A 115343-nucleotide genomic window follows, 5' to 3' on the forward strand; every position below is an offset into this window, starting at 1 on the left:
CAGAGGTTTTAGTGGCTAATCATTGCAATATGAAGGTTGCCGTTATCGCCACAATTACTAATTACGCTACAGGCCTTGCCTGCACTAGCCACAGTCATGAAGCTGTTGTATTAATGGCTTCCAAAGCAGCTGAAAAACTAAATCTTTTAGTTAAACAGTTTATTGCGAGTCTCGCGTGAATTTAGAAGCACAATTTTTGACAACCCTTGGCGAACTTAATGAAATATCTTGGGATATGAAAAAACTGAGTGCCCAAGCTATTTCGTTAATTGATTTAACATTGCTCGATGAAAAAGCCACTTCTCAAGATTTAAAAACTCTTAGTGAAAAAGGTAATGTACACCAAGTTGCAGCTATTTGCGTTTTACCCCAACATCTGTCAACAATTGCCCCTGTTGCGGCAACTCAACTCACAACTGTAATTAACTTTCCAACGGGAACTCAGGCTCTGTCGGAAGTCTTAACTGAGATTGATCAAATAATGATCCATAATCAGGTGAATGAAATTGATTATGTTTTCCCTTATCAAAATTATCTTAAAGGAGAAAAGCGGGAGGCTCTAGAGCATTGTCACCATGCCTATACTCGCTGCAAGCAGCATGGAGTTATTTTTAAGGTTATTTTGGAAACCGGTGCTCTCCCTACTTTGGAATCCATTTTTGCATTGAGTTGTGAAATCATCAGTCAAGGTTGCGATTTCTTAAAAACTTCAACTGGAAGAATTAATCAAGGCACAACCCCCTCTGCTGCTTTTGCCATGTTAAAAGCGATAGAAAATAGCAACACAAGTTGTGGCTTGAAAGTCTCAGGGGGAATAAAAACGCCTGAACAAGCCTTTACGTATATGTGTCTTGCGAAACAAATCCGAAACCGCGATTTAGATAACTCCTGGTTTCGGATTGGCGCTAGTAGTTTATTGGACGAACTGATGAGAACTTAAAAAAAGAAATATACTTCCACTCCCTACTTGTCTTTTGTAGTCTTTACTAATAGCGATTGAAGATACAAACTTACTCAAGAAATTCTTAACTTACTCGTTTTAAAAGTTTTAGAAAATAAATTATGTACGTCGAACCATACAAGCATTCGCTGCTGACTGTCCTACTGCCCTTAACATTCTAAGACTTATAAAGTCTCAAGATTTTAATAAGTTGATGATTATATTGTCAATTAGCAAAACAAGACTTTCGTATTTTTTCCCACTCCACCACCCAATTCATTTAACAACCCCTCCATGTGTTAATTTTTTGTAAACATTGTTTAAATTACACATTATTTGATTATATATATGCCAAAATTACAAATAATGCGGCAAATGATATGGTGATTCAAATGGGTAAAAAAGGAAAGCAGGAGGATACCGAAAATATTATTGATAGTAAAAGGATTGGGAAACTATTGGGGAAAGGAAATTTTGGTAGTGTCTATCAATATGGTAATCGTAGTGTTGTCAAGTTTACCAGTGATGTAAACGACTTTGAAATAAATAAATCTCTCACAAATAGTGTTAACGGCCATTTTAAAAAACAAAGACGCTCCGTAATAGACTTTTTTTCAGGTAGAAAAAAGCATGAAACAGAGAGTCGGCCATCTAATTACACAGAACAAGATTACCGTAAGGCGATAGCATTTAGCGATATGGGAGAAGAGAACACAGGTGAGAAGCGAAAAGGATTAATATCTGAAATTGCCACATATGGCAGCTTGGATGATTTTTTACAAAAACTGGTAACTAATAATATCAACTTAGATGAAAGAGCTTTACAAGCTTATAAAGCTAATCCAGAGCAATTTATAGATGTGGTCATAAAGAGAATGCATCACTGCATTGAGCTTTTCCAATCATTAGACTACATCCACGCCGATGTAGCACCACGAAATTTTCTGGTATACGACTTTACAGATGACCATTTTATATTTGACAAAGATGGCGAAATTGTAGGTCTTCGTGATTTTCCAATGAAGATTTCAGATTTTGGCATGTCGATGGAACTTCTTAGCAAACAAAACAAACAAGATGAAACGATAGCAATATTACCTGACCAAGAAAGTATTGAATATAACTTAGCATTGCTACCAGATAACAAAAAGACTAAAGGAGGCATACAAAAACTTGAGGATAACACCGTCTATATTCAATTAAGTAAGAAGAAAAACCCTGATTCATTCAAATACATTGTCAAAGATTCAGATGGTAAATTAAAAAAAGGAAAAATAAAATTTGATGAATTAAAAGATTTTGACCCCTCTCCTCCACTAACTATAGAAAAATTCCAAGATGTAAAACAACAAATTTTAGATATTGCTGCGCAAAAAGGCCATGTAAGTATCAAAGACAAAGTGCTAAATGAGGATAAAAACGAACAAGTCATAGCAAAAAAAACCTTTAGAATTCCAATAAAATGGCAAGAAAAATCTTTGCTAGATGAAGAACCCAGGTATTCAGTCATGTCTGATTGGTTCTCATTTAGAGCCTCCTTTATTAGTCTTATGAGTTTATTGAATAATGAATCAGAAAGCGCTTATCTTTCATTTGAAGATGAGAAGCGAGGAGTTAAAGCGTCTACTACAAGAGAGGTTGGTGAACTTAAAAGGATGATTTCCAATAAAGAGGCAATGTTACTTCATTTAGACTATGCTGAAACAAAAATTAAGACAAAAATAGTTTCTTTAAAAAGTGAGCTACCCGAAGAGAGTAAAATTAAGCAACTAGAGGAGGCTCTGCATAAGGCGAAAAAAAATTTAACTGAGATTAATAATCAATTAGGCAGTGTAGATAAGCTTGATGCTGCTGAAATTGACAAATTAAAAGACTCAATCCCAAAATTAGAGAAAAAAATTCAATATTTAACAGAGGTATTATCTGATATAGAAGAAAAGAAACTTCAATTAAGAACGGCGGAAGGTTGTATCTATTTAATTGAAACTTACAAAGAATACCTTATGGAATTCCCTGATGATCATGTCACTGAATCCCCTTCGAAACAAAAAGAGGATGATAAAAATTTATTCGCGTCAGCTAGCTTAGAAGAGGGAAAAAAACGAGGTAAGGAAAATTTAGATAATTTTTATGAAAAAAACCCTACAATGCCTGCAACAATTGAGGTCGCAAGCTTTAATGAAGATCATTACGAATTGGTTAAAGACAATGAATTGCCAAGTGCAGCAGAAAATACAAGCAGTTTAGCCAAACCTCAAAATAATTATGCTGAAGTCTCCCCTAATCTGGGACGAAAAAAACCGAGCTCCGAAGAAAATGCAAGTGGTTTACCCAAACCCCAAAATAATTATGCAGAAGTCTCCCCTAATTTGGGACGAAAAAAACCGAGCTCCGAAGAAAATACAAGCAGTTTAGCCAAGCCCCAAAATAATTATGTAGAAGTTTCCCCTAATTTGGGACGAAAAAAACCGAGCCCTGAAAGTAATGAAGGTAAAAGCAGCACAGAATTAATGTTGCAAAGACTGAGTAATATTCCAAAATCAAGCTCCTTAGAAAAAGATGTTGATAGAACAATAACTAGTCAGGCAAAACCTCCTCCCGATACCAGCGCACCTGTATCGGAGAAGAAAAACAACGAATCGGAAGAGATAGATAATTTGGAAGATGATGATGAACGTCTCAACTTAAACTCAGGTAGTGGCATGATATAATAGGTTTCAATAACTTAATTTGAATAATAATACGGAGTCTTTTATGAAAAACTTCATTAAAGGAAATCAGAAGATGACTAGAACAAATTATCACGAAATTTTAACGGATTATATTCGTAGCGAACAAGATGCAATCGCTATTCCGAACCTTAAATTTTTAATCAATCAATTTGATGAGAATTCACATCAAGGTAGCGTATTGATTAAAAACTTATTAGCATCAGTACTAGCTTTTACTCTTGAAACTGAATCTAGATGGAATGCAACTGGAACAAAAGAACGCCTAAATAATTTATTGAAAAAAATGGCTGTTAGCATTCAAAAATATGAAACCGAATATCCCAAGATAACCCTCAATGAGGAGGATGATGCACAAGCATTCTTATCTGCTCTTACTTACTCCAAGAAATGTATTCTGCATTATATGGAAAAGGCAAACAAACATTGTAAGCTTTATGAAGTATATACTCAGGAAGAAAATGATTTAAAAACAATTTTTTCAAAAATGGAAACCATGGATTTTACCTGTAAAAAATAATACGCACAGGGGTAGTAGTTGTTATATAAACATCGAGGAAACTAAAATTGAATCCTGGATTTTGATCTTCTACAAAATCCAGGAGTGTCTTTTCTGCACGGTTTGCAAACCATCAAGGCAAAACTTCAGTGCTTTTAGAGATAGCAATCATAAGCCACATGAACAACCCATACCAATTATTAGAAGTAAATGCTTGTAAACAGAGAGCTGGCTCACGTTTATAAATTAATTTTTGCTGATAAATCAGATTTAAGGTAGCACCTCCCCAACAAAGCCAAAAAAACACTGAGTGAAGATTAAGGGCTAAAGCAAACCAAAATAGATGAAATACTGACTGCATAAAGCCAATGGCAAACTTGTCCCATTCTGCAAAAAGAATTGCTGTGGATTTGACGCCAATACGTAAGTCATCCTCACGATCAACCATGGCATACTCTGTATCGTAAGCAACTACCCATAGAAAATTAATTAGCAACAGAATAAACATAGTCTTATCAAGAGCATGATCTAAAGCAGCAAATGCCATCGGTATCCCCATGGAAAAAGCAATACCCAACACTAACTGTGGGCTTCGAGTAAATCGTTTGCAAAAGGGGTAAAGCACCGTGATAAAAACTGCAATTAGAGCATAATAAAAACAGGCTTTAGGCAGTTGAAGCAAAATTCCTAACGCCATTAATAACAATGCGCCCAGTAAAAAAATAGCCTCAAGCAACCCCACTTCCCCAGTAGTTATCGGCCTTGTTTTTGTCCTTTCTACATGTAAATCAATATGTCTATCTGCAATATCATTAACAACACAACCTGCAGCGCGCATTAAGACGGTGCCAGAAAAAAACAATAAAATCAAAGAAAATGGAGGATTTCCTTGACTAGCTAACCAAAGTGCCCAAGCCGTTGGCCACCACAAAAGCAAAATACCGATTGGTTTATGAAACCTCATTAATCTTAAATAGCCACGCCAATTCACTTTATTATCCTTAAAAGACCAGGAAGAAGGATTTCAACAAGGTGAAAAGTTGCATTATGCGCCAATGAAAAAATAGAGAGTCGTACCCACAATCTGCTATTTTCTTCAGTTAACACAGAAGGAAACCAATGGTATTCCAAGCAGGAAACATTGATAGGATAATGAATCATCTGATTACGTTTTACTGCAGGTGTATTAAAAACAATGACCCCTAAGGATTCTTTTTGTAGTCTATCATAAAATGGAGGATTGGCTTGATAGCAATGATCTGGAATTATTGTTCTTGCATACCAGCATGGCGTATCACAGGCCGACATTATAATTTCTCGATGAATTACTTTTTTTCCTGACAAGCCAAGTACGAATTTATCCCACCAGTTTGGCTGCTCCCATCGTTGATTGAGAACACTCAACGATGCCTCACCGCACTCATCCTTTAACTTATCCGTCAAAGAGAGTTCATGCGTCAGCCAAGGCAGCAAAACCGCTGGGGGCGAATCAGTTTTAGTCGCTAGACTTTCAATTTGATTAAACATTTAATAAATAGCCACATCAAAGCTCAACAATTATCCTAGAAAAAGTAGTTGCTATTGTTGCGAAGCTGCTTAATGTGATGATAAACGTAAGCAGACGCAGTAACTCAGGATTATATCATCCGAGCTTCAAAAGCACTAATAACGAGTTTTCCATCTGCATTTAAGGCTGGCTTACTACACGGCCAAAGCGATTCACAACTAATTTCGCATGGTTTGACTCCACCGTAAGCAAATCAAAATGTCCACTGGTTGCGGCATGGTTTAAATTATTGGCAAATAAAAGGTAAGAATTAGATTGAAAACCTTTCCAACTGATTTGCAACCCTCGAAAATGCCATTTCCATTGATGCAATAATTTATCACCTTGATGATATTTATGCTTTTTATTATCAACAAAAAGAAGCATTCCTTTAGACCAGTCGCCTGAGTCATCTATAGGAGTCAATGCTAGACGAGCATCAAGCAGCAAAGCCATTTTCCTTGCATAACAGATTGCAGTACTTATTTCGTCTTCCGCCACTTGCAACTGATTTTTATTAAACAGTGAAAGTCCGGACGGTACGGATAGCAAAAACAGTAAAGCTAGCAAAATTAAAGTGCAAATCAACTCAAGTAAAGTTAACCCTTGCATTCCTCTCATTTTATGACTTATCTACTAAAAAATTTCTCACGGCTAGAAGATCGTCATAAGCTTTTTTCTTATCTAAGGGATTTCGCAATAAATAGGCCGGATGGTAACTAACTATAAACGGAGTGTTCTTGTAGGTGTGAATTCGTTGTCGAAGCTGATTTAATGGTAAAGGCTTATTGACTAAAAATTGCCCTGCAAAACGCCCCAAAGCAAGAATTAAATGTGGATTAATTAACTCAATTTGCCTGGCGAGATAAGAACTACACTGTGAAATTTCTTCAGGTTTTGGATCACGATTATCAGGCGGACGGCATTTCAAAACATTGGCAATATAAACATCCTGCTCCGTAAATCCAATACTTTGTAACATTTGATTTAACAACATCCCAGCTTTACCAACAAAGGGGAGTCCCTGCTTATCCTCATAAAAGCCCGGTGCTTCGCCAATGATCATTAACTTTGCAAGTGGATTACCACGGGAAAATACCGTTTGAGTGCGTGTTTTATGCAAGAGACAACCTGAGCAAGAAGCGACTTCTTGCGTAAGTTTTGCTAATTGTTTTTCGCAGGAAACATTTGCTTCGCGCTTAACCCAAACATCAATTCCCATCGTTTGTAGATAATAATTAAATGCATTTGACATGAAAAATAGTCATGAATTTTAACAGAACTAATTATTACAAATTAAGTTAAGCTTGCGAAGTCTACCTTCAAAAGAATTAGTTCCCAAAAAATTTTGAAGAGTCTGTTTGCTATTGCTAGCTTGAGTCGAAAAATCATGGCTTTTCGGCCAAGATAGTAGAATTGTAAACAGACCTTATGGTGTCTGTCTTTTACCATGAAGTAAGGCCGTAATACTTCGAGTTACTCTTGCTGGTGAAATTGCAGCACCATAGGCAAGCAGCTTATTAAGAATCCCGGGAATAATGAATAGTTTATTTTTTTCAAGACCACGATACGCTATTTTAGCCACTTTCTCAGGTGTCATTATTCCTAAAAAACCCCTGGCTAGAAAACTCTCATCCATACCTGCTGAATCAAAGAAATTCGTTTGTGTAGGTCCTGGGCAAAGAATGGAAACATGCACTCCGGATCCTTTTAACTCATAAGCCAATGCTTGTGATAGAGACGCAACGTAAGCCTTTGATGCATAATAGGCTGCCATGAACGGTCCTGGTTGAAAAGCAGCCGTCGATGAAACTTGTAGGATTTTACCCTTGCCTACCTGGGTAAATTTTTTTGCAAAATATCGTGTTAACTCGGACACTGTAATCATATTAAGCTGCAACATTTGATTTAAATACAGTGAATCCATCGAGGCGAAATCCCCTAAATACCCTATGCCAGCATTATTTACCAGACAATTAATTTCATATCCTTTTTCCTCAATAGCTTTAATTAAGTTAAACGCACTATTATTCTGCCCTAAATCCATAGGGATAATATTCACCTCTACTGAGTAAACGGTAGTGATTTTCTGCTTTAGTTGCTCTAAAAGCTCTCTATCACGAGCACAGAGAATTAAATCATGTCCCTGTTTTGCAAATTCACATGCTAAAGCATGTCCTATTCCTTTCGATGAACCAGTTATCAGTGTGAACATGATCCATTCCTTCCTCTATAGGAGCATCTTTTACTATTATAGTTTCTAATGGTTCCTCACCTTGTTTTAAAGATGAACATAGTTCAAAGGCATCATTCCAGAATTCTTTACTGAGTACTTTTAAAACCCTATTACTTTGTCGAACTAATAAATCCCACTTGCCATAAAATGTAGCGTTTTTTAATTTGTCAGCAGATTGCATTATTGTACTAAACAGCTGCAATTTACTAGCAACTTCCTCTACTTTTTCTAAATGAGAATTATTTAAAATCTGAATAAAAATAGATAGCAAGATATGCACATCCCCCTTGATATCTCTAAGATATCTTAACCCGGTTAAAGGACGATTTAGGCTCAAGGAATGTCTCGCCAACTTAAATAATTTTAAATCATGAGGCGTAGTCAGAAAGGAATAAGGTATTTTATGAAATACCGGATAAATTGCCTCAAACAATTGCATATTTTTAACAAGCCATTGTTTTTCGGATATACTGCCTGATAACTTGAGAGGAAAATTGTCACTATGAGTTGGACTTTCATGCCTTCCTTTTACTTCCCTTTTTTTGTCAGTAAAGTAATGTTCGCGTAACTCATGGATTTTCTGTTCTGATATCCCTTCTTTTTTTGCTTCTGATGCTATTTTCTCGAACCAGTCCTCATGACCACGGTAACAACTGAAGTATAATAATTCTTCCATGGACGCAAATGAGGAGTACATTAATTCCTTGTTTTTAGCAGTGTCATTTTTCACCCCATATCGCGCATTAATATAGTTTTTTGCTGCCTCATAACCATTTCTTACTAAAGTGTTTTGCGCCTCCAAATCTAAATCAAACTGTGTAGATGAAACATTGCCGGTAGGAATTAGCACTACTTGATTACTATGTTGTAGCAATTTTAAACGATCTTTTTCCCAACCACTCACAGGATCTGTAACCCCAGTTAATAGTCCATAAATCCAATTCCAGACAAAATTCTCACGGTAAACTCGATCAACGAACTTATCTAATAAATTTCTCTCATAGCCATTATCAAATTGAAAAGCTACCATACTTAAACAATTACCATGTTCAGACTCAAGTAATGTCGACAAATCGTCTTTAAATACTTCTGTAGGAAAGTTATTTAATATTCCACCATCTTTATGCGTAGCACCTTCAACAACAGTAGGTTTAAATACTACTGGAAAACTAGCTGAAGTTTTTCCTGCCTCACTAACCTCCATCCAGGGTGTAGTTGCATATGAAAAATATCTTGTTTTCCTACTTTCTACATTAGTAGCCGTTACAGTTAACTTTTCCCCTAAGCCACAATCTGGATAACGTTTTTTTAATAGATGTAGCGATTCAAACGTAATTTTTCCATGCTTAAAAACACCCTCAGCTAAAAATCTTCGACCTTCAGCTGTTTTATCGACTTCATACTTTTGAATAATCTCATTAACTTTTTTAGTAATCATATAATCAAGAGCAGCTTTCATTGCTCTAGCATCCGATAAACCAGAACTATCAATGTCATAATGAATGATATTTTCTTGCTTAAACCATTGAAAAAAAACAAGAATATCTTTCCAGTTATAACCTAAATAACCTAAGATCGCCATGATTGCTCCCGCAGAGCTACCGGCATATTTAGTTGGTTTAATTCCTGCTTCATCAAATGCCTTTAAAGCACCAACATGGGCAAAAATTTTGGCCCCGCCGCCACAGAAAACCATACTATCTAAATCAGGTCGTTTCTCTACAACCAAAATCTGGCCATTGCTTTCACGTTTGAAAACCCGCACATCCCCTGTCTCAAAAAATAAGCGATATTTTTTGCTCCCATGGAGAATTTCTTCCATTTCGACTTCTTGTGGTACAGTTTCAAACCATGTTTTAACCCATTCCCAAATCCTTGAATACCAGGGTTTCTCAATAAAGAAGCGTTGCGTTTGTCGATACTCCCTCATTGCTTGCATACGTTGTGAACTAGAAACAACCTTAATAGAGAAAGGATGAGGGTTATATATTGTAGAGTCGAAATCATGGGACTGAATGTCGGTAGAAATCAATTTTTCGACCATATCATCGGTTAATAGTACACGCTTAGTATTACGAAGTGGCTCCGGCTGATTATCATGGGCTGCATGGTATTTTTCATCATTATTTTCAATCGCAAACTGGTTTAATCCAATTAACAATCCATGAACATCTTGGCATATTTCTAGGCCAGTTAATTGATAATTAAGTGAGATCTCAAATGGAGTCAAATGCCAATGGTAGGATTTTTTACGTGAAAACAAGAGATTAACGACTCTTCCCCACCAGCTCAAACCAACTTCAGCAGTGTACCCCCTATAGTTACTGGTAGCAGCCCCTGTCAGCAATGCTTGATGCGCATCCTCACTGTGAGGCACTAAAAACCAATTTAAAAATTTCTTCTGATATTGCTCACTCATGCGAGTGAAATCAATGATGACTCGCTCATCATCTAATAAATAATCACCTAAGGTGTATTTTTCATCTGGAGAGGCTCCGTTGATCCGAAACCATCCTTGGTGAACACAAAGCAAAAACTTTTTTAATAAAAGGATATTAGGATAAATTACTGTATCTTTGCGCAACAATGCACTTAACACGTTTTCTCGTGGCATAATTAGTCCTTTCGTTGCGAGTTCTTGGGACACAAACAATCCCATGCTTGTGTTTTGAAAAATAATTTATTGCAAAATTATTTAACTATTTTATTACTAACATAAATCAATGGATAAATAAATACCATTTCTCCTCGCCCACTTACAGACTTCTTTCCAAACTCGGCTGCAGTGGAGAGTTACATCAATGACATTAGACTTGAATTCGTATAAAACACCGGGTATATCGTGATTTTGCGTGTCGTTCCCAAACCTTTAGCAAATGTGCTTGGAAAGGCTAATAAAAAATGAATCTTAGTTGTTAATTGATGACAGTATCTTATCAATAACTTGTGATGGATTTGATGCACGAGTGATAGGTCGGCCAATCACTAAAAAATCGCTTCCCAGCTCAGTAGCTTGCTCAGGAGTCATTATTCGCACTTGATCATCTTTTTCATTTTCAGATAAACGAATACCTGGAGTAACTGTGAGAAAAGAAGAACCACACACTTCTTTGACAGTCGGCACTTCAAAAGCAGAACATACTACACCGTCAAGTTCGGCCTGATAAGCTAGTTTTGCCAATCTCTCTACTTGCTTATCAACGGAAGGTTCTAATCCGATAGTTGGCAACTCGCTAGAACTCATGCTAGTTAAGACAGTCACAGCGATTAGCAAAGGGCGGTTAGAAGTATAATGACTCACAGCCTCTTTTGCAGACTGCATCATTTGGAGACCACCCATAGCATGAACATTGATCATCCACACCCCAAGCTCAGCACAAGCTCGGCAAGCCTGAGCAACTGTATTAGGGATATCGTGAAATTTTAAATCTAAAAAAATTTTAAATCGTCTTTGAATTAATCCACGAACGAAATCCATGCCAAACAAGGTAAACATTTCGCTACCAATTTTTAAAGCACATTGACTTGGATCGACTTTGTCTATCAAGTCTAAAGCTTCATTCTGCTTACAAAAATCAAGAGCGATAATTAGTTTTGGATTTTCCACTATGCGCCAGCCAATACACTAGAGAAACAAGTTTTAACAGCATTAGCAACTTTTTGCTGCTCCTCTAAATCCATATAAGGGTGCATTGGCAGGCTAACGACGTGTTGACTAGCACGCTCAGCATTAGGGAAGTCACCTAATTTATGTCCCAAATAGGCCAATGCTTCTTGCTGATGCATAGCCACTGGGTAATGAACTGCAGTAGGTATGCCTAATGCTTGCATCTGTTTTTGGAAATCATCTCGATTAGGAACTTCAATCGTATACTGAGCAAAAACGCTGGTATTACCCGGTTTCACAACTGGAGTTTTTACGATGTCAGAAAGTAATTGCTCATATCGTTGCGCAACACGTTGGCGCATAGCAATTTCATCCGGAAATAACTTCATTTTTTCAATTAAAATGGCTGCTTGTATGGTATCCATACGGCCATTGATACCAATTCGACGATGGCAGTATCTTGCATTTTGTCCATGAATGCGAATCTCCAGCATTCTTTCTGCCAATATGTCATCATCAGTAAAGCAAGCACCCGAATCCCCATAACCACCTAAAGGCTTGGAGGGAAAGAAGCTAGTACAACCAATAGTGGATAACGCTCCTGAGTATGTCCCTTTGTAAGTAGCTCCAAAGCTTTGAGCCGCATCCTCAATTACCGGTAAACCATGTTGTTTAGCAATAAGATTTATTGCATCCATATCGGCACACTGTCCATATAAGCTAACAGGCATAATGGCTTTGGTTTTAGCCGTTATTTTCGCTTCAATTTGAGCTGGGTCAATATTGTAGGTCGATGGATCAATATCAACAAACACTGGTTTCGCTTGGCAAAGGGCAATTACCTCCGCCGTCGCAAAGAAACTAAATGGGCTAGTAATCACTTCATCACCAGGCTCTAGTTCTAAAGCTAAAAGAGCCATTAGCAAAGCATCCGTACCACTCGAATTAACAATTGCGTGCCTGACACCTAAAAATTTTGCTAATTGCTCTTCTAACTTGGCAATTTCGGGTCCCATAATATATTGTCCATGTTCAAGGACAGTTTGGATACCCTTTAAAATATCTGTTTCGATTAATTTATATTGTTTTTTAAGATCGATAAATTGCATAATTTTCTCAAAATTTAGCAAAAGAAATGATTAGTACACTGTAAATTAGAATGAACCGTTGATAGTAACTCTTCTGTTTTAATTCTACTTTTTCCTTATTTCAGTCATCCTAAGGCTCATTGCTTGTTAACTTGACAATTAAGCACTGTCGCAATTATGGCCTATTTGGGAGTTCCCCTCCTAATTTATCTTAGTTCACTAATCTCCTTCCAAACCATGAACGGGCTTCATTCTACCCCATTGTTTACAACTTGGGCAATGCCAATGCAAATGTTTCCCTCCAAATCCACAATGGCCGCAACGATAAATTGGTTTATTATCTAAAAATTTACTTGTCATATCATAGAGCATTTGCAATTTATCCCTGACTTTTCCGTGGGCAGTTTCTAAATGCCAGAAAATAAGACGATTTAACCCTCTAATCGAAGGATGAGTACTTAGTTTTTCTGAGACGAAATCAATTGCTGTGTCCATATCCTTCTGATGGCATAAAAATTCAGCAATAACAAAGATTGTGGAGGCACGGGGATGTTCTTTTAGAGTATCTTGTAAATATTCTACACATTCATACATTGCATCCAGTTCGCGATAACAGACTACCAAAGGTTCTATTATCTCACTAAGAAATTCAGGATCTTGTTGAGGAACACGGCGTAAAGACCGAATAGCTTGTTTATAGCGATTATTTTGCATATCAAGGGACGCTTGCATCAAACTGGCACGGACACACATCTTATCTACAGTTAAAGCCTGCTTGATGGCATTTTGTGCTTTTTCCATGGAATTAGTTTTTAAAGCCTGGTTTGCAATTTCACAATAATAATGAGCCGCTTGTATGTGCATACTTTGGCCTAATGAAAGCTCTATTTTTTTAGTAATATCCAAAGCCTTCTCCCAGGCTTTTTCTTGCTGATAAATGGCAAGCAATCCCTGTAAACTGCAGGTTTCCTTACTTCCCCCCATCTCAACAACTTCTAAAAAAATACGCTCTGCCCTATCAAAGACCCCCGCACTCATATAATCTTGGCCAAGAGCCATTAATGCCTCTTTACGCTCTCTAAGGCTTAACTGTGGTCTTGCAATCAAATTTTGATGAATTCTGATTGCTCTATCAACCTCTCCTCGTCGACGAAACAAGCTTCCCAATGCAAGGTGGGTTTCAACTGTTTCACTGTCAACCTCTAGAAGTTTGATAAATACATCCACTGCTTTATCGGGTTGTTCATTCAATAAGTAATTTAAACCGACAACGTATTCGCGGGATAAACGATTATTAAACGCTGTTTCTTTGCCAGAATAATTACGGCTAGCAACCCACCAACCAGACCAAGCTGCAGCAGGTAACAATAATGGCCATAAATTAATCATTAAAGATCTCCATTATTTCGTTTGTCCAAAGCAGATGGTAAATCTGCTAAATTCTGAATCATCTGATTCTTACCGTCAATTCACTGCAACTCAATGTTGATCCTGCAGAGGAATTGATCTTAGATTTTTAATTTCTTTTTCAGTTAATTTAAATTGGTTTTTGAGTTTTAGGTACTCTACTTTAAGCCGCCAATAGCGATATAGGAATAGAAGAAAGCCTAAAAGCAAACCTATACCAAGCATAATCGTCATGAGGACTGAAATAGGCATTGTCAATTTTGTAAAATAAAAATTAACCTGGACTGAGGATGCATTTAAAGCAGCAAAAGTAACCCCTAACAAAATTAACAATAAATAAAATACCATCATAAACAAACGCATCGCATTATTCCTATAATGAATTCCGCTACAAGCGAAATATGAGAGGGTTGTTAGGGCTAACTTCAGAATACTCTAGCATTCTTATAAAATTTGGCAATGGAAAATAGTATTGTTTAGTAACTCAGATACTCTTTGCACTTTCTTTAGTCATCCTAAACAGTGCTGAATCGTCCTTAATTTCTATCAATTATCGGAAATGAGAAGATAGTCATTTAAGACAAAAAAAAAGCGTAGTTTCCTACGCTTTTTTAGTTAAAGGGGATTACTCACCTTCTTTGCTTGCCATCTTCTCTTTCAATAGATCGCCCAATGTTGTTGAAGCAACTTCTCCACTGCGTGAGTATTTTTTAATTGCTTCTGCTTGATCTTGAGCATCTTTTGCTTTGACAGAAAGAGCGATTGTACGGTTTTTCTTATCAACATTGATAATTTTTGCTTCGACCTCATCACCTTCTTTGAAATGAGCAGTTGCGTCATCAACTCTTTCTTCAGAAATTTCATTTGAACGAATAGTACCTACAACCTCAGGAGCTAGATCAATTGTGACTGTCTTAGAGTCTACTGCAGAGACAGTACCCTTGACGATAGCACCTTTAGCATGCTCTTCAACGTAAGTTGTAAAAGCATCTCCTTCGAGTTGTTTCAAGCCCAAAGAAATACGCTCACGCTCAGCATCAATTGCAAGGATAACAGCTTCTAATTCTTGACCTTTCTTGAATTGCTTAACAGCTTCTTCGCCTGGAGTATTCCAAGAAATATCAGATAAATGGACTAAACCATCAATATCACCATCTAGGCCAATGAAAATTCCGAAGTCAGTAATTGAACGGATTTTCCCTTTAACTTTTTGACCTTTGCTATGGGTTTGTGAGAACTGATGCCAAGGATTGCCAACACATTGCTTCATACCGAGAGAAATGCGGCGACGCTCCTCATCAATTTCGAGCACCATGACATCAACAACATCACCCATTGAAACTACTTTGCTAGGATGTACGTTCTTGTTAGTCCAATCCATCTCAGACATATGTACTAACCCTTCTACACCCTCTTCAATTTCAACAAAGCAACCATAATCAGTGATATTAGTCACTTTACCTTGTAATTTTTTACCAACAGGATAACGCTCAACCAAATCAACCCAAGGGTCATTGCCTAATTGCTTCATGCCTAATGAAACACGATTACGTTCGCTGTCAAAACTTAGTACTTTTACACGAACATCTTGGCCAACAGTGAGGACCTCACTTGGATGTTTGACGCGTTTCCAAGAAATATCAGTAATATGCAGCAAGCCATCAATACCACCTAAGTCAATAAACGCACCGTAGTCAGTGAGGTTTTTGACGATACCATTGAGAACTTGGCCTTCATGCAATGACTCAAGAAGTGCTTGTCTATCAGCACTGCTTTCTTCTTCCACAACAGCACGACGAGAAACGACAATGTTGTTGCGCTTTAGATCCATTTTAATAACTTTAAATTCTAATTCTTTACCTTCGAGGTAAGAGGGGTCACGGACAGGTCTGACATCAACCAAAGAACCAGGCAAAAATGCGCGAATTGAGCCAATTTCAACAGTGAAGCCACCTTTGACTTTACCAGAAATCAAACCAGTAACCGTATCGTTGTTTTCGTGACATTTTGACAACTTACGCCATGCTTCCTGACGTTTTGCTTTTTCTCTAGATAGTAACGTCTCGCCATAGCCATCTTCTACAGAATCCAAGGCTACTTCAACAGTGTCACCTAAATGGATTTCTAGCTCACCATTTTTATCTTGGAATTCTTCAACAGCAACGATACCTTCTGATTTCAAACCTGCGTTTAAGGTGACATAGTCATCGTCAATACCGATAACCTTTGCTGTAATAATTGCACCAGGATAAAACTGTGCGCCAACGATACTTTGCTCAAATAATTCTTTGAAACTTTCAGACATATTAATAAACTCTTTAGTAAAAAAATGAAAGCACGAGATCCTCTCGCCTTTCCCCCATTTGCTTTAACGAAAAAACAAGTGCTCATCGACCAATTTTAATACATTATCGAACACTTGTACAATCGTTAAACCAGTCGTATCAATAAAAGCCGCATCCTCTGCAGGTTTTAATGGCGCATGCAACCGTGACGTGTCTCTTGCATCACGTTTAGCCAATTCATCAACAACTTCGGCGAGGCTAGCATCAATTCCTTTTTCTTTCAACTGTAAATAACGTCTAAATGCTCTTTCTTCGGGTGAAGCATACAAATAAATCTTTAAAATGGCGTCTGGAAACACCACTGTGCCCATATCTCGACCATCCGTAACTAAACCTGGGGACATTGCAAAAGCCCTCTGACGGGCCAATAATGCCTTTCTGACTTCAGGTAAAACGGCAATTTTGGAAGCATCCTGACCACACTGCTCGCTTCTTATCTCATCAACAACATTCTTACCCTCTAAAAGTACTTGTGCTTTTTGCTCCGGATCAGTTTCAAATCGCAAATTTAAAGAATGAGCCAGTTCTGCCAAGGCAGCTTCATTACTAAAATCTATCCTTTTTTTCCTTGCCGCCAGAGCAAGGACCCTATAAATGGAGCCACTATCTAGTACATGCCATTGCAAATGATTTGCGAGCATGTGACAAATAGTTCCCTTGCCTGTACCACTTGGTCCATCTAATGTAATGACCGGTACGTTTTTATCTGACTTCATCTTTAATTTCCTTGATAGCCAAATTAATTTTGTTTGCCGTTTTCACAAAAGTAGGAAATGATGTTGCAACATTTGCGCAATTTTTAATTGTAACTGGATTTTTTGCCATAGCGCCCGCAATTGCAAAAGACATAGCAATGCGGTGATCATGAAAGCTATTTACCTCACCGCCCTGCAGCTCTCCACCGTTAATGTATAAACCATCTTCAAACGCTTGAGCCTCTATACCTAATTCTTGCAATCCTTCAACCATTGCCCCAATTCTATCACTTTCCTTGCAACGTAATTCTCGCGCCCCATGCAGTAAGGTTTGTCCTTTCGCACAAGCTGCTGCAATGAAAATTGCTGGAAATTCATCAATCGCTATGGGAACTAATTCTGAGGGAATATCAATACCTTCGAGGGGTGCATGCCTGACACAAAGATCGGCAACTAACTCTTCGCCACATAGTCGCTTATTATTTAAGCTTATATCAGCCCCCATGAGAATCAAAATCTGAATAATGCCTGTTCTTGTAGGATTAATCCCCACATTTCTAATTAATAACTCAGAGCCTGGAATAAGTGTCGCTGCCACAATAAAAAAGGCAGCAGAGGAGATATCACCTGGTACAATAATATCTGTACCTAAACATTCACTTTCCGAATTAATAACTATAGTATTTTCAGCTTTTTGAATAGGGTAAGAAAATGTCGTTAGCATTCTTTCTGTGTGATCACGAGTAAAACCAGGCTCAACCACCCTGGTTTCCCCTTGAGCATATAGGCCTGCTAATAATAAACAGGATTTAACTTGGGCACTAGCCACAGGCATTTCATAAGTAATACCATGTAAAGAATGACCACCTCGAATGAACAATGGAGGCTTGCCCTCAGTAGTTCTTATTTCAGCACCCATTTGTACTAATGGTCTGCTTACCCTTTCCATCGGCCTTTTTTGCAAACTATGATCACCATTAAGCTCACTATCAAAAGATTGAGCAGCCAGAAGTCCTGCAAGAAGACGCATGGTGGTTCCTGAATTACCACAATCTATAACCTTTTCAGGCTTTTTTAAGCCGTGCTTACCTACTCCATGAATAACCACACGCTGTGCAACAGGTCCCTCTATAGACACTCCCATCGACTGAAACGCCTTAAGGGTAGCAAGACAATCCTCTCCCTCTAAAAAACCACTTACAGTGGTAGTGCCTTTTGCAATAGCGCCTAAAATAATAGCTCGATGTGAGATAGATTTATCACCGGGAACAGTTATATCGCCCTGTAAGGCTTTTACTGGGCTGCTCACGAAATGTAGCAGATTCATTGGTCGTATTCCTTAGCAAAATCACACATAAATTCAATTAACGCATTTACCCCATCCAAAGGCATGGCATTGTAGAGACTGGCGCGTAACCCAGCAACAGCACGATGCCCCTTTAAAGCCAACAAGTTACGCTCACATGCTTGAGCGATAAATAACTCCTCAAGTTCAGGCTTTCTTAGATTAAAACAAACATTCATTAGCGATCTGGATTCCTTAACTACTTTACAGTGATAGAAGGAAGAACCATCGATATAATCGTAAAGCTTAGCTGCTTTTTTACAATTGACCGCATAAAGAGCCTCTACTCCGCCTTGATTTTTAATCCATTGAAACATTTTAGCTGCCAAATAGCAGTTAAATGTTGGTGGTGTGGCATAGATTGAATTTTCTGCAACATGGACCCGATAATCAAGCATGGTAGGTATCGTTTTATTGTCAATTGTCCTTAAAAATTCATCCTTTATTATCACGACCGTCAAACCTGCATTCGCTATATTTTTTTGTGCTCCAGCAAAAATCAAATCATATTTTTGAACTTTCACAGGCTCACTCAATAAGCTGGAAGTCATATCTGCGATGAGAGGTATATTTGAGATTTTGGGCTCTTGAGAAAAACGTACTCCATTAATAGTTTCATTTGAGGTGAGATATACATAAGTGGTCTTTTCAGCAATCTGCCAGTCGGTTATATCAGGAATGTTGCTAAAATTACTTTCTTCACTAGTCGCTATACAGTAGGCTTTTTTTAACTTACATGCCTCTTGATAGGCAATGGACGACCAAAGACCCGTAATAAAATAACCGGCATGCTGTCCACTATCTAAGAAATTAAGCGGAATCATACCAAACTGCGTGCGAGCAGCCCCTCCTAGAAACAAGATATGATAATTTAAGGGAATAGTTAAAAGTTCACGCAAATCTTGTTTGGCTTGCTCCATTAAAGCAACAAATTCTGGTGTTCGATGACCAATTTCCATAATCGACATGCCTGAATTTTGCCAATTTAAGAGCTCACTTTGGACTTCTCTTAGAATTGGCTCAGGTAACATGGCAGGACCCGCACCAAAATTGTATCCCCTATTCATTATCGCCTTCGTTTGCCTCGTCTACAGAAAGATTATCCTCCATACTCTCTTCTGTAATGTCAGACTCATCCGAACTGTCTTCGCCAATGTCCTCAATACGTTGCATACCTACAACGTGTTCACCAGTACTTACGTTAATAAGTCGAACACCCTGTGTGTTACGGCCAATGATGGATAATTCAGCGACCCGGAAACGAACTAATGTTCCTTTATCAGTAATGAGCATTGCTTCATCAGTATCCTCAACCTGCAACGCGCGAACCACTTTTCCATTTCGCTCATTGACTTGAATAGAGATAACACCCTGACCACCCCTTCCTGATATACGGTATTCCTCGATGTTCGTACGTTTTCCATATCCGTTTTCGGTTGCGGTTAATATAGTACCCTGAGATTTGGCAACAACGAGTGAAATCACAGATTGATTTTCATGTAAGCGAATACCACGAACGCCTCGCGCGGTTCTTCCCATTGGTCGAACAAGGCTCTCATCAAAACGAACAACCTTACCTGCATCGGTAAATAGCATAATATCTTTACTACCATCAGTAATATCAACACCTACCAGGCGGTCATCTTCATCTAAATCAACAGCAATGATTCCATTTGAACGTGGGCGGCTAAATGCCTCGAGGGGAACTTTTTTTACAGTTCCATGTTTAGTAGCCATAAAGACAAAATAGCCTTCAGTGTATTCTCGAACCGGCAACATGGCATTGATTGATTCGCCCTCAGCAAGGGGAAGAATATTAACTATGGGCCTACCTCGGGAAATCCTACTGGCAAGAGGTAACTGATAAGCTTTTAACCAATACAATTTACCGTGATTTGAGAAGCATAATAAAGTGTCATGCGTACTTGCGATCACCAAACGCTCTACAAAATCTTCATCTTTCACATTTGTTGCTGATTTACCTTTGCCTCCACGACGTTGCGCCTGATAGGCAGAAATCGGTTGATATTTCACATAGCCTTGATGAGATAAGGTTACTACCACGTCTTCTTCGGTAATTAAGTCTTCAATTGTCAGATCTTCTTGAGAAGCTGTGATTTCAGTGCGACGCGCATCACCAAATTGCGTTTTAATTTCTAATAATTCAGTTCGAATAACTTGCATTAATCGCTCAGGAGAAGCCAAGATGTCTAGCAGCTCTTTGATAACACCAAGTAATTCTTCGAATTCATTAATAATTTTATCTTGTTCAAGAGCTGTTAAGCGATGCAGTCTTAATTCAAGAATAGCTTGAGCCTGGTTTTCTGATAAACGATAACCAGCATCAGTTAAGCCAAAATCACTTGTTAAATCATCTGGGCGAGAAGCATCACTCCCCGCATTTTTCAGCATAGCCTTGACCAGTCCAGGCTCCCAAAGTCTTGCCAGCAAGGCCTCTTTTGCATCTTGCGGAGTAGCAGACTTTTTAATCAACTCAATCATTACATCAATATTTGCCAGCGCAATTCCTAAACCCTCTAAGAGATGGGCTCGGTTTCTTGCTTTTTTGAGTTCGAAAATAGTACGTCTGGTTACAACTTCACGGCGATGCTTAATAAAATGATCCAGAACTTCTTTCAGATTCAGAGTACGCGGTTGGCCATCTACTAGAGCAACCATATTAATGCCGAACACATTCTGCATTTGGGTGTGAGCATAGAGATTATTAAGGATTACTTCAGGAACCTCTCCACGCTTTAGTTCTATAACAACCCGCATCCCTTGCTTATCAGATTCATCACGTAAACCAGAAATCCCTTCTATACGTTTTTCACGAACAAGTTCAGCAATCTTTTCAACCAAGCGTGCTTTATTAACTTGATAAGGCAATTCAGTAATGATAATTGACTGTCGACCTGTTTGACTTTCTGTTTCAATCTCGGTGCGAGCACGAACATAAATACGGCCCCGGCCTGTACGATAGGCTTGTATAATCCCTGCCTTGCCATTAATGATGGCAGCAGTTGGAAAATCAGGACCAGGGATATAATTCATCAAATCATCTAGCGATAAATCGGGCTCATCTACCAAAGCCACACAAGCATTGATAATTTCAGTAAGGTTATGTGGCGGAATATTCGTCGCCATACCTACTGCAATACCTGAGGAGCCATTGACTAAAAGATTAGGAATTCTTGCGGGTAAAACAACTGGTGCAAATTCAGTCTCATCATAGTTAGGACTGAAATCAACGGTTTCTTTTTCCAAATCAGCCAGTAACGCATGCGCAATCTTCGACATTCTGACTTCGGTATAACGCATAGCCGCTGCAAAATCACCGTCAACAGAACCGAAGTTCCCCTGTCCATCAATGAGCATGTAACGCATGGAGAAAGGCTGAGCCATACGAACAATAGTGTCGTAAACAGCAGTATCTCCATGTGGGTGATATTTACCTATCACATCCCCGACAACACGAGCGGATTTTTTGTAGGGCTTATTCCAATCATTGCCCAATTCACTCATAGCAAAAAGTACGCGTCTATGAACGGGCTTTAAACCGTCTCGAACATCAGGTAATGCCCGACCGACGATAACACTCATTGCATAGTCCAGGTAAGACTGTTTCAATTCGTCTTCAATATTGACTGGTATGACTTCTTTGGCTAGATAAACCATGACTAGGTCGTATCCTTATGCATTTTCTGCAGATAAATTAGGTTTAGAATGATACCACACAGGCCGCTTTAATTGAATCAATATCATAGTTACTTAGAGATATAAGGTATGCGCTCCAGGAAACTAATTATAAACTTATCAACGTTCAGTTTAATGTTGCTCAAGAATTCCCCTGTCATACGATTTGCCAAAACCACACTAATCGATAAACATCGATGTCCTAATAAATGGCCTAAACCCAGGATAGCGGCCGTCTCCATTTCAAGGTTGGTAACTCCAAATCCACCAAAACTAAACTTACTCAACTTCGTTAAAAAGTTCGGATATCGGAGTGGTAAACGCAATCGCCGACCTTGTGCACCATAAAATCCTCCACAAGTTGCCGTAATCCCCAAAACACCTAAATTTTTATAATTATCAACAAGTTGCGAATCAGCTCCTGATACAAAAAAAGGTCCTGACTCTGTACCTAGGTGTTCGCGTAAGGCCTCCTGTAAATCTGCTAAATCAGCAGACAATTCATAATCATAGTAATTAAGAAAAGTATCAAATCCAATGGCATAACGACTAATCATGACATCTCCAGGTTGGCAATCAGCTTTGATTCCTCCTGTTGTACCCAGTCGAATAATGGTGAACTGTCTTGATTTCTCACGTATTTCTCTTGTCTCCAAATCAATATTCGCTAAGGCGTCAATTTCTGTCATTACTATATCGATATTGGGCATACCAATCCCGGTTGATAAAACACTCAGACGATGTGATCCAATATAACCAGTATGGGTAACAAACTCGCGATGTGCACTTTGAAATTCAATTTTGTCAAAATATTGGCTAACCTGCTGCACACGCCCAGGATCTCCTACCGTTATAATAAGGTCAGCTATCTCATCTTCGCGCAAATCCAGGTGGTAAACGGCTCCGCGCTTGTTAAAGGGTAACTCCGCTGGTTTTATCATTATTATTCCCTAATTATTTCCTACTAAAAAATCTAAAATTGTCTCATACTTATTCATACTGTTAAAAATGAATTTGCTCGCAGATAAATTGACTGTAAAGGGGCATTTTTATATAGTTCCGCACACTGACGCAAGAGAAGGCTATGAAGCCACAAATTTAGGAGACGCGATGACCCAAAAAGTTGCCCAACTTACCATAAACGGCCATGATCCGATTGAGCTTCCAATATATAGCCCAACACTTGGTAATGATGTGATTGATATTAATAAATTAGCCGCGCAAGGTTACTTTACTTTCGATCCAGGCTTTGTTGCTACCGCCTCCTGTGAGTCAAAAATCACCTATATTGATGGTGAAAAAGGCATATTGCTTTATCGCGGCTATCCAATTGAACAATTAGCTGAGAAGAAGGACTTTCTTGATGTGAGCTACTTACTACTCAATGGAGAGCTCCCTAATGAAAACGAGAAAAAGGATTTCGTCAGTCTGATTAATAACCACACCATGGTACATCAGCAGATGTACAATTTTTTAAATGGATTCCGTCGCGATGCACATCCTATGGCCATTATGGTTGGTATAGTCGGTGCATTATCCGCATTTTATCACGATTCAATTGACTTGAATAATCAACAAGACCGTTACATTTCAGCAATTCGCTTGATTGCTAAGATGCCTACTTTAGCTGCAATGAGTTATAAATACTCCGTAGGGCAACCTTATATGTATCCTCAAAATAAAATGTCTTATGCAGAAAACTTTTTACATATGATGTTCGGGGTACCCTCAGAAGATGTTACACCTGATCCTGTTATTGTGAATGCAATGGATACCATTTTTACGCTTCATGCCGATCATGAGCAAAACGCCTCAACATCCACAGTAAGACTTGCTGGTTCAACAGGGGCCAATCCTTATGCTTGTATTTCGGCTGGAATAGGTGCTCTATGGGGGCCTGCACATGGTGGTGCCAACGAAGCCTGTCTCAATATGCTAAAAGAAATTGGTGATATCAAACACATTAACCATTATATCAAACGAGCTAAAGACAAAGATGATCCTTTCCGTCTGATGGGCTTTGGACATCGTGTCTATAAAAGCTATGATCCTCGTGCAAAAGTAATGCGTAAAACTTGCTATGAAGTTCTTAATGCTGTTGGTGCTCACGATGCTCCTTTATTTAAATTAGCACTAGAACTTGAGCGAATTGCACTTGAAGATGAATATTTCGTCGAGAAGAAGCTTTACCCCAACGTCGATTTCTACTCGGGTATTACATTAAGTGCCATTGGAATTCCAACCAACATGTACACTGTAATTTTTGCTTTGGCAAGAACAGTGGGATGGATGTCACACTGGATGGAGATGGTCGCCAGCAAATCTAAAATCGGTCGTCCCCGTCAACTTTACACTGGTGAAAGTGAGCGCGATGTGACGTAATTCTTTAAGCAGTCAATGATTGGCTGCTTATTTATTCCCAATATCTAATTAATAGCAGTCCAATAAATACTTAAGTAGCCTACCATCACCAGATAGCTGTAGGGAGAAAGAGATGCAGCGGATTTGTTTTTTTGATAGCCATTTTCATATTATTGATCCCCACTTTCCTTTAATCCCCAATAATGGCTATTTACCCCCCTCCTTTACAGTAATCGAATATTACGAGCGGCTGAACAAATTTAATTTATTGGGAGGAGTAGTCGTTTCGGGTTCTTTCCAAGGCTTTGATCAAAGTTATCTCTTAAGCAGTTTAAAGGAATTAGGTCTGGGTTTTGTCGGCGTAACACAATTGCCTTTTTCTATTCTAGATAAGGAAATCTTAGCGCTACAAACAGCAGGAGTTCGAGCCATTCGTTTTAACCTAAAGCGTGGTGGGTCAGAAGGTCTTGCGAATCTACAATCCTTTGCTCAACGCGTTTATGATCTTGCTGGTTGGCATATTGAATTGTATGTTGAATCTGGTGAGCTACCACAACTTGCTGACATTTTACTTAAACTTCCCGCCGTTAGTATTGATCATCTCGGACTTACCAAAGAAGGCTTCCCTACTCTTCTTTTTTTAATTGAACATGGTATTAAAGTGAAAGCCTCTGGATTTGGTAGAGTTGATTTTGACGTACCACAAGCATTAAAGGACATTAGTCAAGCCAATCCTGATGCTTTGATGTTCGGCACAGACTTACCTTCCACCCGTGCTTTGCGGCCTTTTTACGATGAAGATATCTCTCTTATTCTAGATACCTTAGATACTTCACTTGCTGAAAAAGTACTTTATCTTAATGCCTTACAATTTTACCGTATCCCAACACTTCCTAAATCTATAGCACACGATTGATTTTAAGGAAATTTTTCATTTTTAGCCCGCCTTTATCATCGCAAGTGCCCTCATCCATCCACTGTAATCCTTTTCAATACTGTCTAAATTACCCTCAGGAGCAAATTCCTTCTCACATTCCCAACTTCTTTGTAATTCATCTAAAGAATTAACCAGTCCACAACCTATTGCTGCAAGCATTGCTGCTCCTTGAGCGGTTGTTTCTATATCAGCTGGTTTCTGCACTGTTAAATCACATTGGGAAGCCAAGTACTGTAAAAACCAATGATTTGCAGCCATACCCCCATCCACACGTAACAAAGAAACATCCAACTGACTATCCTCACGCATACAATTGAGTATGTCGCGGGTTTGGTAGCACACACTTTCAAGAGCCGCACGAGCAAAATGAGCTTTATTGCTTGTCCTGCTTAAACCTACGATTGCAGCTCCCGGCGTTGAAATCCAGTGGGGAGCACCAAGACCAGTAAAAGAGGGAACTAAATATACCCCTTCATTGCAATTTAAGCTCTTAGCAAGGGTTTCTGTTTCCTCTGCTGTTTCTATGAGTTTCATTTCATCTCTTAACCACTTGACCGTAGTTCCTGCGTGATAAAGACTTCCTTCTAAACCATAAACTGTTTCTTCCTTCATACGGTAAGCAATGGTGGTCAATAGCTTATGCGAGGACATTACTGACCTTTTACCAGTATTCATCAATAAAAAGCCTCCTGTACCAAAAGTAGCTTTAACCGAACCATCATTAAAACAGCGTTGGCCAATTAAAGCTGCTTGCTGATCACCAGCTACTCCAGTAATGGGAATACCAGCACCTAGATAGCTTTTGCTGATAATCCCAAAATGAGCATCACTAGCACATACTTCAGGTAGTATTGAAATTGGAATATTAAACAACGATAACAGCTCATCGTCCCATTGTTGTTCACCGATGTTAAACAATAAAGTCCGCGAAGCATTGGTTATGTCGGTCAGATGAGCTTCACCATTGGTGAATCGCCAAATTAGAAAACTATCGATAGTACCAAAGGCAAGCTGATCTTTGGCAGCCAGTGTGCGTGCATCTGGTATTGTTTCCAAAAGCCAACGTAATTTACTTGCAGAAAAATAGGGATCAGGCAACAGGCCTGTTTTTTTCTGTAATAAGTCACTGTATTGAGACAGCGATTTACAAAAATCTTCTGTACGCCTGTCCTGCCATACAATGGCTCTAGCCAAGCATTTTCCTGTTTGCTTATCCCAAATGACTGTTGTTTCTCGTTGATTGGTAAGGCCACAGGCAAGAATTTTTTCTGCTCCTACATGATTGACTACATCCTGCATTGCCTTTAACGTTTTTTGCCAGATTTCCTCACAATCATGCTCTACCCAACCAGGCTTAGGATAGAATTGTGTGAGTGAGTATTGGCTAGTTTCTATTAACTTACCGAAGGAATCATACAACATTGCCCTGGTACTACTCGTCCCCTGATCAATAGCAAGAAGATAATTCATGCGTAATTCCTTGATTATAATTTAAATTATCAAATCTAGATTTAGCTATGAGTATATGCTCCAATCAACCTCATTTGAAAACATTTAAATTACTAGTTACTTTATAATTAATTCCAGATTGTTAATTATAAATCCTTCACCTATGCTCAAAAATAACAATCTGGAAATTACAATTTTTTCTAATCTTATACGCTTTTTGCGGAGACGAAAACATGGAACAGGTTTTTGATGTTGCAGTAATAGGCGGCGGAATTAATGGCTGCGGTGCCGCTGCGGATGCAGCGCTACGTGGTTTATCAGTTATTCTTTTTGAACAAGAAGACCTTGCATCTAAAACTTCTTCCAGCAGCAGTAAATTGATTCATGGAGGTTTACGCTATCTTGAATATTATGATTTTGGATTGGTCAAAAAAGCCCTGAATGAACGTCAACGTTTGCTCACATTAGCTCCGCATCTCATACGACCCATGCCTTTCGTGCTCCCTTATGAACAAAATATGCGCCCCACCTGGTTATTGCGCACTGGGTTATTTATTTATGATAATTTGAGTCGGAAAAATCAATTACCACACAGTAAATTTGTTCAACGCAAACAGCAGTCACCTTATTTTTCTCCTCTTAAAGAACAATATGATAAAGGTTTTTTATTCTACGACTGTACAACAGATGATTCACGACTCACGATAACCAATGCCCTACAGGCCAAGGAGCATGGTGCCTCTATCTACAATTACACCAAGCTTATTCATGTAAACGTTATCGAAGGAATATGGCATTTAACGGTTAAAGCAATTTCAGGCAAAGAAACTCTCTTTAAAGCCAAAACCGTGATTAATGCAACAGGCCCATGGGTTGAATCGAGTAATGAGCTACTGCAGATCCCCACTCAATTCAAAATGTCTTTGGTGAAGGGAAGTCACTTGGTTGTGCATAAACTTTACGAGGGAAAACATGCTTACCTTCTGCAGCATGAAGATAAACGAATTGTCTTCATTGTACCTTATCAAGGCCATACCATGATTGGTACGACTGATGTCGCATTCAAAGGCTCACTAGATGACGTTAATATCTCCAATGAAGAAGTCAATTATTTATGTGCTTTAGTCAATAATTATCTTCAATGCAAAATACAGCGAGAAGATATTATTGATACTTGGAGTGGCGTAAGACCTCTACTAGCAGCCTCAGGTGAGCTTAAAACCCTGAGTCGTGATTACGAACATTTTTACAGCACAACGCCGGCACCAGCCGTAACTATCTATGGCGGAAAAATAACAACCTATCGGCAACTTGCCCTAGAAACTGTGGATGAATTAAAAGCTATTTTCCCCTATCTTAAAGAATCAGACACAGAAAACATCCCTCTTCCTGGTGCAAGCCTTCACAACATGTCTTATAAAGAATATCTATCCTACGCAAGAGAAAAATATTTCTGGCTAGCCAATGAAATCAAAGAGCGTTATCTCGCTAGCTATGGCACACGCACAGAACTCCTACTAGACAGCTGCAAAAATATGACTGATCTAGGGTATGATTTTGGTAACGGCCTTTATCAAGCTGAAGTAGACTATTTATGTCGCGAAGAATGGGCGTGTAGCTGTGAAGACATATTGTGGCGTCGCACAAAACTTGGCTTAAATTTTTCTCCTGAAAACATTGAGACGCTGAATGAATATCTTCTTCATCGAAGTCAATGACTTCGATGAAGATTAAGATTTATCCTATTTAAGACTAGTGTCTTTTCGTTCGGAGTATTCTTCCTCTTTGAATTCTTCTCTAATTTTGTCCTTGAAAAATTTTGTCACATTTGTAAAAGACTCTGCTTTATGAGAGGCAGAACGCCACGGATGTCGTTCAATTCGCAAAGCACTAGCAATAGAGTAATCCCCCTTCTTATAATTCAAAAACTCAGAGGGAGAAATATCAGGCTTTTCCTTAAAATGCTCAAGTGCCTGCTCTAAAGCATCTCGAATATTTTTGGCTTTCTTGCCTCCGCCAAATTTTCCTTCCACTCTACCAATTTCTTGTTGTATTGCAGCAGTTAATTGTTGTATCTGTAAGTTTTCTTTTGGACTAGAGTTTAGCTCTTCGTTGGCTACGGCTCCTTGCCCTGCTAATTTTGATAGCGCCTCTCGTGATATTTCGAACGCAATAGTGAGGCCACGTCCTTTGACTGATATACCAACATAATCGTTGCCTTCCACATATTCATATTTTATGTCTATTGGCCTCCAGCGCAATGCACTCTGCAAATTATTCCACAATTCATCAGAATAATTATTACTAAGTTTAGCAATTTCCTTTAACACACTTGGAATTGGATTATTTAAATTATCTTCGAGCCATTGTATGTCTGAGGGTAACTTTTGTTTACTTCCAGTCGATGTTTTTTCTTCAGCCGATGTTGTTTCATTAGTCTGCGTTTCTGTCGCCTTTTTTTCAGAATCTTTACCCATTTTATTTATATTATTCAATTGGTTAATAAATCCATTTAGCTCATTTTGGTTTACTTTAAAACTGATAGGAGACATCCCGCGTAATTCACTGAATCTGACTTCAACATTGTCCCTATCCATAGCAAACACTTCGACCTTAAACGTATACTGTAAGTCTTTTTTAAAACGAAGGAGTTTTTCTTCTTCTTTTGTGTTTTTTTGAAAAAATTCAAATGCCCCGCTCCTATTGGTATCGAGCAACACTTGCAGAGTAGCACTTAATTTTTCATCCTTGTTAACCTTAGACAACCCCTTATAAAGCGATGTTACATCAGATAACCAATCCCCACTCTGATTTGCTCTCACTGTTATTGGGAAGCCACTCGGGTCAACATCACAAAGACGCCCCTTTGCATCAACAGCATGCCTACTATGCAAATAATTGTCTCCCTCTTTATAAGTGACAGCAAAGATAAAATAACCTTCTTGTTTTAGTGATGTAGGTCTAACAATAAAATGTCCTTTGTTTTCCTTAAGAAATGATATTTCGGGGGTTGCGCCATTTTCTCCATATTGCGTTTTATCCGCATAAAAAGGCGATTGCGAAAGATTCTTTTCATATTCAGCCAATCGGCTTTTTTCAGCCTCTTGCTGTTTCTTTTCATTAGTCTGAAAAAATTCTTTCAAGTCGCTTTGCTTAATTTTAAAATTAACAGGAGACATTCCTTGCAAATTACTTAATCTAACTTCAAAATTCTCCTTGTCCATAGCAAACACTTCAACCCTAGGTGAATCTCGTAAGGCATTAGCTAAACCCGGAAGCTTTTTTTGTGAGTTTTGTTGCAAAAAAAGAGCTAAAGAAGCCTTATCACCCTGCAAAGTTTTTCCAAGCCTATTACTTATTTCTCCATCCCTTAGAGGATAATCGGACTCGATTTTATAAAGTTTTTCTACATTGGATAGCCAATTTTCCCCTTCATCAATTTTTGCTGGAGTTAATGTTTTACCGTCCGTATCAACAAAATAAAGCTTTCCCTCTTCATCAACAGCTTGTCTAACATGACAATAGTTACCAGTCTTATCTTTATAAGTTACAGCAAAGATAAAAAAACCTTCTATTTTTAAGGATGTGGGTCTAACAATAAAATGCCCACCTTTTTCCTTAAGAAATGTTTCAGGTGCATTTTCTTTTTCGCCATATTGCTTCTGGTCCGCATAAAAGGGTGATTGCGAGAAATTATTTTCATACTCAACCAATCGGTTTTTTTCTCCATGAGCCTCTTGCTTTTTAACTCTACTCGTTAACTCCTGATGTAGTAGGGATCGTTGGGCTGTACCCAGAGCATAATCTTGCGCTTTATGAAACACCTCTTCTGTATCAATAACTCCATAATTAAGTCGAATATTTTTACTTGAAAAAATAGATTGAACATGTGGTTCTTTCAATACGTCTATCATTTCCGTGTAACTGTGGTACCCTTCCTTAATATATTCAGAAATAAATAAATTGACTATTCTATTGACTTTATATTCTAAATTTTTATCATTCTTGTGTTGCTCAATATATTGTCTTAGCAAAGCAGCTAAGGTAAAAGCAGTGCCTGACATGGAAGCCACAAAAGGAACTTTAGGGTTTGTGTTTGAATACCCTTCGCTAACACTTTCATCAATTCGTGTCTTATCTATTTGTTTCAAAGGTGTCAAATTATCAGCAAAATTTGGAGAACTGGGCTTCATAATACCTGGATTTTGCGTAGACACTCTTTCGGAGAAGCTCCGATCTCTATCTTTTCGACCATATTTAGTTGATTTATTTTTTAAATCCATTTCAATATCATCTTTAAGCTCGCAAACATCCAATATCAACGTTTGAGCATCTTTAAAGTTTTTTATATTTGTCTTAGTTTTATATTTATTAAAGGAATTAAACGCCTCTGCCAATTCTTGGAACATGGTGTAATCTGTTTGTTTACTATTTTGTTCATCAAGTGCCTTAAAATACAGTGATTCATAAAAGCGCCTACTCTCATTATCATCGGGGTTATCTTTAAGTTTTGATTGGGCCAGAGTTACAATATCTGCTAAATCTTCGTCTATCTCGGCTGCCTTATATAAAGCGATAATATTTTTGATAGCACCATCATAATCCTGCTCAAGATATTGCCGCTGTATTTCTTTAATCGATTTAGATGAACTTTCTGTTTTTGGTAATTTAATTTCAAGAAGATGTGTTGCGAGTAAGATAAAATCAGAAGTATCTAGTGTAGCCTCTTTAAGTGCGTAAATTAGACTTGATGACTTTGTTTCTTCCAGTTTTTTGCGCCCCATGACAGCCTACCAAATATAAATTCACTATGAGTAAATTTATAGCACATCTGCATTAAGGAAAAATTAACCTTTCAGGCACTATGTTTTTATTTATTCCGTTTAATTTGAATGGAGAAAGCAAACACGATAAGGCACACTGCATTAGGGAATCACTGTCACGCTCAATGAGTTCAGTCTTGGCTTGGGATAGTCACTGATAAAGCCCCAGTTCCAAGCCACAAGAAATTCTTGCAGTTTTCCTCAGAACTGTGGCTTTGCCATAATTAATTACGCCATTTACGGTTGCGATAAATTTCAAATATGAAACTCTTCTTGGATAATGCAGCTTTTATTGAAACCTAAATTTCACCTTTATCAATTTTTTCTCGAATTTCGCTAACATCTGCGTTAATTGCTTGCTGTACTAAATCCTTAAGTACCGATTCAGGCATGCTGCCTGCTTCGGAATAAATTGCTATTCCTTCTTTAAAAACCATAAGATGAGGGATAGAGCGTATTTGAAAAATATCGGCAAGTTCTGCTTCTTTTTCAATGTTTACCTTGGCGAACTTAATTGTTGGGTTTTGCTCAGCCACTTGCTCATAAACTCTGGAGAATTGTTTGCAAGGCGCGCACCACTCGGCCCAGAAATCAATGAAGACAAGCTTATTATTTTCAATAAACTCCTCAAAATGCTTTGCTTCAAGTTCATGGAGTGACATGAGTTTTCTCCTGATTTATGCAAGCTAAAATCTTGGTAAAAATATTATCCACTGAATCGACACCCTGGATGCGATGAAATTTTGGTGCTTCAGAATTTTTAGTTTTAGCCCATTCTTGGTAATACTTAATTAAAGGTTCAGTTTGCTGGTGATACACTGCCAAACGTTGCTTGATTGTTTCTTCCTTATCATCATCTCGCTGCACTAAAGGTTCACCTGTAATGTCATCAAGATTATCTTTTTTTGGGGGGTGTGCTTTTTTATGATAGACGCGACCTGAAGGTAGATGAACAAGACGTCCACTTATACGACTGATAATTTCATCGTCAGGAACAGCAATTTCAATAACATGATCAAGCTTAATATGTGCATTTTTTAAAGCGTCAGCTTGTGGGAGTGTTCTCGGGAAACCATCGAATAAAAATCCATTATCACAATCAGCTTGCTGTAATCGTTCTTTTACAAGACCAATAATGATTTCATCAGAAACCAATTCACCAGCATCCATGACCTTCTTTGCACTTTTTCCTAATTCAGTTCCGGCAGCAATTGCTGAGCGAAGCATATCACCTGTAGAGATTTGGGGGATTTTAAAATAATTAATTAACTTTAGCGCCTGAGTTCCTTTACCTGCACCTGGACCACCCAATAGCATTAAACGCATCAATAAGCTCCTACTTAAAATAACCTATTATCCTACCTTTTCATGACCGCTATGTCATTAATTCTTTCAAATCTCCCTATATCGAGTCTCAATAATTCCATTTATTAGAATCTGAACCACGAGCGACTCGGTAATCCACGACATTGATTTAATTGAGCCTGGAAGATTTGTGATCTTGCTTTAACTTTCCGAGAAACCTGTATTAACCATGGCTTTCTTGAATAAGTTCTCCGCTGATACCCACCTATACCCTCGTGGTAAGCAAGATACAGACGATAAGCATCAGTACGAGGGATCCCGGCTATACGATTTGCTTGATTAGCATACCAGCCAACAAAATCAACGGCATCCGAAAAATCATCTCGAGAAGCCCACATACCCCCGCCACCAGAAGAACGTTTATAAAGTGCCCAAGTAGAACGAAGAGCTTGAGTGTAGCCATAAGCTGTAGAGGGTCTTTTCCAGGGAATAATCCACAACAACTTGGTTCGTGGAGGTTTTGCCGACCCATTAAATTTTGATTCTTGATGAATAATTGCCATTTGTACCGCTACAGGCACCTTCCATCGACGTTCAACATCACGGGCATCGCGATACCATTTAGGATATTGATGGAAAATATTACAAAGGTTATTAACATCACGTGGGGGGCGAGTGGCACAAGAAATAAGAAATAAGGAACACAAAACCACAGCAAATAATTTTAACTTCATTTTTATTATTCTATCGATTTTTTATGAGCATATTAGTAACAAAAATGCTGCTAAATTTAAACATTTTTTATAGGAAATGCTCTATATTTCGAATGCTTAAGGTTAATTCATTCACAAATTAATCAGGCTATGCTAGTTTTGTACTGAAATGAATAAACTCCCATACAAATCGCATGAGCACTTTAGTATTTGATATAGAAACTATTCCAGATATTGAAACTGGACGAAAAATACATGACTTACATAATCTCTCCGATGCTGATACAGTTTCAGCCCTTTGTGCGTTGCGACGTGCAAAGGTTGGTAATGATTTCCTGCCCCATTATCTACAAAAAATTGTCGCTATTTCGTTAGTGCTTAGCCAGGGCTCCCAACTTAAGGTTTGGTCCTTAGGGGATGAGCAATCCGATGAGAAAGACTTAATCCAACGCTTTTTCTCAGGTATTGAAAAATATACACCAACCCTCGTTAGCTGGAATGGTTGCGGTTTTGATTTACCAGTACTTCATTACCGAGCTCTTTTTCATGGTGTTTCTGCGCCTACTTATTGGGAGAACGGAGAGAATCAGCAGCACTTTCGCTGGAATAATTATTTAAATCGCTTTCACTACCGCCATCTTGATTTGATGGATGTTCTTGCTGCCTATCAAAATAAAGCATTTGCTCCTTTAGATGAAATTGCCTCTATGCTTGGTTTCCCAGGGAAAATGGGTATGAGCGGTGCCAAAGTATGGGAAGAATATAGCCAAGGCAATCTAAAAAAAATTCGCGATTATTGTGAAACAGACGTGCTTAATACTTATTGCGTGTATTTACGATTTGAATTAATGCGCGGAGCATTAACTCAAGACGAATATACCAATTACATTGAAAATTTACGCACCTACTTGCAAACCCAACCCGAAAAAAATCATTTGCAAGAATTTTTGCAACGCATGAATTAAATTTCTTTTCTTAGCCTTGCTCTTCTCGATGATGAGATAATTTTATTTTTGGCCGATAATTCGCTAAACGACTAATGAGTACATAGAAAATTGGTGTAAATACCAAGCCAAAAAAAGTCACCCCAATCATACCACTAAACACAGCCACGCCAAGGGCGCGACGCATTTCAGCCCCTGCTCCTGAAGCTATTACGAGGGGGTAAACACCCAAAATAAAAGCAAACGATGTCATTAAAATGGGGCGAAGTCGCAATTTGGCAGCCTGAATAGCGGCTTTCCAACGATTTGCACCAGCATTTTCTAATTGTCTTGCGAATTCAACGATCAAAATAGCATTTTTTGAAGCCAAACCAATGAGCACAATAAAACCAAGTTGGGTCATCACATTATTCTCCATGCCCAAAATTTTGATGCCAATCAATGAAGAAAATAGACACATCGGCACAATTAAAATAATGGCAATAGGTAAAACCCAACTTTCATATTGAGCTGATAATAGGAGGAATACAAAGACAACACCTAGTATAAAGGCGATAGTGGCAGTATTCCCTACCATTTTTTGCTGGTAAGCCAATTCTGTCCATTCATAGCTAATACCATCGGGTAAAATCTGTGCGGCCAACTTCTCCATGGTTGCCAATGCTTCACCACTACTGTAGCCTGGCTTTACATCACCTAAGAGGTCAATCGCTGGATAAAGATTATACCGTGGCATTCGCGACGGCCCTATCGTATCTTTAAGAGTAGCAACTGAGCCGATAGGAACCATATCCCCTGAAGAGTTACGAACTTTTAAACGTAAAATATCATCAGCAGTTAGACGATGCAAAGCATCAGCCTGAGCCATCACACGAAATGTTCTACCTAGATAATTAAATTCATTAAGAAAAACAGAGCCTAAATAAACCTCCAAGGTCTCAATTACTCTTGAAATAGGGACGCCTAACCGCTCTGCCTTATCTCTTTCGAGAGCCAGATGAATTCTTGGGGTGCTGTTTTCAAAAAAGGTAAACACAGAGGTAGTTGCATCGGCTTGATTGGCTTTTTCTGCCAAATTTGCAACAGCTTCTGAGAGTACCTCTATCCCTCGCCCATCCCTGTCCTGAACCATCATTTTAAAGCCTCCTGCATTTCCGATTCCTCGAACTGGAGGAGGAGGAATGACCACAATCATCGCTTCTTTAATACTCCACATCTCCTGTCTTAATTTTGCCAGTAGATCATTATAAGAAATCCCTTGCTCTTTTCGTTTTTTAAATGAATCAAGTACAGGAAAAATAGCAGCCGCATTCGAGGAATTGGTAAAAGTGGCTCCCGCAAAACCTGTGAAACCTACCGCATTGCTGATTCCTGGAATAGCCAATATCTTACGCAAGGCTTTTTTAACAACCTTGTTTGTTCTGTCTAGGGAAGCTCCGGGGGGCAACTGTACTGAAATAATAAAATAGCCCTGATCTTGCTTAGGGATAAATCCTGTAGGTACGAACTTGAATAAGAAAAAAGTGCTTGCAATTAGAAGCAAATAAATCACTAACATTAATCCCGTTAAGCGCGTTAATTTAGCAACAAGTTTTCCATATTGAGTCGATACATAATCAAAGCCTCGATTAAACCCATTTAAGAAAGATTTAAGCGGATGTCGTATAGAAAACATTGTCTCTTTCTCTTTTTTATGAGCCTTTAATAATATGGCAGCAAGCGAAGGACTCAATGTTAAAGAAATAAAGACCGAGATAACCGTGGCCACAGCGATAGTGCTACCAAATTGTTGATAGAACCGGCCTGATATACCTTCCAGAAATATCGTGGGAAGGAAAACAGCTACCAGTACCAAACCGATTGCAACAAGTGCCGACCCTACCTCAGTCATTGTCTTTTTAGCAGCATCACGAGAGTTCATGCCGGCTCGAATATTACGCTCCATGTTTTCAACGACAACAATCGCATCATCAACTACTATACCAATGGCTAATACTAATCCAAAAAGCGTTAGATAATTGAGCGAGAAACCTATTGCTTGCATCACTGCAAACGTTCCAATCAAAGAAACAGGGATAGCAATTATAGGAATAATGGCGGCTCGCCAAGATTGCAAAAAAATGAGAATAACTAAAACAACCAATAAAATTGCTTCATAGATTGTAGTGAATACTGCACCAATAGATTCTGCAATAAACTCCGTTGGATTGTAGGCAATTTTATATTGAATCCCTGGAGGGAATTCTTTGGAAATTTCTTTCATGGTGGCAAGAATTTCCTTGGCAGTTGCCAAAGCATTAGTACCAGGCCTTTGAAACACTGGCAGAGCAATTGCCGGAAAACTACCGAGATAACCTTGGGTAAAATAATCTTGCGCCCCTAACTCGACTCTTCCCACATCTTTTAGACGAACTATACGACCATTCGCTCCGGATTTGACAATAATATTTTCAAACTCTTGAGGATTTACGAGACGACCTTGAGTTTCAATGTGGTATTCAATTCCATACTGTTGTTTCTGGGGTTGGCTGTTTAAGGTACCGCTGGCAATCTGAACGTTTTGCGTACGCAATGCCTCAACAATATCCTCTGCTGCTAAATCGTAGGAATTAATTAGATCCGGATCAAGCCATATGCGCATTGCATACTCACTTGCACCAACCAATCGAACATTACCAACCCCCTCTATTCGTCTAATTTTATCTCTAATATTTAATACCGCATAATTTCCCAAATAGGTCTGATCATAGCGACCATCTGGTGAGAATAAGTTGATAACTAACATCAAATCAGGAGAGTTTTTAACAGTGGTTAATCCTATACGGCGCACTTCCTCGGGCAATCTAGGCTCAGCAATGGCCACGCGATTTTGAACTAGCACTTGAGCCAAATCTAAATCAGTTCCCAATTTAAACGTAATAGTTAAACGCATCTGACCATCATCAGTGGACTGTGAATCCATATACAACATGCCCTCTACCCCATTAACCTCTTGCTCAATTGGTGTTGCAACAGTTTCTGCTACAGTTTTGGCATTAGCGCCAGGATAGGAGGCTGTAACTTGAATGGTGGGAGGGACTACTTGAGGGTATTGCTCGATGGGTAGATTGAAATAGGAAAGCCCTCCAATGAGAACGATAATAATGGCAATTACCGAAGCAAATATGGGTCTTTCAATAAAAAAATGAGCTATCTTCATGACTTACTTCCTGTAAGTTATTCGTGTAATTGCACCTTGACCGGCTTAACTTCTTGTCCAGGAACATGAATACGCTGAATTCCGCTAACAACAATCTGCTCATCTCCTTTAAGGCCACTACGGATAATGTAATAACCGCTATCTCGTATAGGTCCTAGTTCCACATAGATACGGTATACTTTATTTTTACTGTCAACAGCATAAACAAATTTGCGTGTTTGCTCTGTATTAATAGCTGTATCGGGTAATAGGAATGCTTCATATTCACCACTTCCTACAAGCCTTGCTCTCCCAAATAAGCCAGGATAAATCAACCCATCTGGATTAGGGATTGTTGCCCTACCCAAAATCGTTCCTGTGCCTGCATCGACGACATTATCAAAAAAATTCATACTCCCACGATGGGTGTATTCTTTTTCATCTTGTAATTTAATGATAATAGAGTTAGTACTGCTCTCTGGCTCAGGGCGTTTTCCTGATTTATCTAAACGAATATATTTTAATAAATCACTTTGGCTCGCTTCAAAATAAAAATAAATTGGATCTAAGGAAACCACCTTAGTTAAGATTGTCTCATTTTTGCTGATTAGATTACCCACACTTACATAATAGCGACTGATTTTACCGCTAATAGGTGATCTGACTTGTGTGAACTCAAGGTTCAATTTCGCTTCATCAAGTCTTGTGTCTGCAACCTGCATTTCCTGAAAACGCTGATCAATTGTCTCAGCCGAAATAAAACTTTCTTTTTTGAGTTGAAGAGCTCTTTCATATTGCTTTTTTGCAAGCTCAAATTGAGCTTTTGCTCTTGTTAATGCATATTCAAAAGGTCGTGGATCAATAATAAATAAAATGTCTCCCGCTTTTACTATTTGGCCATCTTTAAATTTAATAGCATCCAAATAGCCCGTAACACGCGCACGAATATCAACTTCCTCAATCGCTTGGAAACGACCAGTATATTCATCCCATTCAATAACTTTCTTTTTTAAAGGATAAGCCACATCAACTTCAGCTGTAGGAAATTGAGGGGCTGAAGATGGGCGTTCGCAAGAGGTTAGAATGTAACTTAGGAAGAAAATTATTATAATGTTTAATGTCAACCGCATCCCTTCACTCCCAAGATAGAGTCTAAAGTAACTATCAACGAATTCTAGACATTTAAATAATTGCCGACACTTTTTTCCTCTGTTTCCGATTTAATCTTAAACCCTGTTAATTAGAGGTTATCTTTTAATGGAAACGCCTGATTATGAGGAATTATTTTTTTAAGTAAAATGGCATCTTCTTCACCACTCTCATCTTTATAATACCCTTTTTTAACAATATCTTCTCGAAAGCCAAACTTTTCATACAGTTTAAGAGCGGCACTATTGCTTGGACGAACTTCTAGAATCACGGTATTAGAATTCGAATTTGCTAGCGAATTTAATACTGCCTCTAGTAATTTTTGCCCATATCCTTTCCGCTGTTCAGGAATAGCAATGCATAGATTAAGGATATGGCAAACATTAAAATTCTTACGACAAATGATGTAGCCAGCTATTTGTTTGACAGATGTCCTTATGATCTCTAATACCTGACAGTCGTAACCAACCGATACACAATCACTTAGAATTTCTCGACTCCAAGGCGCGCGATGTGCAGATTGTTCTATTGCATAGACTTGATCTATGTCGCCTTGCTTCATGGGACGTATTTCAAATGCCATGTTCGCGCTCCTGACAGTACTTTAAAAACAAACGGCCATTCTAGAATAGTATGGCCGTTTATTTGAAAAAAGAGGAGGTTACTTAAAAAAATTTACCTTTATTTATCTTTCTTCTTTTTGGGTAAATATAAGTCAGTAATAGTTCCTTCAAAAGCTTCAGATGCTAATGCAATAGACTCAGATAGTGTTGGATGAGGATGGATAGTTAAAGCAATATCCTCTACATCGCAACCCATTTCAATGGCTAGAGAAGTTTCAGCAATTAAATCACCCGCATTAACACCAACGATTCCAGCCCCAAGGATACGATCAGTTTCTGGGCAAAATAAAAGTTTTGTCATTCCTTCTTCACGTCCCATACTTAGAGCACGGCCACTGGCAACCCAAGGGAAAGCTCCTTTTTCATATGCGATGCCTTTTTCTTTAGCATCTTTTTCAGTCAGCCCAGTCCAGGCAATCTCAGGATCAGTATACGCAACACTAGCAATACACTTAGGATCAAAATAGTGTTTCATCCCCGCTATCACCTCAGCAGCAACACGCCCCTCAGGTATCGCTTTATGGGCAAGCATTGGCTGCCCTACGACATCTCCAATAGCAAAAATGTGTGGAACATTCGTGCGCATTTGCTTGTCAACCTTGATGAAGCCTCGTTCATCAACATTAACACCTGCTTTATCCGCATCAATGCTACCGCCATTGGGCTTTCTCCCCACGGATACCAAGACTTGCTGAAAGCATAGAGGTTTATCCGTAGCATGTTGACCTTCCATAGAAACATAAATACCGTCTTTTTTGGCCTCTACTGCGGTAACTTTTGTTTTCAGGAGGAACTTGACTCCCTTCTTCGTCATTCTCTTTTGTAGAACATTGACTAAATCGGCATCAGCTCCAGGAATTAATTGATCCATGAATTCAACTACTGTCACCTCAACTCCCATTGCGGCATAAACAGTAGCCATTTCTAAACCAATAATCCCACCACCCAACACTAATAAACTGCCTTTAATGTCTGCTAGCTCTAAAGCCCCTGTTGAACTGAAAATACGAGGATCTTCAGGAATAAAAGGTAACTTAATGGATTCACTGCCGACCGCAATAATCGCATTTTCGAAATCTACTGTTGTTGTACCTTCTTTTCCTTGGACTGTGACTTGATGAGTACCTGAGAATTTAGCGACTCCAGTAATCACTTCCACTTTTCGTTGTTTAGAGAGAGCCTTTAATCCACCTGTTAATTTGCTGACAACGGAGTTTTTCCAGGCTACTAACTTTTTACTATCAAGTTTAGGCTTGCCAAAAGAAACACCTTGCTCGGCCATTTCATGTGCTTCATCCACAACTTTTGCAATATGAAGCAATGCTTTAGAAGGAATACAGCCTACGTTTAAACATACGCCACCTAAAGTATCAAAGCGCTCAATAAGAACTACTTTTTTACCTAAATCTGCTGCTCGAAATGCTGCAGTATAACCTCCAGGACCACTACCTAGTACCACTACTTCTGCTTTAATTCCAGCCATCTCACGCCTCATTAATTACCATTAACTATTATGACCAATTATTTAACAAAATCATCATCCCACACGCCTTAATAAAAATAAACCTCCTGTTATTACTAGGAATGTTCCATGCCTCTATGTGATGACAAATTTTATTAACTCAACACTCTTATCCCCACAGCATCATTTTCAAGTTATAAAAAATAACCTTTAATGAGATGCTTTTGTCGGGCTTAGCATACCCTTTGTGAGCAACCAAACTACAATAAAATCCGACGAATATCCCCAAGAGAATCAGCAATGAATCGGGAAAAACGTGCAGCCTCAGCCCCATCAATAACACGATGATCGTAAGACAATGACAAAGGCAACATTAATCTTGGTTTGAACTCACCATTCTCATAGACCGGCTTTATACTAGAGCGCGAAAGCCCTAGAATAGCCACTTCGGGACTATTCACGATAGGGGTAAATGCTGTTCCACCGATGCCACCTAAGCTGGAGATAGTAAAGCAACCACCACTCATATCCGCAGGCATCAAGCCTTTATCACGCGCTTTTGTGCTTAATTTCGCCATTTCAAGAGCAATCTCACCGACTGATAGCTGATCAACATTTCGTATTACCGGTACTACTAAACCGTTCGGTGTCTCAACAGCAATGCCAATATGGCAATATTGTTTATAAATTAAATTTTCACCCTTAGCATCAAGAGATGCGTTAAATTGCGGGTAAACTGCCAACGCTTTGCTAACCACTTTAGTGACAAAGGCAAGCATCGTTAATTTATAGCCAGCTTGTTTAGCATTTTCAGTCTCTGACTTTCTAAATGCTTCTAATTGGGTAATGTCTGCTTCATCAAACTGTGTCACATGAGGAATAGTAATCCAGGAGCGATGAACATTGATACCTGTTAAACGCTTAATTTTATTGAGAGGTTTAACTTCAATTTCACCAAATTTACTAAAATCAATCTCAGGTAGGGTTGGAAGTGCAAAACCACCAGCTGTCGGTTTTTCACTTAGTCTTGTTTTTACGTAAAGTTGGAGATCTTCTTTGGTAATTCTTAATTTTCGTCCGCTGCCCTTTACTTCAGCCAAATTAATACCAAATTCTCGTGCCATACGGCGTACGGCAGGGCCTGCCGGAATATTAGTACCCACCGTACTCTCAGGGAGAGAATGAGTAGATACGACTTTTGGACTTTCCTGTTCCTTGACTGCCACTGGCACTTCAGCTTCGACAGGTGCTGTAGCGCGTTGCTCCATTACACTCTCGCTGGATGGTTGTTCTGCATTAAGAACAAGGATAAGAGAACCTTGTGATACTTTATCCCCAATTTTTACAGAAACTTCCTCAACTACCCCAGCAGCTGGTGATGGAATATCCATAGTAGCTTTATCACCCTCTAAAGTGATGAGGGATTGATCCTTTGCAATGGATTGTCCGCTACTTACCATAATTTCAATAACATCCACATCTGTTGCACCACCAATATCAGGGACACGAACTTCTATACGCGCAGTAGTGGTCGGTGTAGAAACACTTTTAGGTGCTGCAGTTTCAGTTCCTGGTTGCAAAGCTTCCTTTTTTTCAACTGAAGGCGCACTTTCTGTAGATGGTTTTGTAGCTTGGGATTCTTCAGTAACCAAAGTTAATATTACATCCCCTTCTGACACCTTATCACCAACTTTAATTTGCAAAGCCTTTACTTTACCTGATTGTGGTGAAGGAATTTCCATACTTGCTTTATCAGATTCCAGAGTAATCAGTGGTGTATCTTTATTTATTTCGTCCCCAGCATTAACTAGTATTTCAATAACATCAACATCTGTTGCACCACCAATATCAGGGACTTTTATTTGAATCTCATCTGCCATATTTATCCTCAGCAAACACTGGCTTCCCTGCAATTAAGGATTGCAGAGTTACCTATTAAACGGTAATTAGGGTCTGTTTACATTTCTACTATCTTGGTCAAAATGGTTTGATTTCTGTGTTCCGATGCTCATATTCCATATATGCTGCGCTTCGGTACTCGAAAATCAAGCCATTTTGACTCAAGCTAGCGACATGTACATAGACCCTAGTGAGTTACTGGATCAGGTTTCTCACTATCAATGCCATAACGTTTCATCGCATCAACCACTGTTGACTTAGGTAATATACCTTGTTGTGCTAATGCATCTAATGCTGCGACAGCAATGAATTTAGCGTCTACCTCAAAGAAATGACGTAGACGTTGACGGGTATCACTGCGTCCATAACCATCAGTACCTAAGGTAATAAATGGTGCAGAAACAAAAGGTCTAATTTGCTCTGCATATAAACGCATATAATCTGTTGCAGCAATCACAGGTCCTTGGCGGCCTGCTAATTGCTCACTGACATAACTCTGTTTGAGTTTGCCTTCCGGATGCATGCGGTTATAACGCTCAACAGCAAGTCCCTCTCGCCTTAATTCGTTAAAGCTTGTTACGCTCCATATGTCAGCGGTTACTCCAAAGTCATCTTGAAGCATTTTTGCGGCAGTAATAACTTCACGCAGAATAGTACCGCTTCCCATCAACTGAACATGTTTTTTGCCCTGCTTTTTGGTTTCTTGCAGCAAATACATTCCCTTTATAATTCCTTCTTCAACTCCAGGAGGCATATCAGGATGAGTATAGTTTTCGTTCATAACAGTAATGTAGTAAAAAACATTCTCCTGTTTCTCATACATACGGTACAAACCATTCTGGATAATAACGGCCAGCTCATAAGCATAGGTAGGATCATAAGCGACACAATTTGGGATTGTTGATGCCATGAGATGGCTATGGCCATCCTGATGTTGCAAGCCTTCCCCTGCCAAGGTAGTTCTGCCTGCAGTCCCCCCCAATAAGAATCCTCGAGCTTGCATATCTCCTGCAGCCCACGCTAAATCACCAATGCGTTGGAAACCAAACATAGAGTAATAAATATAGAATGGAATCATTGCTAATTTATTAGAACTATAGGAAGTAGCTGCTGCTATCCAGGAACAAAACGCGCCTGCTTCATTAATCCCTTCTTCAAGGATTTGTCCATCCTTGGCTTCACGGTAATACATTACCTGCTCATGATCTACGGGAGTGTAGAGTTGCCCCACAGGAGAATAAATACCAATTTGTCGGAATAAGCCTTCCATCCCAAAAGTGCGGCACTCGTCAGGAACAATAGGTACAATTCTCTTACCTAATTCCTTATCCTTAAGTAGAACAGACAAAATACGCACAAACGCCATTGTAGTGGAGATTTCACGATCACCGGAACTTTGTGTAACTGCTGAAAAAGCTGATAATTCAGGGGTTTTTAAAGGTTCAAAAGTACTACTGCGAGCAGGTAGATATCCACCTAGGGCTTCTCGTTGCTTGCGCAAATACTGAATTTCAGGACTATTATCATCCGGACGATAGAAAGGAATTTCTGTAATTTTATCATCGCTAACAGGAATGCTAAAGCGATCTCTAAAAGCACGTAGCTGCTCAATAGTCATTTTCTTTTGCTGATGAGTTATATTTTGCCCCTCACCCGCAGCCCCCATTCCATAACCTTTAATGGTTTTAGCCAAGATAACTGTGGGACTACCACGATGCTCTATGGCTTGTGCATAAGCAGCATAGACTTTTTGTGAATCATGGCCACCGCGATTTAAACGCCAGATTTCATCATCTGACATATTCTCTACCATTTTCTTCAATTCAGGGTACTGACCAAAAAAATGCTCGCGAACGTAGGCACCATCATTAGCTTTATAAGCTTGATAATCACCATCAACACATTCTTCCATCCGCTTTTGCATAATTCCTTTATCGTCCCGAGCAAATAAAGGATCCCAACGCCCCCCCCAAATCACCTTAATTACATTCCATCCAGCACCACGGAACAGACCTTCAAGCTCTTGTATAATTTTGCCATTACCACGCACAGGCCCATCAAGTCGTTGTAAATTACAATTCACAACAAAAATAAGATTATCTAATTTCTCACGAGCAGCAATTGATAAAGCGCCTACAGATTCTGGCTCATCCATTTCGCCATCACCAAGGAATGCCCATACTTTACGACCTTCAGCCTTAATTAAGCCGCGATTCTCAAGGTATTTAAGGAATCGTGCTTGATAAATGGCTTGTAACGGCCCTAATCCCATCGATACTGTTGGAAACTGCCAGAAATCGCCCATCAACCAAGGATGAGGATAAGAGGAGAGGCCATTGACTTCTACTTCTTGTCTGAATTTATTTAATTGTTGCTCAGATAGTCGCCCTTCAAGAAAAGCTCGTGCATAAATTCCAGGGGATGAATGCCCCTGAATATAAATCAAGTCCCCGCCATTTTCTCCTTTCGAACCTTTAAAAAAATAGTTGAAACCCACTTCGTACAAGGTGGACGATGACGCGTAAGAAGCAATATGCCCTCCCAATTCTGGAGCATATTTTCCAGCACGTAAGACCATCGCCACAGCGTTCCAACGAATCAATGCGCCAATTCGTTTTCCCATACCTTCATCTGGGGGCATCAATTTCTCTTCGTGAGTTTTGATGGTATTTCGGTAAGGAGTTTTAATTGACGTTTTAAGCTTCACCCCCTCGGTATTAGCTTTATTAATGAGCTCTTGTAAAAGAAATGCGGCACGTTCGCTTCCATCAGTGGAAAGTACTGCTTGCAAGGCATCCAGCCATTCACGTGTTTCAATTGGGTCTAAATCGTTACTATTTTCGTATAACATGGATGATCCTCATTAATCTCAAGCTTTAGGGACAAACTGGTCGCAAATCTTTATAAACCATTCCACTACAGGCTTGCATGCAAACCTGATAATCAGCGCGACAATCACAAGTAGTTTTGCGGCATTGTAGTGGATCACGGAAGGAATTCAACTGAAGCGTAAGAAAATCACCTTTTACACACACTTCATGTTTATAGTGTTTATAGTTTGTTACTGTCGTTTTTGTCGAAAATTGACAGCAGCGAGGACAGTTATTACGACAGGTTTGCTTACAAGCCGTAGCTCTATTTTCACATGATAATTGACAAGCTGCTATCTTACTCTTTTCCTGAGTAGACATTATGTGGGTGCAAGAAACAAGGAAAGCACAACATAATAACAGAGTACCGACAATAAGTTTTATCATAGTTAACTCGTCAATTCATAATCACTTGTTGATGGTGGTGGGTAATTTTAGCCCTTTTATCCACCGCAATGCCACACTGTTATTCCCAATGCAGTTCGTACTAAGAATGACATTTGGGCGTTATCTTTAATTATAACCAGGACACCAATGTAAACAGTGCCAGAAAAACTAAATATACTATTAAAGCATGTACTACCAAACTTTCGGCATAGGGCATAGGTACAGGTTCACTTTCATTAGTGCGTGCAGCAAGTAATCCACCTTGGCTTAATACGGTATCATTTTTATCCGGAGGCGAAAAAAGCATTTGCACAAAAAAATGAATTCCTCTTTGAAAATTTCCCACCAATAAATACAAAAGCACGGTTAATCTTGCAGGAATCCAATCCAGAACATTGGTAATAATTTGAGCAAGATTCGCAGTTGCTAATTGCTTCTGACATAAGGAAATCAATCGGTAAAGAAGAACCCCGATTGGGCCTATGACTATGTACCAGAAAATCACCGCAAACAATTCGCCGTTAACTTTTGCAAAATAATTGCCAACGACCGCCTCACTTTCTTGGTCCTCCCCTTCTTCTCGAATGGGATAAAACGAATTTTGCGGCCCCAAACAATAATAGAAAATAATTAAATGCAGTAATAATCCAATAAAGCCAAATACAAGGTGGCTAAAAATGTAGAGAATTAGCCAGCAAATCAGTACTGGTGGCAGAACTACTGCGCATAAAATTAAAATCTGACTCAACAATGAGGTCTCACTCATAGATAATTTTTGGCTAATAGCAGCAAAATAAGCTGGAAACCAATAAAACCGACGATGTGATATTGCATGAACGAGGTAACGCTCACTCAATAGACAAAGGACAATAACCAATAATTTCATTTTTAATCCTTACGCATTTTATCAGACAAGGCTATTGGTGTCGGATACTTTAACACCACCAAATAAGAAGAAACGATAAATGTTAAGATCGTAGTCGCTTGTATTAAATTTGCCGCCACTTCAGAAATAAGCTTGGTGCTCAGAGCAATACTTGCCACTAAAAGAGAGAATTCACTTGCTTGCCCTAAACGTAACCCTACTTCGCGTGCTACCAGTTTCTTTTCCCCAGCCCGACTTAAAAGAATATTAAAGAGAAAAGGCTTAATAACGAGCATTAAGATTGCCAGGATACAAGCAGGAATGACCACTTGAGCTGCAAAGGCAAAATTAAAAGTAGCACCAATGGAAAAGAAAAACATCACTAAGAAAAAATCCCGCAAGGGCTTTAAACTTTCCGCAATATAGAGCGAAATAGGGCTTGAAGCTAATGCTACACCGGCCACGAATGCTCCAATATCCTCTGATAAACCTAGCTTTTGTGCAAGAAATGACATCCCTAAACACCAGCCAATGGACAAAAGAAAAACATATTCTTGAGTTCTGTCGAAACGTGCTAATAGCTTAACAAGAATATAGCGTTCTACAACAAATCCCAAAAGGGTTAAAGCAGGCAACGCAAGACCCACTAAAATCAGATCATTCCAGGAAAACCCGCCTCCCTGAGCACCATTAATCAATATTAATACGACTATAGCGATAACGTCTTGCAATAAAAGAATACTAATCATTACTTCACCAGTATGTTGATGATGTAAAATCGTTGTTGGCAATAATTTTAAGCCAATGATAGTACTTGAAAACATCATGGCCGCACCTAAAATCCAGGACTCAGTCACGCCCAAGCCAAACCATCGACCAATCAAATAAGCAATAATCGCCAGTAATCCAGAGCTTATAATTGCTATCCAGGTTATTTTTCGTAGCATGTGGACTAAGTTTTGAGGTTGAAGGTGTAAACCTAACAAGAAGAGCAGGAAGACAATACCAATATCTCCCACTTGCTGTACAACACTGACATCTGGCACAAGCTTTAAGCCCCACGGACCTAAGGCTGCACCAAGTAAAATATAGGCAACTAGCAAAGATTGTTTTGTATAAAGAACTAATGTTGAAAATATGGCCGCACCGGCAAAAATTAAAAATATGGTATAAAAAACTCCCTCAGTATGCATAAGCTAGTGCCCCACCTTAAAATAAGCAAAATTATATATCTATCCAAATCTTAAATAGAAATATAAAAGTTCCTAGAATACCACAGATTAGGTTATCCCCAATAAATTGGAAAGAAGATTCATTATAAATATGAACATCGAGTGGTAATTCTCAGAATAATCTGTTAAGAGCACCATAAATCTCAGAAAATTTTGACGGTAACAATGCCGTTAACTCCAAGGAATAGAGTAAGGAGTTTGGTGAAACCAAGCTAATAGCTATATTATTGATACTTCTAGTTTTAATATCATGTAACATATTTTTTACAGTAAAATTATCTGCGGTTGTAAATACCAATATAATTCTTGCAGGATTTTGCCTACCAAGATTAAATAATTCTGCGACAGTCTCGAGTGATGATACAAAGTCCACAACATGATCGTAGGATCTTAAAATATTTGCAATCATCAAACCATGAATAGAAGCTATTTTTTGCCCTCCTCCACTAGGTAAAAAGCCTACTACTAAATAGGGTTTCTTATGTGCTTTTTTCTTGCCCTGATAAAGATTTTGATAAAGCTTCATCTCAAGGAAATCTAACAAAAGTGATCGCTTAGCGCTGATACATGCCCTCCCCAACCAAACTTCATTTTCCAAATAATTAAAGAGCTGTGGATAGACAATATCTGCAAACTGTTCAGCTGAATACACTGAATGCAAAGCACTTAACTCTTGATGAAGCTGTTTTTGATCAAGATTTTCCAAAGCATTTACAATCCCTTGAAACGAAGATTGTAAACTCTCAACAGGAACTGCATGCCAAATCTTACCTCCACCTTCATAAAGCAATGGCTTAACTTTTGATATGGCATGTCCTTTACCCATTAAAAATAAAATTTGCTTGATCAAAATTACATCATCAGACGTGTAAAGACGATGCCCTTTCACTGTTCTTTTGGGCTGAATTAAACCGTAACGACGCTCCCAAGCACGTAAAGTAACTGGATTGACACCTGTTTCAGATGATATGTAACCAATTGGAAAATAATTCGTTGTGAAATCCATTTCATATTCCTTTGCCAATAGTAATTGGCCAGTTATTGAATACAGAATAGACAATTAGTAGTCAGGGTGATAATATTTTCAATTTTGCCTATTGTATAACTCATTGAGTTGTAATAATTATAGTTCAACCAAACAGACAGGAGTAGAAAAGTCGATGGACTCTAGCAGCACGCAACCGATGGCACCCAATGATTCCTCTTTTAAAACCTTTCTGCCATGGATTGTGTGGGGATTAGGTTGCCTGTTTTATTTCTATGAGTGTCTGCTTCAAGTATCTCCTAGTGTTATGAGTACTGAATTAATGCGTGACTTTGCAGTAACCAGCCAAACTCTAGGCATTTTATCGGGTATTTATTTCTATTCTTATGCAGCAATGCAGCTTCCTGGCGGCGTGTTGATGGATTATTTTGGTCCGCAACGTTTGTTAACCATCGCAACTACCATTTGCGCAATTAGTACGATTGCTTTTGGTCTTACCAATAACTTTTTCATGGCTTGTCTTGCACGCCTAATGATTGGCTTTGGTTCAGCTTTTGCCGCGGTAGGATCAATGAAACTAGCTGCGAACTGGTTTCCTGCCCAACGTTTTGCATTATTGACTGGTATGATGGTTACTATCGGTATGTTAGGAGCTATTGGCGGTGAAGCTCCTTTAGCTTTATTGATAGATGCCTATGGTTGGCGAAAAAGTATGATTATTATGGGCTCGGTAGGCATTATCCTGGCTATTTTAATCTTGACTATTGCCAAAGACTCTCCTAATAAAAAAGGACATCTGAATCATCATGCGGATGAAGAACCACTTTTAGCCAGCTTCCTGACTATCGTAAAAAATCGTCAACTATGGCTAGTGGCTACCTATGGTGGCTTGATGTATATGGCTACCCCAGTCTTTTGTGGCTTATGGGGTGTTCCTTTTTTAATGTTTAAAATGAATCTTGCAAAAGCTACTGCAGCAAATTATATCTCCCTCGTTTTTGTGGGTTGGGCAATAGCTAGCCCCTTGTGGGGAATTTTTTCAAACCGCATTGGGTTAAGAAAGCCTCCTATGTATATTGGCTGTATTGGCGCTCTAATAACAAGCTTGCTCTTTATTTATGCTAACATCGAATCTGGCTGGATTATGCAATTGTTATTATTTGCATTCGGTATTTTTTCTGCAGGGTTCCTGCCCGCCTTTGCTGTTGCAAAAGAGTTGTGTAGTAAACGTTATGTCGCGACGGGACTGAGCTTCATGAACATGATGAATATGGTGGGTATAGCCTTGGCTCAACCTATTATTGGTTTTATTCTCGATAGAATGTGGCAAGGTGAAATTGTTGATAAAGTGCGCGTTTATCCCTTAGAGGCCTATCATGTGGCACTGGCTTTATTACCAGCAGGCATGTTTATTTCTTTGTTAATTTTGCCTCGCGTTAAAGAGACTCATTGTCAATCAGTACAAGATAGTAAATAGCTTTAAAATAAATAAGATTAAAATTATGGCAAAAAAACTTTATATCAAAACCAATGGCTGTCAGATGAATGAATATGATTCATCTAAAATGGCGGAAGTTCTTCTCCAATCTCATGGTTTGGAAAAAACAGACAATGTTGAGGAAGCAGATGTTATTCTGTTGAATACATGCTCCATTCGCGAAAAAGCCCAGGAGAAAGTTTTCTCACAACTAGGGCAATGGCGCGAATATAAACAAAAGAACCCTCATGTCGTCATTGGGGTTGGCGGATGTGTTGCCAGTCAGGAAGGTGCTGATATCATCAAAAGAGCGCCTTTTGTTGATTTAGTTTTCGGCCCTCAAACGCTCCATCGCTTACCCACCCTACTTAACGAGCGTTTAAGCACTAAAAAAGCAGTTGTTGACATTAGCTTTCCAGAGATTGAAAAATTTGATCATCTTCCTGCGCCTCGTGCTGAGGGACCTGTTGCTTTTGTTTCTATTATGGAAGGTTGCAGCAAATATTGTAGTTATTGTGTTGTTCCTTATACTCGCGGTGAGGAAATTAGCCGACCTTTTGATGATGTTTTAGCAGAGTGCTACCAGCTTGCTGCCCAAGGTGTGCGAGAAATCAATCTCTTAGGACAAAACGTCAATGATTATCGCGGTGCAATGAATAATGGTGATGTGGCTGATTTAGCGTTGCTAATTCATTACCTTGCAGCTATTGATGGAATTGGTCGCATTCGTTTTACAACCTCACATCCCTTGGCCTTCTCTGATAATTTAATCAATGCCTATGCAGAAGTGCCGGAATTAGCCAACCATTTACATCTTCCTGTACAAAGTGGTTCCGATAAAATTCTTAGCATGATGAAGCGTGGTTACACCGCAATGGAGTTTAAATCGAAAATCCGTAAATTGCGTAAAATACGCCCCGACATTCGTCTGTCTACCGACATTATCGTAGGATTTCCAGGCGAAACAGATGAAGACTTTCAAGCAACAATGGATTTAGTCCATGACATTGGTTTTGATACTTCCTTTAGTTTTATCTACAGCCCGCGTCCTGGTACACCGGCCGCCAATCTAGCTGACGAAACTCCTATGGACGTAAAAAAGCAAAGACTACAAATATTGCAAAACCGCCTGCTCTTACAAGCATCTCGTTACAGTCAATCGATGGTTGGGAGTATACAGCGTATTCTTGTTACGGGTAAATCTAAAAAAAATTCGCAACAACTGGCCGGACGAACTGAGTGCAATCGAGTCGTGAATTTTGATGGTCCTGCATCTCTGATAGGCCAATTTGTTGACGTTCTTATTGGCGAAGCCCTGCCAAACTCTTTGCGTGGCAGATTAACTGATGAGTTTATAACTGCATGAGTGAGCCCATTGCCAAGCATATTATTATTCCTCGAGAATATCATGGACAACGAATTGATACAGTGCTTGCTCAATTGTTCCCTGATTATTCGCGTTCGCAGTTCAGTCATTGGCTAAAGCAAGGAGCAATCACGCTTAATCATCGAGTCTGTAAACCTAAAGACAAAGTACTTGATGGCGATGAAATCAATATCGAAATTGATTTCGCTGCGCCCACTGACAGTATGGTTTCTCTTCCCGAAGCTATCCCTCTGAATATTATCTATGAAGATGAACATCTACTGGTTATAGATAAGCCAGCAGGGCTAGTAGTGCACCCAGGAGCAGGCAATCGTGAGCACACTCTTGTGAATGCGCTGCTGCACCATTCACCGCAGTTGGCAAGTTTACCTCGAGCAGGGATCGTACATCGATTAGATAAAGATACAACAGGGTTACTTGTCATAGCCAAAACCCTAGCCAGTCATACTAATCTCATAAGACAAATGCAAGCTCGTGAAATACATCGCTGCTACATCACTCTAGTACAAGGTCACTTGATTTCAGGAGGTGAAATAGACACCTTCTATAGCAGACACCCTAGGAATCGTTTAAAGATGGCCGTCTGCGCTCAAGGGCGGGAAGCAATTACCCTTTATTCTATTCGTAAGCATTATCAAGATTATACCTTATTAGATGTGCAACTCTTAACAGGACGTACTCATCAAATCCGTGTCCACATGGCTTATATTAATCACCCCGTTGTCGGTGATCAGTTATATGGAGGGAGAATGCGCCTCCCGGCTCAAGCCACAGAGGAGTTAAGAGAAATTTTGAGACAATTTCACCGACAAGCACTACATGCATCCAGCTTGTCATTTATACACCCTGAAACCGACGAAGAATTGACATTCGAAGCCCCTTTGCCGGATGATTTTCAGCATCTTCTTCAATCATTGGATAATCATTTTGACTAAACTCTACGCTAACTGGCCAGCCCCTTCAAATGTTTCCGGATTGACAACTTTACGACATTCTGGATTTAGTAAGCCGCCGTTTGATAAGAATAATCTAGCCTTACACGTTGGTGATGACAGTGGTGATGTACTTCTAAATCGCCAACAGCTAAAAACTGAATTGGAACTGACTAAAGAGCCAGCCTGGCTAGAACAAATCCATAGTACCCTCTGTGTTCTAGTAGAAGAGGAGGCTAATCGAACTGCTGATGCCGCTATTACAAGGACCCCAAGACAGCCTTTGGCCATTTTAACAGCAGATTGCTTGCCTATCTTACTTTGTAATCAAGAGGGCAATGAAATTGCTGCTATTCATGCCGGCTGGCGAGGCTTAGTAAATGGCATTGTGGAGAATACTCTAAATAAAATGCAAAGTCCTCCTACACAACTGATGGCTTGGATTGGTCCTGCTATCTGCCAATCTTGCTTTGAGGTGGGCGAAGAAGTCTTGCAAGCCTATGAAAATCGTTATCCTTTGTCATCGAAAGATTTTTACCGTAAAGGTGAGAAATGGCATGGTAATTTACCCAAACTTGCTGAGCACATCCTCAATAATTCGGGCATATCGGCCGTTTTTCAATCAAATGTCTGCACATTTGAACAAAATAATGACTTCTATTCCTATCGAAGAACGTCACAAACAGGTAGAATGGCAACACTTATTTGGTTTAATGAAAAAAATCGGAATCAATGACATGACTAGTAAAATTCGTTTAGTGATAATAACCATGCTTTTTGCGTTCTGCTCTTTTGTAGCAACAGCAGAGGAGGCAAAACCTTTAGCCACATGGGCCCCTATTCTTAAAAGTACAATGCCAGCCATTGTTAACGTTGCAGTACAAGGTTACCTACCTAGTAATAGTGGCAATGAAGAAGATGAAGAAGCCAATCAAGAAGCACCAGCTCCTTCGCAACAACTTCCCGAAAAGCCCAAAAAGTTTCAAAGTATTGGTTCAGGTGTTATTGTTGACCCACAAAATGGTGTCATAATTACCAATGATCATGTGATCCGTAACGCTTCATTAATTACTGTGACCTTAAATGATGGGCGTCGCTTAAAGGCCAAGCTTATAGGTGGCGACAGTGAGACTGATATTGCCGTATTAAAAGTTGATGCAAAAAATCTTAAAAGCTTACCTATTGGTAATTCCGACAATGTTGAAGTTGGTGATTTTGTTGTGGCAATTGGTAACCCTTTTGGTTTAAATAGTTTTGGCAATAGTCAAACTGCTACGTTTGGCATTATTAGTGCCACAAAACGTAGCGACTTAAATATTGAAGGGGTAGAAAATTTTATCCAAACTGATGCAGCCATTAACCCAGGAAATTCAGGTGGCGCTTTAGTAAATGCAAAAGGAGAATTAATAGGAATTAACACAGCCATTATTTCCCCTTACGGTGGTAACGTCGGTATTGGCTTTGCTATCCCAATTAACATGGCAAAGGACGTTGCTCAACAACTGATTAAGTTTGGTTCTATTCACCGTGGACTGATGGGAATTTTCGTACAACACCTTACTCCTGAATTAGCACAAGCAATGGGCTATCCAGAAGATTTTCAAGGAGCAATTATTGCCCAGGTGAATCAAGACTCTCCAGCAGAAAAAGCAGGTTTAAAGCCTGGTGATATCATTACTAAAATTAATGATACTAAAATTACTCAGGCAACACAGGTCAAATCAACAATTGGTTTATTGCGAGTTGGCAGTGAAGCAAAATTAACAATCTTACGGGATGGCAAGGAAATGTCCCTCAGTGCCGTTGTTACAGACATTAAAAAGCATGAACAGAAACTGCAAGCTAACAATCCGTTCTTATATGGTCTTGCGATTAAAAACTTTGAGCAAGACTCCCCCATGCATGGCCATGTTGTTGGCGTTCAAGTTGCTGGTGCTTCTGAAAACAGTGCTGGTTGGCGCGCAGGATTAAGACCAGGTGATATTATTATCTCAGCAAACAAGCAACCAACACCTAACGTAAGAGCATTACAAACTATTGCTCAACAGCAAAATAAACAATTGCTGCTTCAAGTTTTACGCGGACCAGGCGCTCTGTATTTATTGGTAGTCTAATACCTCCTATTGATTGCTCTTTCTTAATAAACTTAGGAAGGAGCAATTATCATCCAAGAACGTTTCCTTAGCTCTTCAGTTTAAAATATTTTATCGTCTTGCTCCGAGATACTACCCGCAAATTGGCAGTAAAACTCCAGTAATTACATTTACCTGATCCATCTAGTAATAAAAATATCTACTTGAAATCTTGTTTCCATGGTGGTGACAATATTTCATAGAGCATTTTTTACTAATTCCAAGAAGAAAATCTTAAAATATTAAATTTCAGTATTGACATCAAACGCTTAAAGAGACAAAATCACGACCTCTTGTGGCTATGTAGCTCAGCCGGTTAGAGCGCGGCACTCATAATGCTGAGGTCGGTGGTTCGAGTCCACCCATAGCCACCATTAAATCAATAAGTCACGATAATACCCATTCTAGCTCCAAGTGCGACAATCATTTTTAAACTGCTGTATAAACAGTTCCTTGGGTGTTTTATAGCCGATCATCGGTTCATTTTATCAGCTATAAAATCAAAAAGTTCTTTTTTGTTACCAAGTTAATTTTAGACTTGTAGCTGGTTGGCGCCTGGCGGCAACGAGGAAGCTGATATCTTCTTTTTGTTATGTCACAATCAATAAAAACCGATTGTCGCCCTGCGCCAACCAGGCTACGTATATGGACTCATCCGTTTTTGCAAGTAACTAGCTGGTGAATAGATAACTCTATATACGTAAGCAGGGATCCAGAAGTCTATTCAAGATTAGGAAATGGAGCATCACAATCATATCGAGCATCATGAGCCAAAAAGGTCTTGCAACTTTGATTGATGGTGTACCGAGTTGTTGTTGCTCCAGGAACTGAAGGATTGGTTTGGGAATACATTTGCCAAATAATCACTCCATCACTGTCCTTTTGCTGTTGTAGGATTTGATTCACCAGATTGTCAGTCAACTGCAGTTGTCCACCAAGATTTTTAGGATACGCAGGTTGATTGACCTCAAATCCGAATTGAATTTTAGTAGGAATATGATATTTAGCCGGATAAAAATCCACTTTTCCAACGGTCGATATAGATAATTTCGCCTCAGACTCATCACTGGCTTTTAACCAAGTTAAGTAATCACTCATGTAAGCACGAACTTGCCCTGGTAAATCTAAAGGGCCACCACCGTAGGGAGCACAAATTGCCGCATCATCACCACAAAGATCATAGGTCATTAAGCCCAAACTATCAAAACGGTGAACCAACTCTTTGTCTTTAGCGGTTAAACTATACCATAGACCTTTTAGATTTCCCTTCCACCAAAGACCTCCTTTGGTATAAATATCTTCTTTATTATCACCATAAACAAAACTGTTAATTGGACGAGCACCTACCGGTGGCGCAGCGCTTGCAAAGTGTAAATTAGCAGCTGCAGGATTATCTGTCATTAAATGCAAAATAGCAGCAACTTTATCCACTGTCTTGGGCATCACATAAGTTGATCCGGTCCCTGTTGCTAGTTTCATGAGATTATCATAGCTTGGGCCTCCCGCTTTAATGATTTGATTCGCCAATTCTGTGGCCCAAGGTTGTCCGGCCCAGCTTGTTGCATAAGCATCTGCATGCCAAAATTCTTCATAATCAAAATCAATGCCCTCCATGCCCAAATCGTGAGCCAGAGTGATTAAATTTTTATAAGATGCTTGAGCTAAATCAGCTTCAATCGGATCCGTAGGATCAGGGAAGTAATCATAATTCATTCCTGGGGCACCGCAATTATGTTCATATACCGAATAATTACAGCTGTAATTCCAACCGCCAACGGATAAAAAGGGCTCAATGGCTTTGTTTTTTGACAACTGAACTGCTGTTTTTAACTGATTAAAAGCTTCAGCGCCTTTGCCATCTCCCTGATCAAAATAACCCAAAATTCCTGTATTGGCTAAATTTCCTTGTTCATAATAGGGTAATGTGGGCCTAACAAAGGAGAAAACAACCCGATTAAAATTCGCTTTTTTCACTCGGTTTAAGTCATTGACATAGCGTTGTAACTGCTTTGGGGTATCAATTAACAAATAAACAGTGACTATTTTTTGAGCGTAAACAGGTAAGCTGATTCCTGTCAGAAGTAAATACCCCAAGAGAGGCACTAAAAATTTGATGGTGCTCTTTAATCGGATCATCGTACTAATCCTCAAATAAAAGGTTTGAACTGATAATTATATTGGTTTCTAATTCGGGTTACCCACTGTCATTTTTAACAGGTGGTTCGAGCTAACAGATTTGACAAATAAAAAATTAAAATCTAGGATACTGCTGTTTGTTAGATGGCGCGGGGTGTCGGAAATACCGGCTGAGAGTTACCCGTTGAACTTGAACTGAATCATATCAGCGTAAGGACGCCTTCAAAAAATCCATACCATTTTTACATATGGTAAGGTTCACTTTTGCCATCTCCAATATTATCCACATATTAATATAAGGAGTTATGGTTATGTCATTGCTGAAATCAAGAGTTACTCTATTACTCAATTGGTACACGAATCCTTATCACACTCCTATTCTCGTAGCACAGCAATTAGGATTCTATTTGCAAGAAAACATTAAGCTCGCCATTTTAGAACCAAACGATCCGAGCGATGTCACTGAATTGGTTGGATTGGGTACAGTAGACTTTGGTGTAAAAGCCATGATTCATACCGTTGCAGCGAAAGCTAAAGGCTATCCTGTCACATCAATTGGTACGCTACTTGATGAGCCCCCAACAGGATTGATTGCATTAAAATCCAGTGGAATAAATTCGTTTCATGATATTGTTGGCAAACGAGTAGGTTATATTGGCGAATTTGGTAAAAAAATTATCGATGATTTGGCAAAACTTGCAGGTATTGATCCAAGCAGCTACCAAACGATCCGTATCGGAATGAATGTCACGGATGCGATTTGCCGGGATGTTATTGATACTGGTATTGGCTTCATTAATTTTCAACAAGTTGAACTAGAGTATTTACGAGGTGAAACAGTATTTTTGCGCATCGATCAATTAGCAGGCCTTGGGTGTTGTTGTTTTTGCTCGGTTCAATTTATTGTGCCCGAACAAACATTACAACAGCCCGAATTGGTTCAAGGCTTCCTCAAAGCAACTCAACGAGGGGCTGCATTCACAACAGAAAATCCAGAGGAAGCCTATGAGTTATTGTGTCAAGCTAAGCCACAGCTGCGTACTCCTATGTATCAGAAGATTTTTATGCGCACTTTACCATTTTTCTCACGTACATTACTTAACGTAGAAAGAGATTGGGATAAAGTGGGCCGCTATACTAAACACTTAAATATTATTGATGAAACCTTTGACATATCTCAGTGTTTTACCAACACTTTTTTACCGGAAACGCCTTACTCTGATTTAAAACCAATCGCTTGCTGCCTTGAAAGCTAATCATGCATGCAGGTATTGTAGGAATGGGTGTTATGGGACGCCTGCTGGCACTAGCATTGCACAATGCCAACTGGCAGGTGACTCTTTTTGATCATAATAATGGGGATGCCGGCTGTAGTCTGGCCGCTGCAGGATTATTAACCCCATTCTCTGAATTAGACAGAGCAAGCTTGCTGGTTTTTCATTTAGGCCAAGAATCTATTTGTACAAGCTGGCCACGCATTCTTGAACAATTATCCTCGCCAATTTATTTTCAAAAATCCGGGAGCATAGTACTTAATCATCCTAGTGATAAAGCTGAGTGGAATCATTTTAATCAACGCATATCAACCCAATTAGCTCAGAATGACTCCTATTTTCGACAGCTAACGAATGATGCATTAACCCAACTTGAACCTGATCTTTCAAGATTCGAAACCGCTTACTATTTCCCGGATGAAGCACATATTGATTGTCAATCATTCATGTTTTCTCTCAAAACATATCTGGAAAATAAATGTGTAAAGTTCTTCGCAAATACAGCCGTGTTATCGATTGAACCAGGGCTTATTGTCACTGAATCAGAATCACATGAATTTGATATGGTTTTTGATTGCCGGGGATTAGGAGCCAACTCTATTTTTAATGATTTGCGTGCTCTACGTGGTGAATTAATTTGGCTGTATGCCCCTGATGTTCACTTACATCGCCCTATTCGCCTCTTGCACCCACGTTATAGTTTGTACATAGTACCAAGACCAGACAATATTTATCTCATTGGTGCTAGCGAAATTGAGGCAGAAGATTATAGCCCTATCTCGGTTCGTACTACCTTAGAATTATTAACAGCAGCTTACTATGTCCATGCTGGTTTTTCTGAGGCACGTATCATAAAGACAGTTGTACATTGCCGCCCCACACTCTTAAATCATTTGCCACGTATTAAATTCGCAGATGGGCTCATAGCTGTAAATGGGCTTTATCGTCATGGCTATTTAATTGCTCCAGCTTTAGCTGAAGAAATTTTGCGTAGTCTTAAAACTGATCATCAAAACCTTTGTTATCCTGAAATTTGGGAGAATTATTATGGCTAGCATCTATCTTAATGATGAAATTTATCAAATTGAACCCGCACAATCTTTGCATGATCTTTTAATGCAAAACAATCACATCGGGCAACATTTTGCTGTCGCAATAAACAATCAATTTATCCCGCGCACGGCCTATAGTACAACCACATTATATCCAGGCGATCGCATAGATATCATTGTGCCAATGCAAGGAGGCTAAGCATGTGGAATTTAGCCGGAAAAATGTTAAAAAGCCGCTTATTGCTAGGCACAGCATGTTTCCCCACATTAGAAGTTATGGAGAATGCTATTCGTGCTTCTGGGGTAGAAGTAATTACTTTATCCATAAAACGTCAAGCGCCGCTAGGTGTGGGGGGCGAGACCTTTTGGAACGCAGTAAAAAATTTAAACTGCCATCTTTTGCCAAATACTGCGGGTTGTCGTGATGCAAAAAATGCCATCAGCACTGCAATGATCTCCAGGGAATTATTTGATACTTCATGGGTAAAATTAGAAGTGATAGGCGATGATTACAATCTTCAGCCCGACCCATTTGAGTTAATCAAAGCTGCCAAAATTTTAGTTGATGAAGGATTTGACGTTTTCCCTTATTGCACGGACGATCTGGTTGTATGCCAAAAATTGGTCGATATCGGTTGCAATATTTTAATGCCTTGGGCAGCACCTATTGGTTCAGGCAAGGGCTTAGTCAATCCTTATGCTTTAGAAACATTGCGCCAGCGATTACCTGAAACGACATTAATTGTTGATGCAGGCATCGGTAAGCCTTCTCATGCAGTCCAAGTGATGGAGTTGGGATTTGACGGGCTATTATTGAATACAGCAGTTGCCCTTGCAAATTTTCCTATCGCCATGGCAACTGCATTTCGTCATGCGGTTATCGCAGGTTATGACGCATTTCAGGCAGGAATGATGTCTGAACGACGCATGGCACACCCAAGCACTCCATTAATTGATACCCCATTTTGGCATCAGGATAATGATGTATGAAAAAACCCATTATTTGGTCAATTGCAGGTGTTGATCCTTCAGGACTTGCTGGAACGCAAGTTGATCTAGAAACGTTTAAAAATTTTAATGTAGATTCATGCTCTATCATTACTGCGGTTACTGCACAAAATGCGTGTGCGGTCACCGCGATTGAATCAATATCTAGTGATCATGTTGCAGCACAATGTGAGGCTTTACAACAAGCTTTTAAACCCAAGGCCATCAAAATTGGTATGCTTGGAACGCTATCTACTCATGAGAAAATAGCACATTTTTTGGCAAATTATTCCGGGTTTGTTGTCCTAGATCCAGTACTCGCATCATCCTCAGGAACTGCATTAATTTTTTCGAATGTAAAGCAACACCTAGAAAGTCTAGTGAAGTTATTTCCGTATGTAGACATTGTGACACCTAATCTGATTGAAGCAGAAAAAATATTAAATCGTTCACTCACTTCTTATCAAGATATTCAAGAAGGCGCTCACACTCTATTATCTTTGGGTGCCAAAAGTGTTTTACTTAAAGGAGGCCATGCAAAAGACTCCTTGTTTAGTCAGGATTATTGGACGAACGGTCAAGAGTCGTTTTGGCTTGCGAATCAACGATTACCTAATAAAAATTACCGTGGAACGGGATGTACTCTATCTTCAGCCATTGCCGCTTGCCTTGCATTAGGTTACTCAATAAAAGACGCAATTGTTATTGCAAAAATGTATGTAAACCGAGGGATCCGTAAAGCATTGGATATCGACCGACATACAGCGAAACTGTTTCACGGAGCTTGGCCAGAAGATGAAATTGACCTTCCCTATCTTTCACCAAAACCTTTATTGAAATTACCAGAGCCATTCAAGCATTGCCAGATAGGTTTATATCCCGTGGTTGATAGCAGTCGTTGGTTAGAAAAACTATTACCGCATGGAGTAAAGTGTATTCAATTAAGGATAAAAAATATGCCTAAAAATCACTTGGAAGAAGAGATCAAGCAGAGCATTCTTTGGGCAAAAAAATACAATGCCACATTGTTTATTAATGATTATTGGGATCTTGCTATTCGTTTTGGGGCTAAAGGAGTGCATCTTGGTCAGGAAGATTTGTATGAAGCGGATATCGATAAAATTCATCAGTCAGGATTATGTTTAGGCGTAAGTACGCATTGCTATTATGAAGTAGCTACTGCACATGCTATCAATCCCTCCTATATTGCTTGCGGCCCAATTTATCCTACAACCAGCAAAATTATGTCTTTTTCGCCACAAGGAATTGAGCAACTTCAACGTTGGCGGAGAACGCTTCATTATCCATTAGTTGCCATCGGTGGGATAAATTTAGAACGGCTACCCGAAGTTTGTAAATCCGGTGTTGACGGCGTTTCACTCATATCAGCCATTACAAAAGCAACCAATTCTGACACTACAGCCCAACAATTTTTAACCCAAATAAAAGAGCTATGCGATGATTGACCACTCTCTTTCTGCAGATGAATTAGTTCGCTATTCTCAGCAAATCAAATTGCCTGACATTGGCTTATCAGGTCAAGAAAAACTTAGAAATGCTCGTGTATTATGTATAGGACTTGGTGGGCTAGGTTCACCCTTATTACTTTATTTAGCCGCAGCCGGTGTGGGTAGGCTAGGCATAGTAGATGATGATCTTGTTGAGTTAAGTAATTTACAAAGACAAATACTTTATCGTCAGCCACAAGTAGGACTTCAAAAATCAGCTGCTGCCACAGCACAACTTTTAGCTCTTAATCCATCAATTCACGTGGACTCTTATTCAGAAAGACTCACAGAAGAAAATGCCAGTAAATTAATTAGTCAATATGACATTGTTGCTGATGGGTCTGATAATTTTTACACACGCTACTTAATTCATGATACTTGCTTTGAATTAGAAAAACCCTATGTATATGCCAGTGCATCCCAATTCCAAGGAAGTTGTTCAATATTTTACAGCAGCAAAGGACCTTGTCTTCGTTGTTTATTCCCAGAACCACCAGATAATAACATTATTCCCAACTGTGCTGCAGGTGGGGTAATCGGGGTTTTACCAGGCATACTTGGTACTATTCAAGCATCAGAGATTATTAAATGGATATTAAAGATAGGTAATTCATTAGAAAAACGTTTGCTTATTATCGATCTATTAAAAATGACATTTAAAGAAATTCATCTGTACCAGAACCCTGATTGTAAATTATGTGTACATCGTCAACCTTTAAGCAAGCTTGTACGTCCTTTGAATTGCCAGTCCCCTGTGAATTTAAAAAACTACTCCATAACACCAGAGCATCTACTCGAGCTTTTACAACAAAATAGTAGTATCACTCTAATTGATGTGCGCTCAACTAAAGAACATGAGGCTCATAATATAGGGGGGAAAATACTTCCATTAACAGAACTGCCTCATCGACTAAGCGAATTAGATCCAAATCAAAACATCATTTTATACTGTCACTCTGGAAACAGAAGTATATCGGCCTTGAATATACTTCTTAAGGCGGGTTTCACTTCTGTTAAGTATTTAATAAATGGTATAGATAAAATTATTATTTAAACTGAAACAATAATGACTCTGTCTCTGCTTTTTATAATTCATTGGTGTAACTCATTAAATCCTTTATACCGATGCACAACTCATGGCAAGCAAAGCAAACCACTACTCTCCTTTTCTGCATTGACTCTTTCTTTTGAGGAAGAGTATTTTTGTAAAGCAAACCATCTTTGACACTCGGTGCGAATTACTTTAGTCACTAAATCAGCTTCAGCGAACAAATCAAACAATTTTGGATAATAACCCCTCGGTGTCTTGGACATACGAAGTAAGAGCGCTTGAGCTTTCTCATCGTTATCCTTATAGCTACTAAAAAGGTAACTATGTTTGATCCTGGGTGCTAAAGGATGTTGTGATTCCATCAGTTCCAAAACTTGCTTTGTTCGAATTAGGACTTCAGCGCCAGGGTTTTCAAAAAAAGCTAAGCGAGGGGAAGCGACAAGATGTCTATTTTCATCTGCCTGCGGTTTTTGAAACGTGATATTAAAAAGACTATAACTTACCTCCTCTTTCCATGGAAAACTACTGGGAACTTTATTTAAAAACCTCCATGCTTTTTTTAGATTAAAATATCTGTCAATCCCCCAAAGTTCACCACAATAAATTTTACCCAATAAATAATGGCAGAAAGGATGATTTATCCTTTCCATTTCTTGCAGAAAAACACCTGTTTTTTGAGGCTTAGATAACTCTAATATGGGAGCTGAAGGATTCGACCGTAGAAGAGCGGAAAATACAGTTTGATTTAATAGGCCTGCATTAAAAAGAACTTTAACAATATCTAACAATTTAGGTTTTTCTAAAACCTCTCGAGCATCTTCAAGAGAAGAAATGCCGCTTTTGTTTAATAAAATAAGTAAATCAACTATTTCGTGGGTTGAACTAAAGTCATGTGAAAATATCAATAAGATACCTTTCTTATTAGTTATACCTTCCTTTTCTAACTTTCGCAGTGCTAAGGCTACATTTGGGATATTATGCGGCTCCTTATAAACTTTGTTTAAATAACTTTCAAACCCATTCTTAGCCTCGGAAGGACCTCGATCCGGTTGATTTCTAATGGCAAGATAATTGGATAAAGTAATGAAAATATCAGTTGTATCCTGAGCATATTTTGGAAAATTAAGCAAAGTAGTAACTAATGGTTGGTAACAACTATTTTTTCTTTTTAATAAGCCAAACTCTCGCAATTTTTTCAGTTGGATTAATAAATCTGGAGCGTGATGACAATGCAAAAAGAAAGAGGTCAGTTGGGTGTCTGGTGTTATATATTGACTAACTAGAGCAAGCGCATCCATAGCACTATCCCAATATATAACATTTTTTATCATATAAGCTTTTGTCTTTTCATCTTTAAAAAAATGAGAGGAATCTTGTAAAATTTCAAAAATTTGCCGACTATAAATAGGGTTATCAAATATTAAATTGATATCACCTAAACTTAGATCGTTAATATCTAAGTCATTCATTTTTTGAAATGATTCACTATTTAATAAAATACTTAATTGCTTCTGATTTGGAATAAATTTTTTTAGCTTGTACCAGCGTGAAAGCAACTGAAAAATAGCAATACTGTTTGGCTGATGGATAACAGCAATGAAATAATGGAGAAATTGCTTCCAATCAACAATATCCCTTATGCTGTTCAAAATAGATGATGACTGATAGGAATAAGTACATGAAGCCTTAAAGATTTCTGCATTTAATTTTCTTTTATTATCAAAAAATAATAACAGCGTGTATAAAGAACTTATCCATGGCAATACCGCACAAAGTGAATCTATTGTCTCTGCATTAAGCAGTTTATTTTTTTCCATTATAGGAATTATTTTCCTCATAGATACATCTACATCTACGATTTTCTTTTTGTATAGGGCATTAAATACTGATGCATTTAAGATTTTTCGACTATGCAAATAAGTCATTAAAGTAAAATTTTCTTGAGGAAATTTATTATTTAACTCTTTAAACAGCTCACCTATTCGCTGTTCCTTTTCATTGATTGGACAGTCTGCGATTATTTGAAAAAGTAAAAGCATCTCTTGCGGCGCTAAGTCTCTATTTTCCAGATGATAAAATTTCATAGAAAATTCTTTTAACATCAGGAAATGCGGATCACGCTTAATGTCTCTTTCCCAAAACCACACGGAGCGATTGAAGTTATCAATAGCTAATATTAGATCTTTTATTTCCACTATCTCTCCTAGTTTTCTATCCTACGATTTACTCTTCATAAAGAATCATTGCTGATCATGGGGATCAGGAACAATTTTGAAAGGGTTTAGTAATTTGTTATCAGATGTTTCAATCGCTTGTTTCTCATTAAGTTCGCTCGATGTTGCCTGTTTTAGATCAGTTAAATTTTTTTTGTACCCTTGAGTAGCATTACTTGCCAATGTTGTATCAAGCGTAAATTTCTCTCTTGGAAAAAGCCACTGACAAACGGGAGAAAGATCCCCAACTATAGGCTCTGCAATTTTCTTAAAGACTGTTGGTCCATTTTCACTATTGGTTAAACAGACTACCGCTTGGTTGGTAGTGAGGTTGAGTGCTGCAAAATTCCGACAAGTGTTATTACCATCCCCCCAGTGAAATGCAACCATACTCCCATCTTTATTTTTCTGTAACCCAATACCGACACCCCAACCGATTTGCTTTAAAACATCATCCGACACGTTTGCTTCTATTGCTTTGCTATCCTTTCCTGAAAGATCTAGAAGAGCGGGCTCAAACATTAATTTTCTAACTTCTTTATTAGCCGTATCAGCAAATGCTTGTAAAAACTTGCCATAATCTGCTGCAGTAGTATATAGGGAAGCAGCAGGATGAATACCAAAAAAATGAGGTCTTGTATCAACTGAACCATCTGAAAAATGCCCCACAGATTGGTTTGTGCAATCTTTTGGCATTATAAAACTAGTATGATTCATCCCTAAAGCAGTAAACTCCCTTTTTGCCAACTCTTCGAGACTATCAGGTGTTGCGATTCTCTCAATTATCTCTCTTAAAAAACGATAAGCTTCTCCTGAATAGTTAAATTGTTCGCCAACGGGAGAAACATAGGCAAATGTCTCCAATTTATTAGGATCAAATTCATTAGGTAATCCTGCCTGATGAGATAAAATTAGGCGCGGTGTTAATTTCTTATAATTCTGAGCAAATGTTTCATTAAACTTTTCAGGATGACGAATTGTTTCAAAGGGTGGACCGAAATCACCTAATCCCAGGTCACAAAGAGGGGTATCCAAGTTTAACTGCCCACGCTCTACCATTTTTAGCACAATATAAGCAAAAACAGGCTTGCTTAAAGATGCTGCTTCAAAAATTGTTTCATCGTTCACAGCTTGCTGAGTGTCATTATTGATAACACCTGATGTGCTAGTTGTTATTTTGCCATTTGCAGTGACTGTTGCTATCGAGATGCCCGGAATTTTGGCGTGCTCTCGCATAACATCCAATGAATTTTCCATAGACCTCTCCATCCAATGGGAATAGTATAATTTTAGAACAATCCTCATCACAGGAATACAGGAATCAGATTACTAAATTTAGCTCATCACATTAATTCCTCATAATTTTTAAAAACTCTATTGTATCCTTGTAAATTTAGTTATGATGATTGCTATCAATTATTTTTTGGTTGTTTGATGCGAAAGATTGCGGTTGGCATATTGGTTTTATTTTGCTTCACAGTTTCTCGTGCTACAGAAGTCAGTATTAAAACAGTTACTGTCGAAGGTAAACCTGCATACATCTTACAGGTGGGCGACTTTGCTCATCAAAACAATGCCTTACAACTTAAATTTAAATTATCTTCTACTATTAATCAGCCAATAGCGATTGCACAAGCTCCTAATAACAATAGCTATGTTGTTAAAATTGGGCCTATGAGTGATTATATTCTGGCTCAAAATTTACAAAGAAAAATAGGCGAAGAAACCAAAGCTGCAAAAATACCAACCAATCTCATGCTCGCTGAGAATAAAATCAAAGCTGACAATACTGCTGTTAGCACTATTGAGAATAAACCACAAGTCGACAATACTGTTGTCATTTCGACTAAGAATGAGGTTGAAGCTAACAACACCGATGCTAGTGCAGTTGAGGATAAGTCGGAAGAACCCAATCTCCCCTCTAAAAAATTGTGGAATTTAAGAAACGCAGATATTCGTGCAGTTATCGGTGAAGTTTCAAGAATAACCGGCAAAAACTTTATTATTGATCCTCGTGTCCAGGGAAAAATATCAATTATCTCCAGCACCCCTATATCTGATAAAGGGTTGTATCAAGTCTTTTTGTCGGTATTGCAAATTTCAGGCTATGCAGCAATTCCCAGTGGTAATGTTATTAAAATAATTCCTAACATTGATGCTAAAACTCAATCTCCCGATCTCTTAAACCAACTAAGAAATCCCCCTCAAGGGGATGAAATGATGGTAGCAGTAATCCCTGTTCATTATGTTCCATCCGAACAGCTCGTACCTGTTTTGCGACCACTAATGCCACAATGGAGCAGCGTTTCAGCATATGCCCCTTCCAATATGCTGATTTTATCAGGGCGAGCAAGCAATATTAAGCAAATGGTTAGGATTATTCGCCAAGTTGACAGCTCATCAGCCAATGGCATTGATATGATTCCTTTAAGACATGCCTTGGCAATGGATGTAGCCAGCACTCTTAAAGATTTGGTAAAAACTCAGCCAGGTCTTGGTAGTCATGTGCAGACTATGCTTGCAGCCGATGACCGTAGTAATGCTATTTTATTGAGTGGCAGTAAAACTGACCGTATCAGGCTGCGATTATTAATTGCAAAATTAGATCGCCAAAGCTCTTACGGCAGTGATAGCAATACGCAGGTAGTTTATCTTAATTATTTACGTGCCGAAGATTTAGTCCCTATCTTAGCCGGCATTGCTCAAGCAAACTTTAGCGGTAATGTAGGAACTACGATAGGAACAATCACACGACCTGAGCTAGACAGTACTAATCCAGCCTCAAACCTTGTCAGCAACTCTTCGAGTGGCAATCAAACTCCTAGTCCTATGCCCCCATCCACTTCCGGTAATCCCGCAGCAACACCCAATACAACAGGAACGGCGACTCAGACTGAAGGTACAACAAAACCCACAGTGCAAATTATTGCAGAGCCAAACACTAATTCTATTATTCTCAATGCTCCAGTGAGTTTGATCCGCACCTTGAAATCAGTCATTCGGCAATTAGATATTAAACCTGCACAATTACTTATTGAAGCATTGGTTGCTGAAATTGATGAAAGCGATCTTACTAGTTTGGGGATTGAGTGGGGTAGTGATCAACAAACGGGAAAACCCAGCGATTTTAGACCTGGCTTTGCAATCATTAATTCCCAAACCAGAATTGATGACTTTCAAGCGCAAATTTATGCGTTAGCACGTGATCGTAAAGCAAATATTTTATCCACTCCCTCTGTTGTCGTATTAGATAATAGACAGGCTAAGATTCTTGTCGGTAAACAAGTGTCTGTAGCCTCTACAAGTTACCCCAATAATGCCGGTGGAACCACAACAGCGAGCCCCTTTGTGACTTTCGATCGCGTCAATGTCGCACTGCATTTGTATGTCAGACCACAAATTACTCGTGGAAATGGCATCCAATTACAGATTGATCAAGGCAATGACACCATTGATCCCTCAAGTACTCTTAACACCGATAATCCCATTTTTAAAATTTCAAGCATTGTAACCTCTGTGCATATAGAAAGTGGTGATATCGTCGTATTAGGCGGATTAACTCAAGACAGCTTGGGAAGTGATAACAATCGATTACCTATTGTGGGTGATCTCCCTGGTGTTGGACGTCTTTTCCAACATAATATTCAAAATCGAGAAAAGCGTGTTTTAATGGTATTTATACGTCCTTGTATCCTAAGAAGCCGTAGTGATTCTCTTTATGTCACTGGTGGGAAGTATAACGACGTCCGCCAGGAACAATTAGACTTTTTACGTCAACAGCCTTATAACCCTGAAAATAATGACATGTTACTACCATCGCAGAATGAAGCTGCCTTACCCAGGCCTTTTAGTCAATCCACGCAACAAGCTGTTATAATTAAACAGCAACCCAAACAAATCTTAATGACTAAATGACATGAGCATGGAAAATCAAGAAAGGTCAAAACGTCTCCCTTATTCCTTTGCAAAAACGCAAGGGGTTATTGCCAGTATGCAAGATAATGGCTCTTCCATTGTCTATCATGTTGGCTCCCCTTCCTTGCCTGTTCTTGCCGAAGTTAAACGCTTACTGCAGTGCGATCTTAAGCTACAAGAAGTTAATGAGTCTGAGTTTCAGCAACATTTGGCACAAATCTACCAATCTCAGTCCTCTGTTCTTGATGCTGCTGAAGTTATGGAAGAAGATATGGACTTGTCATTACTTGCAGACCAATTGCCTGTAAGTGAAGATTTGTTGGATAACCAAGATGATGCACCCATCATACGCTTGCTTAATGCTTTATTTACCCAAGCAATTAAACAAAAAGCGTCAGATATTCATATTGAAACTTACGAAAGCCGCGTCCTAGTTCGTAATCGAATTGATGGAGTCTTAAACGAGGTTTTGGAAATTCAACGCGCTATTGCACCTCTAGTCATTTCTCGAGTAAAAGTGATGGCAAAACTGGACATCGCTGAAAAACGTATCCCCCAAGACGGACGCATTGCCTTGCGAATAGGTGGCCATAATATTGATGTTCGTGTATCTACTTTGCCATCCAATCATGGCGAGCGAATTGTACTTCGTATTTTAGATAAGCAAGCAGCGCAATTGGATTTGAGCTTGTTAGGAATGCCACAATCAACATTAAAGGCCATGAGAACAATGATTGCTGAACCTCATGGCATCATATTGGTAACAGGTCCTACCGGCTCTGGTAAAACAACTTCACTTTATGCAATGTTAACCGAGCTTAACCAAGTCAGTCGCAATATTTTAACAATTGAAGATCCTATTGAATATGATTTGCCTGGTGTGGGACAAACTCAGGTCAACACAAAAGTACAAATGACATTCGCCAAAGGCTTAAGAGCTATTTTACGACAGGATCCAGATGTCGTTATGATCGGAGAAATACGCGACTTAGAAACCGCTGAAATTGCTGTCCAAGCAAGCTTAACTGGACACTTGGTTCTTTCTACCCTTCACACTAATAGTGCCTTAGGAGCTATTACTCGTTTACATGACATGGGAGTTGAATCCTTCTTATTAGCTTCTAGTATTGTTGGCCTAATTGCTCAACGCTTAGTGCGAAAACTGTGTGATCATTGCAAGATACCTCACCAATTACGTGAAGATGAACAAGAATTAATGAGGCTTCAGCCAAACACTGATATCTCCAAGGTCTGTGAACCCAAAGGATGCGAACAATGTAATCATTCTGGTTATCGTGGCCGTACAGGTATTTATGAATTAATTATGATTGATGAGGCCTTAAGAGGTATGATACATCGTAATGAAAGCTTACAAATAATTGATAATTATTTACGCCCGTCTACCCCAACTATCCGTGAAGATGGGTTTAAACGAGTACTCGTCGGAGATACTTCCCTTGCAGAAATTTTGCGTGTAACGAGTCAGCATTAAAATTATCCTGCCACGTATTAGATTATAGGTTGAACCTCTCTTCGTTGAAGTAATATTGAAAGATATCCGCTCTATCTAGCTCGGCTTTTGCTAAGGGATCTTCTAGTAGTTTTTCTATCGAACGTCCTATTCCTGTTAAATTATCATCCAAAAATTCAATATAACTTTCTATTTGCTCTTGAGGTTCAAGAGTAGTATCTACTAAAGCATCACAATGATGAGCTATTGCTTTAGCGATGTGGTGATTTTCTAATTGAAATCCGAGACTGGTATTTATTACTTTAATAAAAATCTCTGGGGAATCCAGGATCAAATTGCATAGGAAATTTGGATTTTTTAACAAATGCTCTGCCAACTTAGTCATAAACTCCGGCTCCCCTATTAGTGTAAGCATAATTTCTAATTTCTCGGTTGATTTAAGACGAGAAAACTCTAATCCTGCATGGGAAGATAGCCAAGAAATAAAATCTCTACGTATTTCGATAGCGGGCGCAAAAAATTGAAAGTTAGAATAGACCCCTCTTGTTTTAGGCCTATCCCAAGTAATAAATACACCATTTGTCTGAGCCAATGTTTCCATCCGTAATTTAACAATATATCCATCCACATAATTCTCAATTACAGGTAAAGCAACTTTAATAGCCGCAATTAATTCCCGTAGAGAGAGCGAGGGTCCATTCTTATAATCTTCGAGGGCTTTTTTAAGTTTCTGTACTGAAGGATGAATATAATTCCCCGTTTTATTCGTTTGTAGCTCAAACATGTAAGCTAAAGAGTCCTCTAATGCCTCTAACGGATCTTTCATTACACTTCCTTATCAGCCTCCTATTTTTAACCTTAGTCAAAAAACTCTTATTTACCAAATTAAAAATTCTAAGTGTTAATTAAAAAATCAGTATGTGAAAAAATTATAATAGTAAATTCAATTAATTATCGGGGGGATATCCAAAGAATATTCAACCTTAATGGTATTCGTGAAAGTATCAATACATGACGTCATTTGATGAATAAAATGATGAGGGAAACCATCATCAACCATTTCAAGTTTTAATTTCATATCGTGAGCCCAAGGAGAGGATGAGATTAGGAAATCGTTAGTATCTGAATTCAATTGTCCTAATAAAGTATTTGCACTCTCTAATATGGACTGAGCCTCTTTTTTTAAATAATAGCTTTTTGTGCCAAATATAAATTCAAATAGGTTGCATTTGCAATGCTGTGATAATTGTTTTAACAATTCCTTAGCTGAGTCTACAGCTCTACTATTGATATTTGCAATGTAGTGATATTTATCTATATCGTCAGGATTTCTCCTGGATGTCATCATTTCATCCAGACGTTTACTCATAATTTTCTCATTAATTACTTTAACCTTTGAAGCAAGTGCCGGTTCATAACCACCCAATTGCCTCTCTTTAAAAATTTTTAAACGATAATTAGAACCAAAAGGAGGATTATCAACAGCCAGACCACCTTTTACACTCCTAATATTCATATCGGGATATTTATTAATGGAGGCCACATGTTTTTCTTCCAATTTTAATGTCTTATCAAGAGGTCTTGATGTATTCCAATTGTAGAAAACCGTACCAAGCCAAGGATCAACATGTAAAACTGAATTAGAAATCTTTGCTTCTTCATAAGGATCAATAGAGTTAGACGTTAATATTTGATCAGTTTGTTCCGGTAGAAAAGATGAGGAAGTCTCATCAGCACTTTCTAAACGCCCTACGAGTAATCTTTTTGAATGCCTATTAAAATTATCAAGGCAAATATCCACCGCTTGAATATATCTCGCCCCTCCTTTCGTTTCAATTTCAAGAACACTATTATTAGAAACAGAAATATCATCATCAACTCCACCGGCCACAAAAGAACTGACGTGAGATGTCAATCTTCCCGTTCGTTGCTGCGAGAAATTAGAGGCATCTTTATAAGTGATATCAATCGTAGAAGCGATCCCCTTACTTATTGTATCAATTTTGGCTTGTTTACCACCCTGTACATAGAGAGCTACATTTAGCAATTCACCTTTGTTATTCACTACCGAAAATGAGCTAAGTAGAAGATGAACATTCTCATGCAAACTATTAGCGATTTGCTCTATAGCTTCCACAAGGAGGCCAAATTCAGTCATTGTCAAAGGCTTATCTCCATACAGTGAAAACTCATTTAATGAGACTCTGGTAATTGTATTCAAATGCTCTTTCTTGAGTTGATAGCTTCCCTCGTTTGTAGACTCACAATAAAGTTGCTGATGATATGAATTTGTTATTCTGGCGAGTGATTTAATATGATCGATTAAACGAGGCAAGGTATCAAACTCAGGATATTTATTCTCATGTGACTTTGATTCACCATAGGAATACTTTGCCTTTTCTGGGTAAATCACCAAATCACGTATTGTCACTGGAGCATTTTGCGTTTTTTTCTCTTGTTCTAATTTTTTACCTCTAGAATGTCTCAAAAACTTATATCGCAAGTAGTTTTCGTAAAACATATCATACTCTTTAATCGGTTTACTTTAAAATTAGCATATGACCATTAACTGAGCATTAAGAGTTGACGTTATACTGTAGAAAAATAAGACTTTTGGAATATGACCAACGATATGACCTTAATAGTGCCATCAAGGTCATATAGAGGATCAGGAGCATTAATTTGAAGTATTGCTATTACCGGTATCTGTGGTCGTATTGGTTGTTGTACCTGTGCTAGTACTTGTATCATCAGGTGAAGTAGTCGTGTTACTTGTGCCAATACCTGAGTCTGTACTACCTGAATTGTTTGTATTGTCTGCCCCAGGATTAGTATCAGTAGCACTTGGTTCTGTTGGTGTACTATTGTCACTGGGAACTGTTGTATCGCTACTGGGAGGAGTGGTGTCATCACTGGGAACTGTTGTATCACCACTGGGAGGTGTGGTGCTATCACTAGGAACTGTTCCATCACTACTAGGAGAGGTGGCGTTATCGCTAGGAGTTGGAGTTTCCGCAGGCATTCCAGTGGTGGTGCCCTTGTTCATTGTGCTGGAATCTTCATCAACGGAAGTTGAACCCGTCGCTGTACCAATATTATCCTCATCAGGTGTAGCTTCGCTTGTAATACTAGGTGTTTCCGTCACAGGGTCTAATGTACTAGTACTATCATCAACAGACGTAGAACCCGTTGCAGTACCCGTGTTGACAGTAGTGCTTGTATCATTTGGGTCTTGTGAGTCGGTGAGTGCATTGGCGTTAGTACTGGCAAACATTGATAATCCAAATGTTGCTACTAAGATTGAAAGTATCTTTTTCATGAGGCTCTCCTTCGCATTTATGACTGCTAAATGCCTGATATTTTTTATCCATGATCACATTATAGATGAGTTATCAAATTTTATAGGTCAAGACCAATGAATTTCTCACTAAAAGTTAAGAAACAAACAATAGCTTCTGCTTGGTGTTCTTGCGTGTTAGTCATATGAAAAACTGAAAGAAGATTTATCTTTGCTAAAGACTTTAATTTTCTGGTAAGACTGCGTTGATTGGCTGGAATTGCAGGCCTTACCCCAAAATCCCTTTAGCTGCATAAATCCTTTAAAAAATAAGGCCCTATATTAAAAATAGACTATATTTTAAAATAACGCAAAAATTGAACAACTCTATTCAGAGGTAACTTACCTTAGAAAGGAGCAAAGTTACAACCAAATTCCATGTAATTATTCTGCTCGTTTGCGCCAGGTTGTGCCACCAGAACCATCTTCTAAATCAATACCTTGATTAGCAAGGATGGTACGAATTTCATCTGCTCTAGCCCAATTTTTTGCAGCTCTTGCTTCTAATCTTTCTTGAATTAACTTTTCAATTGCATCTTTTTCGTGCCCCTCAAGGCCTGCTTGTAAAAAAGAATCCGGTGAGCTTTGTAACAAACCTAACAAGGAAGCCAAGTGTTTTAATGTTGATGCAAGTTTTACCGAATTTGTCTTATTAATTTCATGACTTAACTGAAACAACACAGATAAAGCCACAGGAGTGTTAAAATCATCATCCATGGCCTGATTAAATTGTTTAAGCCAATACTCATCAAGTTCATCATTAAAGTAAGTTATCTCCTTTAAAGATTGATAGAGGCGCATAAGTCCTTTATTAGCATTTTGTAAATTTTCTTCAGAGTAATTTAAAGCACTTCGATAGTGACTACTTAACAAGAAATAACGCACTACCTCAGGATGATGTTGTTTTAAAACATCCTCGATGGTAAAAAAATTCCCAACTGATTTTGCCATTTTTTCATTATTGACTTGCAGCATGCCTACATGCAGCCAATAATTGGCAAAAGTCCTACCGCTTGCAGCTTCACTTTGGGCAATTTCATTTTCATGATGAGGGAATTGCAAATCTAAACCACCACCATGAATATCAAAATGTTCCCCCAACTCATGCATAGCCATTGCAGAACATTCAATATGCCAACCAGGTCTCCCTTCTCCCCATATTGAGGGCCAACTGGGTTCACCAGGTTTTGCCTTTTTCCATAATACAAAATCAAGGGGAGAACGCTTCTCTTTTACAATCTCAACACGTGCTCCTGCCATTAAACCTTCTAGATCTTTATGAGATAATTTCCCATATTCTTTAAAGCTCTCGACCTGGTAACAAACGTCTCCGTTTTCACTGACGTAAGCATAACCCGAATCGATTAATCGTTTAATTAACTGGGTAATGGATCCGATATGAGCGGTTGCTCTGGGTTCTATGTCTGGAGGTAAAATGTTCAACGCTTTTGCATCATCATGCATTGCTTTAATATACTGCGCTGTCAGTTCCTCTATTGAAACCCCTCGCTCATTTGCTCGTGCAATAATTTTGTCATCAATATCCGTAATGTTGCGAACATAAGTAACAACATAACCTTGAGAACGTAAGTAGCGCACGATTACATCAAAACAAACCATCGAACGAGCATGCCCCAGGTGACAACGATCATAGACAGTAATCCCACATACATACATGCCAATTTTCCCAGGCTGTATTGGTTTAAACGATTCTTTGCTTCGTGTTAAAGAATTATAAAGATTTAACATCCGCTACCCCTTAGCTTATTTTTCCCCAAGTATCTTTAAGGCCAACTACACGATGAAATGTAGTCACTTGGTTTTCCTCAATTTGATTTACACAATAATAACCTAAACGCTCAAATTGAAAGACCTCATTGAGGGGTTGTATTGCTAACGCAGGCTCACAAAAAGCTTGTTTTACCTCTAACGATTCTTTATTGAGAAATTGGAGAAAATCTTCCTCACGAGCAGGATTAGAATCTGTAAATAAGCGATCGTATTGCAGAATAGTTACAGGATGAGCTTCTTTACAGGATACCCAGTGAATTACCCCCTTAACCTTTCTATCGGTAGGGTTTTTTCCTAAAGTATTCTCATCATAAGTACAGCGCAACTCAGTAACATTTCCTCTCTCATCGCGAATCACATCCGTACAACGAATCACATAGGAATGCCTTAAACGCACTTCTGCTCCTGGAGAAAGTCGAAAATAATCTTTAGGCGGATTCTCCATAAAATCACTTCGCTCAACATAAATTTCTCGACTAAAAGGTAAAACACGTTTAGGTGATTCTGGATCTTGAGGATTAAATTTACCCTCTAAGCGTTCTACCTTATCAATTGGATAGTTTTCTATAACAATCTTTAAAGGATCGAGAACACAAAGAACGCGTTTTACTGTTTTATTCAATTCAGCGCGTACGCATTCTTCAAGAATTGACATATCAATGACAGAATCACTCCGCGAAATCCCTATAATTTCACAAAATTGTCTAATCGCCTCAGGTGGATAGCCTCGCTTACGCATCCCTCGTAAAGTCGGAAGCCTAGGATCATCCCATCCAGAAACAATATTCTTCTCAACCAAATCCCGCAGTTTACGTTTGGAAGTAACTGTATGGGATAAATTAAGACGCGCGAACTCTGTTTGTACAGGTTTCGCAGGTACAGGCAAATTATCGATAAACCAATCATAAAGCGGTCTATGATCCTGGAATTCAAGCGTACATAAAGAATGTGTGATTTTTTCCAAAGCATCCGAAATTGGGTGAGCATAATCATACATAGGATAAATGCACCACTCATCTCCTGTGCGTTGATGTTTAGCATGGCGTATCCTGTAAAGCACAGGGTCGCGCATGTTAACATTGCCGGATTGCATATCTATTTTTGCACGCAAAACATGCTCTCCATCAGCAAAATCACCTGCTTTCATCCGCTCAAATAGTGCGAGATTTTCCTCTATAGAACGATTCCGATAAGGACTCTCACGACCAGGTTCAAGCAGTGTACCCCGATGTGCGCGAATTTCTTCGATACTTAAACTATCCACATAAGCTTTGCCGTGTTTAATTAGATAAACAGCAAAATCATAAAGCTCATGATAATAATCAGAGGAATGAGTAAGTCCCTGCCAAGTGAAGCCTAGCCAACTAACGTCATCCATAATAGCATCAACAAATTCTTGCTCTTCTTTAATCGGATTTGTGTCATCAAAACGTAAATAACAACGGCCATTAAACTCTTGTGCCAAACCAAAATTGAGGCAAATGGATTTGGCATGACCAATGTGTAAATAACCATTAGGCTCTGGCGGAAATCGGGTGATAACTTCCTTGTGCTTGCCGCTGGTTAATTCCTCAGTAATTAACTGTCTGATAAAATGTGTTCTTTTTTCACTACCTTCGGTCATAATTTTCACTCATTTTCATCTATCATTTGTCGCATTTCATGAATTAAAAAAGCTCCGGCAGCAAGACAATCCTCTTTAGCTACATAAGCTTCATAAATTTTATTGATAAGAGCTGCTCCTACAATAACCCCATCAGCGAACTCTGCAACCTTGGCTGCCATAACTGGGGTTTTAATGCCAAATCCTACCATAAGGGGCATATCTGTTTGGTTTTTTCTTTGTTGGTATCTCTCTTTTACCTGTTGTAAATCAAAATCATCCGACCCGGTCACCCCTTTTAGTGAAACATAGTAAAGGTAACCTCGACCATAGTTATTTATCAACGCCATACGCTCATCAGAAGTAGTTGGTGAACATAAATAAATGCTATATAAATTATTTGCCTGCCATATTGGAGCAATCAACTCACTTTCCTCGGGAGGCAAATCCACCAGGATAGTGCCATCCACGCCTACTTCTTGCGCTTTTTTGGCAAAACGCTCATACCCATATTGTTCAATGGGATTAACATAACCCATTAATATGATGGGTGTACTCTGGTCGTCCTTGCGAAATTTTTCTATGGTAAAAAAAACATTATCGCAACTCACATGGTGAGCCAAAGCTCTCTCCATGGCTGCTTGAATTATGGGCCCCTCTGCCATAGGGTCAGAAAAAGGGATGCCAACTTCTAATATATTAGCACCTGCCGCAACTAATTCATGCATTAAAGAAACTGTCATGTCTGGTGTAGGATCACCCGCAGTGATATAGGGACTTAGCATTTTTTTACCGCTTGCTTGCAATTCCCCTAAAGTTTTATCAATCCGATTCATAAACTACCCTATAACATAAGTATTGTATTAATTTTTTCCGACTATTCCTTTCACTTGACAGGAACAGCTAAGTATTAACAAGGGTAAGTACACCGCCAAACTTACAAAGACAGACCCTCAATATTTGCTACCGTATGGATATCTTTATCTCCCCGCCCAGATAAATTTACAATAATTCTTTGCGAAGATGACATTTTCTTAGCAAGCTTCATGGCGTACGCGACTGCATGGCTTGACTCTAGAGCAGGAATAATTCCTTCTATACGAGTCAAGGTACGAAAAGCCTCAAGTGCTTCATCATCATTTATAGCCACATACTCTACTCTACCAATATCTTTAAGATAAGCATGCTCAGGACCCACGCCAGGATAATCAAGGCCTGCTGAAATGGAATGTGTATCTTTTATCTGACCATACTCATCACACAACAAATACGTGCGGTTACCATGTAAAACCCCTGGCTTCCCAGCAATTAAAGACGCAGCATGCTCTCCCGTTTCAAGGCCTTTTCCACCCGCCTCCACTCCGTAAATAGCAACTGACTTATCGTTTAAAAATGGATGAAATAGTCCAATTGCATTCGATCCTCCTCCTACACAAGCCACTAAAGCATCAGGTAGCTGACCCGTTTTTTCAAGCATCTGCTCACGCGCTTCCTGACCAATAATTGTCTGGAAATCCCTTACCATTTGTGGATAAGGATGAGGTCCTGCAACAGTACCAATAATATAAAATGTGTTGTCTATATTACTCACCCAATCACGCATCGCTTCATTCAAAGCATCTTTTAATGTTTTGGAGCCGGCTGTTACCGGGATCACTTCTGCCCCTAATAACTTCATTCTGTAGACATTGATCGACTGTCTTTTAATATCTTCAGAACCCATATAAACAACGCATTTTAAACCCAGCTTGGCAGCAACAGTCGCAGAGGCAACACCATGCTGACCAGCGCCTGTTTCCGCAATAATTCTTGTTTTTCCCATTCTTTTAGCAAGTAATGCTTGTCCAACGGTATTATTAATTTTATGGGCACCCGTGTGATTGAGATCTTCCCGTTTTAAATAAATTTGAGCGCCTCCAAGTTTCGCACTTAAACGTTGCGCGTGATAAAGAGGTGTTGGTCGCCCAACATACTCGCGCAATTCAGAAGTTAACTCTGTCAAAAATTCTGGGTCTTGACGATATTGTTGATAAGCCTTTTGAAGCTGCTGCAAAGCATTCATTAAAGTATCGGCTACAAAAATGCCACCGTACTGGCCAAAATGACCGGAATTGTCTGGGAGTTCTTTTTCACTCATGCTTTACCCCATAATGCGTTAACAAACTGACTCATCTTATCGTGATCCTTGATACCTGGAGATACTTCAATACCACTGCAGACATCAACTGCGTAAACTGAACGTCCTGTGACCGCTTTTCTAACATTATTTGCGTCTAAACCGCCCGCCAAAATAAGTGGCTTTTTACTATTTTCAGGAATAACTTCCCAATCAAAAACTTTACCAGTTCCACCATGATAAGCCGCAGAGGGTGTATCTAACAAAATAGCTGATGCATGTCGATGTTGAGAACTTAGTTTAGTAATAAAATCCCTCGAATTTGCTTGTATAGCTTTAATATAGGGCTTTTTAAATTGAGTGCAAAATTCCGGCGATTCTTCACCGTGAAACTGCAAACATTGGACTGGTAATTCCCTAATAATCTGCTCGACTAAAGATGCAGCAGGATTAACCAGTACGGCTACTATATTTAGGAATACCGGGGCATTTTGTACTAATATTTTTGCTTGTTCAACAGAAACATAGCGAGAGCTTTTCGGATAAAAAATAAGTCCTATCGCATCTACCCCTAATGAGGTCGCATGAGCGATATCTCGCTCGCGTGTCATCCCACACATTTTTATCCGTACTCGATTCTGAATCAATTAACGCTCCCATAAAAACAAAGGTCCTGGGTTTGTTTGTATCACACCAAATTCTTTAGGGTAAGCAACAGCCACCAAGTACAATCCATAAGGAGGAGCTGTTTCGGCACCAAGGCGCCTATCTTTTGCTTGTAAAACTTCCTTCACCCAAGCTGTTGGTTTTTTTCCAGAACCTACTGCAATTAATACTCCAGCAATATTTCTTACCATATGATGGAGAAATGCATTTGCGGTAATATCAATCATAACTAAGTCACCCGTCCGAGTTACCTGTAAATCATAAACATTCCTCATTGGAGTGTTAGATTGACACTCAACTGAACGAAAGGAAGTATAGTCATTTTCACCCAAAAGGCATTTACTAGCCTCTTGCATAGCATGGTGGTCCAACTGGCGATATTGCCAAGTTACACTGCTGCGTAACAGTGCTGGACGTATGGGTGAGTTATAAATTACATAACGATAACGACGCGATAAAGCTGAATAACGGGCATGAAAGTTATCCGGCATCTCTCGTCCCCATTTCACGCAAACATCTTTAGGCAAAAAAGAATTAGCCCCATGAATCCAAGAACGAATTGTTCGTTGTTTTTCACAGTCAAAGTGAATAATCTGGTTTGTAGCATGCACACCTGTATCGGTTCTGCCAGCGCAGGTCACACTGATTTCACTATCAGCGACCTTCGTCAACGCATGTTCCAAGACTTGCTGAACCGTATGCAGGCCAGTTTGCGCTTGCCAGCCATGATACTGGCTACCATCGTATTCTACCCCTAAGGCAATACGCATGAGCATTTCCTGCTAAAAACGGCCAATGTATAACACCAGAATAAGTTTGTCTAGGTATAACGTTTTCCTATTTTTACTAATAAGTCTATACGCACAATTTCAATCCTTAAAAAAACAAATCATAAAAAGCACATTTCGTTACTGTGACTGATTGCATTAATTAGCGTGCTATTTCATAATCCAGTACAAACTTATCGCCTCTTAAAATATGACTGCAAATTTATTAGACGGTAGCTTAGTTTCCTCTCGATTAAAACAAGAAATCAAACTGGCTGTCGTGGAAATGATTAGTGAGGGCAAACACGCGCCTGGACTGGCCGTTATTCTTGTCGGTGATAATCCTGCTTCAACTATTTATGTGAACAATAAACGCAAGGCATGCTCAGAAGTAGGCTTTAATTCCTATGCCTACGATCTGCCCACCTCAACCACTGAAGAAGATTTATTAAATTTAATCGAGCAGTTAAACAAATCTCCCGACATTGATGGCATTCTAGTACAATTGCCTTTGCCTGAATCAATTGATCCGAATAAAATTATCGAATGCATCAATCCTCATAAAGATATTGATGGCTTTCATCCTTACAATATGGGTCGCTTAACACTAAGAAATCCCTTATTAAGACCTTGCACACCTTACGGCATTATTAATCTCCTGGAGTTTTATCAAATTCCTCTCGAGGGAAAACATACCGTGGTTATTGGTGCTTCAAATATCGTTGGCCGTCCTATGGCAATGGAATTTCTACTAGCAGCCGCTACAGTGACTATTTGCCATCGTTTTACAGAAAATCTTGAGCAATATGTGCGCATTGCCGATATTTTGGTTGTTGCCACAGGAATACCTGATGTTGTTAATGTCGATTGGTTAAACTCAAAGCAAATTATTATTGATGTAGGAATTCATCGCTTACCTAACGGGAAACTAAGAGGTGACATTGACTTTGAAAAGGCCAAAGAACAAGTAGCATGGATAACACCGGTACCTGGTGGCGTAGGACCTATGACAATTGCTGTCTTGCTGCAAAATACATTATTTGCAGCAAGACAATTACGCTCTAATAGCTAGCGATCCAATTCATCCCAATCAAACTCACCATCTAACTCATCTTCTAATTCTTCTCTTAGGCGTTTACGCTCAAGCCTATCTTCGAGCATCTTGCGCACGCGCTTCTTATGATCCAAGTCCTCAACGTTTTCTTCTTCATAGGAATAATCTGAGAAAGAACTATAGTCTTCATTTTCTCTAGGAAAGCTCATAGTTGCCTCCGCTGGGTCTTAATACAATTTAAGTATAGTGCAAATATTTTTATTGAAGTTTTCGCTTCCAAAGCGTTTCAGTAATCTGTAATTTTTCAATTAGGAACGCCTCATCATTTGTAAATCCTTGGGGACATATAGGTAAGGAGCCACCGAGGGATTCCGAGCATAACAGTCTGATTTTAGGTCAGTGACATTGACTAACAACCAGTCGGTGCCATGACGATGACCCAAATTGTGCTGTTTTGTAAGATTGAAACATGACGCCAATATTTGGGGAGGGCCTAGAATCCAGCGGTGAGGGCCTGCTTGAATCCAAGATGCAGACTCTCGTGCCTGTTCTGATTGATTCATACGATAAGCATAATGCCAAATGGGTTGATGAGAAAACAACAGAAATTGCTCTTTAAAACCTACTATCAATAGAGACTCAGCTTGTGGAACACGTTCAGCGATTTTGGACATGATAGTCTTTTGGGATCGTAAATCATTTAAGGAGGGATAAAGGAGGATGGAGTAACACAGCCAACTACAAGCCAATCCAAGAATAATCCCCAACAATGGTGCATAGCGCGATAATAGGGTAATAGTTAATAGCCCCAGACTGACAAGAAATAAAGGGCCGCAAAGAGCATCTAGATTTTCACCCAAAAAAGCTAATTTGTTATTGATAAACAAAATGCAAGTAACCACAAACCAAATGAACACTAAAAACCAGCTTAAACTTCGTAATAGCTTTGGAGGCCATTTATAATTTAGCAATAACATCATCACCCAAGGCGATGCTAATAGTGCTAGCACTGGTGTAACTGGCGTTAAATAAACACCTCGTTTACCAGGGGAGGCGGAAAAAAACAAAATCACCAATACCATATAACCAAGCAGTAGAATAACTCGCTTATCATCCTGCCTAATGGCGTCTCGCCAACATCGAATCAACCATGGGAAGAGTAAAGATAAAGGTAACCAAAAGATCGGAATTACCTGAATGACGTAATACCATACTGGTTTTATATGTCCCCACGGATGTGTATAGCGCGTCACTGTTTGATGAAATAAAATATCATTGCGGTAGGCTTCTAATATATGCGATGTGCTGTGCTGAGTAACCCATAGCATTGGTAATAGCCAAAGGCTAACTGCTGCTAGCATAACTAAAGGACCTATTAATATTTTGACAATAGAGCTCCATCTTGCGTGTCGAATTAAAGATAAATGTGTCCATATGGCAGGTATCAATAAGAGAATAACGAGAAAACCTACCCCTTTTGTAATAATGCCAAGCCCTCCAGAAAACCAACCAACATAGTACCAATGCCAGCCCCCATCTAGGAGTAAAAAACGCAAAAAACCATACATACCAAGGGTAGTAAATAGAGTAAGGAGAGCATCTATTTGTGCTGTTTTAGCTTGCAGCGTAAATTGAACAGTAAAAAGCAACGTCAGTGCAGCAAGAAAGCCAATCTCAGCATTCCATAAACGCCGCCCCAGATCCCATGTTAGAATGAGCGTTAGTAAACTAGCTAGCAAGGACGGTAATAGAAAGGCGACTTTCATTGCCCCTGTTGCTAAATAACCAACAGCGATTCCCCACATAAAAAGAGGAGGTTTGTCAGAATATAGTTCTCCCCCTCGCATAGGGAAAAGCCACTCTCCACTTTCAATCATTTGTTTGGCAATTAATGTAAAACGTGGCTCATCGGCTGGCCATGGATCACGCAATCCTAATCCTGCACTCAGTACAATCAATGCTAAAACGATGAGTATGCAATTCCTATAAGGATGAGTAATTACATGACGATCTGTTAACATTCTCTTACCCGATACTAAAGTTGAATTAAATACTACAACACAAAAAAATTGCATGAAACAATATCCTTTTCTTTCCGCGGGATTGGTTCAGAATACTTTATCAGCTAATAACACCTTGGGAACATCAAGAGTTTTGCTAAAAGCCTTATAACGTTTATACTTGTTTAATTTTCATGTAAGTCATTCTATGCTCAGTTATCAACACGGATATCACGCCGGTAATTTTGCCGATGTTGTGAAGCACTTAACCCTTTCTCGTATCCTTAACTACATGATCACCAAAGAAAAACCTGTCTTTTATCTTGAGACGCATTCAGGAAAGGGAATCTATGATTTAAAGGATTCTCAGGCTACAAAAACCGGCGAGTATCTTCAGGGCATTAATTTGGTATGGGAGCATAAAAATCAATTTTCACCCCTATTTTCTCCTTATTTTCAATGTATTAGCCACATTAATAAGCCAACTGGCCTGCGTTTTTATCCTGGCTCGCCATCGCTTGCAATCGAAATGTTAAGACCCCAAGATCGCCTATACTGTTGTGAATTACATCCTCGCGAATTCGAACAGCTAGCCACGCTGCCTCACGCAAATAAACGCGTTTTTTTCAGCCATAGCAATGGCTTGGCTAACTTAAACTCCTTATTACCTCCTCCTGAGCGGCGAGGCGTGATTTTTCTTGATCCCTCTTATGAAATTAAAGAGGAATACAAAGAAATCCCTAAAGCAATTAAATCCGCCTACCAGCGATTTTCTACCGGCATTTTTTGTCTTTGGTACCCATTGGTGGATAATAGATTGCACCAGCAACTGCTGAGAGGGATGGAGAGTATAGATACTCAAAACAAATTACGCCTGGAATTTTATTTAACAGGAGCAAACCAACAAGGAATGACAGGCTGTGGCTTATCGATAATTAATCCCCCCTACACATTAGCCAAAGAGATGAAAAGTATTCTTGAGCAATTACGAACAGTATTTAATCCGGGAGTTTCTTCTTTTTTATTAAAAGCTGATTGAAATCTCCATAATTCGTCACAATAGACACACTAAATACCTCGTTAATATTGTCTTAACATTGACCAATACCATGAAATGCAGGGTCAAAAATACCCAGATGGCAAGTCTGCCCGGATATTTTATTGAGAATTACCCAGATTTTAGGCGGCAAGGTACTCTCCGTAACAGACCTACAATTGGGTGAAAAAAAAGATGATATTGCCTATCAAATTAAATTTGTATTAAATGATATCGAACGCACATTTGTGTATGCAAAATACGAGGTTAGTTTTAAATATGCTCACCCTTTTGAAAATACTCCCGTAAGAACTTTTCTCATTTCTCAAAATCCTGACGCCTTATTACTTAAAGCAATACCTGACACTTTATTAGAACTCCCAGATGGTTTAGCAATGGCTCGCGCCGCAGTGACGAAAGAAGAACAGCTTGTGCTATCTGATGCAAGAACATATAACTGGCAAAATCTTTCATTCACGATGATGAACCACAACCTGTTTTTTTAAGCACGGCAAAACTGCTATCAATCAAATTGAATGTCTCTTATGGCTATGGGAAAACACTTTTTATTGGGAATGGATTGCAACTAAAAAGAGAAAATTTATTGAGAGAATCCCTTGAAGATACACAGACAAAACTATAAGAAATAACCCACTCCAGAGAAGCACCTAAAGACGAGAAAGTTGTACCAGTTATTGCCAATGATTTGGAGCAAGAAAATTCAACACCTACCCCTAAAGAATCGACTAAAAATAGGGGTTTCAGTTTTGCCAAGAACTCTAAATTTTTTGCCCCAATGCAACTATTGCTTCAAAAGACACATAAAAGCAAAACACAGCCTAAACAGGATAACTTGAAAACATCCCAACAGCTTTAGTCCACAAGCTGAAAGTGTGCAATTGCATAAATCCAATCGAATTTATACTTTATTAATACTGCCTTAATCCTATTATTTTAAAATAGGGATATTTTAATAGGATTAGGACTTCGAGATGTCGTCAAAAAGAAAGTATCTTAAGCAAAAGAAACATGAGCCATATCGCTTAAACGTCAGCGATTACAATACGCTTGTTCCTTACTTTTTTGGCAAATATCAAATCAATCTACCCTACGTTATTAACGGCTCAACAGCAACAGGTCGTCGTATGATGGCCGAAAATTATTTACAATTACAGGCTGAAATTAATGAGTATCAAAATGAAGAGTTAGTTTATGCCAAACAAGTTATGGATAACTGGTCACCTCCAGGGGTTTCTTTACCTGGCAAATATAGACTCAATCAAAAAAATACTAAACACTCTGACTTTCAAAAGTACTACCCTGAATTATACGCAGCAATAAAAGATAAATTTTTAAACAAAGAGAATCAATTCAAGGAATTGTCTGAAGAGGAACAATTGCAGTTAAACACTATTGTTAAAAGATTAAAGTGTCGTAAGAAATTAGATGAATATCGACAAGAGAAACTTGAAGCATTGCACGAGCGTAAAAACAAAATATGCCTTGATAAAACTCAAGCGATAGCTGAAGTAAAATCTATTCAAAATACTCTGGCTGGTGATGAAACCGTAATTTATTTTTTTACAAATAACCGTTCTAAAGGTTCAGCCCACTTTGAAGTTTTATTAGTAAAACGCGATCGAATTATTAAGCCTGTTAATTGGTTCTTACATGAAAGTAATATGTTTGAATCAACAGACTTTAGCAAAATGTTTGTTACTGATTTATCCCCTTTTGTAACTTTTACGGTCAATAAAAAAACAGCTACAACACTCGACGAAGACCCCATGAAAAGACTACAACCCCAGGTAGATTCTGATTCTTGCGGCGTATTAGGACTTTTATATCTGAAGGAATTACTTAAAAATAACAGCGAACAACTCCAGGAATTTTCGTTCGCAGTGCCTCTCTATTCTGATGCAAATGAGAAAGGCCAGGTCTTCGAAAGCTTATTATTCTTCCCTTCACCTCATGTACTACGCTATTCACAATCAAGGCTCTATAACAGTATTATCTTGGCGATGGTGCAAAGCACAAATGATGAAGAAGTTATTCAGTACAAGAATATTTCTTATACTGTAAAAACATTACAGGGGATTTTAAAAGAGTCTATCGCTATAGCTAATCAAAAAGGAGCCCCTGAAGTAGCTCAAATCGAAAATTTATGGGTGCATTTACCCGATTTTAGAGAAAAATGGCTAGAAGCTTATCAGGAAATGGCTCAAAAACGTCAAGAAATGCAAGGTAAAGCAAACAACTTATACTTAGCCTATAAAGGCCATCGCATGACAGAAATTCTTGCTGACAACACCAGGAATCAATCTTCAACTACAATGACAACTACCACAACACCAATGAAACTTACAAGTCATGAAGAAGATAATATTATAGACAGCGCTACTTCAGAGAACACTGGCAAAGTTACTTATAATCCACTTTATAAACCCCTTTCTTCAACGAGTAGGGTCGAAACTTATAAACTCCATTCTTTCTTTAAACCGCAAGGGGAAGCTATGGTAAGTTATAACCCACTTTATAAGAGCAAGACAGAAGAAAGAAATGAATTAGCTTGTTGCTAATTTTATTGAGATTATTAAACTTATAGTTTTTCTATTAATACAGGGACGTAAGTATGAAGGTATTACCGCTTTCTGCGTTTCATGACAATTATATTTGGTTACTTATCGAAGGAAAAGGAAATACTGCTTTCTGTGTTGACCCAGGGGATGCAAAGCCTGTCCTTGATTATGTCAATGAACACGCTTTACAACTTAAAGCAATAGTACTTACCCACCATCATTACGATCATATCGGCGGGGTTTCAGAGCTAGTCAATGCCTTTCCCAATATAGAAGTTTATGGCCCTGAAGACGCACGGATTCACTATATTACCCACACACTAACCGGTAGTACCAAGCTATCTCTTCTTTCTTGTAATTTTCAGATCATTGAAACACCAGGGCATACCGCCACCCATATCAGTCTTTATGAACCTAATCACGGTTGGTTATTTTGCGGTGATACTCTGTTTTCAGCAGGTTGTGGGCGAGTGTTTGATGGTACGATTGAAGAATTATACGGCTCACTCAATCAATTAAAAGGATTACCAGATCAAACAAAAGTGTTTTGTGCCCATGAATATACTCGTCAAAACCTTCGTTTCGCAGCACATATAGAACCTAATAATTTAACCATACATAATTACGCTGCTCAATTAAGCGAAAATAACCATTGCTCTTTACCTTCTACCATTGCTTTGGAAAAAGAAATTAATCCCTTCTTGCGTTCAGACCAAGAAGAAGTTAAAAATTATGCAAAATTAAGGAATAATAAAAATACTAATTCTTTCTTTGTTTTTAAGCAGTTACGAGCTGATAAAGATAATTTCTCTTAACATATAGAACTAATTTAACTCTTTTGGGTCACAAAAAAAACAAAAAGGGTTTATTGCTTGGACTTTATTTAGTACACTGACTAGCCTTTCAATTCGTAATAGGCTGTCACATTGAAGTTTAGACCAAGAATTTTTAGTTTAATCCTTTTATTGTCATGCTCTTACGTGTTTTCAACTGTTGCACAGGCTACCCAGAATGTCTGGGATGTGATGCGCAATCAATTCAGTTTAAATCATGAAACTACGCAACCTGAAGTACAAACACAACTTCGATGGCTTGTTTCTCATCCAAGTTATTTAAATAAATTAGCCCGCTCCGAACCCTATATTTATCATATAGTCACGGAGATCAAAAAAAGAGGGCTACCTGGCGAGCTAGCACTAGTTCCCATGATAGAAAGTGCCTATGATCCCTTTGCTTACTCAGGTGCCGGTGCTGCTGGTTTGTGGCAACTCATGCCTGGAACTGGTAACAATTTGGGGCTGAAACAAGACTGGTGGTTTGATGCTCGTCGCAGCATTCGTCCATCAACCGATGCGGCTTTGAATTATTTAACTTATTTAAATAAGTATTTTAATGGTAACTGGATATTAGCAATTGCCGCCTATGACTCGGGAGAAGGAACCGTTTCCCGAGCAATAAAGAACAGCCGTCAATCAAGGTATATCCGTTTCTGGACTCTGCCCTTACCTGATGAAACCAGAGCTTATGTACCGCGGCTTTTAGCACTGGCCGAGATTATTAAATACCCACAACGCTATGGGATTAGCTTGCCTGATATCCCTCATGTTCCTTATTTCGAGGAAGTCAATATTGGTAGTCAGATTGATTTGAATCATGCCGCAAAACTTGCCGGTATCTCATATAGAGATCTTATTAAATTAAATCCTGGCTTCAACCGCTGGACGACTGCGCCATACAAACCATTCAAATTACTTATTCCAGCAGATAAAGTTGCAAGTTTTAACCGCAATCTTGCGAACGTTCCTGAGGATAAACGAGTCAGCTGGAGTCGCTATCAAGTTCGTCCAGGTGATGATTTAAACTCTATAGCTCGCAAGAATTTTACAACAGTGAAATTATTGAAAGAATTGAATCAATTAAAGTCTGACAAACTTAGGAAGGGACAGTATGTTCTTATTCCAAGCACAAAGAACACACCCGTTGCAGCACCTAAGTCAACGATACTTGCAATAACGGATCAGCCCGCCACAACCCAAAGCTATAAAGTTCTTCATATTGTTCAACGAGGTGAAACCTTTTCAGTGTTAGAAAAAAAATATAATGTTTCCACTTCAGAAATTAGAAAATGGAATCAAATTAATAACACCCAGCCCTTAAAACAAGGCCAACAATTAACCATATGGAAGCGTACAGTCAAATATGGGGTTTATATTGTGAAAGCGGGTGACAACTTAAGTAGTATTGCAAAGCGGAATAAGACCAAAGTATCAACACTTGCCAAACTAAATCCGAGTATTAACAAAAAGCTACTTCATCCGGGGCAAAAATTAGTGATTGGTTAACTGTTGTAGTAAATAATACACAACTACAGGGGCAATCAACTCTAAATCCGTGATACTCGGCAACATTTTGAACCTACTAACAAGTTTCTACACTTGTTAGTGTATTTTTTACCTTTAACGAGTTAAAACAAAAGCTTGCAAATTTTTACTTGCTTGTATGAGAGTTTAAATCGTGTGATATACTTAAGTAAGTATTAAATTTTAACCATAACTATGAAACTACTCTTTGATTTTTTTCCGATTTTAATTTTTTTTATCAGTTATAAACTATTCGGTATCTACAATGCCACCGCAGTAGCAATGGCTGCTTCTTTATTGCAAGTACTCATTTACCGCCTTAAGCACCAGCGCTATGAAAAAATTCATTTAATAAGTCTCGCTATAATTTTTGTTTTAGGTGGAGCAACTTTATTCTTCCATAACCCTTGGTTTATTAAATGGAAACCAACGGGGATTTATTGGCTTACGTCATTAGTATTCCTTCTTTCACCTTTGGTTAGTAAAAAACCACTAATCCAAAAAATGATGGATGGAAACATAAATTTACCCTCAAAAATCTGGTATCGTTTAAACTATGCTTGGGCGCTGTTTTTTATTTTAATGGGGAGTGTTAATCTGTATGTAGCGTACTTTTATAGTACTGACGTTTGGGTTAACTTTAAGTTGTTTGGTGGTGCTGGCTTTACATTATTGTTTGTTTTTATACAAGCAATTTACTTGACAAGACATTTAATTGAAAAAGAGATAGAACAACAACCCTCAGGTGACTCCCGTTAGGGATTAATACATTAGGAGCAAGAATGCGATTGCTACTGGTTGAAGATGATGAGTTATTAGGTGACGCGGTTAAAGCAGGTCTCACCCAATTTGGCTATGTTGTAGATTGGTTAAAAGATGGTGAAGCAGCCAGAGCCGCAGTTAAATCAGAATCTTTTGAATTAATTATTCTAGACTTAGGTTTACCCAAACTTTCAGGGTTAGGCTTTTTACAAGCCATTCGTCATGATGGCAACGCCACTCCAGTTATAATTCTTACTGCTCGTGAAACCGTAGAAGATCGAGTGAAAGGGTTAGACAGCGGTGCTGATGATTATCTCACAAAACCTTTTGATTTGAACGAATTGAGTGCCAGAGTCCGAGCTCTTGTTAGACGCTCACAAGGTCGTGCAGATGCAGTCTTACAATACCGCAATATTACTCTCGACCCAGCAGCACACTCTGTGTATGTTGATGATATTATGGTCAATGTTCCACGTCGAGAGTTTGCATTGCTACAAAAATTACTCGAAAACAGTGGTCAAGTATTATCGCGTGAGCAATTAATGCAAAGTATCTATGGCTGGGATGAGGATGTGGACTCTAATGCCTTGGAGGTTCATATTCACAACCTTCGCAAAAAACTCAATGCCAATTTTATTCGCACCATTCGAGGTGTGGGTTATATGGCAGAGAAAAATGAGAGTAGTTAAGCATTGTGAAATCTTCTATACGCAAGTTTCTGCTAATTAATTTATTATTAGCAATAACTATTACAACAACTCTAACAGCGATAGGTAATTACTACTTAGACCAAAAAGATATTCAAGAGCATCTTGATACTCTGATGGCTATTTCTGCCCTATCCTATCAGGCGTTATTAGGAGACGATCTTCATCAGCGCCCTCTAGGAAAGATTCAGGACGCTCTGGAAATTATTCCGCAAAAAATTGATAATTATTATCAGCGCAGATTTTTAAATGATCTGCCCCCAAAAAGTTATCTGGATAAATTTAATTTCCAAGTTTGGACAAATGGCGGCAAACTTTTGCTGCATTCACCTACCGCACCTAAAATTCCACTTACTGCCGAGGTTGATGGCTTTAGTGATAAATTAGTCTCTAATCAAAAATGGCGTGTCTTTACCACCTACAATGAGCAAGCCGGAGTGCGAACTGTATTGGCTGAACGCTATGACACCCGTAACGAATTAGGTCATCGCATTGCTCAAGATGATCTTTATATTATGCTACTCACCTTCCCACTGTCAGGTTTGTTAATTTGGATAATTATTGGGAGAGGCTTAGATAGCCTTGATCGCGTCGCTCAAGAGGTAGCAAACCGTGCTCCTACTCATCTTGAACCTGTGGATTTACAGGAAGTACCCGAGGAAATTAAACCCGTAATTGATGAATTAAATAAATTATTTTACCGACTTAAGGAAGGTTTCGAACGTGAGAAACGTTTTGCAGCCGATGCTGCTCACGAGTTACGCACACCTCTTGCAGCCTTAAAAGCTCAGGCGCAAGTTGCTTTAAATACTAATAATATTGATGAAAAAAACCAGGCTCTTCAGAAATTAATTGCAAGCGTTAACCGTAGCACCCATATTGTTCAGCAATTGCTCACCATGAGCAAACTAGTTCCCGAGGCAGCTAGCATTAACGACATTGATGAAGTTAATCTCGTTAAAATAACTCGTGAGGTACTCGCTATGTTGGCACCTTCTGCAGTAGAAAAACAGATCGAACTTGAGTTTGAGCATGATGAATCCTTACCACGCTTTGCAGGTAACCCAACCGCTTTAAGTATTTTGATTCGTAACTTGGTGGATAATGCAATTCGCTATAGCAAAGAAAATGGCAAAGTTTCTGTTCGCATTTATCCACAAAAACAAGAATTAATTTTAGAAGTACGAGACAACGGACCAGGAATTCCAGATGAACTACAAGGCCGAGTATTTGAGCGATTTTTCCGTGTGCTTGGTAATAAAAGCCCCGGCAGCGGCCTAGGGTTGGCCATAGTTCGACAAATTACTGATCTTCATGGAGGCCGAGTAGAACTTTCTTCTCCTCCCGAAGGAACTGGACTCATAGTACGCGTTTATTTTCCTACAAAAGCAGAACAACCTTCTGCCTAGATCATTTATTTATCGCTAGTAATCTCTAACCAAATGAGCCATTCAATTAGTCGCAAGAAGTTACTTTGCTAATAATTGCAAGGCTTGACGTATGAGTTGTTCACAACTTTTGTTGCCATCATCAATTTTTTTAATAATTTTTACTGCCTCTTGTTGTTTGTAGCCTAATGCCTCCAAAGCACTTATTGCTTCCTCTGGCTCAAGTCTAACATGTGGCAATTTCTGTGGCTGATAACTGATGTCTATGGATGTGGAGAAATTTTTTATACTATCTCTCATTTCAATTAGAAGACGTTCCGCTGTCTTTTTACCTATTCCAGGGATTTTCGTTAGAAGCATTGCATTCTGCTCTTCAATGCAGCGAATGAACTCAACTGGGGTGATGCTTGATAACACAGCCATGGCTACCTTGGGTCCTATACCATTCACTTTTATTAATGCTCTAAATAATGCGCGCTCCTGCTTATCGAGAAAGCCAAAGAGTAGTAATGCATCTTCCCGAACAATAGTGTGAATATGCAATCCTATCGATCCAGATTGCCCCTCCAGCTGAAAAAAAGTACTTAAAGAGGTTTCTACATCATAACCAACACCATTAACGTCGAGCACTAATTTCCCAAGTTGATTTTTATCTAAAATTTTTCCATTTAACCAACCAATCATCGTGCCCGCCTCCTAGTAGAGTTTTGTGTTCGCTGAATAAGGGATAAGCTATTGCGCATATGACTATGACAAATTGCAATGGCCAAAGCATCTGCCGCGTCACTTTGAGGAACATTATTAAGCATCAATAATTTAACCACCATATGCTTGACCTGCTCTTTTTGGGCAGCGCCGTATCCTACTAGTGATTGTTTAACCTCGCGTGCAGAATACTCACTAATTTTTATCCGATGAGAAGCAGCGGCCACCATTGCCACCCCTCTTGCGTGCCCTAACTTGAGTGCAGAACTAGGATTTTGGTGCACAAATACCTGTTCTATAGCAACTTCATTAGGATTATAGTCATCCATGAGCTGACAAATGCCGTCAAAAATTTGTAACAAGCGCTGACTTAATTCACCTTCGGAAGTCCTGATACACCCACTATCAATGTATTGAATTTTACGTCTTTCTTCCTTGATGATCCCATAACCAGTAATTCGGGATCCAGGATCAATTCCTAAAATAATCATCAGGCAGTTTCGAATAAAGCTTCTGGAAGCTCTGCATTACTATGAACTTCCTGTACATCATCCAAATCTTCGAGCATATCAATTAATTTTATTAACGTTTCGGCTGAGTCTTTATCTAAGGGAACCATAGTTTGGGCACGCATGGTTAAATGCGATTGTTCTACTTGGTAGCCCGCTTCTTGCAAGGCAGTCAAAACAGCATGATAGTTATCAGCTGCTGTGATAATTTCAACTTGATTATCTTCAGTAATGACATCTTCAGCACCAGCCTCTATAGCAACTTCCATTGCTTGATCTTCAGGTTGCCCTTCTACCAAAAGAATTTCACCTTGTTTAGTGAATAAATAGGAAACGGAACCATCTGTACCTAAATTTCCACCATGCTTGGTAAATGCATGCCTTACCTCAGAAACGGTACGGTTTTTATTATCCGATAAACAATCAACTAAGATAGCAACACCACCAGGACCATAGCCTTCGTATCGCATTTCTATCATGTTAGCGCCATCTAAACCACCTGCTCCACGCTTAATAGCATTATCAATAGTATCTCGTTTCATATTGGCTTTAAGTGCTTTACTGATAACATCACGCAATCTTGGATTAGCAGTCTCATCTGCTCCCCCCATTCTTGCAGCAACTGTAATTTCACGGATAAGCTTCGTAAAAACCTTGCCACGCTTGGCATCTTGCGCACCTTTGCGGAAACGAATATTTGCCCATTTACTATGTCCGGCCATGACTACACCTCAAAAAAGAAAAAGCGGTAATTAATAGTAAATTATACATCGTCAGCCATCTAAAAAGAACTGATGTAGTGCAGGATATGAACATTACAGAAGAAAATAGGCATGAGGTTAGCACCCTCGACATTTTTCACTTTTTCAAGCTATGCTATTGCGTTAAAATTCTTAAGGGAGATAAAGGTGTTAGCAGGATTCGGTAATTATCATCAAACTGAAGCAATACCGGGTGCGTTGCCAAAAGAGCAAAACTCCCCACAACAATGTGAGTTCGGTCTGTATGCAGAACAGCTTAGCGGTACTGCTTTCACACGACCAAGACATGTCAACCTACGCAGCTGGCTTTATCGCACACTTCCCTCAGTAGTTCATGAAGACTATAAGCCCTATGAAAATGCAACTTCACTTTCGTATGCCGACATGCAAACCCCCAACCCTATGCGCTGGGCTCCTCTCCCTGAGCTTTCCGATCCTAAAGATTTTGTAGATGGGCTATTTTATTTGGCGGGAAATAAATCAGCTAATGCCTTTATTTATCGTTGTAATCAATCTATGCACAAGCGTTACTTTAGCAACACCGATGGCGAAATGTTACTTGTTCCCTACTTGGGAGAATTGACTATACATACTGAATTTGGCCAACTTATGATTACTCCCGGCAAAATTGCTGTAATCCCGAGAGGAGTTAAGTTTAAGGTTAATCTAGACTCATCTTTTGCTGCAGGCTATGTTTGTGAGAATATGGGAGCTCCCTTTAGTTTACCCCAACTAGGCCCTATCGGCTCTAATGGCTTAGCCAACCCCAGGCATTTTATTTACCCACATGCCACCTTTGAAAACACTCAAGAAGAAGTCTTGCTGCTGTGCAAATATCAGCAACGGTTCTGGGCTGCAAAATCAAATCACTCCCCTTTAAATGTGGTAGCGTGGCATGGAAACTACGCCCCTTACACCTATGATTTAACATTATTCAATACTATCAATACGGTAAGTTTTGATCATCCTGACCCTTCGATATTTACAGTTCTAACCTCGGAAAGTAATACGCCAGGTGTTGCCAATATTGATTTTGTCATTTTCCCGCCACGATGGATGGTTGCCGAGCATACTTTCAGACCGCCCTATTTTCACCGCAATATTATGAGTGAATTAATGGGACTGATCCAAGGTGAATACGACGCAAAAAAAGAAGGCTTTTTGCCGGGTGGCGTTAGTATTCACAATTGCATGTCAGCTCATGGACCTGATAATGATACCTACCGCGCCGTTATTCACGAAGAGTTAAAGCCTACTCGTTATGAGAGCACACTAGCATTTATGTTTGAAACTAAAAAACCATGGCTAGTTAGCGAGCAAGCTCTGGTACATCCAGCAAAAGAATCAAATTATTCAGCATGTTGGCAACATTTGCCTTGCAATTTTAGCAGATCCTCGATTAAATCCTCTAATTAGCTAATGATAAAAAATACTATAAATTCAAGGAGCGAACAGATGAGTTCAAATTATGTTAAATCTATTCTAATTGCCACTTTCTTGAGCCTTCTGCCTTTTAGCATAAATGCTGCAGATACTAGTAATGGGACTGAGCAATCTTTTCAAACCACTTGTGTCAATTCATGGATGAAAAGAATGGATGACATAAAAGATAAGGTTGATTATAAAAATTTTGGTGAAAAATATTGTGAATGCGCCGCTAAGCAACCATTAGACACTCAAGAAGCAATCAACAAAACCATGCAACTTTGTATGTCTCAAACGCTTTTGCAAGACACCATGGATTCGCTGGAAAATGAAGTCGGTTTAGACAAAGCCAATGCGGACGATGTCAATGAATACTGTACAGACAGATTTACCCTTGTCTTTCCAAAGATGAATGACAATGACAAGCAAGCGTCTTCAGAGTATTGCTCTTGCGCCAAACCAAAACTGGTGGCACTTCTTAAAACTGCAGACAATATGACTGACAAACAATATACCGATCAAATCAATGAAATCGCTGCAGCATGTTCTTCAGGGGTTCAAAATCCTAATCAAGCCACTACTCAAACTAGCCCTTCCAGTGAAACAGCTGATTCTACACAAGCAACAGACACTACCAAGAAAGATGATAGTAATAATGACAGCAAAGAAGAGGATGAAGAGGACGACGAGAGTGAAGAGGAATAGAATTTAGTATATCAACGAGGAATAATTTCTATCGGCAAATTATTCCTCGTTGATATTATCGTAATTAACCTAATGTCAGTGATGTCCCCGATGCAGCCGGCTTTTTAGGTGACAAACTCACCTGGGCTGGAAAGAATTGAAAATGATTACTATTGCTACCCTTCTGTTCATTTAAATCTTCATTCTCAGCAGAGCTACTCGAATTGTCAGACTTAGGCGGCATATTACTGTCATTACGAATCAAACTTTCCGGATCTACTCCTGAATCTAAAGATGTTTTAACCAACAATTTGACAATTTCCTCTCCTTCTGGAGCTACAATCAAATCGTCGATACAATGACGCGCGGCATCAATGAGAAATATCCCAACGAGCTTAGGGTTTTGTTGCAGTATGTGGAGAAGTAACCCAGGACCATTAGTTGATTTAGCTAATTGGTAGAAAATTGAGGCTTCCAAGGGAAAGAAGAAAGCCTTGAGAAAACTTGTATGACCTAAATCTCGACGGTCTTTTAGCAATAACCAAAATAAACTCATGATCTCTTCATCCAAAATCGCCGAATTAGAGTTTACAATTGTTGTGTTTACTGCATGCTGAACACTGGCTGTAAGAATTTCAATCTCTATGTTTTTTCTTAAAATATCACTATGCTTGATTAAATGAGAAAGGAATTTCAAACCTGCAACGGAGCTTGTTAAATATTCTAGAATAAAACGTCGTCGCGACTTGTCTTTGGCCGAATGCATTTCATTAAGAATGGTTGCAGGCAAGTACCCAATGAGCTCAACGTTTTTGAATATTTCTGCAAGTAATTCAAAACCTCTCGCTGTTTCTGTCAAATATCCAATGGCTGACGGATACGGCGTGAGATCTTGCGTGAGTGTTTTAACTAATAATCGATCCGCTATTCGCGGATTTTGTTGCACCATCTGCAGAAGAGTTTTTTGACCATCCTCATCTCTCGCTAGAAGATATAAAATTGAACTATCGATACCCTCCTCAACCTGACATAACATCGAAGAAGTAATTGCCTTAAATATTGCTGGCTCTTTTTGAGTCAGTAATTTAAATAGTTCTCCTTCATTATCATTTGCAAACAACGCATATAAGAATTCTGCCTGAATACTTTTTCCTGTCTCAATGCTCTTACCACCCAATAAGACTTTTTTTTCCTTATTCTTTACTAGAAACTGATATACACCTCTGGCCAATTCATCCAGTAAACTGGGTTTGGAGTTTATAAGTTCGATTACTAAATGATGTCCCAAGTCCTCTGTTACCAACCAAAACAGAGGGGAAGATGATCCATTTGTGATAGTTTCATGTAACAAAATCGTTGCGCTTATCTTTTCTATAAAGGACGGCTCCCTTTCTACCAATAGGTGCAAAATCTCAATACCAGTCGGGAACTGTGCAAGCCAAAATATCAATGAGCCATCTTTTACTAACTTTGTCGAGTACAATTTAAATAATTTTTCTGCAGGAATTGTTAGCTTCGGGTTCTTATGTAATAAAAGCTTGATTATTTCCTGGCCTATTCTGGAAGGAACTGCAAGTAATGCTAATAATGAGTCTCCCTTCTCGATTCGCGACACGGAACTGCATAAAAACTCCGTAGTAAACAAAGAGCTGAATTCGGGATTTTGCTCTAGAAGATTTAAAATAAGCTCTTTACCACTTTCAGTAGAAGCAAAACCATGCAAAGGAGAAACATTTCTCCATACTTTATCATTAGGGGAAAATGGGCTAGATAAAATATCAAAAGATATATTTGTTAACGGTGACCTCCAATGCTTTACAAATTTAAGCAACGTTGCCTGACTAACCTGGCCTAAGATCATTGCAGAAAAAATGGATATTCCGTTGGGTGTCCCCTCTGTTTGAAAGAAAATATTGCTTGATAATTTTTCAATTAATTCGCGGTTGACTTCAACTAAAGCATCAAATAAAAGTTGACCATCAACCCGTTGCATCAAAGTAAACAATAGAGCGTTTTTCTCTGTGCCACGCTGAGAGCTTTCTAAATGCGCAGCCGTTATCTTTTCAGCAAAACGTGGGTTTGCTCTCAGTACTTTTGTTAACAGCTTGCATGTTGCTTCACTGCGGATGAGCTCGACAAAAAGACAATCTTTACCTGGTACTATTACCTCAAAAAGATATTTGCTAGTTCTATTACTTTTAAAAAGAGAGATTAAATTGTTTTCTGTACAATTTTTTAGTAATCCCTGTACATATAGCTGCTTATCATCCAAAGCGGATACATTTTGCTTTGGCGCTCGAGCATTAGCAACTTTTTTTGAAGCTACCCCCTTTTTATTTTTTGCTCGCACAACCTCTTGCGTGTTATTAGCCACAGGCGCTTCTACCAACACTGCACTTGATTCTTGCTCCTTAGGTTTGAAATAGTTTATAAAATCGGCCTCTTGTAGCCCCAGTTTATAAAAAATTTGCCTGGCCAATTCGATATTTCCATTCTCATATTGTCTTTTTGCTTCCTCATACCAATTGGAGGATGAAGGGGTCTCTTTATAAGAGAGTCTCTTCTGGCTGTTGGTCTGTGCTATTTCATTTTGTAAAAGACGTGTCAATGTTGCCAGTTTGCGATTTTTTGGCTGATAAAATACAAAATCACTTTGGCATCGTGTTACAGCAACAAAGAGTTTATTAAACAAAGGACCAAATTTGTCATCTCCCACTCCGTCCTTAGCGCGAAAGGTTGCTTTACCTAAAGTATCGCTATCTTGATGCGTCAAAATATCATTAGCTTCGATAAAAAGTTCGTCATCCAAAAGTCGCCAACCCACAACAATAGGATATTCAAGTCCTTTAATCTCGTCAGTTGAAAAAACTAAAACAGTTTTAAACTTATCGGCTGCTTCTTTTTTATATTCTTTATGGGTAACTACAGCTAAAGACGGTGTTTGCGCAACTTGTATAAGTTGAGCAAGATCATCGCTCGTAAACCCATCTCGCCATTGCACATTACCGGCTATTTTAGCCTCTTTGTAAGAAGCAATTTCTATAAACTCCTTCTTATCTGCAATCCCACCGGTTAAGCTATTTTTTATGGCAATAATACCATTTGACAAATTGATAATATTAGGTGGACATCGATAGGTAGCGGGCAATTCAATATGAGTCATTCTTCGTTGCTGCTGCTTAAATGACTCATGATTTTTAAACAAATCCAGAAGGAAAGGACGCTTTGATAGCTTATCATTAAGACTTTGATGGCTATCCATAAAAAAACAAATATTTTCACTAATCGCGAGTTCAGCTAATTTTTGCAGTTGGAAATGAGAAAAATCCTGTGCCTCATCTACCATAATACGAGAGTAGCGAACGTTGCTCTCAAAGGAATAAAAAGTAGGATTTAAACAATTACTGAGAGTTAGTTCCTTAGCATAGGCTTGATATACCTCAACCAGCCATTGTTTTTGTGAGGATTCCTTAAATAGTGATTGTTTTTTCCCCAACTCCATATACTCTTTGGGTGTATAAGCCCCCAAAATTCTAAGCTCTTGGTAAACCTCATTAACTTTTGTTGCAAAAATATCCAATAGCCCTGTCTCTTTCTTTGCCGCTTTTAGAATCTGCTTTTGTTTATTGAGATACTTAACTAACCATTCTCTGAAATGAAGTTCGCCCACGATTATTTTATCTTTAGTTTCTGGAGCAACCTCTGCAAGGAGTTGTGCATAGGTTTTAAATTGCACCCTATCTTCTGAAAGCCCTTGAGAAATCGCTGATTCACCCCACATTTTCTCTAGTTCATCCACTAATTTTTTAGATTCGGTGATATAAAGAATGGACTCATCTGTTTCACTTAACTGAGTCACTGCCTGTGCTAGAAGAGAAAAAGCCACACATGACTTACCAGAACCAGGAGGACCACTAACTAGCATTGGCAATGAAGCATGCTGCGCTTGTTGCTGTTGGTTATTAAATTCAACGAAAGTTTTATTGTAAAATTCCACTCGGGAGTACTGGACTTTTTCTGACAAATCTTTTTCAATAACTAGCTCGTCCTTACTGCAGCTCACAAAACTCTTTTCACTAATTACATTTTCCGTCAAACCATCAATATTCGCATTAATATGATTTTTTAAAACTGTAGGATTAAGAAAACGAGAGCGGTGGTATTTATGGTTTAAAACAACTTCCAACAGCAAAAGACAGGGTTTGCCTTGGATATGGATCGTTGTAAAAAGAAGCCTATCGCTTTGATTAATACGAACGCTATAAACACGATGGCCTTTTAGTTGTTCAAGATCAGCTGCATTATAATCGCCCCTGACCAGTTTATTTATAGTTTCCTGGTATGATGCCAGTTGAACCGGATCCCCTATAAGTTTTTCCCAATAATATATCGTCATTGCGTGGCTCTATCGAAATGGTTCACTAATGAATTTATTGGGCATTAATTTAACATTTTGGCGCATTGGAGCATATAGGTAAAATTACCCATGCCTGAGGAATTTTCTATAAAAATCATGAAGAAACATTTTTGAAACAGCGGTTAATCATTAGCAAATAATCACTTCATAAGCTTGCTTACATAATATTGCTTTAACAATGTTGTGCTAAGCTCAGCTTAGAAATCTTTATTTGAAAAGAAGTTATAACACATGAACGAGCGCTTAAAACGTTTTCATGATCAGCAAGATCACATCGACGAATATCCTTTTAAAGAAACTGTTTATCAGAAAGCTTATAGAGAAATTGCCGCTGGCATGAAAACTAGCCATTGGATTTGGTATATATTTCCTCAACTTAAATCGCTTGGTTACTCTAGCACTGCAAAAGAATATGGTATCAGTGATTTTAATGAGGCCTGCGATTATTTAAGGGATCCTATTCTTTTTACACGCTACTATGACATGGTTAAACTTGTTGCCGATAAATTAGCAGAAGGAATAGACGTTTTGACACTGATGGGTTCAGATACTGACGCCAAAAAACTTGCCTCAAGCCTAACTCTCTTTCAATTAGCTGCTCAAAAATTAGCAGAGTCGGAAAAAAAATCCATCTCACCAAATTTTTCTGATCTTAATAACTATTGTACGAAAGTATTAAGTACCATTGCACATCAAAATTATGGAGCTTGTGCTCCCACAAAAATGGAGATTGAACAATCATTGAAAAACTTATTTAAGTCCTCGTCGAACTCATCTTTTGCGTTGCCGCCAATGGAAGCGTCATCTCCCAAAACCGAAAAAGTAACTGAAGCATCACCAGAAGTTACCCAACACTCATCAATGCCAGTGGGAACTGCATCTCCAGTGAGTGAAGAGTCGATTAAAAAAAATCAAGAGGGCATTCGACCATTATCAACAGATAACGCTCTTATTCTTAAAACTATTGTGGAAAAATTAATGAGTAATATTCAACAAAAAGCAGATACTCGTGCTAGTTGGTTTACTTTGAATTCAGAAAATAAAATAAAGAAATTGCATGTTATTTCACAGTGGCTTTCCCACCATCCGCTGAATAAGACCGATGAAACAATAATCGTAGCTTTAATACGGGATACTTGTGCAATAAAGCGTAATATTTTTGGTTTTTTTGAACCTCACAGTTTAAATGAATTCAAAGACTTATTGCAAAAATATAAGCTTGAACCACCATCAGAAACCGTTTCTTTCAATGCTACTGATCTAGCTAATATAAGTGTTAAAGCAAATGCAGTTGATGAATTGATACAAGAGAAACGCCACTTAGGCTCTTACAATCCAATTCACTAGATGTGAATTATACGAGCCACTCAGCATTAACAGAGTAATGTTATATTTATTATTTAATTAAATCTCATGGGTGTATGTTTTTCCAACCCTTCCTCATTATCAAGTTCTATATTGTCTTCATCTAGTTCAACCAACTCAATCTCTTCTCGTTCAGCATTCAAGCCCTCTGTAGCTACTTTCTTACACTCAACATCATTTTTTGCATTGACTTCTGGCGCCGTTAGCGTTTTTTCTATATTTTGCATTAAATGTTTCATTTTTGCCTGGTTATAGAGAGAAATAACATTTTTACCAGTTGCTATAGCGTCAATAATACTTAAAGTCACTCTTTCCAAGAATTGTGTGAATTTCATTAAGAAGCTTGTACCTTCATCAGCCATACTCAACTTTGCAATAAACTGGCTATCATTAGGCAATGACTGTACTTTTTGTGCTCGCATTTCAATAGAACTATTTTCATGAATCAGTTCTGCATTAATTGCATCAATATAGTTTTTTAACTCCTGATTTTGTGGGGGAAGTTTCAAACTAAATTTATGCAACATAGAATATGCTTCATTAACTATTAAATAATTGCCTACATTTCCTCTTTCAAAATTCTGTATCGAATCATACAACTCTTGAGCACAATCAGCGGCAGCAAGGAAACTATCTTTATCACGCTTATAGTGTGCTCTTACAGCTTTTTCATATTGATCAAGGAGAGGTTTTATAATGGGTGTACCCTTAAGTTTATCCCGTAAATAAGTTTCAAATTGCATGTCCAATAAAGCACTTTTAGTTTTACGGGTATCCTCTTGACTCGCAAATAATTTAATCTTATCGTTTAAAAACAATAACTTATCTTCTTTAATCTTGATTTTGAATTCTATTTCTTTATTGGAGGGTTCTTGTTGTAAAGCTATTCTTAAATCTTTTATCTCTCGTTCCGTGTCGATAACGATTTGATTCAGGAATATTTTATCATCTAAAATAGACATCTTTTTATTAAACGGCATGTCTAATTCAAGAGCAGCAGATAAAAATAATTGATTAACTATGAACATTGCGGGATTAATTAATGTTCCTGGTTTTAAACATAAATAATCCTCTTCTCGCGATAACTGAGTAATTATATTCTTATAAGCATCCTCTTTTATTTTAAGATAGTCATTGGTGACCAATTGATTGACCATCCCCACTACCTCAGAAGTTTGAGCACCTACACGTTGTATTTGTTGGATTAAATCAACAAAAACTCCGACCGTTGTTAAATTAAAACCATAATGCTCCTGCAGTGCTAATTTCAATCTACTAATTTCACTATGCATTAATTTTTCATCGGCTAGATGCTGCCTTGTATAGCCACGGATAATAGGAGGTTGTTTACCAAATACATCGGAATAACGCGATTGTAAATATCTTCTTGCCTCTTCCAGACTTGGTGATGCGCGATACAGATATTTAATACCAAGCCTTGTTGCTTTTCTACCTGTTGTTTCATAAAAGCCAGGATGAGTCTGCAATTGAGGGCTATTAGAATCAAAAAACGCTTTTTCAGAAGTAGCTTGTTTAGGGGGTTTTCTTTTTAGCAATTCTTTTTTAGTACTTTGAATTACAGTAATAAAATCTTGTAGGTCCTCTTTGTTATATTCAATATTTCGAATCTTTGTACTGAACTCCAACATTTTTATTGCCATTGGACCATAATGTGTTGTTAATTCTGGCGTCAATTTTTCGAGTATATCTTTTAATTGATCGGCTTTATGCTTAATCTCAATTACAGCCCTTGCCTGGACTACAAGTTTGTCACTTTTGTTGAACTGCTCAAAATGCTTAAAAGCTGTTTCCAAATGATATAGTCCGTTCTCTACTTCCTTAATTTGACGTACCATTAAAGGATCATCGGGATTAATAGCATGTAACGGCTGTCCTTCTTGTTTTTTCAAATATTTCTGAATCAAACTGGAAAATTTGTCTTTTGTTATCTGAGTACATTGGCTCCGTATTTCAGCAACAATAGAGGAGATTTGTAATTCCTGAACGTAAGCTAAATTGCCCCTTACATTATACAATGACGATGAGTTAATAGGCTCTAACTTACCTGGACCTACTATGGGTCTGTGAGATAGTGCCTCTAAATAATTTTTCTGCAAAGCATCCACAGAGGGCTCTTCTGCGTCAAAACGAACGGAAGCTTGGGCAGTGAGTTTTATATGATTAATCGCATGATCAAGAATTTTAATTTTGAATAAAACTGACTCGTGCCTTTGCACAATATAATCCTGCACCAAATTCTGCTGTTTTATTATTTGTGCAATCGAAACTTTAACACCTATCCACTCTTTAGGAGATATCGTTTCAAGTTGATTTAAAGCAACAACACATTCATTTGATAAATCCAGATTACTATTAGCCATAGCAGATTGTATGATGGCAAAATTTTCCCGTAGAATGCTGCGATCTTCCTTATTTATATCTAAAAACGATTTGCCCTCATACTTTCGAAGAGTATCAAAAAAGAGGTGAGCAGCTCTCAAATGATGTTCATGTTCAAATACTTCATTCCAATGTTCCACTTTTTTAATATCAAGTGTCATTTTTCTAATGGGAGCCAAATCAGAAGAGAGAACTATTTTTTTAAATTTATCTTCTGGAGGCTTAGACTCAATAACTTCGTTCAACTTATCGTTGAGTTTATCTACCTCGAGAATTATAGGCTCCGATAAAGTCCCAGGTTTCAGGTAATAGCGCGTTTCTATTTCATCCAGCATGACCAGTAGATCAGGATAACGCTCTTGTATCCATTGCTGATAAGACTTTATTGTTGCCTCTTGCAGATTAGTTCCTTCTCTTTGAAATTTTTTGTTTAAGTCGATAAGACCTATAATTGCTTGCGGACCTTTGAATACCTTGAAAAAAGAAGAGTTCTCTTCGAAAACCAACTCCAATATGTCACTAATTGCATCTATTCTTTCTTCACTTATTCTAAGCCTATTTACAGAGACCTCCTCAGCCCCCACTAAATTAGACATGTTATTCATCAAGGCGGGTAATTCAGATAATAATCTAACTAATGAAGCAGTTTGTGTTGTTTCACTAGGAGAAGATTGTACAGATACAAGTACCTGCCCAATAATACTCCCAACTTTTTGAGTCAGTTCCATTCCAGCAAATTGACTGTTCCAACCCTCTTCACTAAGCAATTTTTTTGCGCTATCAATAGCAGGTTTGATTAAATCGTAATTCTCGCGAAGCAGATTTTGAATCTCAGGAGCTGCCTCAGTAAATAACTGAAAAGATTTATATAGTTGCGATAATGCCGCAACACCTTGGTGAGCTGCAGCCACCTTGCCTAATGTTGTTCGAGTATCGATACCTTTCCATATTTTTATGGCAGCTTCTGCATAATACAAGCTGTTAACCATTTTTTGTATTGCAGCAACTTGTGGTGGCTCTTTATCTATATCAATAAAAGGGAGCCCCTCTCTCTGGGGTGTTAACCTTGAAGCTATTGGCCCAGATAATCTTGATTGACATCTCGAAAGTAATGAGGTTCTGGCTATAGAAATTTTTTCAATATAGTCGGTATAGTCTACAGCATCAACCTGGTGAGCTTTTTCTGTAGTAGCACCAGTTTCAGTTGTTTTATCGACTGTTACTCTTGTTGCTTTTTCATCCTTTGTCGTTTCAACTATGGGAGTGCTTTTTTCCGCATATTGTTCTTTTGGACTTCCCGGCAAAGTGCCTATTTTTGACTGCTTTAGTTTTTCAACGGCTGACAAGTCAATCGCTGAGTGATCTTTGTTAGATAAAGTAGAACCGATAGCCAAAAGTTGTGGTAATGCAGGGGCTAAAGCTTTTTGCGCATCTGGTGTAAGTAATAACACACTTTTTTTCAATTGATTCGCAGCTGCGGCTACTGCAATATAGGTTCTTAAACGAACAGTAATCCCCCAGCTTAAATCAATCCCCTCAAAATAAGCCAGTTCCTTTTCTAAGCGCAATAAATTTTCTTCAACCTGTTTTATTTGCTCGTGTATTTCAGAGTTTTCATCAATGATAACTTGCGTACTTAAAGCATTAACGCCTTCTTCAGAGACTTGCCCTTTTGCTATATGACGTTTAACCAGAGTTATCATAGCCTCTCTTGACTCACGAACCTCTGTCGATAATTTCAGGCTCTGTATATAGGTAAGAGTTCCGTGTAAATTAGTCAAATCAGTAACTTTAACTGGCACAAATCGCTTAGGAACCACTTCTCTCTCAGGAATTTTCTCCATTAAGTTTTTCTTAATTCCACCAATCCGTTTTGAGACTCTCTGTTCGAGAGACAATTCCTCTGTAGAGATTTGTGCTTCTTTAGGACTCTCATCGCCTAAATTATCACGAGCTTTCTCTGCTATCGTTATCTTAAATTGTTCAGAACTAATTTGATCATTAATCGATTTATCAACAAAACTCTCTGTGACTAGCAGCCTATTCACTTCATAATCGTATACAAAACTAGCAACATAGCCGAAACCCTCTATTGTTTTTTGCCACCATGATTTTGGCTCTGTTGAAATTTTTTCTGGGCCTAATGTGTTTAAAACTTCGGTTAATGCATTTTCAAGATCTAAATTTGCATGAGCTACTGCTATCTGTAATTGAGGATAAGCTTGTCTTAGTAAAACCCTATCTGATTCAATAATTTCGGATAAAGATTTTCCTTTATATCCACGTAAAATTTTAAAAAAATGAGCAGCAGCAATTTGCTGCCTCTCAGCTGTCATAATTATTTGCACACTTTTAATCTGGCTATCTTCAATGTGCTGCTCTCTAATTTGGCGCAATAAACTAGTCTCAACTACCCTTTGGGTAATATCATAAGTATCATTAGAATCAAGCAGCCCATTTATTTGTTGCGCCAAGCTATCTGCATTAGAGCTGAGATGTTGGGATAGCAAACCTGGTTTTAAATAATTCTGTCGCTCTAACTGATCTGCCAGCAATATTAGTTTAGGCAAATAATAATTAGCCCAAGAGACATATTGTTCTATTGAGTTTTTGGTAAAATCAAATCCATCTTCTTGAATCGTTTTAAACCAATTTAATAAGTTCTGTATTGCTTTAGCATCTTCAAAATCGGCAATGGATAATTGACCAATAAACGCATTATTATCCAAATCATTTAATAAGGAATAGATAGCATCCATTCTTTCTTTTTTATTTTGTTCGGTTATATCCTTATCTTGAACAGCAGTTATGTCTTTGATTAGGTTTGATATTTTATCAAACGTTGCAATAAGTGGGTTGGCTTGATTCCACGTACCCAAATCTTGGCCCAAGAGAGAAATACCCTCACCTATAACCTTAGATGCTTTCTCAGTGGTATCTAACTCCACAAACTCTGACGCCCAGCCTGATTTTTTAATTAATTCATACGTCTTAGAGTATAAAGGCTCTATAACATAGTAATTTTGAGTGATAAATCTCCTGATTTCTGGGGTTGCATCATCAAGCATGGATATGGATTTATAGACTTGACGAAGCGCCTTATATAATGAAGGAGCAGCTGTGGCCCACCCTACCACTGTAGTAGTATCAACACTTTCCCAGTGTTCCAACGCTTTTTCAGTATGATAGAGGCTGTTGATGACTTTTTTAATGGCAACAACTTGAGGAGGATCATTTTGAAAATTAATAAAAGGAACGCCCACCGACTGAGGTTTCAATTTATCCACTAACAATTCATCAAGCTGTAAATTTAATACATCAAGCAAATAAACACGGGTATCGGCAAATTGCCTAGATAAGGTTATATCTGAATTGTCATTGGCAGGCATTACTAATGCTCCTATACTACAAAAAGTATAGTATTTAAAAAGTATACAATGACTATTTTATAGTCATTTTGTGGACTTAACAATACCTTTTGATATTTCGTCAACAAGGCATCTGCAATGAGGGAGTTGTTGACATCGTGCTCCGTACCAGGCCTAACCTTGTACGGAGTAATATAAAGGAGTCTTAGTTGCTAAAGTTGGGGCGAAATTCTGATTGTTCTTCTGCAAAACAACCCGCTGCTTCAACAATACTAGCAATTGGTCTTGAAATAAGACTAACAGTAGAGAAAAGAATATTGAGAACCTGCGCAGAGAGTGCACTCCATATATAGACTAAATTGGTGATAACATCATCCAATTCTTTTTCAGTCTCTGGATCGATGAAGTTCTCTGTTCTTTGCTGGTTCAAAGACCATAAGTATGCTGCTTTTAATAAAGAGGCAGTCGCATTAAGGATGCGAATTGACGCATCAAGCGCAAAAACTGCATCTAATACAAAATAATCAAGAACAGGAGTAGCGACAAAGGCAATAAAATCTGATTCTTTGGTTCTAGTTTTTTGAATAGGCTGAAAAAAAGTGTTTATACGATGCGTTGTTGATTCAAATGGTTTTCCAGTTAACAAAGGTTTAATGAGCTCCGCCATATGATATCTCCGGTTACTTAAAAATTAGCGCAAGAGTAACACGCTATGATTAAGGAATTATTAAGTAAGAGAAAAATATGCGGATATCAAGACATCAAATACCTGCTTTTAGATAAGAAATACACTAATCGCGTCGTATGTCATCCCTCCTCTATTATGGTTTGCTAAGATGTTTTGGCTCATCATTATCCTCTGAGGCTTCCAACCAAGTATCCTTAGGTCCTGGGTTATCCTTTTGAATCTTGAGCTCCCCCTCTGTATCAACTGGACCACCTTTTTGTGTATCAAGAAAAAGTCGTTTGATTCTTGCTGCATTATCCACAGCGGTATAATCGTCGCCTCCAACCTCTGATTGCTTTTTAAAAACATGCCATTTGGATTCTGCAGGAGTATTAGACATTACAGCATTCCTCAAAAAATATGACCTATTACTAAATATAGAACATATGACCTTAACATTTTGTTAAGTGCAATTTTAATTTTAATGAGGAGACAACATTCGCAATGTCTGCAAGACCACATTATTGTATTAGCAAATGAGTTTATCCCAATTTAATTACCTTCCCTAGTTATATTTGCCAAAAAGAAATGTCCTGAGTTCACTGTAGTATTCTTTACTTTTTGAAATTTAAACTGTCTTTCATTTGAAACCAGATACTTGGCTTGATATAGTAATTTCGCAAAAAATTACATTGGATGTGAGAACGATGATACGGACGTTTATTGCTGCTTTTCTGCTACTTTTTTCTTCATTTTTATTTGCGCAACCCATTATACAGGCCATTAAAGAGATAGATGCCTCATCCATATCATTAGGAAGCAAGCGTCTTATTCATGCCAAGCATTATCGTGTTGTTGAAATAGATATCAATCAACTCTCCGCTGAATTAGAAAATTCTCCTCATCGCGACAACCTCAATGCCGCTACACCTCTGTTGCTTGAATTACCCCACCCTGACGGCACAATGCATCAATACAAAGTACTAGAAAATAGCACTATGGATCCTGAATTAGCCGCTAAATTTCCAGAAATTAAAACCTATGATGCCTATGGAGTCGATCATTCAGAGGAATTTGTAAAACTGGACATTACACCCCATGGATTCCATGCAATGATCATGGTTCCAGGTAAGAACACTATTTTTATTGACCCCTTGGAAAAAGATAATACGCAATATTACATGGTGTATTACCACAAGGATTTTGTGACTTCAAAAACCATGAAATGCGGTGTCTCAGGTCAGAGTCAACCATTGAAGGACTTTAGTCAATTTAGACATTTTACTAACTTTGCTTCTTGTGAGTTTAGAAAATACCGTCTCGCCATGGCAGCTACTGGTGAATACACTGCCTTCCATGGAGGCACTGTGCCTATGGCTCTCGCAGCCCAAGTTACTACGATGAATCGTGTTAATGGTATCTATGAACGTGACATAGCAGTAACCATGCAATTTATTCCCAATAACGCAATGATTATTTATACAAACCCTGCTACACAACCTTACACTCATGGAAACCCCGAGGCCTTAATCGAGGAAAATCAAACAAATATTGACCAAGTTATAGGTTCAGCTAATTACGATATTGGACATGTCGTGGACTCCGCTGGCAGTGGGCTAGCTAGTCTTGGTAGTGTATGTGATGCTGCGGAAAAAGCAAAAGGTGCCACCGGACAACCAAGACCCGTGGGCGATCCATTTGATGTAGATTATGTCGCTCATGAAATGGGGCACCAATTTGGAGCGAACCATGTCCAAAATAATAATTGCAACCGCAATGACGCAACAGCAGTAGAACCTGGGAGCGGTAGTACTATTATGGGTTATGCCGGCATTTGCGCCCCTAATGTTCAAAGACATTCCGACGCCTATTTTAATGGAATAAGCCTGCAAGAAATGGGGACATTTATTACCAGCCCTACACATACCTGTGCAGTCAAAACACCTATTCCACCCGCACCCAGGATTACCGCAACAAATGGATTTACCTATATTCCCGCAAGAACACCTTTTAGTTTAACTGCTTCAGCTATCAATCCAACGGGACGAGTATTAACTTATACCTGGGAGCAAATGAACAATGAGGTGTCTATCCAACCACCGGTAAGCACTGCAACCGGTGGCCCTAATTTTAGAAGCTTTAGTCCGACAGCGCTTCCCACACGTTTTTTACCCAATTTAATGTCTCTAGCCAATAATGGTCCATTTACTTGGGAGGTATTACCCTCTGTATCACGCATCTTAAAATTTAGAGTTTCGGTACGTGCAAATAATCCTGGGGGGTCCTGTAATGTCTTCAAAGATGTCGCCGTAACAATAGATAACCGTTCAGGTCCCTTCTTATTGACTTATCCCTCTGCCAGAGGAATAAGTTGGGCAGCAGAAACATCAAGAACTGTGCTCTGGAATGTAGCCAATACCAATCTAGGCCCCGTAAATGCTCACTCAGTTGATATTCTTTTGTCTACTGATGGCGGTATTACTTATCCTCATATCCTTTTACGAGGGGTGCCTAATGTTGGTGCTGCTCACGTGACTGTTCCAAGCTTACCTACCTCAAGAGCTCGTATTATGGTGCGCTCTTCAAATGGTGCTTTTTTCTCGATCTCTGCCAAAAACTTCACAATTACTGCTCAATTATATCTAAACCAGGCTGATCGTAATCCAATGAATCATAGGGAAGCCTTTATTAGCTATATAGGCTTGGACAAACGATTTGTCACAAACTATGTCCTCAATGGCTTATCGGGTGCATCAATAACGCTTGATGAGGATCATCGCCGCTTTATTGTAAAAAATATCACTACACCACGCCGCGTCGACATTTCGATTACAGTGGTAAGACAAGGGGGTGGAATCAATGAAACATCCAATGTCGTTACTATTCCAAGTATTTTATAGATGAGGTTAAACATGAATAAATATTCAGCGCTGCTTGTTGGCCTAGGTTTATTGCCTTTTAATGTCAATGCAAGTTGGTATGGTGGTCTTAATCTTGGAGTTAACGCTGTTAATATAGAAAAAACTCTGGCCTACCCTCTTGGCGATCCTTTTGTTACCTATGAAAATTTTCATAGTGGATATACCGATTTTCATGGACAATTGACAGCAGGTTATGCTCTTTTGTTAACGAATCAAATAGGCTTAAGTCTTGAGGGTAATGCTGATTTATTTACTGGAAACGCTGAACATACTATTAGCAACTGGTTCTTTTCTCAGTCGGCCAAAACTGAAGAAAAGTTAACATATGGTTTTAGTTTATTTGCATTGCCCGAATACTATTACAATGAAAATACTCGCTTTTTTGTAGGACCAGGCGTATCAACTAGCAAGTTTGAGATCAGTTCTGATAATACAGCTGGAAATGCAGGAGTTTCTGGTAATTTAGATAAATGGTTAACGGGTTGGGGGCTCAAAGCGGGTGTTGCCAATCAACTGACTCCAAGTATGGAAATTCTCTTTACTTATCAATTTACTCAATATGAAAGCGTCACATGGACAAATATTGAACCAGTATCAGGCTCCTGGCTATGTGGGCGTTATAAACCACAGGCGAATCTATTTATGGTTGGTTTAAGAATGAGTATCCCAGAATTTCAAACGATTCAAGAGAAATAACCTTTCATTAGAACCACGAAACAGAAACTACACTCCTGTTTCGTGGATAAGAGGATAATTTAGAATAAATCTTCTTGAGTTAAGCCAACGCGCTCGAGGAGGCCTCTCAGAGTTTTTAATGCCTCGACCTGGATTTGCCTTACTCGCTCACGAGTCAAATTAATTTCTTTACCGACATCTTCAAGAGTAGCTTTTTCAAACCCACGTAGTCCAAAACGTCTGGCAATTACCTGTTGTTGATTTTCAGTGAGCTTATCTAACAGGGACTCAATATGCGTCCGCAGATTTTCATCAGTTAGCAACTCAGCAGGGTTCATACTATTCTCATCAGCAATTGTGTCTAATAAGGATTTATTTTCATCATAGCCAATGGGAGTATCTACTGAAGCCACTTTATCATTCAAACCAAGCAATTTTTCGACGTCTTCAAGCGGTTTGTCAACCATATCAGCAATTTCCTCTGCTGAAGGTTCATGATCAAGTTTTTGGGTTAACTGACGAGCCGCTCTTAAATATACATTAAGCTCTTTAACAACATGAATTGGAAGTCGAATCGTCCTTGTTTGATTCATAATAGCACGCTCTATGGTTTGTCTAATCCACCAGGTTGCATAGGTTGAAAAACGGAAACCTCTATCAGGATCAAACTTCTCAACCGATTTCATTAACCCTAGATTCCCCTCTTCAATAAGATCAAGCAAGGGTAACCCTCGGTTAAGATAGCGACGTGCTATTTTAACGACTAAGCGCAAATTAGATTCAATCATCTTTTTACGTGCAGCCGCATCACCCTTAAGAGCCCGCGTTGCATAATGGACCTCTTCTTCCGCTGATAGCAGTGGAGAGAACCCTATTTCACTTAAATAAATTTGGGTTGCATCCATCAGTTTCGCAGCTTGCCTACCCCGCTGGAAGCTTGGGAAAGCCTCTTCATCGCTAAAATCAGGCTGCAGTTCTGTGTCCTCAAGAGGCTCAATTTCTTCATTAAGCAAGGTCTGGTCATCTGGAGACTCTTCCCACTCTTCTTCAGGAATTTCTTCTGCTTTTACTGATTCATCATCTGATTGCATCATATCACCTATGTGTTTATATCCATTAAGAAAAAACACCCTTTATCAAATGACCTAGCTGCTACATCAGTTAGGTTATCAACCTCTCCTTAAATAGCTTAGAGGGTTAACCGGCTTGCCGGCTCGTCTTATTTCAAAATGAACCCCCCAAAATCGTCTATCAACAACCCCCATTTCGGCAATAATTTGTCCTGCTTTAACTTTTTGCCCCTCCGTCACTAAATTACGTAAATTATTACCATATGCGGTAAGAAACTGATTGTTATGTTTAATGATAATCAGATTTCCATAACCCGATAAACCACTTCCTGAATAAGCCACCACACCATTGGAAGCAGCACGAATCTTTTCTCCCTTTTTACCAGCAATATCTATGCCTTTTTTACCTTGCTGAGGAACAAATCCTGTGGCTACACGCCCATTTACAGGCCAAATCCAGCTTTGATTTGAGATGAATGGAGTCCAAGTGGTCTTAGGAGTAACTTTTGCGGGTCTCTTTATTATAGTTCTTTTTGCAAGGTATATTGGTCTTCTGGATGCTGTATGTCTTGAGAGATTAGTTTTTGGGACAGAAGCAGAACCTATTCTTAATACTTGCCCTACCTTTAATGCATAAGGACTAGGTAAATGGTTAAATGAGGCAAGATCTCTGTAATCTTTATCATAGCGGAAAGCTATAGAGTATAGCGTATCGCCGCGTTGAACCACGTGAACCGCTCGGGAACCATAGTATGGTTGCCGCCATTTTGACTCGACCACAGGCGCCAATGTAGTTCTAGACTCACATCCTGCAAGCAAAAAAAGAATTATCAATACGCAGAGCTTGTAGATAGTTATATTTTTGAAATAGTTATATGACAACATACCTCTGCACTCCAAGTTTCATGCCTACAAATTTATTAGCCTGCAATCTGAGCAGAATCACAATGTCAGGTCAATTTTTTCCACCCAGGCAGATAATCGCTCAAAAACCTTATAATGAGTTAGATCAAATTGTAAGGGTGTTATCGATACACACTGCTGACTAATTGCATAAAAATCCGTTCCTGGTCCAGCATCAGCCTCCATGCCAGGAGGGCCTATCCAAAAAATAGGCCGACCTCGAGGATCATATTCTTTAATCACCGGCTCCGCACCATGACGGGTGCCCAGACGAGTGACCTGTATTCCTTTAATTTTATCAAGGGGCAAATCAGGAATGTTCACATTCAAAATAGTCTGAGAGGGTAAGCTAATAGTTGATAATTGAAGTACCAAATGTCGAGCAATAGCTGCTGCAGTATCATAATATTGAATATTATGTCCAACCATCGAAAAAGCGATTGCTGGTAACCCAAGA

The 115343-nt window shown here is 38.7% G+C and carries 90 protein-coding genes, 1 tRNA gene and 1 riboswitch (2 of these 92 running past the window's edge); of the genes, 36 read left to right on the plus strand and 55 right to left on the minus strand.

Annotated elements, in window-relative coordinates; all coding sequences use genetic code 11:
- From Lbru_RS13095 to Lbru_RS13110, 4 genes are all read left to right on the plus strand, one after another.
- Window positions 1-179, plus strand: the final stretch of a protein-coding gene (locus Lbru_RS13095; RefSeq protein WP_058442572.1) for a purine-nucleoside phosphorylase. Its footprint begins 652 nt before the window's first position; the window shows 179 of its 831 coding nt (coding positions 653-831); the start codon falls outside the window, past its left edge; it ends in the stop codon at window positions 177-179.
- Window positions 176-940 (plus strand): 2-deoxyribose-5-phosphate aldolase, encoded by a 765-nt coding sequence (deoC, locus tag Lbru_RS13100; RefSeq protein WP_058442573.1) that lies wholly within the window; start codon window positions 176-178, stop codon window positions 938-940. The genes Lbru_RS13095 and deoC overlap by 4 nt, the downstream gene beginning before the upstream one ends.
- A gap of 392 nt (window positions 941-1332) precedes the next feature.
- Entirely contained in the window at window positions 1333-3651 is a 2319-nt protein-coding gene (locus Lbru_RS13105) for a protein kinase (protein WP_058442574.1), read from the plus strand.
- A 43-nt stretch (window positions 3652-3694) separates the two neighbouring features.
- Window positions 3695-4189 (plus strand): hypothetical protein, encoded by a 495-nt coding sequence (locus tag Lbru_RS13110; RefSeq protein ID WP_131793467.1) that lies wholly within the window; start codon window positions 3695-3697, stop codon window positions 4187-4189.
- A 112-nt stretch (window positions 4190-4301) separates the two neighbouring features.
- Here the strand turns inward: Lbru_RS13110 and ubiA are convergent, their stop codons facing one another.
- The 16 genes from ubiA to Lbru_RS13190 all read right to left on the minus strand — a co-directional run bounded on the left by ubiA (window position 4302) and on the right by Lbru_RS13190 (window position 23074).
- Window positions 4302-5159 carry a 4-hydroxybenzoate octaprenyltransferase gene (gene ubiA / locus Lbru_RS13115; protein ID WP_083500921.1) on the minus strand — a complete coding sequence of 286 codons (858 nt, stop codon included), beginning with the start codon at window positions 5157-5159 and terminating at the stop codon, window positions 4302-4304.
- Entirely contained in the window at window positions 5156-5695 is a 540-nt protein-coding gene (locus tag Lbru_RS13120) for a chorismate--pyruvate lyase family protein (RefSeq protein ID WP_058442576.1), read from the minus strand. Before Lbru_RS13120 ends, ubiA begins: the two co-directional genes overlap by 4 nt.
- 160 nt (window positions 5696-5855) lie before the next feature.
- Window positions 5856-6326: a hypothetical protein gene (locus Lbru_RS13125; protein ID WP_058442577.1), complete on the minus strand. Its 471-nt coding sequence runs from the start codon at window positions 6324-6326 to the stop codon at window positions 5856-5858.
- 10 nt (window positions 6327-6336) lie between these two features.
- Entirely contained in the window at window positions 6337-6969 is a 633-nt protein-coding gene (locus Lbru_RS13130; RefSeq protein ID WP_058442578.1) for a uracil-DNA glycosylase, read from the minus strand.
- Between the two features lie 174 nt (window positions 6970-7143).
- A complete protein-coding gene (locus Lbru_RS13135) occupies window positions 7144-7929 on the minus strand; it encodes an SDR family NAD(P)-dependent oxidoreductase (RefSeq protein WP_058442579.1) in 786 nt (261 codons plus the stop codon).
- Complete coding sequence (vpdC, locus tag Lbru_RS13140; RefSeq protein WP_058442580.1) at window positions 7874-10564, minus strand: Dot/Icm T4SS effector VpdC; 2691 nt, start codon at window positions 10562-10564, stop codon at window positions 7874-7876. The genes Lbru_RS13135 and vpdC overlap by 56 nt, the downstream gene beginning before the upstream one ends.
- 294 nt (window positions 10565-10858) lie before the next feature.
- Complete coding sequence (pyrF, locus tag Lbru_RS13145) at window positions 10859-11557, minus strand: orotidine-5'-phosphate decarboxylase (RefSeq protein WP_058442581.1); 699 nt, start codon at window positions 11555-11557, stop codon at window positions 10859-10861.
- Window positions 11557-12666, minus strand: a complete 1110-nt coding sequence (locus tag Lbru_RS13150; protein WP_058442582.1) for a DegT/DnrJ/EryC1/StrS family aminotransferase — start codon at window positions 12664-12666, stop codon at window positions 11557-11559. The genes pyrF and Lbru_RS13150 overlap by 1 nt, the downstream gene beginning before the upstream one ends.
- Window positions 12667-12864: 198 nt before the next feature.
- The gene (lapB, locus tag Lbru_RS13155) at window positions 12865-14034 is read right to left on the minus strand and encodes a lipopolysaccharide assembly protein LapB (protein ID WP_058442583.1); all 1170 of its coding nucleotides are present in this window, start codon (window positions 14032-14034) and stop codon (window positions 12865-12867) included.
- Window positions 14035-14124: 90 nt separating this feature from the next.
- Window positions 14125-14415, minus strand: coding sequence for a lipopolysaccharide assembly protein LapA domain-containing protein (locus Lbru_RS13160; protein WP_058442584.1), 291 nt, complete (start codon window positions 14413-14415; stop codon window positions 14125-14127).
- 262 nt (window positions 14416-14677) lie between these two features.
- Window positions 14678-16357, minus strand: a complete 1680-nt coding sequence (gene rpsA / locus Lbru_RS13165; protein ID WP_058442585.1) for a 30S ribosomal protein S1 — start codon at window positions 16355-16357, stop codon at window positions 14678-14680.
- Window positions 16358-16420: 63 nt separating this feature from the next.
- A complete protein-coding gene (gene cmk, locus Lbru_RS13170) occupies window positions 16421-17113 on the minus strand; it encodes a (d)CMP kinase (RefSeq protein ID WP_058442586.1) in 693 nt (230 codons plus the stop codon).
- A complete protein-coding gene (aroA, locus tag Lbru_RS13175) occupies window positions 17100-18419 on the minus strand; it encodes a 3-phosphoshikimate 1-carboxyvinyltransferase (RefSeq protein WP_058442587.1) in 1320 nt (439 codons plus the stop codon). Before aroA ends, cmk begins: the two co-directional genes overlap by 14 nt.
- Entirely contained in the window at window positions 18416-19504 is a 1089-nt protein-coding gene (gene serC, locus Lbru_RS13180; protein WP_058442588.1) for a 3-phosphoserine/phosphohydroxythreonine transaminase, read from the minus strand. The genes aroA and serC overlap by 4 nt, the downstream gene beginning before the upstream one ends.
- Complete coding sequence (gene gyrA, locus Lbru_RS13185; protein ID WP_058442589.1) at window positions 19497-22115, minus strand: DNA gyrase subunit A; 2619 nt, start codon at window positions 22113-22115, stop codon at window positions 19497-19499. The genes serC and gyrA overlap by 8 nt, the downstream gene beginning before the upstream one ends.
- Before the next feature lie 89 nt (window positions 22116-22204).
- The gene (locus Lbru_RS13190) at window positions 22205-23074 is read right to left on the minus strand and encodes a nucleoside phosphorylase (protein WP_058442590.1); all 870 of its coding nucleotides are present in this window, start codon (window positions 23072-23074) and stop codon (window positions 22205-22207) included.
- Window positions 23075-23243: 169 nt separating this feature from the next.
- Here Lbru_RS13190 and gltA point away from each other — a divergent pair, with 169 nt between their 5' ends.
- Together gltA and Lbru_RS13200 are read left to right on the plus strand one after the other, a co-directional pair.
- Window positions 23244-24515: a citrate synthase gene (gltA, locus tag Lbru_RS13195; protein WP_058442591.1), complete on the plus strand. Its 1272-nt coding sequence runs from the start codon at window positions 23244-23246 to the stop codon at window positions 24513-24515.
- A gap of 112 nt (window positions 24516-24627) precedes the next feature.
- Window positions 24628-25410, plus strand: a complete 783-nt coding sequence (locus tag Lbru_RS13200) for an amidohydrolase family protein (protein ID WP_058442592.1) — start codon at window positions 24628-24630, stop codon at window positions 25408-25410.
- A 21-nt stretch (window positions 25411-25431) separates the two neighbouring features.
- On the opposite strand, the gene glpK is transcribed toward Lbru_RS13200, so the two are convergent.
- On the minus strand, window positions 25432-26901 hold the full coding sequence (gene glpK, locus Lbru_RS13205; protein WP_058442593.1) for a glycerol kinase GlpK: 1470 nt from the start codon (window positions 26899-26901) through the stop codon (window positions 25432-25434).
- 212 nt (window positions 26902-27113) lie between these two features.
- Between glpK and glpD the strand changes: the two genes are divergently transcribed.
- A complete protein-coding gene (gene glpD, locus Lbru_RS13210) occupies window positions 27114-28598 on the plus strand; it encodes a glycerol-3-phosphate dehydrogenase (RefSeq protein ID WP_058442594.1) in 1485 nt (494 codons plus the stop codon).
- Between the two features lie 24 nt (window positions 28599-28622).
- On the opposite strand, the gene Lbru_RS13215 is transcribed toward glpD, so the two are convergent.
- The 4 genes from Lbru_RS13215 to Lbru_RS13230 all read right to left on the minus strand — a co-directional run bounded on the left by Lbru_RS13215 (window position 28623) and on the right by Lbru_RS13230 (window position 33742).
- Window positions 28623-31664 (minus strand): hypothetical protein, encoded by a 3042-nt coding sequence (locus tag Lbru_RS13215; RefSeq protein WP_058442595.1) that lies wholly within the window; start codon window positions 31662-31664, stop codon window positions 28623-28625.
- Between the two features lie 338 nt (window positions 31665-32002).
- On the minus strand, window positions 32003-32365 hold the full coding sequence (locus Lbru_RS13220; RefSeq protein ID WP_058442596.1) for a thioredoxin family protein: 363 nt from the start codon (window positions 32363-32365) through the stop codon (window positions 32003-32005).
- Window positions 32352-33029: an adenylate kinase gene (gene adk / locus Lbru_RS13225; protein WP_058442597.1), complete on the minus strand. Its 678-nt coding sequence runs from the start codon at window positions 33027-33029 to the stop codon at window positions 32352-32354. Before adk ends, Lbru_RS13220 begins: the two co-directional genes overlap by 14 nt.
- 104 nt (window positions 33030-33133) lie before the next feature.
- Complete coding sequence (locus Lbru_RS13230; protein ID WP_058442598.1) at window positions 33134-33742, minus strand: transglycosylase SLT domain-containing protein; 609 nt, start codon at window positions 33740-33742, stop codon at window positions 33134-33136.
- 173 nt (window positions 33743-33915) lie between these two features.
- On the opposite strand from Lbru_RS13230, the gene Lbru_RS13235 reads away from it, so the two are divergent.
- Window positions 33916-34686, plus strand: a complete 771-nt coding sequence (locus tag Lbru_RS13235; RefSeq protein WP_058442599.1) for a 3'-5' exonuclease — start codon at window positions 33916-33918, stop codon at window positions 34684-34686.
- 10 nt (window positions 34687-34696) lie between these two features.
- On the opposite strand, the gene Lbru_RS13240 is transcribed toward Lbru_RS13235, so the two are convergent.
- From Lbru_RS13240 to Lbru_RS13280, 10 genes are all read right to left on the minus strand, one after another.
- Window positions 34697-37864, minus strand: coding sequence for an efflux RND transporter permease subunit (locus tag Lbru_RS13240; RefSeq protein ID WP_058442600.1), 3168 nt, complete (start codon window positions 37862-37864; stop codon window positions 34697-34699).
- Window positions 37865-37881: 17 nt separating this feature from the next.
- Window positions 37882-38973, minus strand: a complete 1092-nt coding sequence (locus Lbru_RS13245; RefSeq protein ID WP_058442601.1) for an efflux RND transporter periplasmic adaptor subunit — start codon at window positions 38971-38973, stop codon at window positions 37882-37884.
- 110 nt (window positions 38974-39083) lie between these two features.
- Window positions 39084-39575 (minus strand): ribosomal protein S18-alanine N-acetyltransferase, encoded by a 492-nt coding sequence (gene rimI, locus Lbru_RS13250; RefSeq protein WP_058442602.1) that lies wholly within the window; start codon window positions 39573-39575, stop codon window positions 39084-39086.
- 98 nt (window positions 39576-39673) lie between these two features.
- Window positions 39674-41098, minus strand: a complete 1425-nt coding sequence (gene lpdA / locus Lbru_RS13255; RefSeq protein ID WP_058442603.1) for a dihydrolipoyl dehydrogenase — start codon at window positions 41096-41098, stop codon at window positions 39674-39676.
- Between the two features lie 239 nt (window positions 41099-41337).
- The gene (gene aceF / locus Lbru_RS13260; RefSeq protein WP_058442604.1) at window positions 41338-42957 is read right to left on the minus strand and encodes a dihydrolipoyllysine-residue acetyltransferase; all 1620 of its coding nucleotides are present in this window, start codon (window positions 42955-42957) and stop codon (window positions 41338-41340) included.
- A 206-nt stretch (window positions 42958-43163) separates the two neighbouring features.
- Entirely contained in the window at window positions 43164-45827 is a 2664-nt protein-coding gene (gene aceE / locus Lbru_RS13265) for a pyruvate dehydrogenase (acetyl-transferring), homodimeric type (RefSeq protein WP_058442605.1), read from the minus strand.
- A 25-nt stretch (window positions 45828-45852) separates the two neighbouring features.
- A complete protein-coding gene (locus Lbru_RS17265; protein ID WP_131793466.1) occupies window positions 45853-46233 on the minus strand; it encodes an acyltransferase in 381 nt (126 codons plus the stop codon).
- A gap of 130 nt (window positions 46234-46363) precedes the next feature.
- Window positions 46364-47119 carry a regulatory signaling modulator protein AmpE gene (ampE, locus tag Lbru_RS13270; RefSeq protein ID WP_058442606.1) on the minus strand — a complete coding sequence of 252 codons (756 nt, stop codon included), beginning with the start codon at window positions 47117-47119 and terminating at the stop codon, window positions 46364-46366.
- 2 nt (window positions 47120-47121) lie between these two features.
- The gene (locus Lbru_RS13275) at window positions 47122-48291 is read right to left on the minus strand and encodes a cation:proton antiporter (RefSeq protein WP_058442607.1); all 1170 of its coding nucleotides are present in this window, start codon (window positions 48289-48291) and stop codon (window positions 47122-47124) included.
- A 151-nt stretch (window positions 48292-48442) separates the two neighbouring features.
- Window positions 48443-49336 carry a MerR family transcriptional regulator gene (locus Lbru_RS13280; protein WP_058442608.1) on the minus strand — a complete coding sequence of 298 codons (894 nt, stop codon included), beginning with the start codon at window positions 49334-49336 and terminating at the stop codon, window positions 48443-48445.
- Between the two features lie 154 nt (window positions 49337-49490).
- On the opposite strand from Lbru_RS13280, the gene Lbru_RS13285 reads away from it, so the two are divergent.
- The 6 genes from Lbru_RS13285 (at window position 49491) to Lbru_RS13310 (ending at window position 55617) form a co-directional block, all read left to right on the plus strand.
- Window positions 49491-50792 carry an MFS transporter gene (locus Lbru_RS13285; protein WP_058442609.1) on the plus strand — a complete coding sequence of 434 codons (1302 nt, stop codon included), beginning with the start codon at window positions 49491-49493 and terminating at the stop codon, window positions 50790-50792.
- Window positions 50793-50817: 25 nt separating this feature from the next.
- Window positions 50818-52158, plus strand: coding sequence for a tRNA (N6-isopentenyl adenosine(37)-C2)-methylthiotransferase MiaB (gene miaB, locus Lbru_RS13290; RefSeq protein ID WP_058442610.1), 1341 nt, complete (start codon window positions 50818-50820; stop codon window positions 52156-52158).
- Window positions 52155-53114, plus strand: coding sequence for a 23S rRNA pseudouridine(1911/1915/1917) synthase RluD (gene rluD / locus Lbru_RS13295; RefSeq protein WP_058442611.1), 960 nt, complete (start codon window positions 52155-52157; stop codon window positions 53112-53114). Before miaB ends, rluD begins: the two co-directional genes overlap by 4 nt.
- Window positions 53107-53847 carry a peptidoglycan editing factor PgeF gene (gene pgeF / locus Lbru_RS13300; RefSeq protein WP_193786924.1) on the plus strand — a complete coding sequence of 247 codons (741 nt, stop codon included), beginning with the start codon at window positions 53107-53109 and terminating at the stop codon, window positions 53845-53847. Before rluD ends, pgeF begins: the two co-directional genes overlap by 8 nt.
- Before the next feature lies 1 nt (window position 53848).
- Window positions 53849-55225, plus strand: a complete 1377-nt coding sequence (locus tag Lbru_RS13305; RefSeq protein WP_058442681.1) for a Do family serine endopeptidase — start codon at window positions 53849-53851, stop codon at window positions 55223-55225.
- Window positions 55226-55540: 315 nt separating this feature from the next.
- Window positions 55541-55617, plus strand: a tRNA-Met gene (locus Lbru_RS13310).
- 346 nt (window positions 55618-55963) lie between these two features.
- Here the strand turns inward: Lbru_RS13310 and Lbru_RS13315 are convergent.
- Entirely contained in the window at window positions 55964-57379 is a 1416-nt protein-coding gene (locus tag Lbru_RS13315) for a glycosyl hydrolase family 18 protein (RefSeq protein WP_058442613.1), read from the minus strand.
- A gap of 140 nt (window positions 57380-57519) precedes the next feature.
- Window positions 57520-57613, plus strand: a riboswitch (TPP riboswitch).
- Between the two features lie 77 nt (window positions 57614-57690).
- Between Lbru_RS13315 and Lbru_RS13320 the strand changes: the two genes are divergently transcribed.
- The 6 genes from Lbru_RS13320 to moeB are packed head-to-tail and all read left to right on the plus strand — an operon-like array spanning window position 57691 to window position 63254.
- Complete coding sequence (locus tag Lbru_RS13320) at window positions 57691-58635, plus strand: ABC transporter substrate-binding protein (protein ID WP_058442614.1); 945 nt, start codon at window positions 57691-57693, stop codon at window positions 58633-58635.
- A gap of 2 nt (window positions 58636-58637) precedes the next feature.
- Entirely contained in the window at window positions 58638-59708 is a 1071-nt protein-coding gene (locus tag Lbru_RS13325; RefSeq protein ID WP_083500923.1) for an FAD-dependent oxidoreductase, read from the plus strand.
- Complete coding sequence (gene thiS, locus Lbru_RS13330) at window positions 59701-59904, plus strand: sulfur carrier protein ThiS (protein WP_058442616.1); 204 nt, start codon at window positions 59701-59703, stop codon at window positions 59902-59904. Before Lbru_RS13325 ends, thiS begins: the two co-directional genes overlap by 8 nt.
- A 2-nt stretch (window positions 59905-59906) precedes the next feature.
- Window positions 59907-60695: a thiazole synthase gene (locus Lbru_RS13335; protein ID WP_058442617.1), complete on the plus strand. Its 789-nt coding sequence runs from the start codon at window positions 59907-59909 to the stop codon at window positions 60693-60695.
- Window positions 60692-62158, plus strand: coding sequence for a thiamine phosphate synthase (gene thiE / locus Lbru_RS13340; RefSeq protein WP_058442618.1), 1467 nt, complete (start codon window positions 60692-60694; stop codon window positions 62156-62158). The genes Lbru_RS13335 and thiE overlap by 4 nt, the downstream gene beginning before the upstream one ends.
- Window positions 62151-63254 carry a molybdopterin-synthase adenylyltransferase MoeB gene (gene moeB / locus Lbru_RS13345; RefSeq protein ID WP_058442619.1) on the plus strand — a complete coding sequence of 368 codons (1104 nt, stop codon included), beginning with the start codon at window positions 62151-62153 and terminating at the stop codon, window positions 63252-63254. The genes thiE and moeB overlap by 8 nt, the downstream gene beginning before the upstream one ends.
- 80 nt (window positions 63255-63334) lie before the next feature.
- Here moeB and Lbru_RS13350 read toward each other — a convergent pair whose 3' ends face one another.
- Complete coding sequence (locus tag Lbru_RS13350) at window positions 63335-65446, minus strand: hypothetical protein (RefSeq protein WP_058442620.1); 2112 nt, start codon at window positions 65444-65446, stop codon at window positions 63335-63337.
- A gap of 45 nt (window positions 65447-65491) precedes the next feature.
- Window positions 65492-66721: a serine hydrolase domain-containing protein gene (locus Lbru_RS13355; RefSeq protein ID WP_058442621.1), complete on the minus strand. Its 1230-nt coding sequence runs from the start codon at window positions 66719-66721 to the stop codon at window positions 65492-65494.
- 177 nt (window positions 66722-66898) lie between these two features.
- On the opposite strand from Lbru_RS13355, the gene lspD reads away from it, so the two are divergent.
- Both lspD and lspE read left to right on the plus strand, forming a co-directional pair.
- Window positions 66899-69379, plus strand: coding sequence for a GspD family T2SS secretin variant LspD (lspD, locus tag Lbru_RS13360; RefSeq protein WP_058442622.1), 2481 nt, complete (start codon window positions 66899-66901; stop codon window positions 69377-69379).
- Window positions 69380-69386: 7 nt separating this feature from the next.
- The gene (lspE, locus tag Lbru_RS13365) at window positions 69387-70871 is read left to right on the plus strand and encodes a GspE family T2SS ATPase variant LspE (protein WP_058442682.1); all 1485 of its coding nucleotides are present in this window, start codon (window positions 69387-69389) and stop codon (window positions 70869-70871) included.
- A 22-nt stretch (window positions 70872-70893) separates the two neighbouring features.
- Here lspE and Lbru_RS13370 read toward each other — a convergent pair whose 3' ends face one another.
- The 9 genes from Lbru_RS13370 to truA all read right to left on the minus strand — a co-directional run bounded on the left by Lbru_RS13370 (window position 70894) and on the right by truA (window position 81133).
- Entirely contained in the window at window positions 70894-71676 is a 783-nt protein-coding gene (locus Lbru_RS13370; RefSeq protein ID WP_058442623.1) for a hypothetical protein, read from the minus strand.
- A gap of 117 nt (window positions 71677-71793) precedes the next feature.
- A complete protein-coding gene (locus Lbru_RS13375; RefSeq protein ID WP_058442624.1) occupies window positions 71794-73371 on the minus strand; it encodes a hypothetical protein in 1578 nt (525 codons plus the stop codon).
- Window positions 73372-73527: 156 nt separating this feature from the next.
- The gene (locus Lbru_RS13380) at window positions 73528-74169 is read right to left on the minus strand and encodes a hypothetical protein (RefSeq protein ID WP_058442625.1); all 642 of its coding nucleotides are present in this window, start codon (window positions 74167-74169) and stop codon (window positions 73528-73530) included.
- 402 nt (window positions 74170-74571) lie between these two features.
- Window positions 74572-75936: a cysteine--tRNA ligase gene (gene cysS, locus Lbru_RS13385; RefSeq protein WP_058442626.1), complete on the minus strand. Its 1365-nt coding sequence runs from the start codon at window positions 75934-75936 to the stop codon at window positions 74572-74574.
- A gap of 10 nt (window positions 75937-75946) precedes the next feature.
- A complete protein-coding gene (locus Lbru_RS13390) occupies window positions 75947-77602 on the minus strand; it encodes a glutamine--tRNA ligase/YqeY domain fusion protein (protein WP_058442627.1) in 1656 nt (551 codons plus the stop codon).
- 5 nt (window positions 77603-77607) lie between these two features.
- On the minus strand, window positions 77608-78417 hold the full coding sequence (gene trpA, locus Lbru_RS13395) for a tryptophan synthase subunit alpha (RefSeq protein WP_058442628.1): 810 nt from the start codon (window positions 78415-78417) through the stop codon (window positions 77608-77610).
- Window positions 78418-78518: 101 nt separating this feature from the next.
- Window positions 78519-79718 carry a tryptophan synthase subunit beta gene (gene trpB / locus Lbru_RS13400; RefSeq protein WP_058442629.1) on the minus strand — a complete coding sequence of 400 codons (1200 nt, stop codon included), beginning with the start codon at window positions 79716-79718 and terminating at the stop codon, window positions 78519-78521.
- Complete coding sequence (locus tag Lbru_RS13405; protein WP_131793462.1) at window positions 79715-80344, minus strand: phosphoribosylanthranilate isomerase; 630 nt, start codon at window positions 80342-80344, stop codon at window positions 79715-79717. Before Lbru_RS13405 ends, trpB begins: the two co-directional genes overlap by 4 nt.
- Entirely contained in the window at window positions 80345-81133 is a 789-nt protein-coding gene (gene truA / locus Lbru_RS13410) for a tRNA pseudouridine(38-40) synthase TruA (RefSeq protein WP_058442631.1), read from the minus strand.
- A gap of 208 nt (window positions 81134-81341) precedes the next feature.
- On the opposite strand from truA, the gene folD reads away from it, so the two are divergent.
- Window positions 81342-82202 carry a bifunctional methylenetetrahydrofolate dehydrogenase/methenyltetrahydrofolate cyclohydrolase FolD gene (gene folD, locus Lbru_RS13415; RefSeq protein WP_058442632.1) on the plus strand — a complete coding sequence of 287 codons (861 nt, stop codon included), beginning with the start codon at window positions 81342-81344 and terminating at the stop codon, window positions 82200-82202.
- On the opposite strand, the gene Lbru_RS13420 is transcribed toward folD, so the two are convergent.
- Window positions 82199-82393 (minus strand): hypothetical protein, encoded by a 195-nt coding sequence (locus tag Lbru_RS13420; RefSeq protein WP_058442633.1) that lies wholly within the window; start codon window positions 82391-82393, stop codon window positions 82199-82201. The two genes, folD and Lbru_RS13420, sit on opposite strands and share 4 nt — an antisense overlap.
- A 99-nt stretch (window positions 82394-82492) precedes the next feature.
- On the minus strand, window positions 82493-84259 hold the full coding sequence (locus tag Lbru_RS13425; RefSeq protein ID WP_065235467.1) for an ArnT family glycosyltransferase: 1767 nt from the start codon (window positions 84257-84259) through the stop codon (window positions 82493-82495).
- A 133-nt stretch (window positions 84260-84392) separates the two neighbouring features.
- Here Lbru_RS13425 and Lbru_RS13430 point away from each other — a divergent pair, with 133 nt between their 5' ends.
- The 8 genes from Lbru_RS13430 (at window position 84393) to Lbru_RS13465 (ending at window position 93037) form a co-directional block, all read left to right on the plus strand.
- Complete coding sequence (locus tag Lbru_RS13430; RefSeq protein ID WP_058442634.1) at window positions 84393-85223, plus strand: 23S rRNA (adenine(2030)-N(6))-methyltransferase RlmJ; 831 nt, start codon at window positions 84393-84395, stop codon at window positions 85221-85223.
- 122 nt (window positions 85224-85345) lie between these two features.
- Window positions 85346-85726 carry a hypothetical protein gene (locus tag Lbru_RS13435; protein ID WP_058442635.1) on the plus strand — a complete coding sequence of 127 codons (381 nt, stop codon included), beginning with the start codon at window positions 85346-85348 and terminating at the stop codon, window positions 85724-85726.
- 486 nt (window positions 85727-86212) lie between these two features.
- Entirely contained in the window at window positions 86213-87799 is a 1587-nt protein-coding gene (locus tag Lbru_RS13440; protein ID WP_058442636.1) for a hypothetical protein, read from the plus strand.
- Window positions 87800-87852: 53 nt separating this feature from the next.
- Window positions 87853-88614, plus strand: coding sequence for a hydroxyacylglutathione hydrolase (gene gloB / locus Lbru_RS13445; protein ID WP_058442637.1), 762 nt, complete (start codon window positions 87853-87855; stop codon window positions 88612-88614).
- Between the two features lie 165 nt (window positions 88615-88779).
- The gene (locus tag Lbru_RS13450; RefSeq protein ID WP_420795332.1) at window positions 88780-90141 is read left to right on the plus strand and encodes a lytic transglycosylase; all 1362 of its coding nucleotides are present in this window, start codon (window positions 88780-88782) and stop codon (window positions 90139-90141) included.
- A 213-nt stretch (window positions 90142-90354) separates the two neighbouring features.
- Complete coding sequence (locus tag Lbru_RS13455; protein ID WP_058442639.1) at window positions 90355-90918, plus strand: septation protein A; 564 nt, start codon at window positions 90355-90357, stop codon at window positions 90916-90918.
- Window positions 90919-90941: 23 nt separating this feature from the next.
- Window positions 90942-91610 carry a response regulator gene (locus Lbru_RS13460; protein ID WP_058442640.1) on the plus strand — a complete coding sequence of 223 codons (669 nt, stop codon included), beginning with the start codon at window positions 90942-90944 and terminating at the stop codon, window positions 91608-91610.
- Window positions 91611-91615: 5 nt separating this feature from the next.
- Window positions 91616-93037, plus strand: a complete 1422-nt coding sequence (locus Lbru_RS13465) for an ATP-binding protein (RefSeq protein ID WP_058442641.1) — start codon at window positions 91616-91618, stop codon at window positions 93035-93037.
- Window positions 93038-93097: 60 nt separating this feature from the next.
- Here Lbru_RS13465 and ruvA read toward each other — a convergent pair whose 3' ends face one another.
- Genes ruvA through Lbru_RS13480 form a run of 3 tightly spaced genes read right to left on the minus strand, consistent with a single transcriptional unit; the run spans window position 93098 to window position 94952 of the window.
- Window positions 93098-93700, minus strand: coding sequence for a Holliday junction branch migration protein RuvA (gene ruvA / locus Lbru_RS13470; protein WP_058442642.1), 603 nt, complete (start codon window positions 93698-93700; stop codon window positions 93098-93100).
- The gene (gene ruvC / locus Lbru_RS13475) at window positions 93697-94215 is read right to left on the minus strand and encodes a crossover junction endodeoxyribonuclease RuvC (RefSeq protein ID WP_058442643.1); all 519 of its coding nucleotides are present in this window, start codon (window positions 94213-94215) and stop codon (window positions 93697-93699) included. Before ruvC ends, ruvA begins: the two co-directional genes overlap by 4 nt.
- Window positions 94212-94952 carry a YebC/PmpR family DNA-binding transcriptional regulator gene (locus tag Lbru_RS13480; protein WP_058442644.1) on the minus strand — a complete coding sequence of 247 codons (741 nt, stop codon included), beginning with the start codon at window positions 94950-94952 and terminating at the stop codon, window positions 94212-94214. The genes ruvC and Lbru_RS13480 overlap by 4 nt, the downstream gene beginning before the upstream one ends.
- A 186-nt stretch (window positions 94953-95138) precedes the next feature.
- Between Lbru_RS13480 and hmgA the strand changes: the two genes are divergently transcribed.
- Both hmgA and Lbru_RS13490 read left to right on the plus strand, forming a co-directional pair.
- Window positions 95139-96407, plus strand: a complete 1269-nt coding sequence (gene hmgA / locus Lbru_RS13485; protein ID WP_058442684.1) for a homogentisate 1,2-dioxygenase — start codon at window positions 95139-95141, stop codon at window positions 96405-96407.
- Between the two features lie 39 nt (window positions 96408-96446).
- Entirely contained in the window at window positions 96447-97121 is a 675-nt protein-coding gene (locus tag Lbru_RS13490) for a hypothetical protein (RefSeq protein WP_065235468.1), read from the plus strand.
- A gap of 64 nt (window positions 97122-97185) precedes the next feature.
- Here the strand turns inward: Lbru_RS13490 and Lbru_RS13495 are convergent, their stop codons facing one another.
- Window positions 97186-101496, minus strand: a complete 4311-nt coding sequence (locus Lbru_RS13495; RefSeq protein WP_058442645.1) for a UvrD-helicase domain-containing protein — start codon at window positions 101494-101496, stop codon at window positions 97186-97188.
- Window positions 101497-101748: 252 nt separating this feature from the next.
- Here Lbru_RS13495 and Lbru_RS13500 point away from each other — a divergent pair, with 252 nt between their 5' ends.
- Window positions 101749-102864, plus strand: coding sequence for a DUF1810 family protein (locus tag Lbru_RS13500; protein ID WP_058442646.1), 1116 nt, complete (start codon window positions 101749-101751; stop codon window positions 102862-102864).
- Between the two features lie 53 nt (window positions 102865-102917).
- On the opposite strand, the gene Lbru_RS13505 is transcribed toward Lbru_RS13500, so the two are convergent.
- The 3 genes from Lbru_RS13505 to Lbru_RS13515 all read right to left on the minus strand — a co-directional run bounded on the left by Lbru_RS13505 (window position 102918) and on the right by Lbru_RS13515 (window position 109717).
- Window positions 102918-108671 carry a hypothetical protein gene (locus Lbru_RS13505; protein ID WP_058442647.1) on the minus strand — a complete coding sequence of 1918 codons (5754 nt, stop codon included), beginning with the start codon at window positions 108669-108671 and terminating at the stop codon, window positions 102918-102920.
- A 184-nt stretch (window positions 108672-108855) separates the two neighbouring features.
- Window positions 108856-109317 (minus strand): hypothetical protein, encoded by a 462-nt coding sequence (locus Lbru_RS13510; RefSeq protein ID WP_058442648.1) that lies wholly within the window; start codon window positions 109315-109317, stop codon window positions 108856-108858.
- A gap of 154 nt (window positions 109318-109471) precedes the next feature.
- The gene (locus Lbru_RS13515) at window positions 109472-109717 is read right to left on the minus strand and encodes a hypothetical protein (protein WP_058442649.1); all 246 of its coding nucleotides are present in this window, start codon (window positions 109715-109717) and stop codon (window positions 109472-109474) included.
- Between the two features lie 307 nt (window positions 109718-110024).
- Here Lbru_RS13515 and Lbru_RS13520 point away from each other — a divergent pair, with 307 nt between their 5' ends.
- Both Lbru_RS13520 and Lbru_RS16635 read left to right on the plus strand, forming a co-directional pair.
- Window positions 110025-112217: a reprolysin-like metallopeptidase gene (locus Lbru_RS13520; protein WP_058442650.1), complete on the plus strand. Its 2193-nt coding sequence runs from the start codon at window positions 110025-110027 to the stop codon at window positions 112215-112217.
- Between the two features lie 12 nt (window positions 112218-112229).
- Window positions 112230-112934 carry an outer membrane protein gene (locus Lbru_RS16635; protein ID WP_065235469.1) on the plus strand — a complete coding sequence of 235 codons (705 nt, stop codon included), beginning with the start codon at window positions 112230-112232 and terminating at the stop codon, window positions 112932-112934.
- A 59-nt stretch (window positions 112935-112993) separates the two neighbouring features.
- Here the strand turns inward: Lbru_RS16635 and rpoS are convergent, their stop codons facing one another.
- From rpoS to surE, 3 genes are all read right to left on the minus strand, one after another.
- Entirely contained in the window at window positions 112994-114004 is a 1011-nt protein-coding gene (gene rpoS, locus Lbru_RS13530; protein ID WP_058442651.1) for an RNA polymerase sigma factor RpoS, read from the minus strand.
- Window positions 114005-114082: 78 nt separating this feature from the next.
- Window positions 114083-114868 carry a peptidoglycan DD-metalloendopeptidase family protein gene (locus Lbru_RS13535; protein WP_058442652.1) on the minus strand — a complete coding sequence of 262 codons (786 nt, stop codon included), beginning with the start codon at window positions 114866-114868 and terminating at the stop codon, window positions 114083-114085.
- A gap of 57 nt (window positions 114869-114925) precedes the next feature.
- On the minus strand, window positions 114926-115343 hold the 3' portion of the coding sequence (surE, locus tag Lbru_RS13540) for a 5'/3'-nucleotidase SurE (protein ID WP_058442653.1). It continues 341 nt past the right edge of the window; the window shows 418 of its 759 coding nt (coding positions 342-759); its start codon lies off the right edge, out of view; its stop codon occupies window positions 114926-114928.

Source organism: Legionella brunensis (assembly GCF_001467025.1).
GTDB classification, from domain to species: domain Bacteria; phylum Pseudomonadota; class Gammaproteobacteria; order Legionellales; family Legionellaceae; genus Tatlockia; species Tatlockia brunensis.

What these genes read in the sequence shown, in the direction of transcription:
- Lbru_RS13105 (WP_058442574.1), top strand. Translation starts at nt 1,333, where the DNA reads ATGGGTAAAAAAGGAAAGCAGGAGGATACCGAAAATATTATTGATAGT.
- Lbru_RS13110 (WP_131793467.1), top strand. Translation starts at nt 3,695, where the DNA reads ATGAAAAACTTCATTAAAGGAAATCAGAAGATGACTAGAACAAATTAT.
- Lbru_RS13120 (WP_058442576.1), bottom strand. Translation starts at nt 5,695, where the DNA reads ATGTTTAATCAAATTGAAAGTCTAGCGACTAAAACTGATTCGCCCCCA.
- Lbru_RS13125 (WP_058442577.1), bottom strand. Translation starts at nt 6,326, where the DNA reads ATGCAAGGGTTAACTTTACTTGAGTTGATTTGCACTTTAATTTTGCTA.
- Lbru_RS13130 (WP_058442578.1), bottom strand. Translation starts at nt 6,969, where the DNA reads ATGTCAAATGCATTTAATTATTATCTACAAACGATGGGAATTGATGTT.
- Lbru_RS13135 (WP_058442579.1), bottom strand. Translation starts at nt 7,929, where the DNA reads ATGTTCACACTGATAACTGGTTCATCGAAAGGAATAGGACATGCTTTA.
- vpdC (WP_058442580.1), bottom strand. Translation starts at nt 10,564, where the DNA reads ATGCCACGAGAAAACGTGTTAAGTGCATTGTTGCGCAAAGATACAGTA.
- Lbru_RS13150 (WP_058442582.1), bottom strand. Translation starts at nt 12,666, where the DNA reads ATGCAATTTATCGATCTTAAAAAACAATATAAATTAATCGAAACAGAT.
- lapB (WP_058442583.1), bottom strand. Translation starts at nt 14,034, where the DNA reads ATGATTAATTTATGGCCATTATTGTTACCTGCTGCAGCTTGGTCTGGT.
- Lbru_RS13160 (WP_058442584.1), bottom strand. Translation starts at nt 14,415, where the DNA reads ATGCGTTTGTTTATGATGGTATTTTATTTATTGTTAATTTTGTTAGGG.
- rpsA (WP_058442585.1), bottom strand. Translation starts at nt 16,357, where the DNA reads ATGTCTGAAAGTTTCAAAGAATTATTTGAGCAAAGTATCGTTGGCGCA.
- cmk (WP_058442586.1), bottom strand. Translation starts at nt 17,113, where the DNA reads ATGAAGTCAGATAAAAACGTACCGGTCATTACATTAGATGGACCAAGT.
- aroA (WP_058442587.1), bottom strand. Translation starts at nt 18,419, where the DNA reads ATGAATCTGCTACATTTCGTGAGCAGCCCAGTAAAAGCCTTACAGGGC.
- serC (WP_058442588.1), bottom strand. Translation starts at nt 19,504, where the DNA reads ATGAATAGGGGATACAATTTTGGTGCGGGTCCTGCCATGTTACCTGAG.
- gyrA (WP_058442589.1), bottom strand. Translation starts at nt 22,115, where the DNA reads ATGGTTTATCTAGCCAAAGAAGTCATACCAGTCAATATTGAAGACGAA.
- Lbru_RS13190 (WP_058442590.1), bottom strand. Translation starts at nt 23,074, where the DNA reads ATGATAAAACCAGCGGAGTTACCCTTTAACAAGCGCGGAGCCGTTTAC.
- gltA (WP_058442591.1), top strand. Translation starts at nt 23,244, where the DNA reads ATGACCCAAAAAGTTGCCCAACTTACCATAAACGGCCATGATCCGATT.
- Lbru_RS13200 (WP_058442592.1), top strand. Translation starts at nt 24,628, where the DNA reads ATGCAGCGGATTTGTTTTTTTGATAGCCATTTTCATATTATTGATCCC.
- glpK (WP_058442593.1), bottom strand. Translation starts at nt 26,901, where the DNA reads ATGAATTATCTTCTTGCTATTGATCAGGGGACGAGTAGTACCAGGGCA.
- glpD (WP_058442594.1), top strand. Translation starts at nt 27,114, where the DNA reads ATGGAACAGGTTTTTGATGTTGCAGTAATAGGCGGCGGAATTAATGGC.
- Lbru_RS13215 (WP_058442595.1), bottom strand. Translation starts at nt 31,664, where the DNA reads ATGGGGCGCAAAAAACTGGAAGAAACAAAGTCATCAAGTCTAATTTAC.
- Lbru_RS13220 (WP_058442596.1), bottom strand. Translation starts at nt 32,365, where the DNA reads ATGTCACTCCATGAACTTGAAGCAAAGCATTTTGAGGAGTTTATTGAA.
- adk (WP_058442597.1), bottom strand. Translation starts at nt 33,029, where the DNA reads ATGCGTTTAATGCTATTGGGTGGTCCAGGTGCAGGTAAAGGAACTCAG.
- Lbru_RS13230 (WP_058442598.1), bottom strand. Translation starts at nt 33,742, where the DNA reads ATGAAGTTAAAATTATTTGCTGTGGTTTTGTGTTCCTTATTTCTTATT.
- Lbru_RS13235 (WP_058442599.1), top strand. Translation starts at nt 33,916, where the DNA reads ATGAGCACTTTAGTATTTGATATAGAAACTATTCCAGATATTGAAACT.
- Lbru_RS13240 (WP_058442600.1), bottom strand. Translation starts at nt 37,864, where the DNA reads ATGAAGATAGCTCATTTTTTTATTGAAAGACCCATATTTGCTTCGGTA.
- Lbru_RS13245 (WP_058442601.1), bottom strand. Translation starts at nt 38,973, where the DNA reads ATGCGGTTGACATTAAACATTATAATAATTTTCTTCCTAAGTTACATT.
- rimI (WP_058442602.1), bottom strand. Translation starts at nt 39,575, where the DNA reads ATGGCATTTGAAATACGTCCCATGAAGCAAGGCGACATAGATCAAGTC.
- lpdA (WP_058442603.1), bottom strand. Translation starts at nt 41,098, where the DNA reads ATGGCTGGAATTAAAGCAGAAGTAGTGGTACTAGGTAGTGGTCCTGGA.
- aceF (WP_058442604.1), bottom strand. Translation starts at nt 42,957, where the DNA reads ATGGCAGATGAGATTCAAATAAAAGTCCCTGATATTGGTGGTGCAACA.
- aceE (WP_058442605.1), bottom strand. Translation starts at nt 45,827, where the DNA reads ATGTTATACGAAAATAGTAACGATTTAGACCCAATTGAAACACGTGAA.
- Lbru_RS17265 (WP_131793466.1), bottom strand. Translation starts at nt 46,233, where the DNA reads ATGATAAAACTTATTGTCGGTACTCTGTTATTATGTTGTGCTTTCCTT.
- ampE (WP_058442606.1), bottom strand. Translation starts at nt 47,119, where the DNA reads ATGAAATTATTGGTTATTGTCCTTTGTCTATTGAGTGAGCGTTACCTC.
- Lbru_RS13275 (WP_058442607.1), bottom strand. Translation starts at nt 48,291, where the DNA reads ATGCATACTGAGGGAGTTTTTTATACCATATTTTTAATTTTTGCCGGT.
- Lbru_RS13280 (WP_058442608.1), bottom strand. Translation starts at nt 49,336, where the DNA reads ATGGATTTCACAACGAATTATTTTCCAATTGGTTACATATCATCTGAA.
- Lbru_RS13285 (WP_058442609.1), top strand. Translation starts at nt 49,491, where the DNA reads ATGGACTCTAGCAGCACGCAACCGATGGCACCCAATGATTCCTCTTTT.
- miaB (WP_058442610.1), top strand. Translation starts at nt 50,818, where the DNA reads ATGGCAAAAAAACTTTATATCAAAACCAATGGCTGTCAGATGAATGAA.
- rluD (WP_058442611.1), top strand. Translation starts at nt 52,155, where the DNA reads ATGAGTGAGCCCATTGCCAAGCATATTATTATTCCTCGAGAATATCAT.
- Lbru_RS13305 (WP_058442681.1), top strand. Translation starts at nt 53,849, where the DNA reads ATGACTAGTAAAATTCGTTTAGTGATAATAACCATGCTTTTTGCGTTC.
- Lbru_RS13315 (WP_058442613.1), bottom strand. Translation starts at nt 57,379, where the DNA reads ATGATCCGATTAAAGAGCACCATCAAATTTTTAGTGCCTCTCTTGGGG.
- Lbru_RS13320 (WP_058442614.1), top strand. Translation starts at nt 57,691, where the DNA reads ATGTCATTGCTGAAATCAAGAGTTACTCTATTACTCAATTGGTACACG.
- Lbru_RS13325 (WP_083500923.1), top strand. Translation starts at nt 58,638, where the DNA reads ATGCATGCAGGTATTGTAGGAATGGGTGTTATGGGACGCCTGCTGGCA.
- thiS (WP_058442616.1), top strand. Translation starts at nt 59,701, where the DNA reads ATGGCTAGCATCTATCTTAATGATGAAATTTATCAAATTGAACCCGCA.
- Lbru_RS13335 (WP_058442617.1), top strand. Translation starts at nt 59,907, where the DNA reads ATGTGGAATTTAGCCGGAAAAATGTTAAAAAGCCGCTTATTGCTAGGC.
- thiE (WP_058442618.1), top strand. Translation starts at nt 60,692, where the DNA reads ATGAAAAAACCCATTATTTGGTCAATTGCAGGTGTTGATCCTTCAGGA.
- moeB (WP_058442619.1), top strand. Translation starts at nt 62,151, where the DNA reads ATGATTGACCACTCTCTTTCTGCAGATGAATTAGTTCGCTATTCTCAG.
- Lbru_RS13355 (WP_058442621.1), bottom strand. Translation starts at nt 66,721, where the DNA reads ATGGAAAATTCATTGGATGTTATGCGAGAGCACGCCAAAATTCCGGGC.
- lspD (WP_058442622.1), top strand. Translation starts at nt 66,899, where the DNA reads ATGCGAAAGATTGCGGTTGGCATATTGGTTTTATTTTGCTTCACAGTT.
- lspE (WP_058442682.1), top strand. Translation starts at nt 69,387, where the DNA reads ATGGAAAATCAAGAAAGGTCAAAACGTCTCCCTTATTCCTTTGCAAAA.
- Lbru_RS13370 (WP_058442623.1), bottom strand. Translation starts at nt 71,676, where the DNA reads ATGAAAGATCCGTTAGAGGCATTAGAGGACTCTTTAGCTTACATGTTT.
- Lbru_RS13375 (WP_058442624.1), bottom strand. Translation starts at nt 73,371, where the DNA reads ATGTTTTACGAAAACTACTTGCGATATAAGTTTTTGAGACATTCTAGA.
- Lbru_RS13380 (WP_058442625.1), bottom strand. Translation starts at nt 74,169, where the DNA reads ATGAAAAAGATACTTTCAATCTTAGTAGCAACATTTGGATTATCAATG.
- cysS (WP_058442626.1), bottom strand. Translation starts at nt 75,936, where the DNA reads ATGTTAAATCTTTATAATTCTTTAACACGAAGCAAAGAATCGTTTAAA.
- Lbru_RS13390 (WP_058442627.1), bottom strand. Translation starts at nt 77,602, where the DNA reads ATGACCGAAGGTAGTGAAAAAAGAACACATTTTATCAGACAGTTAATT.
- trpA (WP_058442628.1), bottom strand. Translation starts at nt 78,417, where the DNA reads ATGAATCGGATTGATAAAACTTTAGGGGAATTGCAAGCAAGCGGTAAA.
- trpB (WP_058442629.1), bottom strand. Translation starts at nt 79,718, where the DNA reads ATGAGTGAAAAAGAACTCCCAGACAATTCCGGTCATTTTGGCCAGTAC.
- truA (WP_058442631.1), bottom strand. Translation starts at nt 81,133, where the DNA reads ATGCGTATTGCCTTAGGGGTAGAATACGATGGTAGCCAGTATCATGGC.
- folD (WP_058442632.1), top strand. Translation starts at nt 81,342, where the DNA reads ATGACTGCAAATTTATTAGACGGTAGCTTAGTTTCCTCTCGATTAAAA.
- Lbru_RS13420 (WP_058442633.1), bottom strand. Translation starts at nt 82,393, where the DNA reads ATGAGCTTTCCTAGAGAAAATGAAGACTATAGTTCTTTCTCAGATTAT.
- Lbru_RS13425 (WP_065235467.1), bottom strand. Translation starts at nt 84,259, where the DNA reads ATGCAATTTTTTTGTGTTGTAGTATTTAATTCAACTTTAGTATCGGGT.
- Lbru_RS13430 (WP_058442634.1), top strand. Translation starts at nt 84,393, where the DNA reads ATGCTCAGTTATCAACACGGATATCACGCCGGTAATTTTGCCGATGTT.
- Lbru_RS13440 (WP_058442636.1), top strand. Translation starts at nt 86,213, where the DNA reads ATGTCGTCAAAAAGAAAGTATCTTAAGCAAAAGAAACATGAGCCATAT.
- gloB (WP_058442637.1), top strand. Translation starts at nt 87,853, where the DNA reads ATGAAGGTATTACCGCTTTCTGCGTTTCATGACAATTATATTTGGTTA.
- Lbru_RS13455 (WP_058442639.1), top strand. Translation starts at nt 90,355, where the DNA reads ATGAAACTACTCTTTGATTTTTTTCCGATTTTAATTTTTTTTATCAGT.
- Lbru_RS13460 (WP_058442640.1), top strand. Translation starts at nt 90,942, where the DNA reads ATGCGATTGCTACTGGTTGAAGATGATGAGTTATTAGGTGACGCGGTT.
- ruvA (WP_058442642.1), bottom strand. Translation starts at nt 93,700, where the DNA reads ATGATTGGTTGGTTAAATGGAAAAATTTTAGATAAAAATCAACTTGGG.
- Lbru_RS13480 (WP_058442644.1), bottom strand. Translation starts at nt 94,952, where the DNA reads ATGGCCGGACATAGTAAATGGGCAAATATTCGTTTCCGCAAAGGTGCG.
- Lbru_RS13490 (WP_065235468.1), top strand. Translation starts at nt 96,447, where the DNA reads ATGAGTTCAAATTATGTTAAATCTATTCTAATTGCCACTTTCTTGAGC.
- Lbru_RS13495 (WP_058442645.1), bottom strand. Translation starts at nt 101,496, where the DNA reads ATGACGATATATTATTGGGAAAAACTTATAGGGGATCCGGTTCAACTG.
- Lbru_RS13500 (WP_058442646.1), top strand. Translation starts at nt 101,749, where the DNA reads ATGAACGAGCGCTTAAAACGTTTTCATGATCAGCAAGATCACATCGAC.
- Lbru_RS13505 (WP_058442647.1), bottom strand. Translation starts at nt 108,671, where the DNA reads ATGCCTGCCAATGACAATTCAGATATAACCTTATCTAGGCAATTTGCC.
- Lbru_RS13510 (WP_058442648.1), bottom strand. Translation starts at nt 109,317, where the DNA reads ATGGCGGAGCTCATTAAACCTTTGTTAACTGGAAAACCATTTGAATCA.
- Lbru_RS13515 (WP_058442649.1), bottom strand. Translation starts at nt 109,717, where the DNA reads ATGTCTAATACTCCTGCAGAATCCAAATGGCATGTTTTTAAAAAGCAA.
- Lbru_RS13520 (WP_058442650.1), top strand. Translation starts at nt 110,025, where the DNA reads ATGATACGGACGTTTATTGCTGCTTTTCTGCTACTTTTTTCTTCATTT.
- Lbru_RS16635 (WP_065235469.1), top strand. Translation starts at nt 112,230, where the DNA reads ATGAATAAATATTCAGCGCTGCTTGTTGGCCTAGGTTTATTGCCTTTT.
- rpoS (WP_058442651.1), bottom strand. Translation starts at nt 114,004, where the DNA reads ATGCAATCAGATGATGAATCAGTAAAAGCAGAAGAAATTCCTGAAGAA.
- Lbru_RS13535 (WP_058442652.1), bottom strand. Translation starts at nt 114,868, where the DNA reads ATGTTGTCATATAACTATTTCAAAAATATAACTATCTACAAGCTCTGC.